Raw genomic sequence first — 114,988 nt, 5'->3', positions numbered from 1 at the left:
GCTCGACGGCTCGACCCGCTGGCTCGCGGTGCGCGGGCGCGGGCTGTTCGAGGACGAGCGCTGCGTGCGCGCGATCGGCACCGTGATCGACGTCACCGCGCGCAAGCGCGAGGCCGACGCGCTGCGCGAGAGCGAGGCGCGCTTCCGCATGCTCGCCGACAGCCTGCCCGCGCTGGTGTGGCTGACCGACGCCGAGCTGAACCTCACCTTCGCCAGCGAGGGCTTCCGCGCGATTCTGGGCGTCGCGCCCGGCGAGGTGGTGACGGGCGGCTGGCTCTCGCTGCTGCCGAGCGAGCTGCGCGCGGCGGCGGCGCGGCGGCTGGTCGAGCGGCAGCGCGCGCGCGACCCGCTGAGCGGCGACTATCGCCTGCTCACGCGCGCGGGCGGCGAGCGCTGGGTCCATGCCGAGGCACGCGCGCGCTTCCTCGGCGGCACCTTCCTCGGCTATGTCGGCTGCGCCATCGACGTGACCGAGGCGCATCTCGCCGGCGAGCGGCTCGAGGCGCGGGTGGAGGAGCGCACCGCCGAGCTCACCCGCCAGATCGCCGAGCGCGAGAAGGTGGAGGAAACGCTCCACCAGCTCCAGCGGCTCGAGGCGATCGGCCAGCTCACCTCGGGCGTGGCGCACGACTTCAACAACCTGCTCACCGTGGTGCTCGGCAACGTCGAGATGGTGTCGCGCGCCGCGGCACGCGGGCCGCTGACGCCGCGCGCGCTCGAGCAGCTCGATCATGTCCGCGCCGCCGCCGAGCGCGGCGCGACGCTGACCGCGCAGCTGCTCGCCTTCTCGCGCCGCCAGCGGCTCGAGGCCAAGGTGGTCGATCTCAACGCCGCGGTGACGGGGCTGGTGCCGCTGCTCGAGAGCACGCTGGGGCGCTCGATCGCGATCGAGGCCGCGGTGTGCGACCAGCCCTGGCCCGCCATGGTCGACCCGACCCAACTCGAGCTGATCCTGCTCAACCTCGCGATCAACGCGCGTGATGCGATGCCGGGGGGCGGCACGCTGCGGGTGAGTACCGCCAACGTGTCGCTCGGCGCGCCGGTGCGGCCGGAGGAGCCGTCCGCGGGCGATTATGTCCGGGTCGCGGTGAGCGACACCGGCACCGGCATGACGCCCGAGGTGCTGGCGCGCGCGTTCGAGCCCTTCTTCACCACCAAGGAGGTGGGCAAGGGATCGGGGCTGGGCCTCGCGCAGGTGTTCGGCTTCGCCAAGCAATCGGGCGGGGGCGTGCGGATCGACACCCGGCCGGGCGAGGGCACGCGGGTCTCGGTCTACCTGCCGCGCGCCACCATGGCACCGAGCGAGGCGCCGGTCAGCGAGCCGCGCGGCGCTGGCGGCTCGGTGGCGCGACGGCGCGTGCTGGTGCTCGACGACGAGGATCGCGTGCGCGAGATCACCGCCGACGCGCTGCGCGACGCCGGGTGCGGCGTGGTCGAGGCGGCGGACGGCGCCGCCGCGCTCGACGCGCTCGACGCCGATCCCGCGATCGAAGCGGTGGTGGCGGACGTAGCGATGCCGGTGATGACCGGGGTGGAGTTCGCGCATCGCGCGCGCCAGCGCCGGCCGACGCTGCCGGTGTTGTTCGTCACCGGCTATGCCGACGCCGACGAACTCGCCGACGTGCCCGCGCCGCAGGTGATCCGCAAACCCTACACGCGCGCCCAGCTCGTCGAGCGGCTCGCCGCCCTGCTCGCGGCCGCGGATCTGTCCCAGGGCTGACTGGCCGGTTCAGCGATCGTTCTGTCATCGCGCGCTAGACCGTGCGCATGATGGGGCCGGCTGGTGCGCCGGCGAGTGAGAGTAAGGGCCATGATCAAGGCGTTGGTGGTGGGGCTGCTGGTGGGCGCCGGTCTGGTGCCAGCGGCGGCGTCGTCGCAGCAGGGAACGCTGCGCGACGCGATGCGCGCGCGCATGCAGGCGCGGGTCGAAGCCCGCGGCGAGGCGCCGCGCGAGCCTGGGCCGCGGGCCCCAGCACCGATGCCGCGCGGCGAGTGGAACCGTCCCGACCGTCCGGAGCGGGTCGATACGGGCGGCTGGCCGCGACGCGACACGGGGAACGGCGGACGCGGCGGCGACCGTGCCGGCTGGGCGGCGCCGCCGGCGCCCACTCCGGCACCGGCGCCGCGTCCCGGCGCGCGGCCAGGCGGTTGGGGCTATGGCGCCGCGCCGGCGGTACGCGGTGACGGTGATCGCTCGCGGGCCGAGTGGCGCAGCGGGCGCGACCGCTCGCCCGGCTGGGACCGCCGCGACGACGCGCGCACCCGCGCCGACGGCGACTGGCGCAGCGCGCGATCCGGCGACGGCTGGGAGCGGCGCGACCGCGACGACGGCGCCTGGCAGCGGCGCGACCGCGGCAACTACGCCTGGGGCAATGGCGGTAACGGAGGCTGGGGCGGTCGCGACGATCGCGCGCGTTGGGACCGCGACTGGCGGCGCGACCAGCGCTACGACTGGAGCGGCTATCGCAGCAGCAACCGCTATGCCTATCGCCTACCGCGCTACTACGCGCCCTACGGCTGGGGCGGCGGCTACACGCGCTTCGGCATCGGCGTGCGGATCGCGCCGACCTTGTTCGCGCGCAGCTACTGGATCGATGATCCCTACGCGTATCGCTTGCCCGACGCCTACGGCCCGTACCGCTGGGTACGTTACTATGACGACGCGCTGCTGGTCGACCTCGACAGCGGGCAGGTGGTCGACGTAATCTACGACATCTTCTGGTGAGGCGAGCGAGGGCGCGGGCGGCTTGCGTGTCGCCGCGCGCCGCGCGATGGAGCCGGCATGGCCCTGACGACCCTTCCCCCGGGCGGTCCCTCCACCGCGCGCGCCGCGATCGGCGCGGCGGTGGCCGCCAAGCTCGATGCCGATGCCCGGATGCAGCGCCTGCCCAGCGAGCGGGTCGCGGCGTGGCGATGCCTCGACTTTTTGGACCAGGCCTGGTGCGACTGGCTCATCCAGGTGATCGACTCGAACCGCCGCCCGTCATCGCTGCTGAGTGACCGCGGCGATCCCAACAATCGCACCAGCGAGAGCTGCGACATGGACCGGTTCGCCGACGGCATCCGCCAGGTCGACGAGTCGATCGCCGCCTTGCTGGGCATCGCGCCCGAGTATGGCGAGACGATGCAGGGGCAGCGCTACGCTCCCGGCCAGCTGTTCCGCACTCACCACGATTATTTCCACGAGGGTGAGAGCTATTGGCCGCGGATGCGCGAGAATGGTGGGCAGCGCACCTTCACCGCGATGATCTATCTCAACGAGGTGGAGGAGGGCGGGGCGACGTGGTTCCCACAGGGCGGGCTGCGCGTATCGCCGCGGCGCGGGATGCTGCTTGCCTGGGACAATATGAACCCGAACGGAAGCCCCAATACCGCCACGCTGCACGAGGGCATGGCGGTGGTGGAGGGCACCAAATACGTCGTCACCAAGTGGTTCCGGGAGGAACCCTGGGGCCGCGCCGCGCGGGCGGCGGCGGAGGCTGCCGCAGCCGCCGCCGCAGCGTCGACGGGCGCGCCCGCCTCTGCTAAGCGGTGACATGCTTCAGGCCAGCCCCGGTTTCTCGCTCAGCACCCGCCCGCGCGCGATCGCGCGCTGGCTCTACTGCGTCGCCGCGCTGATCGTCGCGATGGTGGTGGTCGGCGGCGTCACGCGGCTGACCGAGTCCGGGCTGTCGATCACCGAGTGGAAGCCGATCTCGGGCGTGATCCCGCCGCTCACCACCGCGCAATGGCAGGCCGAGTTCTCCAATTACCAGCGCATCCCCGAATATCAGCAGCTCAACCGCGGCATGACGGTCGACGGCTTCAAGGCGATCTTCTTCTGGGAATATGCGCACCGGCTGCTTGGTCGCGTGATTGGTCTGGCCTTCGCGCTACCGCTGCTGTGGTTCGCGGCGAAGCGCCAAGTGCCGCGGGGCTATGGCTGGCGGCTCGGCGCACTGCTCGCGCTCGGCGGGCTTCAGGGCGCGATCGGCTGGTGGATGGTCGCTTCGGGGCTGTCGGTGCGGACCGACGTCAGCCACGTGCGGCTTGCGGTGCATCTCGGCACGGCGCTGTTCATCCTCTCCGGCATCGTCTGGACCGCGCGCGACCTCGTGGCGCTCGCCGACAACCCGCTGGCGCGCCCGGCGCCGCTGCGCGCGCTGCCGGGGCTGGCGCTCGCACTGCTGGCGGTGCAGATCGTGTTCGGCGCCTTCACCGCGGGGCTCGACGCCGGCTATGCCTTCGCCAGCTGGCCGCTGATGGGCGACGCGCTGTTCCCCGCGGGGACGCCGATGGTCACGCCGGCGTGGCGCAACGCGGTGGACAACCCGATCGTGGTTCAGTTCATCCACCGCTGGTTTGCCTTCGTCGCGGCGGCGGGGCTGCTGCTGCTGGCGCATCGCGCGCGGCAGGCGCGCGCTCACCGTGCCGCGGCGGCGGTGGCGGTGCTGGTGGCGACGCAGATCGCGCTCGGCATTGCGACCCTGCTCAGCGGCGTCGACCTGCCGATCGCGGTGGCGCATCAGGCCAATGCCGCGCTGCTGCTGATCGGCACGGTCGCGGCGGCACATGCCGTGAACCGCCACCGCGCCTGATCGATCCTCAGGTATCATAATACCCGTCGACAAAGCCGCGGAAACCTTGACTTCACGGCCTCGTGCCGGCAATGCACCGCCATCGGCGCGCAGGCCCGGCGGGGCGGTGCGTCTTTTCTATTTGAACGCGAAACGAGGTCACAGGCACCATGAAGGCGCTGATGAAGACCACCAAGGCGGCCAAGCCGCATGAGGTGGAGAAGAAGTGGCACATCGTCGACGCTGACGGCCTGGTGGTCGGTCGCGCCGCGGTGGTGATCGCCAACGTGCTGCGCGGCAAGCACAAGACCAGCTTCACCCCGCACGTGGACTGCGGTGACAATGTCATCGTGATCAACGCCGACAAGGTGCGCTTCACCGGCAACAAGCTTACCGACAAGGTCTATTACAAGCACACCGGCTATGCCGGCGGCATCAAGGGCACCACGCCCGCCAAGGTGCTCGAGGGGCGCTTCCCCGAGCGCGTGCTCGAGAAGGCGGTCGAGCGGATGATCCCGCGCGGCCCGCTGGGTCGCCAGCAGATGCGCAACCTGCGCATCTACAAGGGCACCGAGCACCCGCATGAGGCGCAGAACCCCGCGGTGCTCGACATCGCCGGCATGAACCGCAAGAACAAGGTGGGCGCATAATGTCCGACAACCGCCAGTCCCTCTCTGATCTCGGTGCGGCGCTCCAGCAGCAGCGCGAGGTTCAGACCGACGCCGCCGACGCCTCGGCCGAGGCCTATCTCGCCGGCAGCATCGACGAGCCGGTCCAGCGCGCCCCGCTGCGCGCGCAGGAGCTCGACAAGCAGGGCCGCGCCTATGCCACCGGCCGCCGCAAGGACGCGGTCGCGCGCGTGTGGCTCAAGCCGGGCTCGGGCAAGATCACGATCAACGGTCGCGACCAGGAGATCTACTTCGCGCGTCCGACGCTGCGTCTCGTCATCAACCAGGTGTTCGGCATTACCGAGCGCGAGGGCCAGTATGACGTGGTCTGCACCGTCAAGGGCGGCGGTCTGTCGGGCCAGGCCGGTGCGGTGAAGCATGGCATCAGCCAGGCGATCACCAAGTATGAGCCGGTGCTGCGCGCGCCGGTGAAGGCGGCGGGCTTCCTTACCCGCGACAGCCGCGTCGTCGAGCGCAAGAAGTACGGCCGCGCCAAGGCGCGTCGCAGCTTCCAGTTCTCGAAGCGCTAAGCGGATACTGCCTTGTGCTCCTGCGGACGCAGGAGCCCAGAGCCACGGGCACCAGCCTTCGCCGCCTTGGGTTCCTGCATGCGCAGGAACACGGAGCGACGGGGAAAGCAGACAGGGGCGGTCCGGCGACGGGCCGCCCTTTTCGCATCTGGCGCATGTCACTTCGGTAACAGCGGCGTGACAGCGCGTTTCACCGATCCGTCGTGAAGCTGACACGCAACGAGTGGAGAGAGGTCGGACATCACCGTCGCCCGCTATCGGGTCCAACGAAGGTAATGCGCTGACATGACAGCAGTGATGACGACGGCCGGGGTCGCCCAGGCCTATGATCGCTGGGCCCCGATCTACGACCTCGTGTTCGGGCCCGTCTTCCGCCAGGGCCGCGCCAGCGCGATCCGCGCCGCCGACCGGATCGGCGGCCGCATCCTCGAGGTGGGGGTGGGCACCGGCATCTCGCTCCCGGGCTATGCGCGCACCAGCCGGGTGACCGGGATCGATATCTCCGAGGACATGCTCGACAAGGCGCGCGCACGCGTCCGCCGGCAGAACCTCCACCATGTCGACGCGATCCGCGTCGGCGACGCCGAGGCGCTCGACTTCGCCGACGAGAGCTTCGACGTCGTCGTCGCGCAATATGTCGTCAGCGCGGTCGCCAACCCGCCGCGCGCGCTCGACGAGTTCGCGCGCGTCTGCCGGCCGGGCGGCGAGATCGTGATCACCACGCGCGTCGGCGCCGAGAAGGGCGTCCGCGGCACGATCGAGAAGACGCTGATGCCGGTGACCAGCCGGCTCGGCTTCCGCACCGACTTCCCCTTCGCGCTCTACGCCGACTGGATCGCAGGACGCGACGACGTCGCGCTAACCGAGCGCCGCGAGATCCCGCCGCTCGGCCATTTCTCGCTGGTGCGCATCGCCAAGCTCGACCGGGAGGACCAGTGATGCCGGCGATTCGCAAGCTCCGCTTCGAGGACGAGCAGGGCAACCCCGGCTTCCGCGCGCAGCTGAAGGAGCAGCGCTGGGACGACCATCGCTACTACCACCACAATCTGGTCAACCAGAGCCTGCACTTCGTCAGCGCCTGCACCTTCCTCGTGGCCTATGCTTTGCTGTTCGTCGACGCCGCGCTGGCGAGCCTGCTCGCCTGGGGCGTCGCGATGACGAGCCGCCAGGCCGGGCACTTCTTCTTCGAGCCCAAGGACTATGACCACGAGAACGGGGTCAGCCACGAGTATAAGGAAGAGGTGAAGGTCGGCTACAACCTCACGCGCAAATATGTGCTGATGGGCTTGTGGCTGGCGATCCCGCTGGTGCTGGCGGTCGAGCCGACGTTGTTCGGGCTGCTCGAGCGACCCGATACGGCGCTCGACTTCCTCCGCCACGTCGGCTTCGGCTGGCTGTGCTTCGGGGTGGCGGCGATCCTCTTCCGCGTGACCCAGCTGTGGATCGAGCGCGACCTGGAAACCGGGATCGTCTGGGCGACGAAGATCGTCACCGATCCGTTCAGCGACTTCCGCCTCTATCGCACCGCGCCCGCGCGGCTGCTCAAGGGCGAGCGCAGCGAGGATCACCACGCGGCGGCGTGAGGCTGCGAGCGGGCGACTTCCTTTCCTCAAGCGCTGTTCGCCGGCGAAAGCCGGGGTCCAGGTGGGAAAGCCGTCGTGAGTATCGCGGCCGTCCCCCAACTAGGCCCCGGCCTTCGCCGGGGAACAGTCAGGAGCAGCGTTTCACCGCCCCAGCCGCGCCCGCAGCGACTCGCGTAATGCCATCCGGCGCAGCTGCTTGTCGCTGACCACGGGTCCGCTCCACCAGCCGTCCGCCTGCATCGCGCGCGCGGCGGCGACGAAACGGCGGACGATCTCGTCGAACAAGGCCTCGTCCACGTCGAGGCTGAAGATCAGTCGCCCGGTGCCGACCCAGCTCAGCGCCAGCCCCTCGGCGCGGAGGTAATATTGCAGCATCCAATTGTAGCGCGACGGCCGCGTATACAGCACGGTCCAGATCGTCGAGAGGTTGGCGACCGCGACCGGCAGGTCCTCGGCGGCGAGCGCGGCGTTGAGCTGCACCGCGCGCGCGTCCCACTTGGCGTCGAGGCCGTCGTACAGCGCCTGTACCGGGCGCGTCTCGAGCCGGCGCAGGAACGAGTCCATCGCCGCCATCACATAGGGATGCGCGTTGAAGGTGCCGCGGGCAAAGCAGATGTCGACCGGCCGATCGTCACGCCAGCGCTGCATCAGCGCGGCGCGCCCGGTGAGCACGCCGACCGGCAGCCCGCCGCCCAGCGTCTTCCCCCAGGTGATCAGGTCGGGTTCGACCCCGACGCGGCGCAACAGGCTGCCCGGCGCGAGCCGGAAGCCGACGAACACCTCGTCCGCGATCAGCACGATCCCGTTGGCGCGGCAGGTCTCGGCGAGGCGGTGGAGCCAGCGCGCATAGCCGTCGAGGTCGGCGCCGGCGCGGCGGGCGCTGTCGACCAGCTGGCTGTCCGACGGTGCGCCGGCGTTGGGATGGAGCGCCTGGAGCGGGTTGACCAGCACGCAGGCGATGTCCTTGCGGGTGGCGAGCACGCCCAGCGTCTCGTCGCTCATCTCGGCGAGCGTCAGCGTGTGGTCGGCGGGGACGGGGTTGCCGATGCCGGGCTGCACGTCGCCCCACCAGCCGTGATAGGCGCCGGCGAAGCGCACCAGCCGGCGCTTGCCGGTGTGATAGCGCGCCAGCCGCACCGCCTGCATCACCGCCTCGGTGCCCGACATATGGAACGACACTTCGTCGTGCCCCGACAGCGCGCGCAGCCGGCGGACGTTGTCGGCGACCACCGGGTGATAGGCGCCGAGCAGCGCGCCGAGCGGCTCGGCGGTGGCGACCGCCTCGCGCAGCGTCTCCTTGTAGAAGTCGTTGCCGAACAGGTTGACGCCGTAGGAGCCGGTGCAGTCGATCAGCCGGTTGCCGTCGAGGTCGATCAGCCACGCGCCCTCGGTCCGTTCGACGAAGGCGCCGGTCGGCAGCTTGGCGCGTACCACCTCGGCGAAGGGGAAGGGGACACGGTAGCGTCCGGTGAACTGCAGGTCGGACAGGCCCGCGCGCGTTTCCGCGGTGAGCGCGAGCGTCTGCGGGAAGCGTTCGGCGTAATGCTCGCTCAGCCGGCGGAAGCCGCTGCGCCGTCGCGCCGCGACCGCGTCGTCGCAGCCGTCGGCGCGGAAGAAGCGCGCCTCCGGGTGGCTGTAATAAGGGATCTGCCCCGCGACGCGCTTCGCCATACGGACGTGCCCGCCGAGCGAGCGATGTTTGGCGCGCGACAGGCGCAGCCGCTCGCGCCCCTTGCTGACCGCGAACAAGGTGGTGGCGACCGCGCCGGCCACCGCGACGAACGTCTTCTTCTCCATGCCTCCCCACAGACCCTCACGATGACGCAGGTGTGACAATGCGCTCGGCTTTCCTCCGCCTGCTGCTGCAGGAGGATCTCAACTTCCTGCTGACCAATCGCATCCCGCGGCGCTGGGCGACCAAATTGGTCGGGCGCATCGCCGCGGTGGAACATCCCCTGGTGGCGCGACCCGCGCTGGCGGCATGGCGCTTCTTCTCCGACGTCGATCTCTCCGACGCCGCCACTACCGAGTTCCGCTCGCTACGCGACGGCTTCATCCGTCGGCTGCGCCCCGGCGCGCGCGCCTATGACCGCGATCCGACGACGCTGGCGAGCCCGTGCGACGCGATCCTCGGCGCGCATGGCCGGATCGAGGGTGATCGAGTCTATCAGGTGAAGGGCTTCCCCTACCGGCTCGGCGAGCTGGTGCCCGAACCCGCGCTGGTCGATCGCTTCCGTGACGGCTGGTACGTGACGCTGCGGCTCACCGCGGCGATGTACCATCGCTTCCACGCCCCCGCCGACCTGACGGTGGAGGGCGTGACCTATCTCTCGGGCGACTGCTGGAACGTCAACCCGATCGCGCTCCGGCGGGTGGAGCAGCTGTTCTGCCGCAACGAGCGCGCGGTGATCGAGGCGAGCGCGGGCGGGAGGCCGCTGCTGCTGGTGCCGGTCGCGGCGATCCTGGTGGCGAGCATCCGGCTCGGCTTCCTCGACGTCGAGACGGTGCTGCGCGAGCAGGGCAGCGCGCGCGTGGCGTGCGACGCGCGGATCGGAAAAGGCGAGGAGATGGGCTGGTTCGAGCACGGCTCGACCATCCTGCTGTTCCTGCCGCCCGCGGCGGAGCTGCGCGCCGGTCTGCGGCTCGGCGACACGATCCGCGCGGGGCAGGTGCTGGCGGACTGGTGAGGCGGACGAGGGGGCTGTCTCCGCCTTTCCCGCTGGCGTCATCCTGAGCTCGTCTCAGGATCCACCGGTCCGCGTACCCTTCGGCTTCTGAGTGCGCGGCGCCGTGGATCCTGAGACAAGCTCAGGATGACGGAATGAAGAGGAGGGAGGACGGGCCAGCGACCAAGCCGTCCGCTCCCCCGATCACTCCACCCGATCCGCCACCAGCGCGTCCACCACCGAGGGGTCCGCCAGCGTCGACGTGTCGCCCAGCGCGCCGAGGTCGTTCTCCGCGATCTTGCGCAGGATGCGGCGCATGATCTTGCCCGAGCGCGTCTTGGGCAGCCCCGGCGCGAACTGGAGCGCGTCGGGTGTGGCGATCGGCCCGATCTCCTCGCGCACCCACTGGCGCAGCGCCGCACGCAACTCGTCGGTCGGCTGCTCGCCCGCGTTGAGCGTGACGAAGGCGTAGATGCCCTGGCCCTTCACCTCGTGCGGCATGCCGACCACGGCGGCCTCGGCGACGCTGGCGTGCGCCACCAGCGCGCTCTCCACCTCGGCGGTGCCCATGCGATGGCCGCTGACGTTGATCACGTCGTCGACTCGGCCCGTGATCCAGTAATAGCCGTCGCCGTCGCGGCGGCAGCCGTCGCCGGTGAAATACTTGCCGGGATAGGTGGTGAAATAGGTCTGGAAGAAGCGCTCGTGATCGTTCCACACGGTGCGCATCTGCCCCGGCCAGCTGTCGACCAGGCAGAGGTTGCCCTCGGTGGCGCCCTCGAGCACCTTGCCCTCCGCGTCGACGATCTGCGGCTGGACGCCGGGCAGCGGTTTGGTCGCCGAGCCGGGCTTGAGATCGGTGGCATAGGGCAGGGGCGAGATCAGGATGCCGCCGGTCTCGGTCTGCCACCACGTGTCCACCACCGGGCAGCGCGAGTCGCCGACGACGCGGTGATACCAGTTCCACGCCTCGGGGTTGATCGGCTCGCCGACGCTGCCGAGCAGCCGCAGCGAGGCGCGGCTGTGGCGCGTCACCCACTGGTCGCCCTCGCGCATCAGCGCGCGGATCGCGGTCGGCGCGGTGTAGAGGATGTTGACCCCGAGCCGGTCGACCGTCTCCCACAGCCGGCCGTGATCGGGATAGTTGGGCACGCCGTCGAACATCACCGTGGTGGCGCCGTTGGCGAGCGGGCCGTAGACGACATAGCTGTGCCCGGTGACCCAGCCGATGTCGGCCGTGCACCAGAACAGCTCGCCGTCGCGATAGTCGAACACCTCCTGGAAGGTCTTGGTCACCCAGACGAGATAGCCGCCGGTGGTGTGGAGCACGCCCTTGGGCTTGCCGGTCGAGCCCGAGGTATAGAGGATGAACAGCGGGTCCTCGGCGCCCATCGGCTCGGGCGCGCAATCATCGTCGACGCTCTCCAGTGCGTCGTGGAGCCAGACGTCGCGGCCCGCGGTCATCGCGACATCGCCGCCGGTGCGACGGATCACGAGCACCTTCTCGACGCCGGGGCAGTGCGCCACCGCTCTGTCGACGTTCGCCTTGAGCGGGATGCGCTTGCCGCCGCGGCAGCCCTCGTCGGCGGTGATGACGATCCGGGAGTCGCAGTCCTGGATGCGGTTGGCGAGGCTGTCGGGGGAGAAGCCGCCGAACACGATGGAGTGGATCGCGCCGATCCGCGTGCAGGCCAGCATCGCCGCGGCGGCCTCGGCGATCATCGGCAGGTAGAGCGTCACGCGGTCGCCCCGGCGCACGCCGAGCGACTTCAGCACGTTGGCGAAGCGGCACATGTCGCGGTGCAGTTCGCGATAGGTGAGCGTGCGGGTCTCGCCGGGCTCGTCGCCCTCCCACACGATCGCGACCTGGTCGCCGCGCGTGGCGAGATGGCGGTCGACGCAGTTGACGGAGACGTTGAGCTCGCCATCGGCGTACCAGCGGATGCGGAAATCGGCCTCGTCGAACGACGTGTCCTTCACCACGGTGAAGGGTCTGATCCAGTCGACCCGCCGCGCCTCGTCGCGCCAATAGCCCTCGGGATCCGCGACCGAGCGGCGATAGGCCTCCTCATAGCCGACGCGGTCGATGCTGTCGGGCAGACCCGCCGGCGCGGGGTGACACGTCTCGCTCATCGCTCGTTCTCTCTCCTCGATCCCGTATCGTCGTCGCCCGGCGCTCAGCCCTCGGGCGGCACCGGCGGCGTCTCGTCGCCCAGGCTCAGCCCGTGACGCATCAGCATCGGCACGTTGGCCACCGCGAACAGCATGGTCACCGGGATGACCACCCACACCTTGTAGATCGCCCACAGGTCCCAGCCGCGCTGCGCGCCGAACGTGGCCGCGGCACCGCGCCACACTGCCTCGTTGGCGAACGCCATGGCGACGAAGAACCACACCCAGTTGAGCGTGAGCCGATGCCAGCCGCGCTCGCTCAGCCCGGGATAGCTCGACCCCATCAGCTGCTGGAGCAGCGGACGCCCGGTTGCCGCCCCGAAGCCCAAGGTCGCGGCCAGCAGCGCGTAGACGATCGTCGGCTTCGTCTGGATGAAGCGCGGGTCGCGGAAATACATCGTCAACCCGCCGAACACGATCACCAGCCCGGCCGAGATCAGCAGCATCGGCGGCACGCGGCCGAGCTTTGCCTTGGCGATCACCAGCGCGACCACGCTCGCCAGCACGAAGGCGGCGGTCGCGACGATCACGCGCGCGAGCAGCAGCGCCTCCACGCGGGTGAGATCCGACAACGCGGGCGTCACCGCGGCGACGAGCCGTCGCGCGCTCTCGCCCGGCAGCAGGAAGTTGACCGCGAAGAAGACCGCGAGCGGGCCGTAATCCACCAGCGCGCGCGCGCCCGCCGACTCCTTCGGCGTCGCGCTCACTTGCGCGGCCCCGTGTCGACCCCGGCGATGATCCGACTGACCTCGCGCGCGTCGAACGGGCGCAGGTCGTCCATCTGCTCGCCGACGCCGATGGCATGGATCGGCAGGCCGTAGCGCTCCGCCGCCGCCACCAGCACGCCGCCGCGCGCGGTGCCGTCGAGCTTGGTCATGACGAGCCCGGTGACGCCCGCCACCTCCTTGAACACCTCGATCTGGTTGAGCGCGTTCTGTCCGGTGGTCGCGTCGAGCACCAGCAGCACGTCGTGCGGCGCGGCGGGGTTGAGGCGGCCGAGCACGCGGCGGATCTTGGCGAGCTCGTCCATCAGCTCGCGCTTGTTCTGGAGCCGGCCGGCGGTGTCGACGATCAGCACGTCGGTGCCGATCTCGGTCGCCTTCTTCACCGCGTCCCAGACGATGCCCGCGGCGTCGCCGCCCTCGGGGCCGGTGACGATCGGAACACCGATCCGCTCCGCCCAGGTGCGCAGCTGGCCGATCGCGGCCGCGCGGAAGGTGTCGCCCGCGGCGAGCATCACCTGATAGTCCTGCTCGAGGAACAGGTGCGCCAGCTTGGCGATCGTGGTGGTCTTGCCCGAGCCGTTGACGCCGATCACCAGCACCACCTGCGGGCGGGGAAAAGCGTCGATGCCGAGCGGCTTGGCGACCTGCGCCAGCACCTTCTCCACCTCCTCGGCGACGACGAGCCGGATGCCGAGCTCCTCCATGTTGCGCTCGAACGTGCCCTCGGCGAGCCGCGCGCGGACCCGACCCGCGGTCTCCGGACCGAGATCGGAGCCGATCAGCGCCTCCTCCACCTCATCGAGCGTGTGCTCCTCGAGCCGCGCGCCGCCGAGGCCGGCGAGGTTGCCGACCAGACGGTCGGAGGTGCGGCGAAAGCCGCCTAGCAGCTTGTCGTGCCAGCTCGTGCTCATGCGATGGTTCCGGTGAGATGGTCGGGCGCGGCGGCGACGATCGCGACGTCGTGCACGCTGCCGATGGGGAGGGGGGCAGCGAGGCGGACCTCGCTGAAATCGGGGGCGTGGCCGCGGTCACCGGGGCGCTCGATCAGCACGCGCTGCACCGTGCCGACCTGGCGCGCGAGGCGGCGCGCGAGCCGCGCGGTCGAGGCGGCGCGTAGCGTCGCGGCGCGGGCGCGCGCCACCTCGGGCTCGACCTGCGGCATGCGCGCCGCCGGCGTGCCCGCGCGCGGCGAGTAAGGGAAGACGTGCGCGTGGGTGATGTCGGCCTCGTCGACCAGCGCGAGCGTGTTGGCAAACATCGCCTCGTCCTCGGTCGGGAAACCCGCGATGAGGTCGGCGCCGATCGCCAGCTCGGGGCGCGCGGCGCGCAGCCGCTCGACCAGCGCGAGCGCCGCGGCGCGGCGATGGCGCCGGCGCATGCGCTTGAGGATCAGGTCGTCGCCCGCCTGGAGCGAGAGGTGGACGTGCGGCATCACCCGCGGCTCCTGGGTGAGCAAGGCGAACAGCGCGTCGTCCACCACATGGGGATCGAGCGAGGAGAGGCGGATCCGCTCCAGCCCCGGCACGCCCATGAGCAGCCGCTCGACCAGCGCCGCGAGCCTGGCGCCGCGGTCGTCGTAGCTCGCGAGATCGACCCCGCTCAGCACCACCTCGCGTTGCCCGGCCTCGACCAGCGCCGCGACGCGCGGGACGATCTCGGCGATCGGATCGCTGCGGCTCGCGCCGCGGCCCTGCGGGATCGCGCAGAAGGTGCAGGCATGATCGCAGCCGTTCTGGACGCCGACGAAGGCGCGCGTCTGCGCGCGCGGCCGCGGCGCGTTGGTGCGCGCGCTACCCCAACTCGCCGGCAGCAGCTTGGCGGCGTTCGGGATCAGGCGGTCGACCTCGGGCATGGCGGCGAAGCCGGCGCGATCCATCTCGGCGGCGCAGCCGGTGACCACCAGCTCGGCGTGCGGCACGCGGCGCCGCAGCCGGCGCACCGCCGCGCGCGTGTCGCGCATCGCCTGGTTGGTCACGCCGCAGCCGTTCACCACCGCCACGCCCGCGCCGGCGAGCTGGCGGATCGCCTCGCTCTCGGCGATGTTGAGGCGGCAGCCGAGCGTCACGACCTCTGGCTGGGGAACGGCGGACATGGCGCGCGATCTAAGCGGCGGCGCGGACGAAGTCGACCCTGTGGTGTGGGGTGATCCCTTAGTCCTTCCCGCATGGCGGGGAGGATCGGAAGCTCACCCTCGCGGCGCCATCACCTCGATCACGCCGGCCGCGACGTGCGCGGTGACCGGCGTGTGCGCCAGCACCTCGCCGTCGATCGAGATCGGCAGCGGCGGGTCGCTGCGCACGCGGATCGACGTGCCGGAGAAGGTCACGACCTCATGGTGCCGTTCTTCGCGACCGAGCCAGCTCGCCGCCCAGTTCGTGACCAGCCGGCGCTTGTAATGGCCCTTCACCACCTGGACGACGATCTTGCCCGAGTCGACCTTGGCTTCGTCCACCAGCCAGGTGCCGCCGTGGTAAGGACCGTTGGAGATCCGCACCTCGACCGCCTTCAGCTTCTGCTCGCCCTTGCCGTCGCCCGCGTCGACGTAGAGCGTGAAGGGTCGGAAGCGCGTCAGCTGATAACCCGCCCAGCCGAGATAGCCGAGCCGCCCCGCCACCTTCTTGAGCCGGTGCGGCACCGTCTCGGCGATCTGCGGGCTCAGCCCCATCGCGGCGCAATTGGCGAAATAATCGTCGTCGATCATGCCGAGATCGATCCGCCGCGGCGCGCCGGTGCGGAAGACCTCGATCGCACCGTCGATGTCGAGCGGCAACCCCAGCGTGCGCGCGAAGCTGTTGGCGGTGCCGAGCGGCAGCACGCCGAGCACGACGTCATGGCCGACCATGAGATCGACCAGCCCGCTGATCGTGCCGTCGCCGCCCCCGAGGATCAGCAGGTCAGGCTTCTTCTCCAGCGCCTTGCGCACGGTGCGGTCGAGGTGCTTGGGGTCTTTCACCGCGTGCGGCTCGACCTTGAACGGCAGCTCGCGCAGGCGGCGGCAGGCGCGGCGGAACAGCTTGCGCCCGCGCCGCGACTTGGCGTTGACGACGAGCGCGGCGGAGCGGATTTCTCTCATGTCCAGGCTAACGCGCGAGCGGGCGTTCCGCTGCCGTAACGCTTGCATGGCGCGTCCGATTGCGGGAAAGCCGCTGGCATGCACGCTGCCTATCCCGCGCTGCGCCTGCGCCGCACCCGCGCCGCCGGCTGGAGTCGCCGCCTCCACGCCGAGCATATCCTCACCCCTGCCGACCTGATCTGGCCGATGTTCGTAACCGACGGCGAGCAGGTAGAGGAGCCGATCGCGACGCTGCCGGGCGTGTCGCGCTGGTCGATCGACCTCGCGGTGGCGCGCGCCAGGGAGGCGCACGCCCTCGGCATTCCTTGCCTCGCGCTCTTCCCGAACACCCCGCGCGAGCGCCGCAGCGACGACGGGGCCGAGGCGCTCAATCCCGACAATCTTATCTGCCGCGCGACGCGCGCGATCAAGGATGCGGTGCCCGACATCGGCATCCTCACCGACGTCGCGCTGGATCCCTATACCGCGCACGGACATGACGGCCTGATCGACACGGCGGGCTATGTCCGCAACGACGACACGGTCGAGCTGCTGGTCGAGCAGAGCCTCAACCAGGCGCGCGCCGGCGCCGACATCATCGCGCCTAGCGACATGATGGACGGCCGCGTCGGCGCGATTCGCGCCGCGCTCGAGCGGGGCTCGCACGTCAACGTTCAGATCATGGCCTATGCCGCCAAATATGCTTCGGCCTATTACGGCCCGTTCCGCGACGCGGTCGGCACGCGCGGGCTGCTCAAGGGCGACAAGACCACCTACCAGATGGACCCGTCCAACCGCGAGGAGGCGCTGCGCGAGGTCGCGCTCGACCTCGCCGAGGGCGCGGATAGCGTGATGGTCAAGCCCGGCCTGCCGTATCTCGACATCGTCCGCGCGGTGAAGGACGCCTTCGCGGTGCCGGTCTTCGCCTATCAGGTGTCGGGCGAGTACGCGATGATCGAGGCGGCGGTCGCCGCGGGTGCGGCCGATCGCGACGCGATGGTCCTCGAGACGCTCCTGGCGTTCAAGCGCGCCGGCTGCGCGGGCGTGCTCACCTACCACGCGGTGCACGCGGCGCGGCTGCTCGGCGCGTGATCGTCACTGCGCGACTCATCCTCCGCCCGGCCGAGCCGCGCGATCGTGCCGCGCTCCACGCGATGTGGGCCGACGCGCGCGTGATGGCGGATCTCGGCCCGGTGAAGGATGAGGCCGCGAGCGACGCCGCGATCGCACGCCATGCCGGCTATCGCGCCGATCACGGGCTGGGGTTCGGCGCCGTCGAGCGCCGCGACTCAGCTGACCTGATCGGCTTCTGCGGGCTCAAGCCCGGCGCGCCGACGACGCCGATCCGCGGCGAGCTCGAGATCGGCTGGATGCTCGCGTACGCCGCCTGGGGTCAGGGCTATGCGCAGGAGGCCGCGGCGGCGTGGCTCGCCTGGGCGTGGTCGCACCGCACCGAGTCGCGCGTCGTCGCGATCACCGCGGCGACCAACACCGCGAGCCAGCGGCTGATGGCGCGGCTCGGCATGCACCGGCTCGCCGCGGGCGACTTCGACCATCCCGACTTCGCCGACGACGACCCGCGCCGCGCCACGGTGACCTACGCGATCGACCGGCCGCGATGATCGAGACCGAGCGGCTCACGCTGCGCGGTTGGCGCGCCGACGACGTCGAGTCCTTCCACGCGATCGCGCAGGACGCCGAGGTGATGCGCCACATCGGCCCGCCCGAGACGCGGCGCGAGAGCCGCCGCGCGTGGCGGCGCATGGCGGCGGCGCAGGCGCGTTACGGCCATTGCTTCTGGGCAGTCGAGCGACGTGCCGACCGCACCTTTATTGGCCTGTGCGGGCTGTTGCCGCTGCCGCGTCCGGTAGCCGGCGAGGTCGAGATCGGCTGGCGGCTCGGCCGCGCGCACTGGGGCAGGGGCTATGCGCATGAGGCTGCCTCCGCCTGCCTCGAATGGGCGTGGGAGCATCTCGACGTGCCGACGATCGCGGCGGTGACCGTGCCCGGCAACACGCGTAGCCGGCTGCTCATGGAACGGCTCGGCATGACGCGCGTGATCGGCGGCGATTTCGACCATCCCGAACTTGCGGCGGGTGATCCGCTGCGGCGGCATCTGCTCTATCGTATCGCCCGGCCGACGCGTGGCTGAGCCCCGGTCGCGACACGGCGGCGTGGCGCCGCTGTTCGTCGCGACCATGCTGACGGGCTCGTTCCTGCTGTTCCTGGTACAGCCCATGATCGCGCGGCTGGCGCTGCCGCGGCTCGGCGGCGCGCCGGCGGTGTGGAACTCGGCGATGCTGGTCTACCAGGCGCTGTTGCTCGGCGGTTACGGCTACGCGCATCTGATCAGCCGGCTCGCGCCGCGGCGGCAGCGCGCGATCCACCTCGCGCTGCTGCTCGCCGCCGGTGCCTTCCTGCCGATCGGACTGAGCGACCGCGCGTTGCCGTCCGATGCCGAGCCGGCCTTGTGGGTGCCGTACCTGTTCGCGCTCTCGATCGGGCCGCTGTTCTTCGCGGTCTCGTCGCAGGCGCCGCTGATGCAGCGCTGGTATGAGCTGGCGCGCTCGGGCACCGACCCTTATCCGCTCTACGCCGCCTCCAACCTCGGCAGCTTCGCCGGGCTGATCGCCTTCCCGCTGCTGGTCGAGCCGCTGCTGTCGGTAACGCAACAGCGCTGGCTGTGGAGCGGCGGCTATCTGCTGCTGGTCGTGCTGGTGCTGATGTGCGCGACGCGACTGCCGCCGCGCGCCACGTCCGCCGCCGATGTCGCGCCGAGCGCGCCACCGCCACCGCGGTCGCGCGTGCTGCTCTGGGTGGTGCTCGGCCTGGTACCCTCGGGCATGATGCTGGCGACCTCGACCTTCATCAGCACCGACCTGGTGGCGATGCCGCTGCTGTGGGTGATCCCACTCGCGCTCTACCTTCTCAGCTTCTCGATCGCCTTCGCGGCGCGGCGCTGGCCGGCGGACTCGCTGACGCGCGCGGCGCCGGTGACGATCCTGCTGTTCGGCGGCATCATGATGGGCGGCTTCGCCGACAGGGCGACCGCGAGCACGCTGATGGCGCTGCTGCTGCTGTTCATGATCTCGGTCGCGCTGCACACGCGGCTGTACCGGCTGCGTCCCGAGCCGGCGCGGCTGACCGGCTTCTATCTCGCCATGTCGGTCGGCGGCGCGCTGGGCGGAGTCTTCGCCGGGCTGGTGGCGCCGACCCTGTTCGACTGGACTTGGGAATATCCCATCCTGATCCTGGCGGCGGGCGCACTGGTGCCGCAGACCCCGCTCGTCGCAGGGCTGCGCGTGCTCTGGGCGGGGCGTCGGGTACGCTGGGTCGCCGTCGCGGCGATCGCACTCGCGCTGGCGGTGGTGGCGGGCCTGTTCGCACACGAGGCGGGCGGGTTGCGCACGGTGCGCCACACCGGCGCGACCTTCGCGGTGGTCGCCGCCGTCGGCCTGCTGACGCTCGGCGCGCGCGCGCCCTATCTGATGGTACTGGCGAGCGCGCTGCTGCTGTTCGGCGGCTTCCGCTCGCTGTCGCTGTCGCTCGAGCCGGGGGCGCGGCTGCGCAGCTATTTCGGCGTCTACACGTTGGTGGAGGAGCCGCGCCGGCGCACCCTGGTGCATGGGACGACGCTGCACGGCGTCCAACTCACCGGCACCGCCGCGCGCGAGCGCACGCCGACGAGCTATTATACCCCCGCTACCGGGATCGGCCGCGCGATGCGCGCCGCGCCGATGCTGTTCGGAGACAGGGCGCGGATCGGCGTGGTCGGGCTCGGAACCGGGACGCTCGCCTGCTACGCACGGCCGGGCCAGCGCTGGCGCTTCTACGAGATCGACCCCGCCATGGCCGAGCTCAGCCGCACGCACCGCTTCACCTTCCTCGCCGATTGTGCGCCGGACGCGGCGATTGAGCTGGGGGACGCGCGCGTGTCGCTGGAACGTGCCGCGACCGGCAGCCTCGACCTGCTCGCGCTCGACGCTTTCTCCTCCGACGCGGTGCCGATGCACCTGCTGACGCGCGAGGCGTTCGCGGTGTACGCCCGCGTGCTCGCGCACAATGGCGTGCTGGCGGTGCATATCTCCAACCGCTTCATCGATCTCGGCCCCGTGGTCGCGGCGGCGGCGCACGCCGGGGGGTGGCACGCGCTGATCCTCAACCATGTCCCGTCCGACGAGGAGGAAGAGGGCACGCCCTCGTCCTGGATCGTGCTGACGCGCGACCCCTGGACGCAGGCGCTGCTGGCGGGCGACGACGGCGACTGGCACGTGCTGCGCCGGCGCCCGGGCTTCGCGCCCTGGACCGACGATTACGCGACGATCCTGCCGCTGCTACGGTTCTGAGCGTACGAGGCTTCGCGGACGTGGAAGGAAGACCGCCATTCCTCGTGCCTGGTAGATCACGTGAACATCACGCTCCGCACCTCGGTCAGCCGCTCGGCAGCGACCCGGCGAGCGCGTCGATGCGGCGGGTCTGGGTCGCGGCGGTGTCGCGCGCCGCGTCCAGCGCCTGCTCGAGCGCGGGGTAAGCCGCTTGCAGCGCCTGCGCGCGTGCCGCGGCGAGTTCCTCGAGCTGGTTGAGCGAATCGGCATGGGCTGAGCGAAGCGAGTCGAGCTCGGCGATCGCGGTCTGCGCGTCGAGCCATCGCTCGCTGCCGGCGGCCGCGCCGCGTGCCGCGGACGCTCGTGTGGCGGCGCGCTCGGCCGCGGCGTCGAAGTCGCGCGCCGCGGTAGCACGCGCCGTCGCGATCGCGGCGAGCCGCGCGTCGAGCGCCGGGTCGGCGGCGATCGGGGCGGGAGGCGGCGTGGCGGGTTCCTCGAAGCCCAGCTTCTCGACCGGCCGCGGCGCGAGCGAGGGATAGCCGCTCATATCGGCGCTGCAGCCCGCCAGCGACAGCAATGCGGCGCCGATCAGCGGGACGGTAGCGAGCGGCGACGGAGCGCGCGGGGAGCGTGGCATGCGATCTGCGTAGAGGCGCGAAAAACTTACCGCAACGCTCTTGCGCCCCCGCGCGGTGGCGTCTAACAGCGCCGCTCCATTGCGCGCCCGTAGCTCAGCTGGATAGAGCATCAGACTACGAATCTGAGGGTCGGACGTTCGAATCGTTCCGGGCGCGCCAATGGGTACCCACCGCGAGGTGGGCAGACGGCCGGCATCATGCCATGCCGCGATGCGCCCGTAGCTCAGCTGGATAGAGCATCAGACTACGAATCTGAGGGTCGGACGTTCGAATCGTTCCGGGCGCGCCATCGTTCACTGCCGCAAGGCGCGCGGGAGCCGGGTCAGCGATGGCCCGGCTCCGCCGCCTTCGGGGACGCCGGCGTCAGGCGCCGCTGATTTTCTGGCCGCTGTTGTCAGACTCGGCCGCATCCTTCTTCTTCGTCGCCGCTTTCTTGGCGCCCGTCCCGGTACCGCCACCGCGTTCGGTGCCGAGGCTGCCGCGCGCCCCGTCGCTGCCCTTGGCGGTCACCGCTCCGGGATTCCCGCCGGCACCTTTCTGTGCCATGATCCGTCTCCTCGCTTAGGTCGCGACAAGAACGTCGACACCGATGGAGCAGTGTCGCGCGAATACAGTGGCTTGGGTGGGCAATCTCGATCGAGCCTCAGTATGGCGATGCGATCGGATCAGGTGGCGGAGAGGGTGGGATTCGAACCCACGGTGAGCGTGAACCCACGGCGGTTTTCAAGACCGCTGCCTTAAACCACTCGGCCACCTCTCCGCAGGCGACCCGCTTAAGCGCGACGCCGCGGCGAGTGCAAGGATTCGCTCGATTTGCGGTTCCGCGCGCCGACGCGCTGTGCCAGAACGCCCCGACCATGACAGCGGTCGCAACGCTCGCCCGCGGCATCGCCGCCACGCTCCTCCTGCTCGCCGCGCCCGCCTCCTCGGCGCAAGGCGTCGTGCCATCCGCGGTGGACGCCGAGGCGTCGGGCTTCCAGACCTATCTGGCGCAGGTCCGCGCGCGCGCCGTCGCCGCTGGGGTGCGCCCGGTTACGGCAGACAGCGCGCTCGCCGGGCTCACCTTCAACCCGCGCGTCGTCGCGCTCGACCAGCAGCAGCCCGAGGCGCGCCCGAACGCGCCGGTCCCGCTGTTCGCGCCCTATCGCGCCGCGCACGTCGACACCGCGCGAATCTCGCGCGGGCGCGCCGCGTACACCGCCAACCGCGCCAAGCTGGCGCGCGTCGAGGCGGAGACCGGCGTGCCCGAGCAGATCATGGTGGCGATCTGGGGGCACGAGACCAACTACGGCTCCTACACCGGCAATTTCGACCTGCTGCGCAGCCTCGCGAGCCTCGCCTATGAGGGGCGTCGCCGCCCGTTGTTCGAGGGCGAGCTGATCGCCGCGCTCAAGATGATCGATCGCGGCGTGCCGCGCTCGCAGCTGGTCGGCAGCTGGGCGGGCGCGATGGGCAACCCGCAGTTCCTGCCCTCGGTCTACCTGCGCCTCGCGCGCGACGGCGACGGCGACGGGCGGATCGACATCTGGAACTCCTCGGCCGACACGCTCGCCTCGATCGGTAATTACTTCACCCAGGCGGGCTGGCGCGCGGGCGAGCCGTGGGGCGTCGCGGTCAGCGTTCCCGCGAGCTTCTCGCGCGCGAGCGTCGCCAATCGCCTGATGTCGCCGCGCTGCCCGCGCGTGTTCGAGCGGCACAGCGGCTGGCGCAGCATGGCGGAGTGGCGCGCGCTCGGTCTGGCACCGCTCGACGGGCGCTGGCCCGGCGACCGGGTGCAGGCGGTGCTGATCGAACCCGACGGCCCCGGCGCGCCCGCTTACCTGCTGACGAGCAACTATCGCGTCATCCTCGACTATAATTGCTCCAACTTCTACGCGCTGTCGGTGGGCTTGCTCGCCGACGCGATCGCGCGCTAGGGCGCGAGCCTCGACGCGCATTCACGCAATGTCCCCCGCCTGCCATCGAACCGGATTCCGCCCCATGACCAAGCTGCTGACCGTCCTCGCGCTGCCCGCCGCCGTCCTCGCGGTCGCCTATCCCGCCATGGCGGCGGCGCCGCAGTTCGACACGCCCGCGCCGGTCGCCTTCATGGAGGACCTGTCCTCGGGCGCGATCCTCTACGCCAAGGACGCCGATCGCCGCATGCCGCCCGCGTCGATGGCGAAGATGATGACGGTCTACACCATCTTCCAGATGATCAAGTCGGGCGACGTCAAGCTGTCGACCGAATATGAAGTGCGCCCCGAGACGTGGCAGCGCTGGCACGGCCCCGCGGCGGGCTCGACCATGTTCCTCTCGGTCGGCGAGCGTGTGTCCGTGGCGAACCTGCTGTACGGCATCGTCACCTTGTCCGGGAACGACGCCTGCGTCGTGATCGCCGAGGGTGCCTCGGGCACCGAGCAGGCCTTCACCGAGCGGATGAACGAGAACGCGCAGAAGCTCGGGCTGACCAACAGCCATTTCGGCACGTCGAACGGCTGGCCCGACGGCGGCGTCACCTATGTCACCGCGCGCGACCTCGCCAAGCTCGCCGCCGCGACGATCACCGAGTTCCCGCAGCTCTACAAGCAGTTCTACTCGCGCCGCGATTTCACCTGGGGCAAGACCATGGGCGCGGGCGCCGCGATCACCCAGGCCAACCGCGACCCGCTGCTGGGCCGCGTCGCCGGCGCCGACGGGCTCAAGACCGGCCATACCGAGGAGGCCGGTTATGGCTTCACCGGCTCGGCCGAGCAGAACGGGCGCCGGCTGGTGATGGTGCTCGCCGGGCTGACCAGCTTCAACCAGCGCGCGCAGGAGTCGGTACGCTTCATGGAATGGGGCTTCCGCGCGTGGCAGGCGCGCCCGGTGGTGAAGGCGGGCAAGACCGTCGGCACCGCGGCGGTGCAGCTGGGCAACTCGAGCGAGGTCGAGCTGGTCGCGCCTAAGGCACTGGCGGTGACGGTCCCATCGGGCACGCGCCCGCAGCTGTCGGGCAAGATCGTCTATGACGGGCCGGTCAAGGCGCCGATCAAGCAGGGCGCGCACATCGCCGATCTCGTCGTCTCCGCGCCGGGCCTGCCCGAGCAGCGCATGCCGCTGGTGGCGGCGCGCGACGTCGGCGAGGCGGGCTTCTTCGGGCGCGCCATGGCGGGCCTGCGCGGCCTGTTCTGATGCCGCGGGGGCGCTTCCTCAGCCTGGAGGGCGGGGAAGGGGCCGGCAAGTCGACCCAGGCACGCGCGCTCGCCGCGGCGCTGCGCGAGCGCGGCGTCGAGGCGGTCGTCACGCGCGAACCCGGCGGCAGTGCGGGCGCCGAGGCGATCCGGGCGCTGCTCCTCGAGGGCGAGCCGAAGCGATGGAGCGCGCGCGCCGAGACGCTGTTGTTCGCCGCCGCACGCGCGGATCATGTCGAGAAGGTGATCCGGCCCGCGCTGGACGCAGGCCGCTGGGTGATCTGCGACCGTTTCGTCGACTCGACGCGCGCCTATCAGGGCGTGGCAGGCGGCATCGACGACGCGGCCGTGCTGGCGCTTCACGCCTTCGGCAGCGAGGGTCTGCGGCCGGACCGTACGTTCCTGCTGACGCTGCCGCTCGCACTCGGCGCCGAGCGCACAACGCTTCGCGACCGCGGGGCGAGCGACCGGTTCGCGGCGCGCGGGCCTGACTTTCACGCCGCGGTAGCCGCGGCCTTCGAACGCTTCGCCGCTGCCGAGTTCGAGCGCTTTCGCCGCATCGATGCTGCCCAGCCACCCGAGGCGGTGACCGCCGCGATGCTCGCCGAGCTGGCGGACTGGTTGCCGTGACCGACCTGCGCGGCCATCGTGCCGCGGTCGACGCCTTCACCGCCGCGCTGCGCGGCGGCAACGTCCACCACGCCTGGCTGCTCGCCGGGCCCGAGGGCGTCGGCAAGGCCACCTTCGCGCGTGCCGCGGCGGCGCGGCTGCTCGCCGAGGCGATGACTCCGGGTCAGATCGACCCCGGCCTCGCGGTACCGCCGAACCATCGTGCCGCCACCTTGCTCGCGGCCGGCTCGCATCCCGATTATCGCGAGCTGCGCCGCCTAGCCAAGAAGGACAAGGATGACGAGCTGGCGCGCTCGATCACGGTCGACCAGGTGCGCGCGCTCGGCCCGTTCCTCGGCACGATGCCCTCGCTCTCGCCGCGCCGTGCGATCGTGATCGACGCCGCCGACGATCTCGAGCGCCCGGGCGCCTCCAACGCCTTGCTCAAGAGCCTGGAGGAGCCGCCCGCGGGCACGGTGTTCCTGCTCGTCAGCCACGCGCCCGGTCGGCTGCTCGCGACGATCCGCTCGCGCTGCCGCGTGCTGCGGTTCGAGCCGCTCGGCGACGACGACATGGCGGCGGTGCTGCGCGGCGCGCTCCCAGACGCCGAGCCGGACGAGATCGCGTCACTCGTCGGCGCCGGCGAGGGCTCGCCCGGTCGCGCGCTCGGCTATGCCGGGCTCGATCTCGGCGCGATCGAGCAGGCGCTGGCGGGCATCGCGCGCGACGGCGACCCGACGCTGACGCGCCGCGGCGCGCTGGCCAAGTCGCTCGCGCTCAAGGCGGCGCAGCCGCGCTACGAGGCCTTTCTCGACCGTGTGCCGACAATGATCGCGCGCGCCGCGGCGACGCGCGTCGGCACCGACCTGCGGGCCGCGCTGGACGCCTATGACGAGGCGCGCTCGGTCGCCGCGGCGGCGCGCGCGCTGTCGCTCGATCAGCAGGGCAGCGTCTACGAGCTCGCCGGCATCGTCGCGCGGCTGGCATCGCGCGAGGGAGAGCGTTAGGAGGCGGCCATGGGCCATCCCTTCTACATTACCACCGCGATCAGCTATCCCAACGGCCGTCCGCACATCGGCCATGCCTATGAGGCGATCGCGGCCGACGCGATCGCACGCTTCCAGCGCCAGGCCGGGCGCGACGTCCGCTTCCAGACCGGCACCGACGAGCACGGGCTCAAGATGGTGCAGACGGCGCGCGACCGCGGCGTCGAGGTGCGCGCGCTGGCGGACGAGATGTCTGGTTACTTCAAGGCGATGTGCGACAGACTTGCGATCAGCTACGATCGTTTCATCCGCACCACCGACGCGGATCACCACCGTGCCAGCCAGGCGATCTGGCAGGCGATGGGGGACGCCGGCGACCTCTACCTCGACCGCTACGAGGGCTGGTATTCGGTCCGCGACGAGGCCTTCTACGACGAGAAGGAGCTGACCGAGGGGGAGGGGGGCGCCAAGCTCTCGCCCCAGGGCACGCCGGTGACCTGGACCGCGGAGGAGACGTGGTTCTTTCGCCTGTCGAAGTACCAGCAGCCGCTGATCGACTTCTACGCGGCGAATCCCGACTTCATCCGCCCCGAGGCGCGCCGCAACGAGATCATGCGCTTCGTCGAGGGCGGGCTGTCGGACCTGTCGGTGTCGCGCACGAGCTTCGACTGGGGCGTGGCGGTGCCGGGCAGCCCGGGGCACGTCATGTACGTCTGGGTCGACGCGCTGACCAACTATCTCACCGGCGCTGGCTATCCCGACGGCGAGCTGCGCTACTGGCCGGCCGACCTGCACCTGATTGGCAAGGACATCGTGCGCTTCCACGCGGTCTACTGGCCCGCCTTCCTGATGTCGGCCGGGATTGCGCTGCCGAAGACCGTGTTCGGCCACGGCTTCCTGCTCCACCGCGGCGAGAAGATGTCGAAGAGCCTCGGCAACGTGGTCGATCCGCTCGATCTCGCCGAGGCGTTCGGGGTCGACGGGCTGCGCTACTTCCTGCTGCGCGAGGTCAGCTTCGGGCAGGACGGCAGCTACTCGGCCGAGGCAATCGTGACGCGAGTCAACGCCGAGCTCGCCAACGCCTTCGGCAATCTGGCGCAGCGGACGCTGTCGTTCATCGCCAAGAACCTTGGCGGCGCCTTCCCGGACGCGGGCCGCGCCGAGGACGCCGACGCGCAGCTGATCGAGGAAGTGGTCGTGGCCTGCGCCGGGCTGCGCGCCGGCTTCACCGACCTGCTGCTCAGCCAAGGCGTGGAGGCTTGGCTGCGCGGCGTGTTCGCGTGCAACCAATATATCGACGCGCAGGCGCCCTGGTCGCTGCGCAAGACCGATCCCGAGCGGATGCACGCGGTGCTGCGGACACTGGTGCGCGCGATCCGCATGCTCGGAATCGCGATCCTGCCGGTGGTGCCCGAGGGCGCGGGCAGGGTGCTCGACCAGCTCGGTGCCGACGAGCGCGACCATGAAGCAATCGACGACGACGGCTGGTACCAGCGCCGCGTCGACGCCGGCGCGACGATCGCGCCGCCGACGCCGGCCTTCCCGCGGCTGGAGCTGCCCGCCGAGACGGAGCCCGCCTGATGCTCGCCGACAGCCACTGCCACCTCAACTATGAGGGCGTATTCGAGCAGCAGGCCGCGGTGCTCGAGCGCGCGCGCGCGCGCGGCGTCACCGCGATGCTCAACATCGCCACGCGCGAGCGCGAGTGGGACGCGGTGCTCGCCACCGCCGAGCGCGAGCCCGACGTCTGGGCCAGCGTCGGCATCCACCCGCACGAGGCGGATCAGCACCCGCATGTCGACACCGCCAAGCTGGTGGAGCGCGCGCGCCACGCGCGCGTGGTCGGCATCGGCGAGAGCGGGCTCGACTATCACTACGATCACTCCGACCGCCAGCGGCAGCAGGCGAGCTTTCGCGCACATATCGCCGCCGCGCGCGAGAGCGGCACGCCGATCATCGTGCACACGCGCGACGCCGAGGAGGACACCGCCGCGATCCTGCGCGAGGAGATGGAGCAGGGGGCCTTTACCGGCGTGATCCACTGCTTCACGGCGAGCGACAGCTTCGCCGATCAAGCGCTTGAGATTGGAATGTTTATCTCGATCTCCGGCATTGTCACCTTCCGCAACGCCGAGGCGTTGCGCGCGACCGCAGCACGGATCCCGCGCGAGCGGCTGTTGATCGAGACCGACGCGCCGTTCCTCGCGCCCATACCCCATCGCGGCAAGACCGGCGAACCCGGTTTCGTCGCTGACACCGCCGCCTTCCTGGCCCAGCTTCGCGGCGAGGAAGTCGAGGAATTTCAGCGCTATACCGCCGAGAACTTCCACTCGCTCTTCAGCAAGACGCGGCCCGCGTGAGGGTTCGCATTCTCGGCTCCGGCACGTCGTCGGGGGTGCCACGGATCGGCGGCGACTGGGGGGACTGCGATCCGACCGAGCCACGCAATCGCCGCACACGCTCCTCGCTGCTCGTCGAGCATGACGGCGTGCGGATCCTCGTCGACACCAGTCCCGACATGCGCGAGCAGCTGCTCACCGCCGGGATCGGGCAGGTCGACGCGGTAATCTGGACGCATCAGCACGCCGATCACGTCTTCGGCATCGACGACCTGCGCCAGGTCTATCACGCGCTCGGCCATCCCGTGCCGGGCTATGCGCGCGCGAGCTGCGCGGCGGCGCTGCGCCAGCAGTTCGCCTATGTGTTCAAGGGTGCCGGCGGCTATCCGCCCACCGTGGATCTCTCACTGCTGCCCGATCGACTCAGCGTTGGCGGCCTGACGATCGAGGTGGTCGACCAGCCGCACGGCTCGATCAGCTCGGCCGGGCTACGCTTCAGCGCGGCCGGCTGCTCGGTCGGCTACGCCACCGACATCAGCGGCATGACCGGGCCGATGCGCGAGCTGTACCGCGGTGTCGACGTCTGGATCGTCGACGCGCTGCGCCGCCGGCCGCATCCGACCCATCCGGATCTCGCCACCGTGCTCGGCTGGGTCGAGGAGCTGCGGCCGGCACGGACGGTGCTGGTCCATATGGACCAGTCGATGGACTATGGCAGTTTGCGCGCCCAGCTGCCGCGCGGTGTCGAGCCCGGCTACGACGGCTGGGAGGTCACGGCGTGAGCGAGCGTGTGGGTACCGCACTGATCCTGCTGCTCGTGCTGGTGCTGCCGTTATCCGCGCTGGTTGCCCGACGTATGCCGAGACAGACGATGCTACGCTATGCGCTGGCTTGGAGTGGGGTCTTCATCGCACTACTTGTGATCGTTGCGCTCTTTACATAATACATATTATCACTTTTAGGTTCTCACGATCGATCGGGTGTGGGCAATCTTTCCTAACGGATATTAGCGTCGCCCCGCGCGCTATCGGCTGCGCAACCAGCATGAGGCTGACATGGACGCCGCCGCGGTCTTCACCACGCTCGATCTCGAGCTCAAGCCCGATCCCGCTCGCACGGTGATCCGGCCGTTCAGCTTCGACTATCCGGAGGCGTTCGCCGCAGGAAAGCCCAGCCGCGCGCGCGCCGTGGCGGCGCGGCTGATGGCGCTCGACGAGCCGATGCGCCAGCGCATGCTGCGGCTGCTGCACGAGGCGATGCGGCCGCGCCACCGCCGCGTCGACCAGGTCTTCCTGCGCCGCTTCGACGAGGTGCGCGAGGCGATCGGCATCCCGGTCGCGGCCGAGTGCGATCGGCTGCTCATCGGCGCCTATTTCAGTCAGGAATATGCTTTCGAGAGCGCGGCGCTGTTCAACCCGTCGATCGTCGCCGTGCCCGACCAGGATCCGAGCGACGATCGTCTCTCCTTCCTGCTCTCGCTGCGCGGCGTCGGCGAGGGGCATATCTCCTCGGTGACCTTCCGCTCGGGCAACTGGGACGGCGGCACCCAGCTCACCGTCGACCCGCCGAGCACCCAGGGCGTACCGCCGCGCATCGAGCGCGACGACGACGCCGGCTGGGTGCGGCTGCGCTCCGATGACAGCGAGGACATCTCCGAGACGGTCATCTTCCCGATCCTGCCGAGCCAGCGCAGCGGCGTCGAGGACCTGCGGCTGGTCCGCTTCACCGACCATGACGGCACGCAGAGCGTCATCGGCACCTACACCGCGTTCGACGGCCGCGTCGCCCGCGCCGAGTTGCTGCGCGGCATCGACGTGCGCACCTATGAGATGCGCCCGCTCACCGGCGCGATGGCGGGCTACAAGGGCATGGCGCTGTTCCCAAGGCGGATCGGCAACGACTTCGTCATGCTCGGCCGTCAGGACAATGAGAATATCTGGCTGCTCCGCTCCGACGACCTGCATCATTGGGAGCGCGGCGAGATCATCATGCGCCCGGAGTATCCGTGGGAGTTCGTCCAGATCGGCAACTGTGGCTCGCCGATCGAGCTCGACGAGGGCTGGCTGGTGTTCACCCACGGCGTCGGGCTGGTGCGCGGCTATTGCGTCGGCGCCTGCCTGCTCGACCGCGATGACCCGAGCAAGGTGCTGGCGCGCACGCCCTCCCCGCTGCTTTTCCCCAGCGCCGAGCAACGTGGCGGCTATGTACCGAACGTGACCTACAGCTGCGGCGCGCTGCTGCACCGCCGCCGCATCCTGCTGCCCTATGCGATCGGCGACGAGCATACCGCCTTCGCCACCGGCAGCGTCGATGACCTGCTGAGCGTGATGCGCTGAGAACATTGCCCCTGCCTCACCGCTATGCTTCATCAGGGATTGTTTCCCAGGGAGAAAAGCGATGTGGGTGGGCCACGGAAGCACGCTGCTTGGCGGCTTCCTCTTCATAATCGCGAGCGTGAGCGGAGCGGCGGTGCAGGCGCGCCAGACAACGACCGCGGACGCGCCTGAGCGCGCCGCCGATGCGCGCGACAAGATGATCTGCAAGCGGTTCGTTCGGACCGGCTCGCTGGTCGCCGGCTATCGCACGTGCAAGACCAAGTGGGAGTGGGAGCGCGAACGCGAGAACCTGCGGCAGCAATCCATCAGTGACTCGTGTCGTGACCGCGCCAACGGTGGTGCCTTGTGCAGCTGAGACGATCCGCCCTTGCGCTCCTCCTCGCGTCGCTGATCGCCGCGCCGGCGGCATCGCAGGATCCGGCACCGGAGCGGCCGCCGCATTATGACCATATCCCGCTGTGGCCGAACGGCGCGCCGGGTGTGGGGCGCCGCCGCGGCGAGGCCGAGGTCGCGCGCGACTATTGGGTGCGCAACATACACGACCCGTCGCTGATCCCCTTCCCCGCTCCCGCCGGCAAGCGCAACGGCGCCGCCATCGTGGTCCTGCCGGGCGGCGGGCACAAGCTGCTGGTCTGGACCAACGAGGGCACCAAAGTGGCGACCGCGCTCAACCGCGCCGGCATGACCGCCTTCGTGCTGAAATATCGGCTCGCGAACGAGCCCGGCTCGGCCTACACGGTCGAGGGCGACGCCGCCGACGACGCTCGCCGCGCGATCCGCTGGGTGCGCGCGCACGCCGCCGAATACGGCATCGACCCGACGCGCGTCGGCATGATGGGCTTCTCCGCGGGTGGCGAGCTTGTCACCCAGGTCGCCGATCATCCCGAGCCAGCGGGACGACCACGGACCGACGCGATCGACTCGCTCTCCGCCCGGCCCGACTTCCAGGTGCTCGTCTTTCCCGGTCCGCGCGGCGTGCCGGCGCCGGCGCCGGCGATCGCGGCCGCGCCGCCGGCCTTCCTCGTCGCCGGCAGCCGCGACGAGTGCTGCGCCGCGCCCACGGTCGCCCTGTACGAGCAACTGCGCCGCGCCGGCGTCTCGGCCGAGCTGCACATGTATGCGGACAGCGGCCACGCCTTCAATCTCGACGAGTCCGAGCGGCTCTCGATCCTGCACTGGCCCGATCGGTTGTACGACTGGCTCGCCGACGGCGGCTGGCTCTCGCCGCGACCGGCCAAACGCTGAGCGGCGTTGCGTCGCACCGCGCCGCCGCTACGCTGGGCGCGAAGGGGAATTCACATGCGCTACCTGCTTGCCGCGACCGCGCTGTCGCTCGTCGCCACGCCCGCGCTCGCCGCGCCCGATGATGCCGCGGCGATCGGCGCCGACTATGACAAGACACTCGGCGCGATGTGGGACGACTTCCACCGCAATCCCGAGCTGTCGTTCAAGGAAGTGCGCACCGCGGCCAAGATGGCGGCGGCGCTGCGCGCGGTCGCGGGAATGCAGGTGACCGAGAAGGTCGGCGGCACCGGCGTGGTCGGCGTGCTGCGCAACGGGGCCGGGCCGGTGGTGCTGGTCCGCGCCGACATGGACGGGCTGCCGGTCGAGGAGAAGTCGGGGCTGCCGAACGCCAGCAAAGCGCGCCAGGTCGGCGTCGACGGCGTCGAGGCGCCGGTGATGCACGCCTGCGGGCACGACACGCATATCGTCGGCCTGCTCGCCACCGCGCGTCGGCTCGCCGCGCTCAAGGACCGCTGGGCGGGCACGATCGTCTTCATCGTCCAGCCCGCCGAGGAGCGCGTCGGCGGCGCCGCGGCGATGCTGCGTGACGGGCTCTACACCCGCTTCCCCAAGCCGCAATATGCGCTGGCCTATCACTCCAACTCGGAGGGCCTGGCCGGCACCGTCTCGGCGTCGGAGGACATCCAGTACAGCTCGTCCGACAGCGTCGACATCACTGTTCCCGGGATCGGCGCGCACGGCGCCAGCCCGCACACCGGCAAGGACCCGGTCTATATGGCGAGCCAGCTCGTCATCGCCTTGCAGGGGCTGATCAGCCGCGAGCGCCAGCCGCTCCGCCCCGGCGTGATCACCGTCGGCAGCTTTCACGCCGGGCTCAAGCACAACATCATCTCGGACGAGGCCAAGCTGCAGGTCACCGTCCGCGCCAACGACGAGGCCACGCGCAAGCAGCTGCTGGCCGGGATCGAGCGGGTCGCGCGGGGTATCGGCGAGCTCAACGGCATGCCGGCCGACAAGATGCCGGTGGTGAAGGTCATTGAGGGAACGCCGACGACGATCAACGACGCCGCGCTGGCGCGCCGGCTCAACGGCGTGATGGCGGCGACGCTCGGCCCCGACAAGGTGATCCCGTTCCAGCAGAAGGGCATGGGCGCGGAGGATTTCGCCGCCTTCGTCCAGCCCGAGCTCGGCGTGAAAGGCTACTACTTCGCTGTCGGGGGGACGCAACAGGCGGCGTTCGACGCCGCCGCCAACGGCGGACCGCCGGTGCCGTCGCATCACTCGCCCTTGTTCAAGGTCGACCCGCGCGCGGTGGTGACCACCGGCGCCACCGCGATGACGGCAGCGGTGCTCGAGCTGCTCAAGCCGGGCCAGCCGAGCGCGGGCTGAATGGATCGCGGGCTCCTGCGGACGCGGGAGCCCGGCCGAGCTCGCCGCGGCGCCAATGGCTCCGGCCTGCCGCGAGCGGGCAAGCACGTTAGAGGACCGGCGAGGAGAGGATGATGCGTTTTTCCCTGGCAGCGCTCGTCTCGGTGGCCGGGCTGATGCCGGTCGCGGCGATGGCACAGGCGACGATGAACCATGTCGCGATCAACGTCACCGATCAGGCGCGCAGCGTCGCTTATTACAAGGAGGCGTTCGGGCTGAGCGAGATACCGGCCGCGCTCGACGCCGCGCCGGGCGGTCCGCGTTGGATGCGGCTGGGCAACGGCGTCGAGCTGCATATCCAGGCGATCAAGGTGCCGTTCACCCCACCCCCGCGGATCATCCACTTCGCGCTGAAGGTGAAGGACCTTGATCCCGTGATCGCCTATCTGAAGAAGACGGGCCGCACGTGGACCGACTATGCCGGCAAGGAGGGCGAGATCAAGCGCACGCGCACCGACGGCGTCCGCCAGATCTTCACCCAGGACCCGGACGGCTATTGGATCGAGGTCAACGATGCCGCCGACGGCCCGCCGCGCTGACGCTGGCCCTGCGCACCGCGCGCTGCTAGCGCGTCCGCATGAGCGAGCAGCGAACGAGCGCCGAGATCGATCGGTTGGTGGCGATCATGGCGCGCCTGCGCGGCCCGGGCGGCTGTGAGTGGGACCGCGCACAGACCTTCGCGACGATCGCGCCCTACACGATTGAGGAGGCCTATGAGGTCGCCGAGGCGATCGAGCGCGGCGCGATCGACGAGCTGCGCGACGAACTCGGCGACCTGCTGCTGCAAGTGGTCTTCCACAGCCGCATCGCCGAGGAGGATGGCGCCTTCGCGCTGGCCGATGTCGCCGCCGCGATCAGCGACAAGATGGAGCGCCGCCACCCGCATATCTTCGGCGACCGGGCCGAGGGCGGCCACCATCTCTGGGAAGAGGTCAAGGCGGCCGAGCGCGCGGACAAGGGCGCGGCCGGGGCACTCGACGGCGTCGCGGTGGCACTGCCCGCGCTCATCCGCGCCGAGAAATTGCAGAAGCGGGCGGCACGCACTGGCTTCGACTGGCCTGACGCAAGCGGATCGCGCGCCAAGGTCGACGAGGAGCTCGCCGAGGTAGCGGCGGCGCGCGATCAGGCCGAGCGCGTTGAGGAGATCGGCGACCTGCTGTTCGCGGTTGTGAACTGGGCGCGGCATCTCGGGGTCGACCCGGAGCAGGCGCTGCGCGCGGCCAACGCCAAGTTCGAGCGCCGCTTCCGCACGATCGAGGCGGCAGGCGGCGCGGGCTTCGCGGCATTGCCGCTGGAGGAGAAAGAGGCGCTGTGGCAGCGAGCGAAGGCGGGGTAAGAGGCAGGACAGTGCTTGGAGACGAGGCTTCGCTAGGCTCAGCCTCTCCTCAGCGCGAATGGTTACACCCGTTCCCTTTACGCGGCACCGTTGGTGCTGAGGAGGCGCTGAGCTTGTCGAAGTGCCGTCTCGAAGCACGGCCGCGCAGCGAACCCCTCACCCCTGCCGCGACAGGAAACGCTCATGCACCGCGGGCGCCATCCGCACCTCGTAGCGCACGCGGTCGCCCTCGACATGCTGGTCGAGCACCTCGCCGTTGGCGTGGAGCCATGCCGCTCCCGCACCGTCACCTGCGTCGAGCGCGATGGCGTAGCGCTGGTGGCCCTGGGTGAGCAGGTCGGCGACGTGGCGGATCAGTTCCTCCACCCCCTCCCCGGTCAGCGCCGACAAGGCCACCACGTCGTCCCGTCGCGCCGCCTCGTCGAGCAGCTCGGTGCGCGCCTCGCCGTGGAGCAGGTCAAGCTTGTTCCATGCCTCGATCCGCGGGGTCGTCTCGCTCACGCCGACATCGGCGAGCACGCCCTCCACGTCCGCTTTCTGCGCCGCGGTGTCGGGGTGCGCGACATCCCGCACATGGATCAGCAGGTCGGCCGAGACCACCTCCTCCAGCGTCGCCTTGAACGCCGCGACCAATTGGGTCGGCAGCTCCGAGACGAAGCCCACCGTGTCCGAGAGGATCGCCTTGTCGATGCCGGGCAGGCTGATCTGGCGCAACGTCGGGTCGAGCGTGGCGAAGAGCAGGTCCTCCGCCATCACGTGCGCGCCGGTGAGCCGGTTAAACAGCGTCGACTTGCCCGCGTTGGTGTAGCCGACCAAAGCGATCACGGGCCAGGGCGCGCGCTGGCGCCGCTCGCGGTGAAGTCCGCGCGTCCGGGTCACCTGCTCCAACTCGCGTCGAAGCCGTGCCATCCGATCGCGGATCAGGCGGCGATCGGCCTCGATCTGGGTCTCGCCCGGGCCGCCGAGGAAGCCGAAGCCGCCGCGCTGGCGCTCAAGGTGGGTCCAGCTGCGCACCAGCCGCCCCGACTGATAATCGAGGTGCGCGAGCTCGACCTGGAGCCGGCCTTCGGCGGTCGCGGCGCGCTCGCCGAAGATCTCGAGGATCAGCCCGGTGCGGTCGATCACCTTGGTCTCGAGCGCGGTCTCGAGGTTGCGCTGCTGGATCGGGGTGAGGCTGCCGTCGACCACGACCAGCCCCGCCTCCTCCATCCGCGCGCGCGCGGCGAGCTCCTCGATCTGGCCGGCGCCCATCAGCGTCGCCGCGCGCGGGGTGCGGATGCGCAGCGCGACCCGGTCGGCGACGACCACGCCGATCGCCTCGGCGAGCCCGGCGGTCTCCTCCAGCCGCGCCTCGGCGTCGCGCGACGAGCCGCCCAGGTCGGGATAGACCACGATCGCCCGCGCCCCGCGGGAGAATTCGTCGCGATCGCGCTCGAAGCCGCCGCTCATGCGCGCTTCCTCACTCGTCCTCGCCCGCGGCCTGCTCCTCGGCCAGGTTGAGCGGGCGCGACGGCTGGATCGTCGAGACCGCGTGCTTGTAGACGAGCTGCGACATGCCGTCGCGCTGGAGCAGCATGCAGAACAGGTCGAAGCCCGCGATCGCGCCCTGCAGCATCACGCCGTTGACGAGGAACATCGTCACCGGGTCCTCCGACTTGCGTACCGCGGAGAGGAAGATGTCCTGCAACAGCTGCTTCTTGCCGCTCTCGCCGAGCTGGCCGACGATGCCGGCCACGTCAATCGGGCCGGCGGGCATGATGGTGGAGATGGCGTGCTTGTAGATCAGCTGCGACTGGCCGTCGCGCCGCAGCAGCACCGAGAAATTGTCGAACCAGGTGACGATGCCCTGGAGCTTGACCCCCTTGACGAGGAACATCGTGACGGGGGTCTTGGACTTGCGCAGCGCGTTGAGGAACAGGTCCTGGAGCGAGGTCTGCTTGTCGGCCATTGAAGGGTCCTTGTTCTTGGCGGGAGGTTCCCCGCGAGGTGCGCCGTTGCCGGCGTCGGACGTATCGCGCTGTAAGCGGCGGGCGTAAAATAGGGTTCCGGCAAGGGCGCGTCTAGGTGGAGTGACGACGCGCGCCAGTCTTGCTCCCGTTCGCGCTGAGGAGGCGCTGAGCGGAGTCGAAGTGCCGTCTCGAAGTGCAGCCACATCCGCCGTGGCGGTGCTTCGAGACGAGGCTTCGACGAGCTCAGCCTTCCCTCAGCAAGAACGGCTCGGGCTGAGTTGAGGCCGTGACTACCTATTCCTCCCGCGTCTCGGTAATCCCCAGCAGCTTCAGCTTGCGATGCAGCGCCGAACGCTCCATCCCGATGAAGCTCGCCGTGCGCGAGATATTGCCTGAGAAGCGCCGGATCTGAACGCGCAGATACTCGCGCTCGAAGGTCTCGCGCGCCTCGCGCAGCGGTGCCCCCATGATCGCGGTCGCGCCCGGGCCGGCGTCATGGCCGCCGAGCACCTCGGCGGGGAGCAGGTCGAGGTCGATGCGGCCGATCCGATCGCCGGGGGCGAGGATGATGGTGCGTTCCACCACGTTGCGCAGCTCGCGCACGTTGCCGGGCCAGTCGTAGGACTGGAGCGCCACGAGCGCGTCTGTGGCGATCTCGGGGACGGGCACGCGGCGCTCGGCGGCATAATGCGCGACGAAATGCTCTACCAGCGCGGGAATGTCCTCGCGCCGCTCGGCCAGGGGTGGGATCGTCACCGGCACCACGTTGAGGCGATAATAAAGGTCCTCGCGGAAGCGGCCCTCGGCGATCTCCAGCGAGAGGTCGCGCGCGGTGGCGGAGACGACGCGGACGTCGACCTTGACCACGCGCGTGCCGCCGACGCGGGTGAAGCTCTGGTCGGTCAGCACGCGCAGGATGCGCGCCTGGGTCGCCTGCGGCATGTCCGCGATCTCGTCGAGGAACAGCGTCCCGCCGTGCGCCTGTTCGAGCAGCCCGGTTCGGACGAGGTCGCCCCCCTCCTCCACCCCGAACAATTCCTCCTCGACCCGGTCGGGGCTCATGCCCGCGGTGCTGACGATGACGAAATTGGCGTGAGCGCGCTGGCTCCAGCCGTGTAGCAGCCGCGCCGCCACCTCCTTGCCCACCCCCGCGGGACCGACGATCAGCACACGGCTGCCGGTCCCGGCCACGCGCTTGAGCGTGGCGCGCACCGCGTTGACCGCGGTGGAGCTGCCGGTGAGGTCGGTGCCGCGCCCGGACGCTGCGCGCAGGCTCGCCACCTCGGCGCGCAGCCGCTCGGTCTCGGTCGCGCGCTCGACCATCAGCAGCAATCGCTCGGCCTGGAACGGCTTCTCGATGAAGTCGGCGGCGCCCTTGCGGATCGCCGCGACTGCCGTGTCGAGCGTGCCGTGGCCCGAGATCACCAGCACCGGGATCGAGGGATCGCGCCGCTTGATCTCCTCGAGCAGGTCGAGCCCATCGAGCCGCGAGCCCTGCAGCCACACGTCGAGCAGCACAAGGCTGGGGCGGCGCGTCGCGATCGCCTCCAGCGCGGCGTCGCTGTCGCCCGCCATGCGGGTCTCATAGCCCTCGTCCTCGAGCACGCCGGCCACGAGTTCGCGGATGTCGAGTTCGTCGTCCACGACGAGGATGTCGATCGCCATAGCTGTCTAGATCCGATTCCTGGTCAAAGCGGCGATCGTGCGATCGTCGTCGGTGGAGCCCGCGCCGGGCGGAAGGGAGTCCTCGGCGGCGAGCGGGGCCAGCAGCGCCGCGTCGAACGACAAGGTCACCACGGTGCCGCCGCCGGCACGGTCGGCGAAGGTCATTGTGCCAAAATGCTCCTCCACGATCTTCTTGACGATCGCGAGCCCCAGCCCGGTGCCGCGCGCGCGCGTCGTCATGTAGGGCTCGACGATGCGGTCGCGCTCGAGCGGCAGGCCGACGCCGGTGTCCGCCACCTCGATCACGACGCGGCCCTCACCCTCTCGCAACGTCATCGTCACCGCGCCCTCGCTGACGTCGGCGGCCTCGACCGCCTCGACCGCGTTCTTGACGATATTGGTGAGCGCCTGGCCGATCTGGCGCCGGTCGCACACCAACGTCGGCGCGGGCTCGTCGTGATCGAGCACGAAGCGGATGCCGGGATGCGCGACCTCGTGGAGGAACATCGTCTGGCGCGCGATGTCGACCAGCGCTTCCTCGCGGAACACGGGCTTGGGCATGCGCGCGAACGAGGAGAATTCATCGACCATGCGGCGCAGGTCGCCGACCTGACGGACGATCGTGTCGGTCAGCCGCGCGAAGGTGGTGTCGCCCGCCTCGATCTTGCTCCCGTAGCGGCGCTGCAGGCGCTCGGCCGCGAGCTGGATCGGGGTGAGCGGGTTCTTGATCTCGTGCGCGATGCGGCGCGCCACGTCGGCCCAGGCGGCGCGGCGCTGGTCGGTCAGCTGCTGGGTGATGTCGTCGAAGGTGATGATCGGCCCGGTGCCGTCGCGCGCGATCCGCGCCGCGAAGGTGCGCATCTCGCCCTGGACATTGTGCTGGACGTTGGACTCGCGCGCGCCCTGGTCGAGCATCGCGTCGAGCTCGGGCGCCACCGCGCGCAGCACGCGGCCGACCGGTGGCGCGTCGAGCCCCAGCAAAGTCTGCGCCGAGCTGTTGACCAGCCGGATCGTGCGATCCTGCGAGTCGATCGAGATCACCCCCGCCGACACGCCCGACATCACTGCCTCGATCAGCGCGCGGCGGTTCTCCAGCTGGGTGTTGGCGGTCACCAGCGCGGTGTTCTGCGTCTCGAGCCGCGCCGTCATGCTGTTGAAGGCGTTGGCGAGCGTGCCGACCTCGTCGCGCGCGGGCGTCTCGGGCACGCGCGCCGCGAGATCGCCGCCCTCGACGCGGCGCGCGGCGTCGACCAGCTCGCCGACCGGGCGGACCAGCCGGTCCGCCACCGCCAGCGCGATCCACACCGCGACGCCGACGATCAGTAGCGAGACGATCAGCAGCGCGGCGTTGAACTGGAGCTGGAGCGAGCGCGCGCGCGCGATCAGCTGGCGATAGTCGGCGAGCACCGCGCCGCCGCGGTTGAGCTGGTTGGCGAGCTGCGGGTCGAAGACGCGCGCCGAGTAGAGATAGGTGTGCGGCTGGTAGTCGAGCCGCGTCAGCACGCCGACGCGGTCGCCCGAGCGCACCACCACCGAAGCGGCGCCGCCCTCGATCTGGTCGATCATCGGCGCGGTGACGACCCGCTCGAGCTGACGGTCATACGGGTTGACCAGCGCGCGGGTGCGCAGCTCGCCGTCCTGCCCGCGCTGGACAATCAGCGCCTCGGACAGGTTGCGGAGGTACAGCTGGTAAGCCAGTCCCGCGGCGAAGCGCTTGCTCTCGATCGGGTCGGCGCGGAGATAGTCGGCGAGGTCGCCCGCCATCGTCATCGTCTCGCGGCCGACGCGGTCCGACTCGTTCCGGTAGCTCTCCTGCGCCACCGAGGCGGCGTTCTCGAACATGCCGCGGGCGCGGTCCGAGTACCAGAACTGGACACCATACTGGAAAAGCAGCGACGCGAAGATCGTCACCAGCAGCGCGGGCACCGCCGCGACCAACGAGAAGAGCAGCACCAGCCGGACATGCAGCCGCCCCTCCCCGCCGACCGGCGAGCGGGCGGCGCGATTGAGCGCGATCCGCCGCCCCAGCAGGATCATCAGCGCGATCCCGGCGACCAGGTTGGCGACGAGCAGCAGCGCGACCACCGGCGGCTCGATCAGCGCGGCGGTGCCGCCCTCGCTGCGCACCGAAAAATAGCTGCCGACGCCGATCGCGACCGCCACCGCGAGCACCGCTAGCTCCAGCGCCGGCGTCACCGTCGGCCGCCGGCGGGCGGACGACGTGGTAGAAGAGGAGGGAGTGACTCCCGCGATCATCGCTCCCCCGCTACAACATCGGTGTTGCACAGAGAACACATATTTCGGAAACTTATGGCTCGTCCGATCCCGCCGCCCGCGCGCCCGGGCTGATCGCGAGTGCGTCGAGCCGCTTGCGCAGCGTGTTGCGGTTGAGCCCGATGGCGCGGGCGGCGCGCAGCTGGTTGCCGCCGTGGCGTGCCAGCATCGCCGCGATCAAGGGCCGCTCCACCGCGCCGATCACGCGATCGTAGAGCGAGCCGTCGTCGAGCGCCCGCGGCTCCTCGCGCGCCAACCGCTCGATCATCGCGCGCACCGCCGCCTCGATGCCGGGATCGGGCAGCGCCTCGACCGACGTGGGAACGGCGCCAATCGTCGCCGTCACCTCGGCCGCGCCGATCCGGTCGTCGCGCGACAGCGCGGCGAGGCGGCGCATGAGGTTCTCGAGCTCGCGGACGTTGCCGGGCCAGTCATGCGCCTCCAGCGCGGCGACCGCCTCGGCGGCGAGCGTCTTGCGCGGCAGCCCCGCCTCGGCCGCGCGGTCGAGGAAATGGCGCGCCAGCTCGGCGATGTCGCCGCGGCGCTCGCGCAGCGCGGGCAGCGCGACCGGCACGACGTTGAGGCGGTAATAGAGGTCCTCGCGGAACTGCCCGCCCGCGACCGCCTGCTGCAGGTCACGGTTGGTGGCGGCGACGATGCGGACGTCGGCGCGGATCGTGCGCGCGCCGCCCACCGTGGTGAACTCACCCGACTGGAGCACGCGCAGCAGCCGCGTCTGTGCCTCGATCGGCATGTCGCCGATCTCGTCGAGGAAGAGTGTGCCGCCCGCAGCCTGCTCGAACCGCCCCGCGCTCCGCTGCGTTGCCCCGGTGAAGGCGCCGCGCTCGTGCCCGAACAGCTCGGCCTCGATCAGCTCGCGCGGGATCGCCGCCATGTTGATCGGGACGAACGGCGCGGCACGGCGCCCGCCGAGATCGTGAATCGCGCGCGCGACCAGCTCCTTGCCCGTGCCCGACTCACCCGAGACCAGCACGGTCAGATCGTTCGAGATCACGCGCGCGATGACGCGGTACACGTCCTGCATCGCGGGCGAGCGACCGATCAGCGGCAGCTGCTCCTCCTCAACGGCACGATCCTCCGTCGCCGCGCCCCCGCGCTTGAGCGCCGCCGCGATGGTGCGGGTCAGCGTGTCGAGGTCGAACGGCTTGGGGAGATAGTCGTAGGCGCCCGCCTCAGTGGCGCGCACGGCAGTGGTCAGTGTGTTGCGCGCGGAGAGCACGATCACCGGCATGTCGGGGCGCTCGCTCGCGAGCCGGCCGGCATGGTCGATGCCGTCCCCGTCGGGCAGCACCACGTCGGTCACCAGCACGTCGGGCGGGTGGGTGCGCAGTTCGCGCGCCATGTCGGCCAAGCTGGCGGCGGTACGCACCGTGTGACCGGCACGACGCAGCGCGTGCGCCACCACGGTGCGCACCGCGTCGTCGTCGTCGACGATCAGGACCTTGCCGGCGATCACGCGGCGCGCGGCAGCAGCAGGCGGAAGACGGTATGCTGCGGCTGGCCCTCGCGCGCATATTGCACGATCCCGCCCATGTCGCGGACCAGCTTGTCGACCAAAGCCAGCCCCAGCCCCTTGCCCTCGGGTCGCCCGGAGACGAACGGGTCGAAGAGATGGTCGGCGATGTCATCGGGCGCGCCCGGCCCGGTGTCGATCACGCACAGCTCGATCGGCAGCGCGACGCGCTCGCGCCCCTTGCCGGTCGCCACGGTGATGCCGTGGCGATAAGCGGTGGTGAGCGTGATCCGCCGCTCGCCGCGCTCGCCCAGCGCCGCGGCGGCGTTCTTCAGCAGGTTGAGCACCACCTGGAGCAGCGCGTCGCGGTTGCCGAGCACCGGCGGCAGCGACGGATCGTAGCGCTCCTCGATCGGGAGATCGCGCGCGAAGCCCGCCAGCGCGACTCCCCGCGCATGCGCCAGCAGCGGGTAGATGTTGAGCGGCGCCACCTCGCGCGGCCGGGTATCAGTGAAATCCTCCATATGGTCGATCAGCGCGGCGATGCGGTCGACCTCGGTAATGACGAGCCCGGTGAGCTCGTCGGGCGCCGCGCCATCGGCAATCAGCTGCGCCGCGCCGCGGATGCTCGACAGCGGGTTCTTGATCTCATGCGCCAGCATCGCCGCCGCCCCGACGGCGGCGCGCGCCGCCGCGGCGCGATCGCTCGACACGCCCAGCCGGCGCGAGGCGGCGGCGTGGTGGAGCGTGATCGTGCGCCAGCCGGGCTGGTCAATGACTGCCGCCTCGACCAGGTCGACGCGGACGCGGGCACCGCCGCGCGTCTCCACCTCGATATCGAAGGCGGCGAAGGCATGATTGGTGCGCCGTGTCTCGGCGTCGGCGGCGCCGAGCAGCTCGGCGACGGTCTGGCCGCGCATCGCTCGCTCGGAGAGGTTGAGCAGCGTTTCCGCCTCGGCGTTGGCGCGCTCGACGCGATCTTCGGGATCGACCACCAGCACCGCGACCGGCAGCGCGGCGAGCAGCTCGGCCTCGCTCGGCCCGCGCTGCGTCGATCTCACGCGGCGTCCCGCATCCGGTGCGGCGCGTAGAAGTCGGCGAGCATCGTCTTGACCCGCTCGGGATCGGGCTCCTGGTTCACCGCGTTGCGGAACTCAGCCGAGCCGTGGATCCCCTTGGTGTACCAGCCGATGTGCTTGCGCGCCATGTTGACGCCGGTGACGATGCCGTAGTGGCTCAGCATCATCTCATAATGCTCTGAGATCACTGCATATTGCTCGTCAAGCGTCGGGTCGGGCCGGCGCTCGCCGGTGGCGAACCAGTGCATCAATTGGCCGAGCAGCCATGGCCGCCCATAGGCACCGCGGCCGATCATCACGCCGTCCGCGCCCGACTGGGCCAGCGCGGTCTCGGCGTCGTCGATCCCGCAGATGTCGCCGTTGACGATCACGGGGATCGAGACGGCCTCCTTGACCGAGCGGACGAAGCCCCAGTCGGCGTTGCCCTTGTACATCTGGTTGCGGGTGCGGCCGTGGACCGTGACCATGCGGACGCCGAGGTCCTCCGCGATGCGCGCCAGCTCGGGCGCGTTGAGGCTGTCGTGGCACCAGCCCATCCGCATCTTGAGCGTCACCGGTGCGTCGACCGCGCGCACCACTTCCTTGACGATCGCCGCGGCGAGCCCGAGGTCGCGCATCAGCGCCGAGCCGGCGTCGCCGTTCGTGACCTTGCGCACCGGACAGCCCATGTTGATGTCGATGATCGCGGCACCCTTGTCGCGCGCCAGTCGCGCCGCCTCGCCCATCTCGTGCGGGGTGCAGCCGACCAGCTGCATCGACACCGGCTCCTCCGAGACGTGCCACATCGCCTTCTGCAGAGACTGGCGCGTCTCGCGGATCGCCGCCTGGCTCGCGATCATCTCGGTGACGTTGAGCCCCGACCCGTAGCGCCGCACCAAGGTACGGAACGGCTGGTCGGAGACACCGGTCATCGGCGCGAGCACGACCGGCTGGTCGACGCTCACCTCACCGATGCGGATCGGCGTGAGCCGGGAGGGAAGAGGCTGATTCATCGCTGCTGCTCGAAAAATGGGCAGGTAGTCGACGCGCACCGCTCTGGCAAGCTCGGCGCGGAGCGGCTAGGGCGCGCCGCCATGACCACGGTCGCCCTCATCGTCGCCGCCGGCAGCGGCTCGCGCAGCGGCAGCGCCGCGCCCAAGCAATATGCACTCGTCGCGGGTCGGCCGATGATCGCGTGGAGCCATGCCGCGCTGTCGGCGCACCCCGCGATCGACCGCGTGATCGTCGTGATCGGCGCGGGGCAGCAGGCGCTGCTCGCGGCGGCGGTGCCCGGCGCCGAATGGGCGATCGGCGGCATCGAGCGGCGCGACTCGGCGCGCGCGGGGCTCGACGCTGCCGCGGGCGCGACGCGCGTGCTGGTGCATGACGCGGCGCGGCCGTTCGTGCCCCATGCGGTCGTCGACCGGCTGCTCGCCGCGCTGGCCGACGCACCGGGCGCGATCCCGGTGCTGCCCGTCGCCGATACCTTGGTAGCGGCGGACGGTGCTACGGTAGCGCGGGAGACGCTCGCGCGCGTGCAGACGCCGCAAGCGTTCGACGCCGCCACACTGGTGCGCGCGCATGCGGAGTGGGATGGCGGCGCGGCGACCGACGACGCGCAGATGGTGCGCGCGCTCGGGCTGAGCGTGGCGCAGGTCGAAGGGGACATGATGCTCGACAAGATCACCTACCCCGCCGATTTCGCCGCCGCGGCGGCGCGCGTCGGCACGGAAACCCGCTCGGCGAGCGGCTTCGACGTTCACCGGCTCGAGAACGGCGAAGAGCTGTGGCTGGGCGGCGTGCTCATCCCGCACCACCAAGGTCTCTCCGGCCACAGCGACGCCGACGTCGCGCTCCACGCCATCACCGACGCAGTTCTCGGCACGATCGCGGCGGGCGACATCGGCACGCATTTTCCTCCAAGCGACCCGCGATGGCGCGGTGCCGAATCGGGACAGTTTCTCGCGCACGCGCGCTCGCTGGTCGAGGCGCGCGGGGGTTGCGTCACCTTCGTCGACCTCACGTTGATGTGCGAAGCGCCCAAGATCGGCCCGCATCGCGCTGCAATGCAGGCGCGGATCGCGGAACTTCTCGGGCTGTCGACCGATCGAGTCAGCGTGAAAGCGACCACTACCGAGCGACTCGGCTTCACCGGACGTGGCGAGGGGATCGCCGCGCAAGCGGTCGCCACCGTGACGCTGCCGGGCGGACTGGACGCATGAACCGCCTCCCCTCGCTCGCCGCGGCACTGGCCGGCGTCGCGCTTCTCGCCGCGCCTCCCGCCGCCGCGCAGGACCGCTGCCTGTCGAGCACCGACGCCGAGTCGATCGCGCTGGTCGCCCTGCCCGAGATCATCCGCGACGCTGGCCGCGTCTGTGCCGCGCTGCCCGCCTCCAGCCTGCTTCGGAAGTCGGACAGCGCCCTGCTCGCGAAGTATGATCGCGAGGCCGACCGCGCCTGGCCAGCGGCGCGCACCGCGATCGCGAAGCTCAGCGACCCGGCGGTGGAACTGCTGCTGCTGAGCGACTATGCGCGCCCAATGCTGACCTCGCTTCTCGCGCCGCAGATCACCGGGCGGATCCAGCCCGGCGACTGCGGGACGCTCGACCGGCTCGTGACGCTGCTCGAGCCGCTGCCGGCGCGCAACACCGCGGGCATCGTCGTCGCGACGCTGCAATATCTCAAGGGCGAGAAGAACAAGGGCAAGCGCGACGCCATCCCCGACCTGCCGGTCTGCGCCGCGGTGACCGGACGGTGAGCGACGACGTGCTCCCCCAGCAACTGGTCGACGCGGCGCGCCGCGTGATCGAGGCCAATCGCGCTGCCGGGCGTCGCGTCGCGGTGGCGGAGAGCTGCACCGGTGGGCTCGTCTCCGCCGCGCTGACCGAGATCGCGGGCTCGTCCGACGTCTTCGACGCGGGCTTCATCACCTATTCCAACGAGGCAAAGCAGCGCCAGCTGCGGGTGAGCGGCGACGTGCTCGACACCTTCGGCGCGGTCTCGATCGCGGTGGCGTGGAGCATGGCGCAGGGCGCGCTGGCGCAGTCCGCAGCGGACGTCGCCGTAGCGATCACCGGCGTCGCAGGGCCGGGCGGCGGGACCGAGAAGAAGCCGGTCGGCACGGTCGTGTTCGCGCGCGCCGAGCGCGCGGGTGACCCCGCCAACGTGGTCGCCGACAAGCGCTTCTTCGGCGACCTCGGCCGCGCCGGGGTGCGGCTTCAGGCGGCGCTGTGCGCGCTGGAACTGCTGCTGCCTGAGCCCGACGAGGAGCCCGCGACCGAGTCGCCGTAGAGCGCGCGCGCGCGCTCCTCGAAGGCGCCGATCATCTTGCGTAGCGCAACGCCGAACACCTGCCCGGCGAGCATCTCGAACATGCGGTTCTTGAAGGCGAAGTCGACGGTGAAGTCGACCAGCGAGCCGCCCTCGCCGTCGGGACGGAAGCGCCAGTCGTTGTGGAGGTACTTCAACGGCCCGTCGACATATTCGACGCGGATCGTGTCCGGCCGCGCCTTGGCCACCTTCGAGGTGAAGGTCTCGCGCAGCCCCTTGAAGCCGACGATCATGTCCGCAAGCGTCTCGCTATCGCCGTCGCGGCGCACGCGCATCGCAGTGACCCAGGGCAGGAACTCGGGGTAGCGGCGCACGTCCGCGACCAGGTCGAACATCTGCTCGGGGCTGTAGGGCAGCCGGCGGGTCTCGCTATGCTTGGGCAAGCTTCGCCTCGCGCGCTGCCCGCATCTTCGCAAAGTCGTCCCCCGCGTGATAGCTCGACCGCGTCAGTGGCGACGACGCCACCAGCAGGAATCCCTTGGCGCGCGCGATCGCGGCATAGGCGTCGAATGCCTTGGGGGGCACGAACTCGGCCACCTTGGCATGGCGCGGGGTCGGCTGGAGATACTGGCCCATCGTCAGGAAATCGATGTCGGCCGAGCGCATGTCGTCCATCACCTGGTGGACCTCGAGCCGCTCCTCGCCGAGCCCGAGCATGATGCCCGACTTGGTGAAGATCGACGGATCGAGCTTCTTGACGCTCTCCAGCAGCCGGATCGACGCGTAATAGCGCGCGCCGGGCCGGATCGTCGGGTACAGCCGCGGCACGGTTTCCAGATTGTGATTATACACGTCTGGGCGCGCCGCGACGATGGCCTCCACCGCGGCTTCGTGCTTGTTGCGGAAATCGGGTGTGAGGATCTCGATCGTCGTCGTCGGGTTGGTGCGACGGATCGCCTCGATCACCCGTACGAACTGCCGCGCGCCGCCATCGGGCAGGTCGTCGCGGTCGACGGAGGTGACGACGATATGCTCCAGGCCCATCTGCGCGGCGGCGTCGGCGACGTTCTGCGGCTCCATCGGGTCGACCGCGCGCGGCATGCCCGTCTTGACGTTGCAGAAGGCGCAGGCGCGCGTGCAGGTGTCGCCCAGGATCATCACGGTCGCGTGCTTCTTGGTCCAGCACTCCCCGATGTTCGGGCAGGCGGCCTCCTCGCACACGGTGGTGAGGCTCTTCGAGCGCATCAGCGCGCGCGTGGCGGCGAAGCCCTCGCTGGTGGGCGCCTTGACGCGAATCCAGTCGGGCTTGCGCTGGCGTGCTGGAGCCGGAAGCGGAGTCATCTCGTTCATGCCGTCGCAGATAGCGGCTGGCAGTCCCCGAAACAACGGAAGGGTAACTGACGAATGAGCAAGTTTAACGATATGGTCGAGGGCTACTATCGCTTTCGCGGCAACGAGTGGCTGGAGGAGCGCGAGCGCTGGACCGAGCTGGCCAGCGGCCAGTCGCCCAAGGTAATGGTGATCGCCTGCTCGGACAGCCGGGTCGATCCCGCCACGATCTTCGGCAGCCGCCCGGGCGAGGTGTTCGTGGTGCGCAACGTCGCCGCGCTGGTGCCGCCGTTCGAGACCGGCGGCGGGCGCCACGGCGTCTCGGCCGCGCTCGAGTTCGCGGTCACCGTGCTCCAGGTCGAGGAGGTGCTGGTGCTCGGCCACGGCGCGTGCGGCGGCGTCAAGGCGGCGCTGTCCGGCGACCTCAAGCAGGCCGAGCCGGGCCATGGCGGCTTCGTCGCGGCGTGGATCGACCTGCTCGACGACGCGCGCGAGAAGGTGATCCACGAGCACGGCCAGGGGCCTGAGGGCCAGACCGCGCTCGAGCAGGAGGGCGTCAAGGTCTCGCTCGCGAACCTGATGACCTTCCCGTTCGTGCAGGAGCGGGTCGAGGCGGGCAAGCTGCGGCTGCACGGCGCGGTCTTCGCGATTGCCGACGGCAAGCTGCGCGTGTTGCAGGAGGACGGCCACTTCGAGCCGGCGTGATCGGGTCGGGGGTGATCGCGGGAGCGGGCACCTCCACCCTCTTCTGTTCCCCGGCGGAGGCCGGGGTCCAGTCGGGGGCCGTAAATGGAACTCACCACGGCCAGCCCAACTGGGCCCCGGCCTTCGCCGGGGAACATGTCTAGCTGAACGCCCTCACCCCGCCGCGGGCGCCACCAGCGCGTCCTTGTCCTTCGGCAGCTCGGCGGTGACCTTGATGTTCAGCTCCTTGAGCTGCTTGGCCGAGACGAAGCTGGGCGCCCCCATCATCAGGTCCTCGGCCTTTTGCGTCATCGGGAAGACGATCACCTCGCGGATGTTGGGCTCGTCGGCGAGCAGCATCACGATCCGATCGATCCCCGGCGCCGACCCGCCGTGCGGCGGCGCGCCGAACTTAAAGGCGTTGATCATGCCGGCGAAGTTGGTGTCGACATCGGCTCTGGAATAGCCCGCGATCTCGAACGCCTTGTACATGATGTCCGGACGATGGTTCCGGATCGCGCCCGACGACAGCTCGATGCCGTTGCAGACGATATCATACTGATAGGCCAGGATATCGAGCGGGTCCTTGGTCTCCAGCGCATCCAGCTCGCCCTGCGGCATCGAGAAGGGATTGTGGCTGAAGTCGACCTTCTTGTTGTCCTCGTCATACTCGAACATCGGGAAATCGACGATCCAGCAGAACTCGAAGCGTGACGTGTCGATCAGCCCGAGCTGGTCGGCGACGCGGGTGCGCGCCAGCCCGGCGAGCTTGGCCGCCTGCGCTTCCTTGCCCGCGGCGAAGAACAGCCCGTCGTCCGGCCCGAGCCCAAGCGCGTCGGCGAGCGCGTTCATCTTCTCCTCGCCGTGATTTTTGGCGATCGGGCCGCCCCACTCGCCCGCCTTGCGGGTGGCGTAGCCGAGCCCGGCATAGCCCTCGGCCTGCGCCCAGGCGTTCATGTCGTCGAAGAACTTGCGGCTCTTGTCGGCGGTGTTGGGCGCCGGGATCGCGCGCACCACGTCGCCCGCCTCGACGATCGACGCGAAGCGACCGAAGCCCGAGCCGACGAACTGCTCGCCGACGTCGCTGATGATCAGCGGATTGCGCAGGTCGGGCTTGTCGTTGCCGTACTTGAGCATCGACTCGCGGTACGGGATGCGGCGGAACGGCAGCGCCGAGACGGTCCGACCCTTGCCCTGCCAGTTCGCGAACTCCTCGAACACGCCGTGCAGCACCGGCTCGATCGCGGCGAAGACGTCGTCCTGCGTGACGAAGCTCATTTCGAAGTCGAGCTGGTAGAACTCGCCCGGGCTGCGATCGGCGCGCGCGTCCTCGTCGCGGAAGCACGGCGCGATCTGGAAATAGCGGTCGAAGCCCGCCACCATCAGCAGCTGCTTGAACATCTGCGGCGCCTGCGGCAGCGCGTAGAACTTGCCGGGGTGAACACGGCTCGGCACCAGATAATCGCGCGCGCCCTCGGGCGACGAGGCCGTCAGGATCGGCGTCTGGAACTCGGTAAAGCCCTGGTCCACCATGCGGCGCCGGATCGAGGCGATCACGCTCGAGCGCAGCATGATGTTGGCGTGGAGCTTGTCGCGGCGCAGGTCGAGGTAGCGGTTCCGCAGCCGGATCTCCTCCGGATACTCGGCGTCGCCGAAGACGGGCATCGGCAGCTCGGCCGCGGCGCTCTGCACCGTCGCGGCGCGCGCGTACACCTCGATCTCGCCGGTCGCGAGCGCGCCGTTCACCGTTGCCTCGCTGCGGCGCTTCACCTCGCCATCGATCGTCACCACCGACTCGACGCGCACACTCTCGAGCAGCGCGAGCGCGGGCGAGTCGCTGTCGGCGACGATCTGGGTGACGCCATAATGGTCGCGCAGGTCGACGAAGAGCACGCCGCCATGGTCGCGCTTGCGATGCACCCAGCCCGAGAGGCGGACGGTCTGGCCCGCGTCGTCGGCGGTCAGCGCGGCGCAGGTGTGGGAGCGATAGGCGTGCATGGGGCGGAAACTCTGGCTACGGCGCCGCGCTTCGCTCCGGGCGCCGGCGCCGCGGGAAGCGACGGCACGGCGGCCTTCGACGCGCCGCGACGGCGGTTGTCGGATGGTCGCCGCCCTCTCGCGTCATTACCCTCTTTGTCAACCCGCGCCTGCCCGGCTATGGGCAGGCGCTTATGCACGTTCACCCCCTGATCACCGACAGCGCGACGCTGGCCAATCTCTGCACCCGCCTCAGCGAGGCGCCGTATGTGATGGTCGACACCGAGTTCATGCGCGAGAGCACCTACTATCCGGAGCTCTGCCTGATCCAGATCGCCGACACCGAGGAAGCCGCCGCGATCGATCCGATGGCGCCGGGCATCGACCTCGCCCCCTTGCTCTCGCTGCTGGTCGACAATGAGGACGTGCTCAAGGTCTTCCACGCCGGCGGGCAGGACATCGAGATCATCTACAATCTCACCGGCAAGACTCCGCACCCGTTGTTCGACACGCAGGTGGCGGCGATGGCGCTCGGCCAGGGTGAGCAGATCGGCTATTCCAACCTCGTCGACAGCTGGCTCGGCATATCGGTCGACAAGGGCGCGCGCTTCACCGACTGGGCGCGCCGCCCCCTCGACGCGCGCCAGATCGAATATGCCATCGGCGACGTGACGCATCTCGCCGCGATCTTCCCCAAGATGCTGGAGCGGCTGCGCAAGACCGGCCGCGGCGCGTGGCTCGACCAGGAGATGGAGCGGCTCGCCGACCCCGCCAATTACGCCAACGACCCCGACGTGGCGTGGAAGCGCGTCCGCGTGTCGAGCCGCAAGCCCGAGGTGCTCGGCCGGCTCAAGGCGATCGCGCGCTGGCGCGAGCTCGAGGCGCAGGCCAAGGACCTGCCGCGCGGCCGCATCGTCAAGGACGAGACGATCGCCGACCTCGCCAGCCACCCGCCGCGCAAGCAGGTCGATCTCGCCAAGGTGCGCGGCCTGTCGCAGACTTGGGCGGGCAACGACATCGGCGCGCGGCTGATGGCGGCGATCGAATCGGCCGGGCCGCTGCCCGAGGCGGAGCTGCCGCCGCGCGAGGACCGCAAGCCCGGGCTCGGGCGCGAGGGCGCGCTGGTGGCGGACCTGCTCAAGCTGCTGCTCAAAATTCGCGCGCGCGACATCGACGTCGCGCCGCGGCTGCTCGCGCGCGGCGACGAGCTCGAGGCGCTGGCGGCGGGGCAGCGCAACGGGCTGCAGATCCTGCAGGGGTGGCGCTACGACCAGTTCGGTCACGACGCGCTCGACCTGGTCGAAGGGCGGCTCGGCTTCGCGGTGCAGGGCGGCAAGCTCAAGATGACGCGGACGGAGGCGGCGGCGTGAGGCGCGTCGCGATCGCGTGCTGCGTGCTGGTCACGCTGGCGGGCTGTGCGCCTCAGATGGCGGCGCCGGCCGCTGTGGCGCCTGCTGCGGGCGCTGAGACACCGGGCACGCGCTGCGACGCCGGCGCCGCGGCGGCGCTGGTCGGGCGCGCGGCGGATGTCTCTTTGGCGGAAGCGCAGCGACTGAGCGGCGCACGTACGGTGCGGCGCTTCGCCAGCGGCGACGCGCTGACGATGGACTATCGCGCCGATCGGCTGAACGTGGAGACCGACGCGCGGGGGACGATCATCAAGCTGAGCTGCGGTTGAAGACTGAGGGCGGAGGGCTCGCCGCCCCCCCAACTGCCGTCATCCCGGACTTGGTCCGGGATCCACCCGTCCGTATACCCCGCGGCCACGCAACGCGCGGAACAATGGATCCCGGACCAAGTCCGGGATGACGGCGGGAGTAAGGCGGGAGAGGCGCGCGTCCATGCCCCTCACCCCAGCCGCGGCTGCAATCCCAGCGCCTGCGCGAGCGCCTTGTGCCGCTTCTGCACCGTCTCGCCGTACAGTGCGGCGTCATCGCCCGGCAGCGTTACCACCAGCGCCCCCGCCTCGACCCGCAGCGAGGAGCGCGCCAGCGGCCCCGCTACGCCCCCGCTGAGGCGTTGCCCCAGCCGCATCGCCGTCCCCCATGCCGCCGCGCGCTTCAACGACGGCTCGTCCGCGAGCAAGGTCAGCGGCGGCGGCGGCGTGACGGTGCCGCCCATGCCGGTCCACAGCGCCTGGCCCAGCATCGCGCGGCCGCGCGCATCGATCCCGACCCAATTGCCGTGGAGCGCGATCTCCAGCCCGCGCTCGGCACGAAAGTCGGGGTTGGCGCGCCAGCCGACGTCGGCGAGATGGCAGGCGGCGGTGCGCAGTCGCGCGTCCCCCGCGTCCTCATCCGCGAACAGCGGCGCGATCCAGGCATCGAGCAGATCGCCATGCTCGGGAAAGCGGCCGCTCACCCGCCCCTCGTCGCGCGTCGCCACCACCAAGGGATCGAGCGCGCGTTCCTCGGCGCTGAGCTCGTCGTAGAGCAGCCCCTCGCGCAGTCCATAGGCCGAGACGATCGTCCGCGTGCTGCCGAGATGCCGCAGCACCGCGGCGAGCAGCGCGGCGGCGTCGCTGAGCGTCGGCACGCGACCGCCCGAGATGCCGGGTATCTCACGCAACCGCGCCTTGTTGACGTGCGCCAGCGTGCGCCGCAGCCGCGCGACCGTATCCGCCGACATGGCATATTGGTGGATGACGGGAAGTGGATAATGGGTCACGACCATGTCCAGCCGCGCCAGCGCGCGCCACGAGCCGCCCACCAGGTACAGCGGCACGTCGCGCCCGGCCCCGCTCCAGCCGCCCGCCGCGAGCAGCGCTCCGACTTTCTTGTCGAGCTGCCCCGTCCCGCGCAGCGCACCGATCCTTAGCACCCCGAGCGGGAAGGAGGCGCGCTCGTGCAGCGCGCCGCCGCGCACGCGGACCAGCTCGAGGCTGCCGCCGCCCAGGTCGCCGACGATCCCGTCAGCATCGGGGATTCCCGACAGCACACCCAGACCCGCCGCCTCCGCCTCCTTCTCGCCGGGGAGCGTCTCGACAGTGAGGCCCGCCGCCTCGGCGACCGCGATCAGTTCGTCGCCGTTCGCCGCGTCACGCACCGCCGCGGTCGCCACGGTGCGCAGCCGAGTGACCTCCATCTCGCGCGCCAGCCCGGCGAAGCGCTGGAGCGCGGTGCGCGCGGTCGCCATCGCCTGCGCGTCGATCGCGCCCGACTGGGCCAGGCTGCGCCCGAGGCCGGCGAGGACCTTCTCGTTGAACAGGATCGAGGGCAGCCGCGGCGGCCCCTGATAGACCACGAGGCGGATCGAGTTGGAGCCGATGTCGATGATCGCGGTGCGTGGCGGCTCGTCGCCTCCGCCTGCCGGCGTGCGCCGCACCCGGCGCGACGGCAACAGTCTCAACGCCGCCGCCTCAGCGACAGCACCGGCACCTCGTCACCGTCGAGCGCCGCCCCGCGCCCCGACAGCGACGGATTCACCATGAAATAGCGGTGGAGGTTGAACGGCTTGTCCCCCGGTTCGACGCGCACGTAGCTGCCGTCGGACTGGAGTTCCCAGCTCTGCTCATTGTCGATGAGGTTAGCAACCATCACTTGGTCGAGCACCTGATCATGCACCGTCTCATTATCGATCGGCAGCAGATACTCGACACGGCGATCGAAGTTGCGCGGCATCCAGTCCGCGGACGAGATATAGACCAGCGCATCGTCGTTGGGCAGCGCGGCGCCGTTGCCGAAGGCGGCGATGCGGCTGTGCTCGAGAAAGCGGCCGACCACCGACTTGACGCGGATGTTCTCGGACATGCCGGGCACGCGCGGCTTCAGGCAGCAGATGCCCCGGACGATCAGGTCGATCTCCACCCCGGCGTTGCTCGCCTCGTAGAGCTTCTCGATGATCGTGGGATCGACCAGCGAGTTCATCTTGGCCCAGACCGCGGCCGGGCGGCCGGCGCGCGCATGCGCGATCTCGCGGTCGATGTCCTGCATCAGCCGCTCGCGCAGGCTACGCGGGCTGAGCACGACCTTCTCCATGTCCCCCGGCTCGACATAGCCGGTAATGTAGTTGAACAGCCGTGCCGCGTCGCGCCCTACCCGCGGGTCGGCGGTGAAGAAGCTGAGGTCGGTGTAGATCCGCGCGGTCACCGGATGGTAGTTGCCGGTGCCGAAATGGCAGTAGGTGCGGAACTTGCCGTTCTCGCGCCGCACCACCATCGCCACCTTGGCGTGCGTCTTCCAGTCGATGAAGCCGTAGACCACCTGCACGCCGGCGCGCTCCAGCGCACTGGCCCATTGCAGGTTCTGCTCCTCGTCGAAGCGTGCCTTCAGCTCCACCACCGCGGTGACCGACTTGCCCGCCTCGGCCGCCGCGATCAGCGCGCTGATCACCGCCGACTGCTTGCCCGCGCGGTACAGCGTCTGCTTGATCGCGACCACGTCCGGGTCGTTCGCCGCCTGCTTGAGGAAGGCCAGCACCACGTCGAACGTCTCGTACGGGTGGTGGACGACGATGTCCTTCGAGCGGATCGCGGCGAAACAGTCGCCGCCGAACTCGCGGATTCGCTCGGGGAAGCGCGGCGCGAACGGGACGAACTTGAGGTCGGGCCGATCCTCGTCGGCGAGCAACGACAGGTCGCCGATGCCGAGAAACGACCCGGTCTCGGTGACGATCGCGTCCGCGCCGCCGAGCTCGTCGCGCAGCACCGCGGCGAGCGTGTCGGGCATGCCGGTCTCCAGCTCAAGACGGATCACGCGGCCGCGGCGCCGGCGCTTGATCGCGTTGGCGAAGTAGCGAACGAGGTCCTCGGCCTCCTCCTCGATCTCGATATCGCTGTCGCGCAGCAGCCGGAACTCCGCCGCGCCGAGCACGTCGTAGCCGGGGAAGAGCGCGGGCGCGAAGCGCTTGAGGATCGACTCGGTGGCGACGTAGCGCGCGCCCTCGCCCGGCACGCGGACGAAGCGCGGCATGCCCGGCGGCAGCATGACCAGCTCGCGGATCGGCTCCTGGTCCGAGCGGCGCACCAGGTCGAACATCACCGCCATGCCGCGATTGGGAAGGAACGGGAACGGGTGCGCCGGGTCGAGCGCCTGCGGCGTGATCACCGGGAAAAGCTGCTCGTGGAAATGCGTCTGGAGCCAGGCATGCTGCTCGGCGTCGAGCGCGGTGGCGAGCGCGTGGCTGCCGAGCACCGATATACCGGCCTCCGCGAGCTCGGCGCGGATGTCGCTCCACACAGCCTGCTGGCTCGCCATCAGCGAGTCGGCCTCTTCGACGATCGCGGCGAGTTGCTGGCCAGGGGTGAGCCCGTCGGCCGAGCGCGCCTCGACGTCCTGGAGCTGCTGCCCCTTCAGTCCGGCGACGCGCACCATGAAGAATTCGTCGAGGTTGGCGCCCGAGATGGCGAGGAAGCGGAGGCGCTCGAGCAGCGGATGCGCGCGGTTGCAGGCCTCGTCGAGCACGCGACGGTTGAACGACAGCCACGACAGCTCACGGTTGAAGTAGCGCCCGCCGTCGCGATCAACGAACGGATCGTCGAGCACGTCCTCGGCGTCGATGCGGGCGATGGTGGTGGGTCGGGTCATGACTGGTCGCTCTGCGCGGTGAACGCCGCGTCGGGCTGGAGGGTTTCGCGCGCCAGCGGGATCGACAGTCGGCGCCGACCCGCCAATGCGGCGCGGTCCAGTCTCTCTATAGCATCGATGACAGCGGCATGACTCCGCTCGACCCGGGCGGCGAGCCAGGCGATCAACTCGGGCCGCGCGTCGAGGTGACGGCGCGCGAAGCCACGCTCGATCAGCGCGCGCACCAGCGCGTCGTCGGGCGCGCCGATCGTCGCCGCCGGGCTGGCGGCGAGGCGCGTGCGCAGGTCGGGCAGCGCGATCGCCCAGTCCGGCGGCAGTGCCGCGGCGAGCAGCAGCAAGGGGCGGCGTTCATCCTGCGCCCGGTTCCAGGCGTGGAACAGCGCCTCCTCGTCGCGGGTCTCGGCATCGTCGATGAGGTTCCCATCCGAGCGCGCCGCGAAGATCTGCCCCAGCAGCGTGCGCCCCGAGCGCGGCGGGCCGGCGATGATCGCGGTGCGCACCGGCCAGGTGGCCCAGTGATCGAGCAGCCGCACCGCGGCCGCGTTGGAGTCGGTGACGAGGAACTCGGCGTCGCGCGCGTCGATGGGCAACGCCAGCGGCAGCGCGAACTGGCTCATCCCGCCGGACCGCGCGGCGGCGCCGCGGCAGGAGCGGGCGCCGCGGGCGTGGCGCCAGGCGGCGCGCGCCGGATCCGCAGCGTCGTGCCGGTGCCGAACACCTGCCAGCCGCGCGCCTCCATCGCCGCGCGGAAGGCCTCGGGCGTGCCCGCGTAGCTCACCGCCATCAGCGAAACGCCGCCGAGCGCGAGGCTGGTCGTCGCCGCCGAGCTTACGCCGGGCACGCCGCGCAGCGCGCCCTCGGTGCCGGTCACCGCGCCCGCGTCAGGCGTGTCGAACTGCACCGTGATGCTGCTGGTGATCGCCGTCGGCGCGGTGAGGTCGGCGAAGGCGTCGGTGAGATCGATCGGCGTCGGCGTCGCCTCCGGCATGATCGGGTTGAGGCCGCTGTCCGGGTCGAGCGCGCCGCCGCGCAACGCCTCCTGGTAGATCGAGTCGAGTCGCCTCACCGCCTCGTCGAGCAGCGCCGGGATGCCGCGCGCGCTGCCGACGCGCAGCGTGAAGCCACGCAGCAGGCGATGATCGGGTCCGTAGCGCGCCTCGAAACTGCCCACCACCGGGCCGCCCGGCCACTGCCGCGTCAGCCGCGCGGTCGGCATCAGCACGTCGCTGGCGCCATATTGGTCGAGCACGGCGCGCCACCAGCCGCGGTCGGGGCGCTGCGTCTCGCCGACGTTGAGCAGCAGCGGGTCGGGCCCCGTGCCGCTCGGCCGGACATAGTCGATCGTGCTGCCGCCGGTGCGGAAGCGCGCCCATGCTTCCTGCCACAGCGTACGCTGCTCGAACGCGGTGCCGACCCCGGTCGCCCATTGCACCGGCACGACGACGAAGGGCGGCGAACGCTCGACATAGGCCGACACGCCGAGCAGCGCGGCGGTGCGCGCGCGATCGAACAGCAGGCCGAGCCGCGCGATATAGCGGTTGGGTCCGATCTGCTCCTGCTCGACGACGATGCTCGACACGATCGAGTCGAGCGCGCCGTCAGGCAGCGTCCGCTCGCCCGCGCCGAGCCGCTGCGCGAGCTGGGTGAAGCCCTTTCGCTGCGCCTCGCGCCAGCCGGCGAGCCGCGCCGCCTCGGCGTTGGGTCCCGAGACGTCGACGCGCACGCCGCTGACCTCGAAATCGTCCGAGCTGTCCACGGCGGCGACGCCGCGGTCGCCGCCCTCGATCTGCGCGACGACCGCGGCGGCGCCGAGCGCGCTCGCGGCCACGGCGGCGATGATGGCGGGGAGGCGTCGCATGTCGCGCGTCTTTTGGCGAAGCAGGCGTGGAAATCCAAGCGCGATGTGGCTAGGCGCGTCGCCATGAGCAACGAAGGTTACACCTACGAGCAGGCCGGGGTCTCGATCGCCGCCGGCAACGCGCTGGTCCGCGCCATCGCGCCGCTGGCCCGCGCGACGCGACGTGCCGGCGCCGACGCCGACCTGGGCGGCTTCGGCGGCTTCTTCGACCTGCGCGCGGCGGGCTTCACCGATCCGCTGCTGGTCGCCGCAAATGACGGGGTCGGCACCAAGCTGAAGCTCGCGATCGAGTGGCAGCGGCACGAGGGCGTCGGCATCGACCTGGTGGCGATGTGCGCCAACGACCTGATCGTTCAGGGTGCCGAGCCGCTGTTCTTCCTCGACTATTACGCGACAGGCCGACTCGATACCGCGGTCGCGGAGCGAGTCGTCGCCTCGATCGCGGAGGGCTGCCGCATCGCCGGCTGCGCGCTGATCGGCGGCGAGACCGCGGAGATGCCGGGCATGTACGGCGAGGGCGACTATGATCTCGCCGGCTTCTGCGTCGGCGCGGTCGAGCGCGGCGACGTGCTCACCGGCACGACGATCGCGCCGGGCGACGTCATCCTCGGGCTCGCTTCCTCGGGCGTCCACTCCAACGGCTTCTCGCTGGTACGCCGCCTCGCCGCCGACAAGGCGTGGAAGCTCGACCGACCGGCTTTGTTCGATCCCGACAAGCTGCTGGTCGATCACCTGATGGTCCCGACCCGTATCTATGTCGCGAGCCTGCTGCCGCTGCTGCGCGCACACCGGGTCAAGGGCCTCGCGCATATCACCGGCGGTGGGCTGCTCGAGAACATCCCGCGCGTGCTGCCCGCCGGCACGCACGCGATGGTCGACGCCGCCGCCTGGGAGCAGCCGCGGCTGATGGCCTTCCTCCAGGCGCAGGGTGCGATCGAGCCGGAGGAGATGGCGCGCACCTTCAACTGCGGCATCGGCATGGCGGTGGTGGTCGCGGCAGATCAGGCGGACGCGGTCGCCGCGGCGCTCCGCGACGCGGGCGAGACGGTCCATGCGATCGGGCGGATCGAGGCGGGCGAGCGCGGCTGCACCGTCTCGGGCTCGATCGAAACGTGGAGCGCGCGCGCCGACTGGACCGCGACCCACCGCGCATGAGCATGCCGGTGCGGGTAGCGGTGCTGGTGTCGGGCCGCGGATCGAACATGCGCTCGCTCGCGGCAGCGGCCGGCGACGCTTACATGATCGGGCTGGTCGCCTCGGACAAGCCCGAGGCGGCGGGGGTTGCCTGGGCGCGCGAGCAGGGGCTGGCAACCTTCGTGCTGTCGCCGCGCGGGATCGGCAAGCCCGCCTATGAGGCGGTGCTCGACGCGGCGCTGCGCGAGGCGGGCGTCGAGGTGATCGCGCTGGCCGGTTATATGCGCCTGCTGTCCGACGCGTTCGTCGCGCGCTGGCGCGGGAGGGTCATCAACATCCATCCCTCACTGCTGCCCAAGTACAAGGGGCTCGACACGCACGCGCGCGCGATCGCGGCGGGCGACGCGGTCGCCGGCTGCTCGGTCCACGTCGTCACCGAGGAACTCGACGGCGGCGCGGTGCTCGGACAGGCGGAGGTGCCGATCGAGCCTGGCGACACGCCCGATACGCTCGCCGAACGGGTGCTGGCAGCGGAGCACCGGCTCTACCCCGAGGTGCTGGCGCGCTTCGTACGCGGGGGAGCGTGGCGCGAGGATTGAGCGGCGTGGGTGCGATCGTCCGCGAGAGATAACGACCATCTCTCCCCTCTGGCGTCATCCTGAGCTTGTCTCGGGATCACCCGTCCGAACGCCCAGGTGCGGAGGTGTTCGCGATACGGTGGATCCTGAGACAAGTTCAGGATGACGCCATGAAAGGGGTGACGCCAGCGATCACGGCGTTGTGTAGGGAGAAACGCGCTCTACACCGCCCGCCCGTAGACGCGATCGTCGTGCCAGGTCGCGCCGACGAGGAAACGCCGTTCGCCTATCACTGCGAAACCGTGCTTCTCGTAGAAGCGATGCGCGCGCCGGTTGCCGCCGTACACGCCGAGCAGCACACGGCCGCGTCCCGCTTTGCGCGCGTCGTCGAGCGCACGCGCGATCAGTGCCGCGCCCAATCCAGTGCCGTGAAACGGTGCCAGCGCGTAGATTCGCTTGAGCTCGATATCACCCGGCTTCGGCACCACTGGCAGGTCGGGTTCGGTGAGCAACGTGTAGCCCACCGGCGCGGCGCCCGGCTCGACCTCGGCCAGCGTCGCGATCCCGCCCTCGACCAGATAGCGCGCGAACGCCGCCGCACTGCTGTTGCGCCCGACGTGGGCGACGATGTCGGCGCCGTCGAGCACGCCCGCGAACGCCTCGAGGAAGGTCGCGCCCGCGACCAGCGCGAGCGCGTCCGAGTCCACGGCGCTGGCGCGACGCAGTCGCCACGCCGGCACCGTCATCTCAGCCGACGATCTCTTCGGGCTTGAAGAAGTACGCGATCTCGATCGCGGCATTCTCGTCCGAGTCCGAACCATGTACCGAGTTCGCCTCGATCGACTCCGCCAGCTCCTTGCGGATCGTGCCCGGGGCGGCGTTCTCGGGGTTGGTCGCGCCCATGATGTCGCGGTTGCGCTGCACCGCGTTCTCGCCCTCGAGCACCTGGACGACCACCGGACCCGAGATCATGAAGCTGACCAGGTCACCGAAGAACGGCCGCTCCTTATGGACGGCGTAGAAGCCCTCGGCCTGCTCCTTGGTCATCTGGATGCGCTTGGACGCGACGACGCGGAGCCCCGCTTCCTCCAGCATCTTGGTGACGGCGCCGGTCAGGTTGCGACGCGTCGCGTCGGGCTTGATGATCGAGAAGGTACGGTTCGCGGCCATGACGGTCACGGGCTCCTGCTTTTAGATAAGGGAAGTGGCGCTCCCCTAGGCGGGGGCGCGGCGCGAGGCAAGCGCTACGCCGCCTGCTCCCAGCGCCCGCTCTCGTTCTGTTTCCAATAGCGCCGCGCCACACCGGGACGCTCCGCCAGCGCTTTCCAGGCCGCGCGCGCGGGCGCGATCTGATCCTCGGCGAAGAAGTGGAACACGCGGTCGAAGTCGAGCGCGTCGTCGCGCCACGCGCCGTCCACCAGTGCGACGTGGCGCGCGCCGTTGGCGGCATCGAGCGACTCCGCAATCAGCACCGGCTGGCGCTGATCGTCACCTTCGCCCAACCGCGCGTGCGGCAGGAAGCTGACGGGCGTGTAGCTCCACAGCAGCCGGTCGAGCGCCAACCGCTGCTCCTCCTCGGCGGCGACGATCAGCAGCCGCGCGCCGTTCGCCACCACTTTCTCCGCCACCTGCGGCAGCGCGCGCTCGAGCGGCATGCGGGTCAGGTGGTAGAAGTCCACCTGCACCGTCCGCTCGCTCGGGCCGCCCGCCACCGCGCTCACGCCTCACAGGCGTCCGCGACGAAGCGGTCGAGCACGCGCACGCCATAGCCGGTCGCGCCCTTGGCCCAGGTCGGCCCGTCCTTGTCGGCCCAGACCATGCCAGCGATGTCGAGATGCGCCCAGGCGACGCCCGCGTCGACGAAGCGCTGGAGGAACTGCGCCGCGGTGATCGAGCCGGCGCCGCGCGGGCCGACGTTCTTCACGTCCGCGATCGGCGAGTCGATCAGCCGGTCGTAGGCGTCCGCGAGCGGGAAGCGCCAGAGCTGATCGCCCGAGGCACGCCCGGCGGCGAGCAGCGCGTCGGCCAGCGCATCGTCGTTGCTGAAGAGACCGCCATATTCGTTGCCGAGGCTGACGATCATCGCGCCGGTCAGCGTCGCGAGGTCGACGATCCGCGTCGGCTTGTGCTCGCGCTGCACCCAGGTGAGGCAGTCGCACAGCACCAGCCGCCCTTCCGCGTCGGTGTTGATCACCTCTACGGTCTGACCCGACATGGTGGTGACGACATCGCCCGGTCGCTGCGCGTTGCCGTCGGGCATGTTCTCGACCAGCCCCATCACGCCGATGACATTGGCCTTGGCGCCGCGCTTGGCCAGCGCGAGCATCGCGCCCGCCACCGCCGCGGCGCCCCCCATGTCCCACTTCATGTCCTCCATCCCCGCCGCCGGCTTGATCGAGATGCCGCCGGTGTCGAACGTCACCCCCTTGCCGACGAGCGCGGTGAGCGGCGCGCCCCCGCCCGCGCCGGTCCAGCGCAGCGCGAGGATGCGTGCGTCGCGACGCGAGCCCTGGCTGACGCCGAGCAGCGCGCCCATGCCGAGCTCGCTCATCTCCGCCTCGGTCAGCACCGTCGTCTCCAGCCCCAGTCCGTCCACCGCGGCGAGCACGCGCTCGACGAACGTCTCGGGGTAGAGGATGTTGGGCGGCAGCGTGGCGAGCAGGCGGGCGAGCGCGACGCCGTCGGTCACCGCGGCGCGGTCGCGCCACGCCGCGTCGCTACCCACCACGGTGAGCGAGGCCAGGCTGGGCTTCTGCTTGTCGGCGAGCTTGGTGCGATATTCGTCGAAGCGCCAGGCGCGCTGCGCCGCACCCGCCGCGAAGCGCGCCGCCGCCAGCGGCGCCGCGGCGCTAAGGTCGGCCACCGCGGCGGTGACGCCGCTAGTGAGCAGCCGCGCGGTCAGGGCGCCGCCGGCGCGCTCATAAGCGGCATCGTCACCCGCGCCGACCCCGAGCAGCAGCACGCGTCGCCCGCCGCCCTCGGCAGGGACGAACAGCTCGGCGACGCCGCCCGCCTCGCCGTCGAACCGCTGCCCCGCGGCCGCCGCGGCGAGCAGCGCGTCGGCGCCCTCGACCAGCCCGGCGGTGCCGCCGCCCTTCTGTACCGGCAGCGCCAGCACCTCGCCCGCGGTGGAGGCGGTGTCGGGGCGGGTGGCGGCGAACGCGATCTTCATGCGACTGTCCTTCTCGATCATGCGCGTTGAATAGGGCCGAGCGCGTGAACTGGCAAAGCGTTGCAGCCGCGCCTGTGCGATGCGATAGGGCGGCGTTGCGCCGTCGCCATCCCGGCCGCGCGCGCGGGGGTGCAACGGAAGCGACGTGACGCGTAACGATCTTCTCGCCGGCGGCGCGCTGTGGCTGCTCGCCGCTGTCCCGGCCGCGGCGCAGGCACCCGGCGCACCGGTCGCGCCGGCGATGCCCGCCGCCTCAACCCCCGCCCCGGCCGCGGCGACCGAGACAGAGCAGGTCCAGTTCAGCGCCGCCGCGCTCGAATATGACACCGGGGCCGACATCGTCACCGCCACCGGCGAGGTACGGATGACGCGCGGCGCCGACCGGCTGCGCGCCGAGCGGGTGGTATGGAATCGCAAGACCGGCAAGGTGGTGGCGACCGGCAATGTCGCGGTGACCGATCCCGAGGGCGACATCGCCTACGGCGATTCGATCGAGCTGACCGACACGCTGCGCGACGGCATGGTCGACAACCTGCTGGTGGTGCTCGAACAGGGCGGCCGGCTCGCCGCGGTGCGCGGGACGCGCGAGCCAAGCGGCATCTACAATCTGGACCACGCCGTCTATTCTCCCTGCGCGGTGACCGATTCGGACGGCTGCCCCAAGGAACCCGCGTGGAAGATCACCGCCGTCAAGGTGACCTATGACGCCGACCGGCAGCGCGTCTCATACGAGGGCGCGCGCTTCCACCTCTTCGGCCTGACCAGCCCCTCGCTGCCGCGCTTCAGCCACTCGATCGCGCAGAGCAACGACAGTGGCCTGCTCACGCCCTCAATCGGTCTGACCCGCCTCAACGGCGCCGAGCTGGTGCTGCCGTTCAACTTCGCGCTCGGCCCCAGCCGCTCGCTCGTCATCGCGCCGCACCTCTTCTCCTCCGAGGTGCCGATGCTCGAGGCGCGCTACAGCGCGGTCAACGAGCTCGGCGCCTATTCGATCGCGGGCTATGCCACCAGCAGCCGGCGCAGCGACGACCTCTCGAGCGGCTTCGTCTCGGACACGACTCGCGCCTTCCGCGGCTATCTCGACGGCAGTGGACGCTTCCAGCTCGATCCCAACTGGAGCATCTCGGGCTCGATGCGGATCGTGACCGACCGCACCTTTCTGCGCCGCTACGACATCTCCAACGACGACCGGCTGCGCACCACGATCGCGCTCGAGCGGATCGACACCGACAGCTATTTCTCGCTCGCCGGCTGGGCGGTGCAGACGCTGCGGGTCGGCGACCGCCAGGGCATGCAACCGGTGGCGCTGCCCGAGCTGGACTATCGCCGCCGCATCACCGACGCGCCGCTCGGCGGCGTGCTCCAGCTCCAGTTCAACACGCTCGCGGTCGGGCGCAAGGCAGGCCAGGATACGCAGCGCGCCTTCGCCAGCGCGCGCTGGGACTGGCGTGGCGTCACCGTCGCGGGCCAGGAAGTCACGCTGACCGCTTATGCCCGCGGCGACGCCTATAACTCGGACGACACCGTCGCCACCGCGGTCGACCAGTATCGCGGCATCGAGGGTTTCCAGACGCGCGCGATCGGTGCGCTCGCGGCGGACGTGCGCTGGCCCTTCGTCGGCGAGCTGTTCGGCGGGTTGCAGCGCTTCTCGCCGCGGGTCCAGGTCGTCGCCACGCCGCGCACGCGCAACATCCAGGTGCCCAACGAGGACGCGCGCGCGGTCGATCTCGAGGATTCCAACCTCTTCGCGCTCAACCGCTTCCCCGGCTACGACCGGTGGGAGGATTCGAGCCGCGTGACCTACGGCGCGGACTGGTCGCTCGACCTGCCCGGCGTCGCGATCACCACCAACGTCGGGCAGAGCTATCGCCTCAACTCGCGACCGAGCATCCTCCCCGATGGCACCGGCCTGTCGGACCGCTTCTCCGACATCGTCGGCCGCACCAACGTGCGGATCGGCGAGTTCGTCACGCTCACGCACCGCTACCGGCTCGACAAGGACAAGTTCGCGGTGCGCCGCAACGAGCTCGACGCCACGGTGGGCTCGCGCCGCACCTACGCCAGCGTCGGCTATCTCCGCCTGAACCGCGACATCACCGAGCTGGAGGATCTGCAGGACCGTGAGGAAGTCCGCGCCGGCGGGCGCGTCGCGTTCGCGCGCTTCTGGTCGCTGTGGGGCTCCGCGGTGGTCGACCTCACCGACCGCGCCGAGGACCCGCTGTCGCAGGCCGACGGCTTTACCCCGATCCGCCACCGGCTCGGCGTGGCCTATCAGGACGATTGTCTCGAACTGGGCCTGACGTGGAAGCGCGACTATCGCACCGTCGGCGATGCCCGTCGCGGCGACAGTTACCTGTTGACGCTTTCCTTCAAGAACCTCGGCCGCTAAGCCCCTGTTCAGTTCGCTCCGGGCAGGAACGGCCGCTGCGGCCCTTGTCCGGGAGCCGTGGTGGACGCGATCGACGTGCGGCGACGCGATAGGGATTTCGAGACAAACGTGATGATCAAGACGAGGCGCGCGACGCTGACCCGCCGGTTGCTGGCGGCGCTGCTGATGGTGGGGACGGCCGGCGTGGCGATCGCGCAGACCGCCGCGGACCAGGACGGCGCCGAGCAGGAGGCGCAGGGCGTCGACCCGACCGGGCTCGGCCTGCCCGCCAACCTTCAGGTGTTCGGCAACGTCGACCCCAACGTCCGCAAGGCGACCGCGATCGTTAACGAGGCGGTGATCACGCGCACCGACGTCGACCAGCGCGTCGCGCTTATCGCCGCCGCCAACAACGTCAAACTGTCCGATCAGGAGCGCGACCGGCTCCAGCTCCAGGTGTTGCGCCAGCTGATCGACGAGACGCTGGAGATCCAGCAGGCCAAGACCGCCGACGTCACCATCACCAAGGACCAGATCGACCAGAGCTTCGCCCGCGTCGCCCGCAACTTCGGCAAGACCCCCGAGCAGTTCGCCGCCTTCCTCCGCGAGAACGGCTCGTCCGACCGCTCGATCCGCCGCCAGATCGAGGGCGAGCTGGCGTGGAGCCGCTATCTCAGCAAGCGGGTCGAGCCGTTCGTCAACGTCGGTGACGAGGAGGTGAAGGCGATCCTTGACCGGCTCGAGGCGGCCAAGGGCACGGAAGAGTTCCACCTCAACGAGATCTATCTCGGCGCGACGCCCGACCGGCAGGAGCAGGTGTTCACCAACGCGCGCCAGCTGATCGCCGAGATCGGCCAAGGCAAGGCACCCTTCGCTTATTTCGCGCGCAACTTCTCCGAGGCCTCGACCCGCGGCGTCGGCGGCGATCTCGGCTGGGTGCGCGCCGCGCAGCTGCCCGATGCGCTGGCTCAGACCGCGACGACGATGCAGGTCGGTCAGGTCGCCGGTCCGGTGGCCACGCCCGGCGGCTTCTCGATCCTCTACCTTGTCGACAAGCGTCGCGTCGGCAGCGCCGATCCGCGCGACTCGCGGCTCAGCCTGAAGCAGCTGACGATCAAGTTTCCCAGCGGCACCACCCAGGCGCAGGCGACCGCGCGCACCTCCGCCTTCGCCGAGGCGATCCAGAAGCTGCAGGGCTGCGGCTCGGTCGACAAGGTCGCCGCGACCCTCAACGCTGAGGTGGTCAACAACGACGCGATCCGCATCCGCGACCTGCCGCCGCAGCTGCAGAACATCATGGTCAACCTTCAGGTCGGTCAGGCCACCCCACCGTTCGGTTCGCCGACCGAGGGCGTGCGCACGCTGGTGCTGTGCGGGCGCGACGAGGCGCAGGGCGGGCAGCTGCCCGGCGCGCAGCAGGTGCAGAACCAGCTCGAGCAGCAGCGCGTCAACCTGCGCGCACAGCAGGCACTCCGCGATCTGCGCCGCGACGCGGTGATCGAGTATCGCTGAGGGCCGCCGCGTGACCCAGCCGATCGTCATCTCGATGGGGGATCCCGCGGGGATCGGGCCGGAGACGATCGCCAAGGCGTGGATGGAACGCAAGGCCCGCGCGCTGCCGCCGTTCGTCGCGGTCGGCGACGGGCGAGCGGTGGCACGCGTATGGGACGGACCGATCGCGCCGGTGAGCGACCTTGCCGTGGTGGACCGCGTCTTCGCCGAGGCCCTGCCCGTCCTCACCGTGCAGGACGCGGGCGAGATCGTGCCGGGGCAACCAGATGCCGACGGCGCGCGCTGCGCGCTCCACGCACTGGAGCTCGCCGCCGGGCTGGTACGCTCGGGCGCCGGCCGCGCCCTGGTGACCGGACCGGTGTCCAAGTCGCAGCTCTATGGCGTCGGCTTCACGCATCCGGGCCAGACCGAGTTCGTCGCCGAGCGCTGCGGCATCGCGCGCGACAACGCGGTGATGATGCTGGCTGGTCCGGGGCTGCGCGTGGTGCCGATCACCACCCACGTCGCGCTCGCCTCCGTGTCGGGGCTGCTGAGCGTCGAGCTGATCGTCGCCAAGGCACGCGTGACCGCGCGCGGGCTGACGCGCAACTTCGGGATCGCCGCGCCGCGGCTCGCCTTCGCGGGCTTCAACCCACACGCGGGGGAGGAGGGTACGATGGGGCGCGAGGAGATCGACGTGATCCGCCCGGCGATCGAGCAGCTCGTCACCGAGGGCATCGACGCGCGCGGCCCCTTCCCCGCCGACACGATGTTCCACGCGCGCGCGCGGGAGCAGTATGACGCGGCCCTGTGCTGCTACCACGACCAGGCGCTGGTGCCGCTCAAGACGCTCCACTTCGACGATGGCGTTAACATCACGCTGGGGCTGCCGATCGTGCGCACCTCGCCCGATCACGGCACCGCCTTCGGTATCGCCGGCACGGGCGTGGCACACCCCGGCGCGACGATCGCCGCGATCGCCATGGCAGACGCCGCGGCCCGCCAGCGCGCGCTCTGCGCAGCACCGGCGTGAGTGACGATCCAGCGCCGGCGACGCTGCCGCCGCTACGCGACGTCATCGCGCGCTATGGGCTGAATGCGTCCAAGGCGCTGGGGCAGAACTTCCTGTTCGACTCGCAGCTGCTCGCCCGCATCGCGCGCGTTCCCGGCGATCTCGCCGGCGCGGAGGTGCTCGAGGTCGGTCCCGGCCCGGGCGGTCTGACTCGCGCGCTGCTCGCCGCGGGGGCGCGCGTCACCGCGATCGAGCGCGATCGCCGCTGCATCCCAGCGCTGGCTGAGCTGGGCGGGGCCTTTCCGGGGCGGCTCGAGGTGATCGAAGGCGACGCCACCGCGATCGACGCGCGCGCGCTGTTCACCAACGCGCCGCACATCGTCTCCAACCTGCCCTACAACGTCGGCACCGCTCTGCTGGTCGGCTGGCTCTCGGCCGAGTGGCGACCGTGGTGGCAGTCGCTGACGCTGATGTTCCAGCGCGAGGTGGCGGAGCGGATCGTCGCGCCGGTCGGCGGCGACGCTTATGGTCGGCTCGCGGTGCTCGCGCAGTGGCGCGCGAGCGCGCGGATCGCCATGCCGGTGCATCGCTCGGCCTTCACCCCGCCGCCCAAGGTAATGTCGGCGGTTGTCCATATCGTGCCGGGAGAGGCGCCGGACGGCGTGCGGCTGGAGACGCTCGAGCGGCTGACCGCGGCGGCGTTCGGGCAGCGGCGCAAGATGCTGCGGCAGAGCCTGCGCGGCGTGCCCGGCGCGATCGCCGCGGTCGAGGCGGAAGGGATCGACCCGACGCGGCGCGCCGAGACGGTCAGTGTGGCGGAGTTCGTCGCCGTGGCGCGCCGGCTGGGCTGAGGGCGCCCACGCCAGGTATCGCGGCCTTCGTACAAAAGCTGTTCCCCGGCGAAAGCCGGGGTCCGGTCGCGAAGGCTGTCGTGATACTCATCGGCGTCCCCCATCTAGGCCCCGGCTTTCGCCGGGGAACAGGGAGGGCGAGCAGTGTTGAGTGCAAAGCAGTGCTAGAAGTGCCTCAGATGAACTCGATCTTCGAGACCACATAGTAACGGTCTCCCGCCGGCACCGCGACCTCGACCTCGTCGTCGACGCTGCGCCCGATCAGCGCGCGGCCGAGCGGCGAGTTGTAGCTGATGCGGCCGGTCTTGGCGTCGGCCTCGGTCTGGCCGACGATCTGGTAGCGTACCGGCTTGTCGTCCTCGTCGATCAGCGTGACCGTGGCACCGAACACGATCTTGTCGCCCGACAGGTCGCGCGGGTCGATGATCTGCGCGCGGCTGAGCTTGTCCTCGATGTCGGCGATCGACGCCTCGATCTGGCCCTGGCGCTCCTTGGCGGCATGATATTCCGCGTTCTCCGACAGGTCGCCGTGGGCGCGGGCTTCCTCGATCGCGTCGACGATCTGCGGCCGCTCGGTCTTGAGGCGCTTGAGATCAGCGTTCAGCTTCTCATAGCCCTCTTGCAGCATCGGCATCTTCTCGACCGTCGCCATCGTCTATCCTTCGAATAACACCCCCCGAGCGGCCGCGTCGTCGCGACCGCCCGCACCATCCGGATTGTCTGGGGATCAGTTGTGCGGCTGCGAATAATAGGCCTGCAGCGGACGCACTTCAAGCTTGCCCCCGGAATTGCCCGCCACACCGGCGCGGATCGCCGCCGCGGCCTGCACCGCCGCCGAGGCGGTAGTGAAATAGGGTATCTTGCCGTTGACCGCCGAGGCGCGGATCGGCTGCGAGTCCTTGAGGCTCTGCCATCCTTCGGTGGTATTGAAGATCAGGTCGATCTTGCCGTCCTTGATGCGGTCGACGATGTGCGGCCGGCCCTGCGCCACCTTGTTGATCCGCTCCACCGGCAGCCCCGCGCGCTCGAGGTGGTCCGCGGTGCCAGTGGTGGCGACGATGGCGAAGCCGGCCTCGACCAGCGCGCGCACCGCTGGGACGATCGCCTCCTTGTCGCCCTGCTTCACGCTGACGAACACCGCGCCCCCGCTGGGCAGTATCGTGCCCGCGCCGAGCTGCGACTTGGCGAAGGCGGTGGTAAAGTCGCGGTCGATCCCCATCACCTCTCCGGTGCTCTTCATCTCGGGCGACAGCACCGGGTCGATCCCGGGGAAGCGGCTGAACGGGAACACCGCTTCTTTCACCGCGAAATAATCGATGTCGCGATCGATCGCGGGCAGATCGGCGAGCTTCTCGCCCGCCATCACGCGCGCCGCGATCTTGGCGATCGGCGCGCCGATCGCCTTCGCGACGAAGGGCACGGTGCGGCTGGCGCGCGGGTTGACCTCGATGAGATAGACCAGCCCGTCCTTGACCGCGAACTGGATGTTCATCAGCCCGCGCACGGAGAGGCCGTTGGCCAACGCCTCTGCCTGGCGCTCGATCTCGGCGACGATCTCGGGCGCGAGCGAATAGGGAGGGATCGAGCAGGCGCTGTCGCCCGAATGGACCCCCGCCTCCTCGATATGCTGGAGCACGCCCGCGACGACCACCTGATCGCCATCGCAGATCGCGTCGACGTCGACCTCGACCGCGTCGCGCAGATATTGGTCGATCAGCACCGGGGCGTCGCCGGACACCTGCACCGCGGTCTGGATGTAGTCCTCGAGCTGCTGGTCGCTGTCGACGATCTCCATCGCGCGCCCGCCGAGCACGTAGCTCGGCCGCATCAGCACCGGGTAGCCGATGCGGTTGGCGACGTTGAGCGCTTCCTCGCGGCTGCGCGCGATGCCGTTGGCGGGCTGAAGCAACTTGAGCCGGTTGACCAGAGCGGCGAAGCGCTCGCGGTCCTCGGCGAGGTCGATCGCGTCGGGCGAGGTGCCGAGGATCGGGATGCCCGCCTGCTCCAGCGCGCGCGCGAGGTTGAGCGGGGTCTGGCCGCCGAACTGGACGATCACGCCGACCAGTTCGCCCGACTGCTGCTCGACGTGGAGGATCTCGAGCACGTCCTCGGCGGTGAGCGGCTCGAAATAGAGCCGGTCCGAGGTGTCATAATCGGTGCTCACCGTCTCCGGGTTGCAGTTGACCATGATGGTCTCATAGCCTTGGTCCGCTAGCGCGAAGCAGGCGTGGCAGCAGCAATAGTCGAATTCGATCCCCTGCCCGATCCGGTTCGGTCCACCGCCCAGGATCACGATCTTGCGCCGGTCGCTCGGCTGCGCCTCGTTCTGGGGCTCGCCGAACATCGGCGCCTCGTAGGTGGAGTACATGTACGGCGTCTTGGCGTCGAACTCGGCGGCGCAGGTGTCGATCCGCTTGAACACCGGGCGGACACCCAGCTTTATGCGGTGCTGGCGCACCTCCGCCTCGGTCACGCCGCCGGTCATCGCCTTGACGGCCTCGTGGATCAGCCCCGAGCCGCGCGCGATGCCGCGCTCCATGCCGCGCAGGTTGGCCGACTGGAGCGCGAGCCAGGCGAGCCGCTTGTCGGAGAAGCCCATCGCCTTGAGCCGGCGCATGCCCGGCGCGTCGATCGGCAGGCCGTTCGCCATGACCTCGGCCTCGGCGGCGACGATCTCGGCGATCCGCTCGAGGAACCAGGGGTCGTACTTGGCGATGGCGTGCACCTCCGCGACGGTGAAACCCTCGCGCAGCGCCTGGGCGGCGACGAGCAGCCGGTCGGGCGTCGGCGCGGCGAGCGCGGCCTCGATCTCGGCGCGCGGCGCGCCGACGAGCCGCTCGACCTGATCGAAGCCCGACAGGCCGGTCTCCAGCCCCCGCAGCGCCTTCTGCATCGACTCGTGGATGTTGCGTCCGATCGCCATGACCTCGCCGACCGACTTCATCGCGGTGCCGAGCGTCGCCTGCGCGCCCTTGAACTTCTCGAAGGCAAAGCGCGGGATCTTGGTGACGACATAGTCGATCGTCGGCTCGAACGAGGCCGGGGTGGCGCCGGTGATGTCGTTCTCGATCTCGTCGAGCGTGTAGCCCACCGCCAGCTTGGCGGCGACCTTGGCGATCGGGAAGCCGGTCGCCTTGCTCGCCAGCGCCGAGGAGCGCGACACGCGCGGGTTCATCTCGATGACGATGAGCCGCCCGTCCTTGGGGTTGACCGCGAACTGGACGTTGGAGCCGCCGGTCTCGACGCCGATCTCGCGCAGCACCGCGATGCTGGCGTTGCGCATGATCTGATATTCCTTGTCGGTCAGCGTCAGCGCCGGCGCGACGGTGATGGAGTCGCCAGTATGGACGCCCATCGGATCGATGTTCTCGATCGAGCAGATGATGATGCAATTGTCCGCGCGGTCGCGGACCACCTCCATCTCATATTCCTTCCAGCCGAGCAGCGATTCCTCGATCAGCACCTCGGTGGTGGGTGAGGCGTCGAGCCCCTTACGGACGATCTCGAGGAACTCCTCGCGATTGTAGGCGACGCCGCCGCCCGTGCCGCCGAGCGTGAAGCTGGGGCGGATGATCGCGGGCAGCCCGACCTTCTCGAGCCCGGCGAGCGCCTCGGCCTCGCTGTGCGCGATATGGCTGCGCGCGCTCTCCAGCCCGATCTTGTCCATCGCGTCGCGGAACTTGAGCCGGTCCTCGGCCTTGTCGATCGCCTCGGCGTCGGCGCCGATCATCTGGACGCCGTATTTTGCCAGCGTGCCGTCGCGGAACAGCGCCAGCGCGGTGTTGAGCGCGGTCTGGCCCCCCATCGTCGGGAGCACCGCGTCGGGGCGCTCCTTGGCGATGATCGTGGCGACCACCTCGGGGGTGATCGGCTCGACGTAGGTGGCGTCGGCGAGCTCGGGATCGGTCATGATCGTCGCCGGGTTCGAGTTGACCAGGACGATGCGATAGCCCTCTTCCTTGAGCGCCTTGATCGCCTGCGTGCCGGAATAGTCGAACTCGCACGCCTGGCCGATGATGATCGGCCCCGCGCCGATGACGAGGATCGAGGAGATGTCGGTGCGTTTGGGCATGCGTCAGGTCCTGCCTTCAAGGCTTCTTTGTTTCGGGCACGGGCACCGCCGCTCGCCCGCTATGTCGTCGCGTCGCGGCGTCAGCCCGCGCGCAGCGCTCCCACGAACCGCTCGAACAGGTACAGGCTGTCCTGCGGCCCGGGGCTCGCCTCGGGGTGATATTGCACGCTGAACGCCGGCCGGTCGGTCAGCTCTATCCCCGCGTTCGACCCGTCGAACAGCGACACGTGCGTCTCGCGCGCGTTGGCGGGCAGCGTCTCGCGCTCCACCGCGAAGCCGTGGTTCATGCTGGTGATCTCGACCGCGCCGTCGCTGAGCCGCTTGACCGGGTGGTTGGCGCCGCGGTGGCCCTGAAACATCTTGGTCGTCCGCGCCCCCACCGCCAGCGCGAGCAGCTGGTGGCCAAGGCAGATGCCGAACAGCGGCTTGCCCGTGCCGAGGAGCTGGCGGATCACCGGCACGGCGTATTCGCCGGTCGCGGCGGGATCGCCGGGGCCGTTGGAGAGGAAGATGCCATCGGGCGCGAGCGCCATGATCTCGTCGAAGGTCGCGGTCGCGGGTACCACCGACACCTTCGCCCCGGCCTGAACGAGATTGCGGAAGATGTTGAACTTGCTGCCGTAATCCACCGCGACCACGTGCGGCCGCGCGCCCTCGCCACCGCCGTCATAGCCGAAGCCGAGCCGCCAGATGCCGCCCTCCCAGCTGCCATGCGTCTCGCGCGTGACATCCTTGGCGAGGTCCATCCCCTCCAGCCCGGGCCAGCCGCGCGCCAGCTTGAGCAGGAGGTCGAGATCGAACTGCCCGTCGGGCGCGTGCGCCACCACGCCGGTCGGGGCCCCGCCGCCGCGAATGCGGCGCGTCAGTGCGCGCGTGTCCACGCCCGCCAGCCCGATGCGCGCGTGCCGCTCCATCCAGCCGGCGAGATTTTCCATCGCGCGGAAGTTGCTCGGCGCGGTCGGATCCTCGCGCACGATCATGCCGAGCGCGTGCGGGTTGTCGGCCTCGACGTCGTCGGGGTTCGCCCCGACGTTGCCGATATGCGGGAAGGTAAAGGTGATGATCTGACCGGCGAAGCTCGGGTCAGTCATGATCTCCTGATAACCCGTCATGGCGGTGTGGAAGCACACCTCGCCCACCGCCTGGCCGGTCGCGCCGAAGCCGCGGCCCCACGCCACCTCGCCGCTGGCGAGGACGAGGACGCCCGTCGCTCCATCCGGTCTGGGCGCGTGCGGAAACGTGGCGTCGGCCATGGCAGGCGGGCACTCCTTGTGTGGATCGGCGATGTCGCTAAGCCCCGCCCGCTAGAGACGCGCGCCGGACGCGTCAATCGGTTAAGGACACGGGTATGATTCGGGACGACATCAAGGCCGCGCAGATCGCGGCGATGAAGGCGGGCGACAAGGAGGCGCGCGCCACCATCGGGCTGATCCAGGCGGCGGTGAAGAATCGCGACATCGAACTGCGCACCGGCGCGACACCGGCGGACGACGACGCGGTGGTGGTCGAGGTGCTGCAGAAGATGGTCAAGCAGCGCCGCGAGTCGATCGCGATGTACGAGCAGGGCGGCCGCCCCGAGCTGGCCGCGGCGGAACAGGCCGAGGTGACGGTGATCGAGCGCTTCCTGCCGCAGCAGATGGACGAGGACGAGACGCGCGCCGCGATCGAGTCGATCAAGGCCGAGCTGGGCGCGGGCGGGATGAAGGACATGGGCCGCGTGATGGCCGAGCTGAAGGCGCGCCACGCCAGCACGCTCGACATGAGCAAGGCGAGCGCGCTGGTGAAGGCGGCGCTGGCGGGGTGAGGCCGGGGGCGGGGTGAGGCTTCGCGCGGGGACGCGGAGGGGCAGAGGGGCAGAGGGGCCGCGAGCGCTTCGCCCTGCCCGCCCCCTCACCCTTTCCGTCATCCCGGACTTGTTCCGGGATCCACCGAGCCGAACTTCCGGAAAGCGTCGCTCCCGCGGAACAGTGGATCCCGGAACAAGTCCGCGATGACGATGAAGAGCGTTCCGGGATGACGACCGAACGGGTGAAAACACCTCGTCCCACCGCGACACATTGCTCCCTGCGCGATCCCACGTCATAAGGGGTATAATGCGGAGGTGAGTCTCACCCCCGCCTTCCTCGACGAGCTGCGCGCGCGCACCTCGCTCACCGCGCTGGTCGGCAAGACGGTCAAGCTCACCCGCGCCGGGCGCGAGTCGAAGGGCTGCTGCCCGTTTCACAACGAGAAGACGCCCAGCTTCTACGTCAATGACGACAAGGGCTTCTATCACTGCTTCGGCTGCTCGGCGCACGGCGACGCGATCCGCTGGCTGACCGATCACCAGGGCCTCCCCTTCATCGACGCGGTCAAGGAACTCGCCGCCGCGGCGGGGATGGAGATGCCCGCGCAGGACCGCCAGTCGGCCGAGCGCGCCGAGCGTGCCAAGTCGCTCCACGACGTGATGCAGGCCGCCGCGGACTTCTTCACCCAGCAGCTCGGCGGCAGCGAGGGCGCCGCGGCGCGCGCGTTGCTCGACCGGCGCGGCGTGAGCGCGACGACGCAGCGCAGCTTCGGCTTCGGCTATGCACCCGACTCGCGCACCCGGCTTCGCGCGGCGCTGAAGGATTTCGGCGACCCCATGCTGATCGAGGCGGGGCTGCTGATCCAGGTCGAGGGCAAGGAGCCCTATGACCGGTTCCGCGGCCGGCTGATGATCCCGATCCGCGACCCGCGCGGGCGCGTCATCGCCTTCGGCGGGCGCATCATCGGCGAGGGCGAGCCCAAGTACCTCAACTCGCCCGACACGCCGCTCTTCGACAAGGGCCGCACGCTCTACAACCTCGACCGCGCCGCCGCGGCCGCGCGCAAGGCCGAGCGGCTGTTCGTGGTCGAGGGCTATATGGACGCGGTCGCGCTGGCGCAGCACGGCATCGGCGAGGCAGTGGCGCCGCTCGGCACCGCGCTGACCGAGGCGCAGCTCGAGCGGCTGTGGCGCGTCGTCGACGTGCCCTATGTCTGCCTCGACGGCGACGCGGCCGGGCAGAAGGCCGCAATCCGTGCGGCGCAGCGCGCGCTGCCGCTGCTCGCGCCGGGGCGCAGCCTCGCCTTCGTGACCCTGCCTGAGGGGCAGGACCCCGACGACCTGATGCGCGCGCAGGGGCCGGGCGCGTTCGAGCCGCTGGTACGGAGCGCGCAGCCGCTGGTCGATCGGCTGTGGCAGCACGAGCTCGCCGCCGAGCCGCTGACCACGCCCGAGCAGCGCGCCGGCTTCAAGCGCCGTCTCGGCGAGCTCGTCCAGTCGATCACCGATCCGAGCGTCCGCGCCGAATATCAGGCCGAGTTCCGCCACCGCTTCGACGAGCAGTTCGCGCGCAATCGCCAGCCGTTCCAGCAGCGCACGCCCTTCTACCCGATGGCGCAGCGCCGCCCCGGGCAGAAGTGGACGCCCCCGCCCCCGCCCGTCACCGAGGACGCCAAGCGCGTCGGCGCCGCGGGCGGGATCGACCGCGTGCTCGCCAAGGCGGTGCTCGCCGGGCTGATCCGTCATCCCGCCGAGATCGCGCGCCACATGGAAGTGCTCGGCGGCTTGCGCCTCGCCGAGGGAGCGCTCGGGCGCTTGTTCGAGGCGGTGGTGGATGTCGCGCTGGAGGATCGTCGCGGCGATCCGCTTGATAGCGGGCGGCTGGTCACCATATTGGCGCGATCCGGTTTCGATACGGTCGCGCACGACCTCTTGAGAGCCGATACGATGCCCTATTCGTTCACGCGCGCCGGCGTCGACGAGAAGCAGGCGCGCGACGACCTCGACGAGGCGATCGCGATCCTGGTCGCCCGGCCGGAGGTCGACGCTGCGCTGGCGGAAGCAACTTCCGCGATGAAGGCGCGCTTCACCGCCGAGGCATTCGAACGACAAGTGGCCTTGGTGAATGAACAACGCGCGCTGGATGAGCGACTTGCAAATCTGGTGCAGGCAAACGAAGACGCCCGCGCGCTCGGACTTGAGGACGATTGATGGCGAAGATGAACGGTGGCGGTGGTGACGAGGGCGCGGAAGTGGCCGACGCTCCGCTGATCGATCTGAACGACGCGAGCGTCAAGAAGCTGATCGCGCGCGCCAAGAAGCGCGGCTACATCACCTACGACCAGCTCAACGAGGCGCTGCCGCAGGATCAGATGTCCTCGGACCAGCTCGAGGATGTCATGTCCGCGCTCAACGAGATGGGCGTCAACATCGTCGAGAACGAGGAAGCCGGCGAGGACGGCGAGCCGGAGGAGCGCGCCGACGACGACGAGGCCGAGCCGGTCGACAATGAGTCCGAGTCCGACGGCACCGCCCCGGCCCCCGAGGCGAAGAAGAAAGAGACGATCGACCGCACCGACGACCCGGTGCGGATGTACCTGCGCGAGATGGGCGCGGTGGAGCTGCTCAGCCGCGAGGGCGAGATCGCGATCGCCAAGCGCATCGAGGCGGGGCGCGACACGATGATCCTCGGGCTCTGCGAGAGCCCGATCACCTTCAACGCCATCATCGACTGGTCGACCGCGCTCAACGAGGGCACGATGCAGCTGCGCGAGATCGTCGATCTCGACGCGATGCTGTCCAAGGGACCGTCGGCCGAGCAGGTCGAGGGCGCCGAGGACGACAGCGGCGAGATCAGCGAGTCGAGCACCGGCCCGTCGTTCAAGGAGGAAGAGGAGCCAGAGGAGGCCCCCGCCGACGACGAGGACGACATGACCGAGCGCCGCGCGCCGCGGCCGTCCGACGATGAGGAAGAGGATAACACGCTCAGCCTCGCCCAGATGGAGGAGACGCTCAAGCCGCTCGCGCTTGAGAAGTTCGCCAACATCACCGCGATCTACCGCAACTTCTCCAAGATGCAGGAGAGCCGGCTCGACGCGATGGCGTCGGGCGCGGACCTCTCGGACGCGCAGGAGCGCAAGTACCAGAAGCTGCGCGAGGACCTCACCGCGGAGGTGGAGAGCGTGCAGTTCCACCAGAGCAAGATCGAGTATCTGGTCGACCAGCTTTACAGCTACAACCGGCGCCTCACCGCGCTGGGCGGGCAGATGCTGCGGCTGGCCGAGCGGCACAAGGTGAACCGCAAGGACTTCCTCGACCAATATATGGGCCACGAGCTCGACGAAGGCTTCCTCGACGCGGTGCGCGGGCGCGACAAGAAATGGGCCGCCTTCGCCACCAACGAGGCGCCCGCGATCGATCGCATCCGCACCGAGATCAGCGAGATCAGCCAGCAGACCGGCATGGCGCTCGCCGAGTTCCGCCGCATCGTCAACATGGTGCAGAAGGGCGAGCGCGAGGCTAGGATCGCCAAGAAGGAGATGGTCGAGGCCAATCTCCGCCTCGTGATCTCGATCGCCAAGAAGTACACCAACCGCGGCCTGCAGTTCCTGGATCTCATCCAGGAGGGCAACATCGGCCTGATGAAGGCGGTGGACAAGTTCGAGTACCGCCGCGGCTACAAGTTCAGCACCTATGCGACTTGGTGGATCCGCCAGGCGATCACGCGCTCGATCGCGGATCAGGCGCGCACCATCCGCATCCCGGTCCATATGATCGAGACGATCAACAAGCTGGTCCGCACCAGCCGCCAGTTCCTCCACGAGCAGGGCCGCGAGCCCACGCCCGAGGAAATGGCGGAGCGCCTGAGCATGCCGCTCGAGAAGGTGCGCAAGGTGATGAAGATCGCCAAGGAGCCGATCAGTCTCGAGACGCCGATCGGTGACGAGGAGGACTCGCACCTCGGCGACTTCATCGAGGACAAGAACGCGGTGATCCCGGTCGACGCCGCGATCCAGGCCAATCTCAAGGAGACGGTGACGCGCGTGCTCGCGTCGCTCACCCCGCGCGAGGAGCGCGTGCTGCGCATGCGCTTCGGTATCGGCATGAACACCGACCACACGCTGGAGGAGGTCGGCCAGCAGTTCTCGGTGACGCGCGAGCGCATCCGTCAGATCGAGGCCAAGGCGCTCCGCAAGCTCAAGCACCCGAGCCGCAGCCGCAAGATGCGGTCCTTCCTGGACCAGTGATTGCCGGCGCAGGGGCGCGCAGGACTGCTTGACCTTGATTAGCCGCGACGGTCGCTCGATCGTCGCGGCTGTTTTTTCTCACGATTGATGGCGATCAATTCACAAAGACGTGAATAACATCAATTAATTGCATATGATTGACCCGGCATCCGGCCGCGACGCTCCGCGGCTTCACGTCACGGCTTCGACGCTGGTCCGGCATTTCGGCGAGTGGCAGGAGCGTGCCGCGCGCGCGCCGGTCTATGTGCTCCACCACGGGCGTCCCCGCTTGATCCTCGTCGGCGTAGAGCTCGCGGCGACGCTCGGCGGGGGCGGCCAATCGGAGCAACCCGCCGCGGCACTGCTCGATCCCATTCTCGATGCGCTCGATCTGCCGCTGCTGCTGCTCGATGGCGAGGGGCTGATCGCGCGCGCCAACACGGCCGCGCGCGCGCGCTTCGGCGATCGGGTCACGACGCATGCCGGCGTTATGGCGCTGTCGCAGCGCGACGGCGGTACGCTCGCCGCAGCGGTGCGGCGCGTGCTCGACGGTGCCGCGCGCGAGCGCGTGACGGTGGCGGCGGATCGTGCGTCCGGGCGCACGCTGGGCGTGACGGTGGAGCCGCTGCCCGACGGGTGCCTGCTGCGGATCGAGGACGAGACCGCGGCGACGGAGACGCAGGCCGCCGTGGCGGCGCGGGACTCGATCATCGCGGCCGTCGAGACCACGGGACTTGCCGCACTCGCGCGGATAAGCCTTCGCGGCTATCTCGTCGCGCCTCGACCCGCCCTGGCGGAACTGCTGGAGACGCCCCTTCCCCTCCTCGCCGGCACGCGCTTCCTTGCCCTGGTGGCCGCGACCGACCGGCCGGCGGTCGGCGAATCGCTCGAACGCGCCAGCGGGGGCGAGATCGGCGAAGTGGTGAAAGCGGCATTGCTGACCAGCGATGGCGAAGAGCTGGACGTCGCGCTCAGTTTCTGGCCGATCCGGGTCAATGGACGAGCCGAGGAGGTGGTCGCGGCGGTGGTTCGGCGACCCGCGTAAACCGCACCTTTACGTCGATCAGCTAGCTCGCAGCGCGCGGCCGAGGCGCGCCGCGATAGCGTGGAGGCAAGAAACATGGCGGACGCGAGTCAGCGCCCCGAGGACGGTCCGGCCGACCTGATCCTCGCGATGGTCGCGCGCGACGGCACCGCCGCGTCGCGTCACGCCCAGGCGCTCGCCGACCCGAATGTGCCGTTGCGCGACCTCGCCGACGCGATCCACGCTCTGTGCGTCGTCCACGGCACCTTTCCCGGCATGGTCGATCACGCCACCGCGCACGGCGTCGACACGCTCGCGTCGGCGTGGCTTGCGCGCGCCGCGAGCGTGATGGCGGCGGAACGCTCCCTGCTGGTACGCCTCGCCGCCGCGGCAGGCCCGCTGCCCTCGACGCCGGGTCAGGCGAGTGCGGCCGCCGCGATCCTGCAGCAGCGCGACACGCTGGCGCTGCTGGCGCGCTCGGACCGGCTCGGCTGTGCCACCGGCGCCGCCGCCGCCTTCGTGCTCGACTGGGTCGCGATCAGAGGCGTGCTCGAGCGCTGCGCGGTACGGCTCGGCGAGGAGGCCACAACCAGCTTCGCGGCCGCGCGCGACGAGGCGGTCGCGATGCTGCACGGCCTGACCCTGGCGCCGGCGCGGGTGCGCGCGCTCACCTTCGGCGCCGAGCAGTTGCTCACGCAGCATCGTGGGCTGTGGCAGCTGCTCGAGTCGCGCGCCGCCGCACGGGGCGGCTGAGCCGGCTTGCCAGCCGCCGTTGGGCACCGCATGACGGCGCGAATGGAACGCTTCGAGGGCACCGGCGACTATGTCGCCACCGATGATCTGAAGGTGGCGGTCAACGCCGCGGTGCAGCTGCGGCGCCCGCTGCTGGTCAAGGGTGAGCCCGGCACGGGCAAGACCGTGCTCGCGCACGAGATCGCGCGCGCGACCGGCTATCCGCTCATCGAGTGGACGGTGAAGTCGACCACCAAGGCGCAGCAGGGCCTCTACGACTATGACGCGGTGGCGCGGCTGCGCGATGGCCAGCTCGGCGACCCGCGGGTCAACGACATCGCCAATTACATCCGCCGCGGCAAATTGTGGGAGGCATTCGAGCGCGACACGCCCGCGGTGCTGCTGATCGACGAGATCGACAAGGCCGACATCGAGTTCCCCAACGACCTGTTGCAGGAACTCGATCGCATGGAGTTCCACGTCTATGAGACCGGACAGACCGTGCGCGCCGCCCAGCGCCCTATCGTGGTGATCACCTCGAACAACGAGAAGGAGCTGCCCGACGCCTTCCTGCGTCGCTGCTTCTTCCACTACATTCGCTTTCCCGATCGGGCGACGATGCAGGCGATCGTCGACGTCCACTTCCCCGGCATCCAGACCGCCTTGGTCAGCCGCGCGCTCGACCTGTTCTACGAGGTGCGCGAGGTGCCCGGGATCAAGAAGAAACCGTCGACCAGCGAGCTGCTCGACTGGCTCCGGCTGCTGATGCACGAGGACCTGCCGCTCGAGGTGCTGCAGCAGCGCGACCCGACCAAGGCGATCCCGCCGCTGCACGGCGCTCTGCTGAAGAACGAGCAGGACGTGATGCTGTTCGAGCGGCTCGCCTTCATGGCGCGGCGGCATGCGCCGCGGCCCTGAACGGGCGCGATGTTCCTCGCCTTCCTCGATGCCCTGCGCGCCGCGGGGATCCCGGCGAGCCTCAAGGAGCATCTGCTGCTGCTCGAGGCGCTCGATGCCGCGGTGATCGACCGTTCGCCCGAGCAATTCTACTATCTCAGCCGCGCGATCTACGTGAAGGACGAGGCGCTGCTCGACCGCTTCGACCAGGTCTTCGCCGCGGTGTTCCGCGGCGCGCTGCCGCTCGAGGGCGTCGCACCCGCCGAGCTGCCCGAGGAGTGGCTCCGCGCGCTCGCGCAGCGCCATCTCACTCCCGAGCAGCGCGCGGCGATCCAGTCGCTCGGTTCATGGGATGAGATCATGCGGACGCTGCGCGAGCGGCTCGCCGAGCAGCACGCGCGCCATCAGGGCGGCAGCAAGTGGATCGGCACCGGCGGTACCAGCCCGTTCGGCAACGCGGGCTACAACCCCGAGGGCGTCCGCATCGGCGGCGAACCGACCCAGGCGCGCGCGATGAAGGTGTGGGAGCAGCGCGCCTTCCGCGACCTCGACTCCTCGCGCGAGCTCGGCACGCGCAACATCAAGCTGGGATTGCGCCGGCTCCGCCGCTTCGCCCGCGCCGGTGCCGCGGAAGAGCTGGACTTGGACGCGACCGTCGACGGTACCGCGCGCCAGGGCTGGCTCGACGTGCGCCTGCGCCCGGCGCGGCGCAACGCAGTCAAGCTGCTGCTCTTCCTCGACGTCGGCGGCTCGATGGACCCGTTCGTCAGCGCCTGTGAGGAGCTGTTCTCCGCCGCTACCAGCGAGTTCCGCGACCTCGAGTTCTTCTACTTCCACAATTGCGTCTACGAGGGCGTGTGGAAGGACAACCGCCGTCGTTTCGACGCGCGCACGTCGACGCTCGAGCTGCTCCACACCTATGGCCGCGACTATAAGCTGCTGTTCGTCGGGGACGCGGCGATGAGTCCGTACGAGATCACGCATCCCGGCGGCTCGGTCGAGCACCACAATGACGAGCCCGGCGCGGCCTGGCTGCGGCGACTGACCGAGGCCTATCCCGCCGCTGCCTGGCTCAACCCCGCGCCGGAAGCGCACTGGGATTATTCCGCCTCGACCGCGCTGGTCCGCGACCTGCTGAACGGGCGCATGTTCCCGCTGACGCTCGACGGGATCGACGCCGCCACGCGCGCGCTGGCGCGCCGGCGTTGAGCGCGGCTCAGCCGCGCCAGATCCGCAGCGGGGCGCCCGGCCTCAGCCCGCCCTGGTGCGCCGGGCAGCGCGTGTAGCGGAAGGCCTCGTCGACGCAGAGCCAGAGCTCGTCGAGCCAGCCCTGCTTCGTCGCGGTCACGCTTATCATGTCGGCACGCATCCCCGGATTGACGCGCGCCACCGCGGCGGCCATCGCGCCCGCGGTCAGCGACCGGCGCGACAGCGCCGCCATGTCGGGGAAGCGGAGCCGTCCGTACATCGCGTTCGATTGGCGGAAGTATCGCTCCGGGGAATAGCCTGCCATGCAGGTGCCGTGCTTGGCCCATTCGTGCTGGAGCAGCTGCGCCGAAGGCGTCGCGCAGAGATGGCGGCGCAGCACCGCCGCGGGCAGGATCGCGGTGGAGCGACAATATTGCGGCCACGCCTTGCCCTCGCCGTCGGGCCAAAGCCCGTGGAGCACGAAGCCGAAGCGGTTGGCCGAGCCGCACTGGAAGCGCGCGTCCCGCCCATCGCCGTGGTCGCGACAATATTGCGGGCTCCACGTCACCGCCAGCGTGTAGCTGCCGATCGGCACGCGTCGCGCCGGCTGGCTGGCGCTCGGCAGATCGGGGCGCGGCGCCGCGACCGTGTCGGGCAGCGCGCAGGAGAGCGCCTGCGCGCCAGCGCTCCCGGGTAGCGCCACCAAGGCCGCCGCGGCCATCCAGCGAGTCATGACAGCTCCTCCCTATGGCCGTCGAGATCGTCCTCATCGTCGCCCTCGTCCAACCCGAACCAATCGCGCGCCGCGGGCGCGAACAGCTGCGCCGCCGCGGTCATCTCCAGCGGAACGCGTACCAGCCCGAGCAAGGTCGGCAGCGCGAGCGGCGCACTGAACAGGCCGGGCAGCAGGCCGAGCAGATGGAGCGTCGTCAGCAGCACCACCATCCAGCGCACCCAGGCCACGCCGCGGCGTGCCACCGCATACCACTGGAACAGCGCGATGACGACGTTGAGCCCCAGCGCCGCGACGAGCATCCAGCCGAACCCGGCCGTCCGCAGATCGGTCGCGAGCCGCGTCGACAGCTGATTCCAGGTCAACGCCCAGATGAGCAGCCCCAGCGCGAAGGAGGTCAGGTACAGCCGCTCGAAACGGACGATCGGGGGCGGACGCGTCACGATGACCTCACATGGTTGCGCGCGCGCTCTGCGCCGCCGCGTTCGTCGACGCAAGCGGGCAGGCTCACGCCGCGGCGACGTCGAGCCCGATATCCGCCGCGGGCGCCGACTGGGTGATGCGACCGACGCTGACATAGGTCACGCCGCTCGCGCCGATCGCCCCGATCGTCTCGAGCGAGACCCCGCCCGAGGCCTCGGTCGGCACGCGCCCATCGACCAGCGCCACCGCCTCGCGCAGCATCGCCGGAGGCATGTTGTCGAGCAGCAGGTGGGTCGCCCCCGCCTCCAGCGCGGGCGTGATCTGGTCGAGCCGGTCGACCTCGACGATGATGTCGACGATCCCGGCGGCGCGGGCGAGCGCGGCGGCGGGGCCGACCCCGCCGGCGACCGCGACGTGATTGTCCTTGATCATCGCCGCGTCCCACAATCCCATTCGGTGATTGCGTGCGCCGCCGGTGCGGGTGGCGTATTTCTCGAGCCGGCGCAGCCCCGGCAGTGTCTTGCGCGTGTCGAGCAGCGTCGCGCCGGTGCCCTCCAGCGCCGCGACATAGGCGCCGGTCAGCGTCGCGATCCCCGACAGATGCTGGATCGTGTTGAGCGCCGAGCGTTCCGCGGTGAGCACCGCGCGCGCCGCGCCGGTGACGCGCAGCAGCTTGGCACCCGGCGACACCCGGTCGCCGTCGCGCACCAGCGGCTGGATCGTGGCGTCGGGGTCGAGCCGGCGGAAGAAAGCGGCGGCGAGCGCCACGCCGCAGACGATGATTGCGTCGCGGCTGTCCATCACCGCGGCGAAGCGCGCCGCGGCCGGGATCACCGCGGCGGAGGTGATGTCTCCCACCCCGCCCAGGTCCTCGGCCAGCGTCGAATCGACGAAGGCGTCGGTGTCAAACCCCTCCAGCACAAAGCTCATGGCAACACCTCGCCGGGCGCGACGCCCCACAGCCGCTCGGTCTGGACGAAACCGGCCTGGCCGTGGACGTCGAGGCGGCACCAGCCGTTGCCGCACTGGCTCAAGCGCCCGACCACGCCGGGCTGCGCGCGCCACAGCACGTGCGGGCCGCCGGGGCGGTCGCGCAGCTCGGCGGTCTCGCCGCCGGTGACGATCGCGGTGCGGGTGTGGCTCACCAGCGTGCCGAGCATCCAGCCCTGCGTACCGCCCGGGTCCTCGACCTTGCGCCACTCCTTGAACACGGCGACGACGCGCACCGGCAGATCGGCGCGGACATAGACCCAGCTCGACGGGAAGGTGCGCCCCGGCCCGGTCCGCATCCGCGCGCGCGACGGGCTGAGGGAGGCATAATAGGGCGGCTCGCGCAGGTCGGGCGCGGCGTCTGCCGCCGCCCCGCACGCCATCGCCGCCGCCATCACCGCCGCCATCGCGGCGCGCCGTCTCGCTGAGATCCCGCTGTCCACGCGCGAGTCTGTAAGAGGCGCGCGGCGCGCCAGCAACCGCTTACCGTTGACGCCCGCGCGGGGCTGCGCCACTCCGGGCACATGGCCGATCCGCGACGCTGCGCCCATCCCAAGGTGACCGTCACGCGCGAGCTGCCCGAGGTCGTCATGCAGCGGCTCGAGCAATTGTTCGACACGAGCAACAACCGCGGCGACCGCGCGCTCTCGCGCGACGCGCTCGCCGCCGCGATGGCCGACAGCGACGTGCTGGTCCCCGCCGTCACCGACACGATCGACGCGGCGCTGATCGCCGGCGCGGGCGAGCGGCTGCGCCTGATCGCCAATTTCGGCGCGGGGGTGAACCACATCGACCTGCGCGCCGCCCGCGCGCGCGACATCATCGTCACCAACACGCCCGGCGTTCTCACCGAGGACACCGCCGACCTGGTGATGGCGCTGATCGTCTCGGTGCCGCGCCGCCTCGCCGAGGGCGAGAAACTGGTGCGCTCGGGCCAGTGGACCGGCTGGAGCCCGGGCGGGATGCTGGGCTATCGCATCGGCGGCAAGGCGCTGGGCATCGTCGGCATGGGGCGGATCGGCCAGGCGGTGGCGCGGCGCGCGCGCGCGTTCGGGCTCTCGATCCACTATCACAACCGCCATCGCCTGCCCGCGGCGGTCGAGCGTGAGCTCGGCGCGACCTGGCATGCCGAGCTCGACGGCCTGCTCGGCACGGTCGACGTGCTGACGATCCACACTCCCCTTAATGCCGACAGCCGCGACCTGATCGACCGGCGAAGGCTGGCGCTGCTGCGCCCGCACGTCTTCGTCATCAACGCCAGTCGCGGCGGCATCCTCGACGAGGACGCGCTGGTCGACGCGCTGGAGGCGGGGCGGCTCGCCGGTGCCGGGCTCGACGTGTGGCGCCACGAGCCCGAGATCGACCCGCGGCTGCTCGCGCTGCCCAACGTCGTCATGACGCCGCACATGGGCTCGGCGACGTACGAGGGCCGCGTCGCCTCGGGCGAGCGCGTCATCGCGAATATCCGCAGCTGGGCCGACGGCCATCGCCCGCCCGATCAGGTGCTGGAGGGCTGGGCCTGAGCCCTCGCCGCGGCGCGCGAATGTTGAGAAAGTTGAGCCGCTGGACGGCATCGCGCGCGGGACTCAACATTCGCCCGACATCAGGCAGTGTCGAGATGCTCTGCTCTAAGTGTAGACGGAGCCAAGCTTTCGCACTTCGATGACTGGTCCTTGCCGGTTTAGGGTGGCGCGAATGTTGAGTCATGTGGGAGGCCCGGCGAGATCCGAGAGGGAGGCTGCGCGACCTTTAAGTCTACGCGGCGCGATGATCCGAACCCCTCCCCTTCAGCGGAGGAACCGGGGTGGGGCGTGACCGATAGCGCCGCGCTCGCGGCAGCGCCCCACCCCTCCCCTGACAATGAGGGATGAGTCACCGGACACCGCCCAGCTCTATCGCATCCGCTCCCGCGTAGGACAGCCCCACCCGCGGTCAGCGCCCGAAGGCGGCGCGGTACACCCGCGCCACTCTCGGCAGGTGGCCGTCGGTCAGCTTGGCGTTGATGCCGCCATCGGAGCGATCCCAGTAATTGTGGTGCGACAGGCGCGATCCCTGCGCCACGATCCAGGCGGCGAGCAGCTGCGCGAAGACGGCGGCGCGATCGTCGTCGACGCCCCATTCCGACAGGCCGATCAGCTTGCCGTGGCGCGCGCCGAAGCTCGACAGCCAGGCCAGACCGAACGGCTGCGACAGGCGATAGCCGAAGATCGACCGGCCGCCGTCGCGCATGTTCTGGTCGTCGTACTGGCCCTGGTAGTAGAGATCGAGGCTGACGACGTCGACCACGTCGTCGCCGGGATAGCATTGCTCCGGGTTGATCCCGCCCTCCCCGATGTTGGGGCACCAGTCGAAATAGAAGCGGTGCGAGACCTGGCGGAAGACGCCGGCGATGCGACGCCACGCCGCGACATAGAGCCGTGCCGCCCAGCGCCCGCCCGCGTCGCGCGCGGCGAGCGACTGCGACGGCAGGTTGAACTCCCACGGCAGGCGCACGTAGATGCGGCTGTTCCCGCGCGGATAGGCGGCGAGGATCGCGCTGGCGACGCGACGGTAGAGGTCGTCGCGCTGGCCGGCGGCGACGCTGTCGTAACCGCCCGGACCGCCGACCGGCACCGACCATTGCACCCGCCGACCCTGCGCCAGCACCTCGCGACCGACGCCGGCGATGAAGTCGATCGACTGGTCCAGCTGCTCCCAGCTGTCCTGGTTGAAGTAGAGCAGGTCATGGTCCTGCGGTCGGCCGAGCCACTGCGCCCATCGCCGCATCGCGGCGGGATCGTTGCCCGTGATGGCGCCGAGCTGACGCGTCGGAATGCCGTCCTGGCGCAGGCCGGGCACCTCGCCGGCATGGCCGCGGCACGCCACCAGCGCGGTTGCCGCCGCGCCCGCGCCCAGCCGCAGCGCATCGCGTCGACTTGTCTGCCGCGGCTGATCGGTATCGAACATCATCTTCCTCCTCGAACCCCGTCGCCCGGGTAGAAGTTGCTGCGACTGCGAGATAGCCTGCGGGCCGCCCGCGGCCGCTCCGCTCGCGCCGCACCGACCACCGTTCACCGGCTTCCGTGCCCTGGCTGCGACGAATCGCGGAGGTCGCCGTGCTCTGCCCGATCACCAGAGCTATGCCCGCCGCTCACCACTAAGTCGTTGTTATTTGTGGGTCAGCCCGCAGCGGCCGGGACCGACCGCGGCGCCGCGGCGTTGAGCGCGGCGGAGGTGTGCATGACCGAGGAAGACGAACGCTGGATGCGCGAGGCGATCGCGGTGGCGCGCTCGAAGGGATCGGACCCGTCGACCTCGCCGCTCGGCTCGGTGATCGTGCTCGACGGCAAGGTGCTGGCGGCCGAGCGCAACCAGACCCATGAACTGCCCGACGCGACCGCCCATGCCGAGATGATGGCGATCCGCCGCGCCTGCGAGAACAGCGGCGAACTCGAGCTGCGTGGCGCCACGCTCTACTCGACGCTGCAGCCGTGCGGCATGTGCACGATGGCGTCGATCTGGTCGAAGGTCGGGCGGGTCGTCTACGGCGCCGGCCGCGAGGACGTCCACGCGATGTACTGGGAGGCGCAGCACGTCGACACCTTGTCCTTCATCGCGGACGCGTATCGCGACGACATCGTGATCGAGGGCGGTTGCCTGCGCGAGGAATGCGCCTCGCTCTATTACCCGCCCGACGCCGATCTGCCCGCGGAGGAGCAGGCGAACCTGTGAGGCGGTTGCGCTCCGCCGGATCGCCCGCACTCGGTCGAGCGCTGCCCTGCCCTCTTCCTCCTGCGTCATCCTGAAACAAGTTCAGGATGACGCAGGATGAGATGAAGCGGCGGCGCTCGCGGCCGCACCGCCCTACCCCATCGCCGCCGCGTCCAGCCCGCGATAGCGCTCTACCATCGCGCGCACATCGACCCGCGCGCCGAGCCGCGCGCACAGCAGCGCGGTGCCGCTCACCTTGCGCTGGACGAACAAGGTATCGATCGGCGGCAGGTGCCAGGTCGAGCGGTCGCGCGCCACCACGGTCGCCTCCTCGCGGATCACGCCGACGAAGCGGCGATCGCCGAAGTCGAACAGGCCAGGCCGGCCGAGCTCGCCCAGGATCACATCGATCATGCGGTCGACCGCCGCGCCGTGGCGCTCCACCGCGGCGCGGCCGAGGAAGCCCGCGGCCAGCGCCGCCTCGCGCACGCGCGCGCCGTCGCCGTCTAGCCCCGCCATCAGCAGCCGGTGATAGCCCGCACGCGTCTCCGCGCGCACCGGCCGCGCCGCGCCAAAGTCGAGCAGGACCAACCGCCCCGTTTCCGCCTGCCAGCGGTAGTTGGCGAAATTGGGGTCGGTTTGCATCACGCCCCAGTCGAACAGCTCGCGCAGCACCAGCCGCACCAGCGCCGCGCCGGCGGTGTCGCGCGTCTCCTGCGCCGCCTCGGCGAGCGTCTCAACCGGCGCACCCGCGACGAAGTCCATCGCCAGGACGCGCTCGGTGCTCAGCGCGGGCTCGGCCGCGGGCAGCACATAGCCGGGGTCGTCGCCGAGCAGGTCGCGGTAGCGCTGGAGCATCGCCAGCTCGCGCGCGTAATCGGCCTCCTCGCGCAGCTGGCGCTTGGCTTCCTCAAGCAAAGGCCCCAGGTCAAGCTCGCGCGGCAGCAGCCCGGTGACGCGCAGCAGCGTCGCGACATTGTCGACGTCGGCGTCGATGCTCTCCGCCACGCCGGGATATTGCACCTTGATCGCCAGTACGCGCCCGTCGCGCAACTCGGCGCGGTGGACCTGGCCGATCGAAGCCGCGGCGATCGGATGCGCCTGGAAGTGGCGGAAGCGCTTGCGCCACCGCTCGCCCCATTGCTGCGCCAGCACGCGGTCGAGCTGCGCCGGGGGCATGTGGTGCGCGTTCTCGCGCAGCCGCGCCATGATCGCGGTGAGCTCCGCGGGCAGCACGTCGCCTGCGTCCATCGAGATCATCTGCCCCAGCTTCATCGCCGCGCCGCGCAGCTGGGAGAGCTGGTCGGCGACCCGCGCGGCATTGGCGGGGGTGAGCAGCAGCTCGTTCATGCGCGGCCGCTCGCCGGCGGCGAGCCGCCGCGCGCCCTCGGCGATCACACCGCCGGCGACGCCGCCAGCGAGCTTGCCGAATCCGCCCAGTCGCGACCATCGCCCGCTTGGCACCGCGCGTCCGCGCTCGTCCACCATCCGCTCACTCCTTCGCGCGCCTGCAACGGCCGGGCGCGGCGTTCGGGTGCACGCGGCAACACACACCATTGACAAGCAAATTGATTTATCCGTCTAATCAGAAGCGTAGCCGGGTGGCAGCGGATCACCCTGCGCGGGCGGGAGAGTGACGATGCGGCGAGCGACACGATGGGCGGGCGCGACGGCGCTCGCGGCGCTGATGGCGAGCGGCGGCCACGGGCAACAGGCCAGTCCCTCCGGCGTCGACCTCGCCGACCCGCGCGTCGGCACCGCGCCGCTCGACCGCCCCGAGCTGATCGGCAACGCCCCACCGCCGGGCGAGCCGACCTATTCGGGCATCACCTCGCCGGGTGCGCGGCTGCCGCACAGCGCGGTCGAGGCGGCACCGGTCAACGTCAACGTGCCGCTCACCTACCCCAGCGGCGTCGCGACGCCCTATTACTACAGCAATCCGACGATGATCGGCTTCACCGCGGGCGGCGGGCCGACCTACGGCGGGCGCGCGCAGCCCTTCGTCATGCCCGTGGTCGGCGACTGGACCGTGCCGCCGGCCTCGACTGAGGCCTATTACGACAAGACCAAGGAGGTGGCATCGCCGGGCTATTATGCCGCCGATCTCACCAGCATCGGCGTCAAGGCCGAACTGACCGCGACGCGCGCCACCGGGCTGATGCGCTTCACCTTTCCCGCCACCGAACGGGCGCACCTGATCCTCAATCTCAACCGCCGCGGCGGCGCGATCGAGGTGGTGAACGACCGCACCGTGCGCGGCGCCGCCACCGCCAACGACGATCACGACGCGCGCGACGGCCGCTATTTCGTCGCGATGTTCTCCAAGCCGTTCAAGCGCTTTGGCACGTTCCGCAAGGATCCTGGCGGTGGCCAGGGCTATGGCATCGGGGGCGCGGACGTGATGCCCGACGCGCGCACGATCGAGGGCGGGTTCGCCGGCGCCTACGCCGACTTCACCACCCGCGCGGGCGAGCAGGTGCTCGTCAAGATCGCACACGGCGCGAGCTACGCCGACGCCGAGGCGCGGCTACGCGCGGAGAGCCCGGGCTGGGACTTCGACGGCATGCGTGACGCCGCGCGCGCGGCCTGGTCGGGGCTGCTCGACCGCGTGCAGGTGAGCGGCGGCAGCGAGAAGCAGCGGCGGCTGTTCTATTCCACCCTGTTCCAGTCCTTCGCCAGCCCGCGGCTGATCGCGCGCAAGGGCGAGCGCTTCGCCGACAGCAATGGCAAGGTGCAGACCGCGACGCACGACCGCTACGGCCCGGTGCCGTTCTGGGATACCGGGCGCAACCAGATCGTGCTGCTCGAGCTGCTCGAGCCCAAGGTCGTGCAGGACATCATGGCGTCCGAGCTCGACATGGCGCGCGAGCGCGGCTTCATGAACACCTCGTTCCACGGCGACAATGCGGTCTTCCTGTATCTCGGCGCGATGCGGCGCGGCATCCCGTTCGACTATGCCGCGGCCTATGAATTCATGCGCAAGAACGCGACCGACGCCGCTGGGCCGCGCGGCTATCTCGCCGAGTACATGCGCCGCGGCTGGATCTCGGACGAGGTGCCCGCGGGCAACCCCAGCCCGCCCTATGCGGGCGGCAAGGCAGGCGCGGCGACCACGCTCGAATATGCCTGGGATGATCACGCCATGGCCGAGCTGGCCGAGCGGCTCGGGCGCCGCGACGACGTCGCGCTGTTCCGCCGCCGCGCCGCCAACTGGCGCAACGTGTTCGACAAGCGCAGCGGCTTCGTCCGCGGCCGCACCGAGGACGGCAAGTGGATCGCGCCGTTCGACCCGCAGGAGCCCTATTACAACTTCATGATGAAGGAGGCGTCGGGCTGGTCGACCCTGTGGCTGGTGCCGCACGACGTCGGCGGACTCGCCGGCGCGCTCGGCGGGCGCGCCGCGTTCAACGCCAAGCTCGACCGCTTCTTCGCCACCCCCTACACGCCGAAGGGGATCTGCCGCGACTGCACCGGGATGGTCGGCCAGTATGTCCAGGGCAACCAGCCCGACCAGCACGCGCCTTTCCTCTACGCCTGGGGCGGGCAGCCGTGGAAGACGCAGGCGCTGACCCGCCGCATCCTCGACACGCTGTACGGCAGCGACGCCTCGGGCTTCGGCTATCCCGGCATGGACGACCAGGGCGCGACCTCGTCGTGGTACGCACTGACGGCGATGGGCTTCTATCCGGTCGACCCGTCGAGCGACGTCTACATGCTGGCGAGCCCGGTGTTCGACCGCGCCGCGGTGACCCTCGGCAACGGCAAGGTGCTGGAGATCGTGGCGAAGAACAACGGCGCGGCGAACCCGTACATCCAGTCGGCGACACTCAACGGGCGCCCCTGGACCAAGGCGTGGTTCCGCCACGACGACGTCAAGGACGGCGCGAAGCTCGAGCTGGTGATGGGGCCGTCCCCCAACAAGGCCTGGGGCAGCGCCCCGGCCGACGCGCCGCCGACGCTCACGCCGATGCCGCGGTAGGTACGGGGAGGCGTGGCGGTCGTCTCGGGGTGGTCAGCGGCGGTAGTCGTCACGACGCCGCCCCCCGCCACCCCGGCGGACGCCGGGGTCCAGTCGGGGGACGCACGTGGCGCTCACGAGGACCTTCCCACCTGAGCCCCGGCGTCCGCCGAAGCGATGCGTTTGGGGGGCACTCCCGTGTTCCTGCGCGCGCAGGAACCCAGGGCCACGAATGCTGGCGCCTGACGCCCTGGGCTCCTGCGTGCGCAGGAGCACGGCACGGCCATGATCAAGATGGTCGACCGCCACCAACCTGTTCCCCGGCAAAGGCCGGGGCCCAGTTGCGCGACGGCCGTGACTCCCACGGCGACCTTCCCACCTGGGCCCCGGCCTGCGCCGGGGAACGCCATCAGCGAGAGGGCGTGATTCTCACCCCCGCGCCATGCGCCCGAACGACGGCGGCCGGTCGCCTGGCGCGGTGCCGAAGCGCGACGGCGCGGCGCCCATGGTGAACTCGAGCGTGCCGCCCCTCACCAGGTCACGGTGCGCGATCCAGTTGCGCGTCCACGGCTTACCGTTCCAGCGCACCGATTGGACATAGGGCCGGTCGGGCGCGTTGCCGAGAGCGCGCACGCGCAGCCGGCGCCCGCCGCCCAGGTCCAGCTCGGCCGCGTCGAACAACGGCGAGCCGAACACATATACCGCGCTGACCGGATCGACGGGATAGAAGCCGAGCGAGCTCAGCACGAACCAGGCGCTGGTCTGGCCGCAATCGTCGTTGCCGATCACGCCGTCGGGGTCGGCCTTGTACATCTCGTTGCACAGACGCCGCACCATCGCCTGCGTCTTCCACGGCGCGCCCGCGAAGGCGTAGAGATAGGCGACGTGCTGGTCGGGCTCGTTGCCGTGCGCGTACTGGCCGACCAGCCCCGAGATGTCGGGCGGCGCGTTCTTGGGCAGCGTCGAGGGCGCGCTGAACAAGGCGTCGAGCTTGGCGATGAACGTGGCGTCGCCGCCGAAATGCTCGATCATGCCGTAGCTGTCGTGCTGGTTGAGGAAGGTCGCCTGCCAGCCGTTGGCCTCGGTATAGTCGCGCTGCTTCTCGGGCGCGTGGCCGAGCTGGATCGGATCATAGTCCTTCCACCAGCTGCCGTCGGCGAAGCGCGGGCGCGCGAAGCCGATCGACGGGTCGATCACGTTGCGCCAGTTGCGCGCGCGCCGGCGCAGCGCGGCCGCGTCGGCGGTGGCGCCCGCGGCCTCGGCGATCACCGCCGCGGCCCAGTCGTCATAGGCATATTCCTGCGTGCGGCTGACCGACTCCCAGGTCTTGTCGGCCGGCACGAAGCCGAGGTCCATGTACCATCCGCGCCCGAGCGAGCTGTCCGAATCCTTGAAGTCGCGGTCGAAGGCGCGGCGGCGGAGGTTGGGCCAGGCGGCGGCGTAATCGGCCTTGATCCCCTTGGCGCAGGCCTCGGCCATCACCGACACCGCGTGCCAGCCGATCATCGTGCCCGTCTCCACGCCCTGGAGCGGCCAGACCGGCGGCCCATAGGGGCTCTCGACCGTCTGGCGCACGAGGTCGCGAGTCAGCAGCGCCGCCTGCTCGGGCTTCACCAGCGTGAGCAGCGGGTGGAGCGCGCGATAGGTGTCCCACAAGGAATAGGCGCTGTACGCCGCCTCGCCCGCGGGGACACGATGGACCTGGCGGTCGAGCCCAACGTAGCGACCGTCCCGGTCGGTGAAGAGCGTTGGGCCGACGAGGCAATGGTAGAGCCCGCTCGCCATGATCGTGCGCTCGGCCGCGGTGGCGCCCGCCACCTTGATCGAGCCGAGCTCGCGCGCCCAGCGCCGCCGCGCCGCGGTGGCGGTGGCGTCGAAGTCCCAGCCGGGCGCTTCCTCGGCGAGCGCCTGCCTGGCGCCCGCGACGTCGACCGCGGAGATGCCGGTCTTGATCAGGATCGGTGCGCCGCCCGCCTGATCGTAGAACAGCGCGACCTTAAGCTTCGCGCCCTTGGCGGCGCGCGCGCCAGCGGGCAGCGGCCGGTCGTCGTCGCCGTAGAACTGGACCCGGTCGGGCTGGCGCGAGAGCCGCATCGCGAAGTGGATGCGCCGCCCCTTGGCCCAGCGATGGACGCGGCGGCTGCCGGTGAGCAGCCCGTCGGCGTCGAGTTGGAGCGACGCCTCGTCGACCAGCACGCCCTTGTCCCACACGTCGAGCACCATGTGCGCGAAGTCGACCAGGATGTGCGCCAGGCCGTCGGGGAAACTGTGGCGATGCCAGCCGGTGCGGTCGGTGACGGTCAGCTCCGACAGCACGCCGCTCTCGAGCCGGACGCGATAATAGCCCGGCTCGGCATGCTCGTCGGAGAAGCGCTGGCGGTAGCCCTGGTCGGGGTCGCTGAGCGGTCCGGGCTGGAGCTGGACGGGCCCGCGCGTCGGCACCACCAGTACGTCGAGCATGTCGCCGATGCCGGTGCCCGACAGGTGGGTGTGGCTGAAGCCCATGATCGACGTGTCGGTGCGGTGATAGCCCGAGCAGGAATCCCAGCGGGTGTTGTCGGTGTCGGGGCCGAGCTGGACCATGCCGTGCGGCATTGTCGGGCCAGGGAAGGTGTGGCCGTGGCCGCCGGTGCCGATGAACAGGTCGGGTGCGGTGGCGGCGGGCGCCGCGCCGCCCTGCGCGCGCGCGACGGCGGGGAGCGCGCCGGTCAGGCCGAGCGCGGCGGCGGAGGCGAGCGCCTCGCGGCGGGTGGTGGTCATCTCGGGTCCTTCGGGGTCGGTCAGAGCGGCGTGGCGAGCAGCGCGGGGCGACGCCGCTCCAGATCGAGGATGAGGTCGCCGAACAGCCCGTTGGCCCAGGCGAACCAGGGGCGCGTGAACTTGGCCGGATCGTCCTTGTGGAAGCTCTCGTGCATGAAGCCGGTGCCGGCATGCGTCGCCTTGAGCCAGCGCAGGCATTGCAGGATTTGCGCGTCGTCGTCGCTGTCGAGCGCGCGGCTGACGATCGACATCGGCCAGATCATGTCCATGCCGACATGCGGCCCGCCGATCCCCTCGGCCGCGCTGCCCTTGAAGAAATACGGGTTGCGCTCGCTCCACGCCAGCGCCTGGGTGCGGCGGTAGAGCGGGTCGTCGCGCTTGGCCGCGCCGAGCAGCGGCAGCGCCGAGAGGCTCGGCACGTTGGCGTCGTCCATGAAGATCGCGTTGCCGTAGCCGTCGACCTCATAGGCCCAGACCTCGCCGCCCTGTCCGTCGGGCATCCTGCCGTGCGCCGCCACCGCGGCCTCGACCTCGCTCGCCAGCGCCTCGGCATCGGCGGCGCTGGTGGCGTCACCGGCGGCCTCGCGCTGCACGGTGGCGATCATGCGCAGCGCGCTCACCGCGAACAGGTTGGACGGGATCAGGAAAGGGTAGAGGCAGGCGTCGTCGGAGGGGCGGAACATCGAGTGGATCAGCCCGACCTTGCGCGTCGGCGCGCCGCGCCCCTCGAACATCAGCGTCTCGGTCGGCGACAGGTTGAGCCGCTGGAAGCGGTACGGTCCTTCGTCGCTCTTGCGCTGCTGCTGGCGCAGCGTCGCCACCGCCAGCGCCATCGCGCGCTGCCAGGTGGCGTCGAACGGCGCCTTGTCGCGCGTCGCGGTCCAATAGCCGTGTGCCAGCCGCATCGGGTAGCAGAGCGAGTCGATCTCCCACTTACGCTCGGCGACGCCCGGCTTCATCTCGGTCTTGTCGTCGCGCGCGCCCAGGTTGGAGCGCGCGGTCGGGTCCTCCATGAAGGCGTTGGCATAAGGGTCGATCAGGATGCAGCGCGCCTGGCGCTGGATCAGCCCGTGGAAGAGCCGGCGGAGCGGCGCGTCCTTCGGCGTGAGATGCACGTAGGTCTGCAGCTGCGCCGAGCTATCCCGCAGCCACAGCGCCTCGATGTCGCCGGTGATGACGAAGGCGTCGGGCTTGCCGTCGACCGTGCCGACCTTGGTCACCGTGGTGTCGAGCGTGCTCGGGTAGCAATTCTCGAACAGCCAGGCGAGCTCGGGGTCGGCGATGCGACGCTTCACGCGCGCGATCTCGGCCTCGACCGCGGCGCTGGTGAACTTGCGCTGCGCCTTGGGCGGGCGCTTGCTCGCGAACGCCTGCGCCGCGGCAGGGCGCGGCAGCGCGGCCGCGACCGCCGCCGCCCCCGCGCCCGCCATCAGCTCGCGCCGCGCGATCACTTCGCTGCCCCGGGCGCGCTCATCGAGAAGGGCCGGTCGGCTTTGGCGGTGCCCCACTGCTTGTTCGGCGTCGGCCCCATGACGAAGCGCAGCGTGCCGCCGGCCTGGAGCGCCTCGCGCGACAGCCACGGCTTAGCATAGGGCGCGCCGTTGAGCGTCGCCGACTGAATGTAGACATTGTCGCGGCTGTTGTTCTCGGCCTCGATCGTCAGCACCTTGCCGCCCGGCATGGTGACGCTGGTACGGCGGAACAGCGGGCTGCCGATGGCATATTGCCCGACCGTCGGGGTGACCGGATAGAAGCCGAGCGCGGAGAAGACGTACCAGGCCGAGGTCTGGCCATTGTCCTCGTCGCCGGGATAGCCGTCGGGCGCCGACGAGTAGAGTTTCCGCATCACCTCGCGCGCGTGATACTGCGCCTTCCACGGCGCGCCGGCCCAGTCGTACAGGTAGATCATGTGCTGGATCGGCTGGTTGCCGTGCGCGTACTGACCCATGTCGACGATCTGCATCTCGCGGATCTCGTGGATCACCTGCCCGTAATAGCTGTCGTCGAAGATCGGCGGGGTCGAGAACACCGAGTCGAGCCGCGCGACGAACTTGTCGTCGCCGCCCATCAGGCCGATCAGCCCCTGCACGTCCTGCATCACCGACCAGCTGTAATGGATCGAATTCCCCTCGGTGAAGGCGTCGCCCCATTTGTACGGGCTGAACGCGGCCGACCAGCTGCCGTCCTTGTTGCGGCCGCGCATCCAGCCGCTCTGCGGGTCGAACAGCTTGCGATAGTTCTGCGCGTGCTCGGCATATTTCTTGGCGTCGGCGGTCTTGCCGAGCGCGGCGGCCATGCGCGACAGCGAGAAGTCGGCGGTGGCATATTCGAGCGTACGCGCGGCATTCTCGTTGATGCCGACGTCATAGGGGACGTAGCCGAGCTGGTTGTACAGCTCGACGCCCTCGCGCCCGACCGCGCTGAGCACCTTGCCGCTCTTGTCGCGCGGGCGCCCCTCCGACGTGGTCGCGTTCTTGACCATCGCCTCGTAGAGCGTGTTCGCGTCGAAGCCTCGCACGCCGTTGAGATAGGCGTCGGCGATCAGGTTGGCCGAGTTCGACCCGATCATCACGCTGCGGTGCCCCGGGCTCGCCCATTCCGGCAGCCAGCCCGACTCCTTGTAGGTGTTGACCAGCCCCTGCATGATCTCGCCGTCGCGCTCGGGATACATCAGCGCGAAGAAGGGGAAGACCGCGCGCCACGTGTCCCAGAAGCCGTTGTCGGTGTAGAGCGGGCCGTCGTGGACCTTGCCGTCGTACGGGCTGTAGTGGATCAGCTTGCCGTCTGCGCCGCGCTCGTGGAACTCGCGCGGGAACTGCAGCATCCGCCACAGCGCCGAGTAGAAGGTGCGGCGGTTGTCGAGATCGGGGTCGTCGACCTTGATGCGGTCGAGCTCGGCCGACCAGGCGGCGCGCGCCTTGGCCCTGGTCTGGTCGAACGTGTCGCGCCCGATCTCGCCGTCGAGGTTGCGCTGCGCCTGCTCGGCGCTGATGAAGGAGGAGGCGACGCGCGCGCCGACCTGCTCGCCCTTCTTCGTGGCGAAGCTGATCACCGCGCCGACGTGATCGCCCTCGGCGCGACGCCCCTCCGTCAGCGTGCCGCTGCCGTCGAAGGTCTGGCTGACGGTGAAGGGCTTGTCGAACTCGACCACGAACCAGTTGCGGAAGTTCGCCGGTACGCCGCCGTGGTTGTTGCTGACATAGCCGGTGATGCGGCGCCGCGCCGGATCGACCGACACCATCGAGCCGCCGGCATAGCCGTCGAGCAGGACATGCGCGTCCTTGGTCTCGGGGAAGGTGAAGCGGAAGTGCGCGGCGCGCGCGGTCGGCACGATCTCGGTGGTGACGTCATAGTCGGCAAGATAGACCTTGTAGCCCCACGCGCGGCTCTCCTCCGCCTTGTGGCTGAACCAGGAGGCGCGCTCCTCCTCCTTCGCCTTCACCGCGCCGGTCATGGGCAGCAGCGCGAAGGCGGCATAATCGTTCATCCACGGGCTCGGCTGGTGCGTCTGCTTGAACCCGTTGATCTTGTGGGCGCTGTACGTGTAGCCCCAGCCGTTGCCCATCTTGCCGGTGACGGGCGTCCAGGCGTTCATCCCGAAGGGCACCGCGATCGCGGGGTAGGTGTTGCCGTAGGACAGCTCGTAGCTGCTGTCCGTCCCCATCAGCGGATTGACGAGGTCGACCGACTCCGGTGGCGCGTCCTGCGCCACCGTCGCCGCGGGGGAGAGCATCATGGCGGAGGCGCACAGCGCCGCGATGATGCCCCGGCGCCGCGCGCTTGCCATGTTCACTCTCCCTGAGACGTATCGATGATCAGAACTTGAAGGCGGCGCCGAGATAGAAACGGCGGCCGGCGTAGGTGTTCGAGACGAAGCGGTCCTTGGTGTCGTTGCCGAGATGCTGGCGCTGCTCCGACTTGGTGAGGTTGATGATCGAGGCGGTGATCTGGACGTTCTGTATCACGTCGAATGCCGCGTTCAGATCGACCTGCTCATAGGGATCGTCGTAGTAATTGATCCCCGACAGGAGCCCACGCACCACCTCGCCGCGACGATTGTACGACGCGCGCAGCAGCACCGGGCCGTGCTCGTAGAAGACCGACGCGTTGAGCTGCGTCTTGGCGCTGTTGACCAGCGGCGACGTGCCCAGGTCGGTACCGTTGAGCGAGATGTCGGCCGTCGACGTGTCGTTGTAGGTAAAGTTCACCTGCGCACCGAGGCCGAAGTCCAGCGTGTGCTGGGCATAGACCTCGACGCCCTGCGACACCGCGCTGGAGCCGTTCGCCTGGGTCGAATATTGCTGCACCGTCACCGTCTCGCCGGCGACCTCCTGCGGCAGGTCGATGACGACGGGCACGACGAAATCCTGCACGTCCTTGCGGAACAGGGTGAAGCCGAGAACCGAACCGGGATGGAAATACCATTCCGCGCCCGCGTCATACTGCCACGCCCGGAAGGGCTTGAGGTTGAAGTTGCCGCCGTTGCCAAACCATCCGGGCAGCGCGCCGAACTCGGCACGATCGAACGTGAAGGGGTCCGAGTTGAAGGTGAGCGAGCGCGCCGCGCCCAAGTCGTTGTATCCCGGGCGGCTCATCACCTTCGACGCTGCGGCGCGTAGCAGCAGGTTGGGAATCACCTCCCACGAGATGTTGAAGCTCGGCAGGAAGTCGGTGTAGCTCTTGCTCTCCGCATTCTGGGTGAAGACGCGCTGCTGACGCTGCGCCTCCGGGATCACCAGGCAGTTGCCGTCCTCACCGAAGGGCTTGTTCGGATCGAACTGACCGCCCGGCCCGTTCACGCAATAGTCGTTCTCATAGGTCAGCGTATCGCTCGACACACCGCTCTGCTTGGTATTCACGACGCGCAGGCCGATGTTGCCGCGCACCGTTTCCGTCTTGAAGTTGGCCTGAGCGTAGCCCGCCCAGATCTTCTCCTCGATATCGTAGAGGTTCTGCGGCTCGGGCACGCGCACCGGGCCGTTGTACTTGCCGTTGAGGTAATCGATGTAGTTGCCGATGTTGATCGCCGGGAAGGCGCTCGTCTCGAACCCGCCGGCGATGTTGCCGAGCGAATTGGGGTAGAAGACTTCCGGCAACGCCAGCGCGCCGCCCGGCGTGTCCTGAAAGCGCAGCGTGTTGGCGGCGTCCGAGTACCATTCGAAGCGACCGGTCTCGCGGTGGACGCGACCGTCGCGCCACTTCACGCCCGCCTGGATCGAGGCGAGGAACGGCGAGTCGAAGCTGCGCGTCACGTCGGCCTGGGCATAGCGCTGCGAGATCGAGTTGTTGGTGAAGCCCGAGCCCGTCGAGCCGAGATCGATCTGCGCCACGCCGTTGAGCATGTTCTGGAGAATGTCAGGCGAGAAGTTCATCGCGATCGACTGATCGGTGAAGTTCCAGGCGCTCAGGCTGTTGCCATTGACGGTGCCGTTGCGCGGCTTGGCCTGGGCATAGAATTGGAACGAGGGGCCGCCGGTCGACCGCGTCTTGCCGAACACGACATCGACGTTGAGGTGATCGAGGTTCCACTTGGCGTGGACGTCATAGGTGTTCGACACGCTCTTCTCGCGCGCCAGATAGTTCTGCGGCGCCGGGGTCTCCATCGTGCAGGGATTGGTGTTGGCGCGGCACAAGGTCCCCTCGGGCGGCACCTGGAAGGTCGCACCGGTCAGGATCGTCCCGCTCTTGTCGAGCGTGCCACCGGTGAAGAAGTTACCGTAACCCCACTCCGGGATCTTGATGACGTTGCGGGTGTAATCGCCGTCGAGCTGGAAGCGGAAGTAGTTGGCGGTGATCTCCAGATTGTCGAACGGCTTGGCCTGCATAGTCGCCTGGATGCCGAGGCGTTTGCGCTTCTGCTCCTCGATCGTCTCGCTGACCGATTGCGGCGCCCAGTAACCGTCGAACACCGTGCCGCCGAGCGTCTTCTGCCCGCCGTTCACGCCGTCGTTCCAATAGTCGATCGCGGCGTCGTTGCCGAACGGGTTGCCGTTGACGTCGACCGCAGGCTTGGCGGTGCGATCGTTGGTCCACCAATGCCAGCTGTCGGCATTGGCGCTCAGCGTGCGGTTGGTGCGCTCCTGATAGGTCGCGCCGACGAGGAAGCCGAGCGTCTTGCCCTCATTGTGCCACGACAGCAGACCGGAGACGTTCGGCTCGGTCTTCTTGCTGACGTCGGCATAGGTGCCCTCGGCCGAGACGCTGCCCGACCAGGGCTCGAGGTCGAAGGGGACGCGCGTGTGATTGATGATGACGCCGCCGACGCCGCCCTCGTCGAGCCGCGCCTCGGACGATTTGAACACCTCGACGCTCCCGATCAGCGTCGACGGCAGCAACAGATAGTTGAACGAGCGCGAGGGATCGCCGGTGTCGGTGCCGGCAATGAAATTGCCGTTTAGCTCGGTCAACGTCAGGTCGCTGCCGAGGCCGCGGATGCTGACGCGGCTGCCCTCACCGCCGTCGCGCTCGATGATCACGCCGGGGACGCGCTGGAGCGAGTCGGCAACGTTCTTGTCGGGGAACTTGCCGACGTCCTCGGCGGTGATCACGTCGACGAAGGCGTTGGCCTCGCGCTTGCGGCTGAGGCTCTGCTCGATCGAGCGGCGATAGCCGGTGACGACGATGTCGCCGCCGCCCGCGGCACCCGAGTCAGCGGCGGAGTCGGCGGCGTCGGCCTGGAGCTGGCCGGGGCTGTCGAGCGTGCTGTTCGCGGCGGGCGCGGAGACCTCGCCGGTGTTGCTCGACGGCGCCGGGACGGTCGTCTGGTCGGGTGCCTTGTCGGCCTGCTCGGCCTGCGCGCCGGCGGCGGTCGATGGGCTGGTCTGCTGCGCCTGCGCGCTGCCGACGATCCCCGCGGCCAGACTCACCCCTGCCAGCAGCAGCGGCATCCGACGACGCAGCGGCGCGCGCGACGGGGTTTGGGCAGTGAAACCTCGCATTAGTCCATCCCTCCTCTTCGCGGTGGGATTCGTTGCCCCGCCGCGTCCCTCGACCGGACCGCCGCGAGCGCGCCAGCGGCGCGCCGCACCCCTCATGCCGAGCGGCGATCACGAGGTTAATCAGACAATAGCAAAAGCAAATTGTCAAATGGAAGGATTGAGAACGTTCGCGCAAACCTTTGCGAAGAGGTACTTTAAAGCCGAGGTGGCCTTATTCCACCGCCTTCCACAGCGCGCCGGGCTTGGGCAGGAGGAAGTGGCTGAACGGCAGGATGGCCGCGCCGACCGCGGGCGCGTCCTCGGACAAGGCGGCGCGCTCGACCGGCGCCACCGCAGGCGCGTCGGTGATCTCGCCGAGCAGCGCGTTGACCCGCTCGGCGAGCGACTCGACCAGCGCCGCCGGCAACCGGCCCCCGATCAACACCGCGGCGGGGTCGATCAGGCAGCTGATCGCGTCGAGCGGGGTGCACAGCTGCCGCGCCGCGCGGTCGAGCCAGGCGTCGACGCTGGCGCGCGCGGCGTCGCTCGCGTCGGGCGCGAGCGCGGCGGCGATGGCGACGCCGTCGCGCGCGAGATGCTCCTGCAGCCCGGAGCGCGACACCAGCTTCTGCACCTGCTCGCGCGTGCCGCCCTCGCCCGGCGCGAGCATGAAGCCGAGCTCACCGCTGCGCCCGTGCGCGCCGCGCGCGTAGACGCCGTCGCTCACCACGCCCCCGCCGAGCCCCGAGGAGATCAGGATATAGAAGAAGTTGCTCAGCCGCTGCCCGCGCCCGAGCTGCATCTCGCCGGTCGCCGCGGCCGCGGCGTCATTCTCGACGAACACCGGCAGCGCGAGCGGCTCGGCGAACAGCGCCGCCATGTCGACCCGCTCCCAGGCGTCATAGGCGGCGGGCCGGCCCGGCAGGTCGACCGAGCCGAGATCGTCGGGCACCGCGACGCCGAGCCCGACCAGCTTGGCCGGATCGACCCCGGCGCCGCGCAGCATCGGCTTGATCGAGCGGCGATAGAAAGCGCGCACGTCGTCGGGCAGCGCGAAATCGACCTCCTCCGACCGGCGGGCGAGCGTCTCTCCGGCGAAATCGACCAGCACGAGCGTGATATGATCGCGGTCGACGTTGACCCCGATCGAGTAGCAGGCGTCGCGTTTGACCTCGAGCTTGGTCGGCGGCTGGCCGCGGCCGCCGCGGCGCTGCCCCGCCTCTTGGATCAGCCCGTCCTGGAGCAGTCGCCGCGTGATATTGGCGATCGCGGGTCCGGTCAGCCCGGTGATCTGCGCCAGCTCGACCCGCGTCAGCGAGCCACCGACTCGGATCGCGTGGAGCGTCACCCGTTGGTTGTGATCGGCGGCGCGCTCGAGGTTGGTGCCCGAGAGGCGCGGCGCTGCACCCCCGCTCACGCCGCCCGCCCCGTGGTCTCCCGCCCCGCCGCCGATCGTCGCATCCTGTCGTCCCCTGAACTGTTATCGCTCCCGTTCCAGCGCCTTTCGCCCAGCACCGCAAGCAAGAACAGCCGCCACGTCGAATTTGAATTATGCAATTTGGTGTTCTAAACGCCTTTGTTCAGGATCAACGCGCGGCCTTCACGCGCGGCGGTGCAAGGGACGGGGGAGAGGGCGATGCGATATCAGGCGGACGGGCCGGCGGCACGCGCGCCGCTCGCTGGGGTGGAGCTGGGCGGCACCAAATGCGTCGCGACGCTGGCGCATTCGCCCGACGCGATGCTCGACCAGGTGACGCTGCCGACGCTTGCCCCCGACGAGACGCTGCCGGCGCTTGCCGCGGTGCTGGCGGGCTGGCGCGAGCGTCACGGCCTTGCCGCGGTAGGCATCGCCTCCTTCGGGCCGGTATGCCTCGATCGCGCCTCGCCGCGGTACGGCCATGTGCTCGCGACGAACAAGCCGGGATGGCGCGACGCCGACGTGCTCGGCACGGTCGCCGCCCCGCTGGGCCTCCCGACCGGGTTCGACACCGACGTCAACGGCGCGGCGCTCGCCGAGATGCGCTGGGGCGCGGGCCGCGGGCTCGACGATTTCGCCTATGTCACCGTCGGCACGGGCGTCGGTGTCGGGCTGGTGGTGCACGGCCGGCCGACGCGCGGGCTCGGCCACAGCGAGATCGGCCATATCCGTGTCCCCCGCGCGCGCGGCGACGACGCGCCGAGTGCCTGCCGCTACCACGACGATTGCGTCGAGGGGCTCGCCTCGGGCAGCGCGCTGCGGCTGCGGCTCGGCGACCGCGACGTCGCGACGGTCGGACCGGACGACCCGGTGTGGGAGCCCATCGTCGACGTGCTCGCGGCGATGTGCCACGCGCTGGTGGGCAGCACCGGACCGCTGCGGATCGCGATCGGGGGCGGCATGCCGGTCAAGCAGCCGCACCTGCTGCCGCGCATCGCGGCGCGGCTCGAGGCCAGTTTGGCGGGCTATATGGCGCTCCCCGAGGACGGCTATATCGTCCCGCCCGCGCTCGGCGACCGCGCCGGTCCGCTCGGCGCGATCGCGCTCGCGGCCGACGCGCTGGAGGAAGCGGCCGACGTCGCCGCGCGGATCGAGGCGGAGGCGATGCTGTGAGCCGGGCCGCGCGCCCTCGCCCGTTCCGCCATCGCCTTGCCGCCGGGAGCGCCGCGCTCGCGCTGCTCGGCGCTCCCGCGCTCGGGCAGCAGGCCTCCTCACCTGCCAGCACGACCGCCCCGGCGCGCACGATCGACGCGGTCGACCCGTTCATCGGCACCGGCGGCGAGGGCCACACCTTCCCCGGCGCGGTGGCGCCGTTCGGCATGGTACAGCTGTCGCCCGACACCGACACCCGCTGCGTCATCCGCGAATGCTACGCGCACGCCGCCGGCTATCGCCACGACGATCCGACGATCGAGGGCTTCAGTCACACGCATTTCTCCGGCGCGGGCCATTCCGATCTCGGCGACGTGCTGGTCATGCCGGTCAGCGGCGACGCGGTGGCGATGGACCCGGGCACGCCCGCCGCGCCGGGCTACCGCTCGCGCTTCGACCATGCCAGCGAGGTGGCGCGCCCCGGCTATTACGCGGTGACGCTCGCGGCACCGCAGGTGCGCGCCGAGATGACCGCCGGCACGCGCGTCGGCGTGCACCGCTATACCTTCCCCGCGGGCAAGGCGGCGCACCTCGTGCTCGACCTGCGCCGCTCGCTCTACAACTACCCGGGCAAGGTACTGTGGTCGGGGCTCCACCTGCGCGGCGACGGCACGCTGACCGGCTTCCGCGAGACGCGCGGCTGGGCGCCGGGACGCAAGCTGTTCTTCGCGATGCGCTTCTCGGCGCCGCTCACCGGCCACGCCTTGGTCGATCGCGACGGCGACGTCCCCTACAAGGGTTTCCAGGCCCCCGGCCGCGGCAGCGACGTGCTCGCCGAGAAGCTCGGCAAGCAGCTCGAGGCGCGGCTCGACTTCGGCGCGCTCGACCGCCCGCTCGAGGTCCGCGTCGCGCTGTCGGGGGTGGACGAGGCCGGCGCCGTCGCCAACCTCGAAGCGGAATCGGGCGACTTCGACGCGGTGCAGGCGCGCACCCGCGCCGCCTGGGACGCGGCGCTCGGCGCGGTTGAGTTCGAGGCGCCCGCGCCGACCCGGACGATCGTTGCCACCGCGCTCTACCACAGCCTGATCGCGCCGAGTGTGTGGAGCGACGCCGACGGGCGCTACCGCGGCCCCGACGATCAGGTGCATCGCGCCGAGGGCTATACCTTCCGCTCTACCTTCTCGCTGTGGGATACGTTTCGCGCCGAGCACCCGTTGCTGACGCTGGTGCAGCCGGCGCAGACCACCAACGACGTGGTGCGCTCGCTGGTCGACAGCCAGCGCTACAGCCCGCACGGCATCCTGCCGGTGTGGCAGTTCGCCGGGCGCGAGACCTGGACGATGATCGGCTATCACGCCGTGCCGGTGATCGCCGACGCCTATCTGAAGGGCTTCCGCGGCTTCGACGCGAATGCCGCGCTCGACGCCATGGTCGCCAGCGCGGACTATGCCCCGTACGGCGGGCTCGGCGATTACATGAAGCTCGGCTATGTTCCGATCGATCGCGAGCCCGAGGCGGCGTCGAAGACGGTCGAATATGCCTATGACGACTGGACGATCGGGCGGATGGCGCGCGCGCTCGGCCGCACCGACGTGGCGCAGCGTTTCGAGCTACGCGCGACCAACTGGCGCAACAGCTTCGACGTGAGGACCGGCTGGCTCCGCGCGCGCAAGAGCGACGGCAGCTATCGCACGCCGTTCGACCCCACCGCGATCAACTACGGCTCTGACTACACCGAGGGCAATGCCTGGCAGTACAGCTGGTTCATGCCGCAGGACCAGGCCGGGCTGTTCCGGCTGCTGGGCGGCGACCGCAAGGCCATCGCCAAACTCGACGCGATGTTCGACTATGACAATTCCAAGCTGGACTACAGCCATGCCGAGGACATCGCCGGCCTGATCGGCCAGTACATCCATGGCAACGAGCCGAGCCACCACGTCGCCTATCTTTACACGTACGCCGGCGCGCCGTGGCGCACGCAGGAGCGACTTAAGCAGATCGTCGAGACGCAATATCACGCGAGTCCTGAGGGCTTGAGCGGGAACGACGATCTCGGCCAGATGTCGGCCTGGCTGGTGTTCACCGCGCTTGGCTTCTACCCCGTCGCGCCGGGCAGCAACCAATATGTGATCGGCCGCCCGTTCGTCGCGCGCGCGACGCTGCGGCTGCCCGACGGCAAGCGCTTCACGGTGGTCGCGGACGGCCTGTCGGACGCGAACCGCTACGTCGGCGCGGTGGCACTCAACGGCAAGCCGCTGACGCGCAGCTGGATCGCGGACGAGGAACTGCGCGCCGGCGGGGAACTGCGCTTCACCATGACGGCGCGGCCCAACAAGGCGTGGGGTGCAGGACGCGCGGCGCGGCCGTTCTCGACGACGCGCTGAACGGGCGCTCCCAACCCCGTTATCCCGGCTATGAGCCGGAATCCATGGTGCCGCGTACATGATCGCCCGTTGAGGCGCGCGGGCAGATGCATCCCGGCTCAAACATGTCCTGAGCGACGCTGCAGGCGGCGTCGAAGGGGCCGGGATGTCGGTGAGGGTGAGCGATGATACCTGGAGCATCGCACTGACGACCGGCCGGGTTCCGCTGATGGCTGATGCACCTATGAGGACCGGTGCTCCCGCGCACGCGGAGGTCCAGAGCGACAGGCGGTGACGTTGAAGACCCTGGGCTATGGCGTTCGCCGGAGCACGCGGACGATCCGGACGAGATGGGCCAGGCTCCGAGCTGCCGTCGTCGCCGGGCCCCTCTCAGCGGCGCTCGGGCCGGCGCAGCCGCGCGCTGCTGATGCTGGCGAGCAGCAGCTCATAATGGTCGTTGGTATAACCCGCGGCGAGGAAACCCTTCACCGCGCTCACCGGCACCGCGAAGCCCTGGTGCCAGGCATGCACCGCGAGCCGGCGCAGCGCCTCCAGCTTGGGATCGGCCAGCCGCGGGTTGGGCTGCTTGCCGAACAGCACGCCCATCGCCACCGCGATGCGGCCGGGCTCGCGCAGCGACGATAGGCGGTCGCGGCGGGCGAGCGACACCACCAGCCACTCGAGCGCGCTCAGCGCGGCGCGGTCGGCGGTGACCTCGGGCTCGGCGGTCGGTGCGACGGTGTCGGACGCGAGGTGGCGCTCGGCGGTGAGCGCGGCGGCACCGCCGATGGCGGACGTGAAATCGATGAAGGCCATGTCGTCTCTCCCCTTCGGAGTATGCGGGGCGCACGCCACCCGCCGGAGAACCGGGGCGAGAGCGCCGTGTCAGTCTAGAGCGAGGGTGCCGCGCGGTGGACGCGCCACCGCGCCGGCGATCAGGTCGCTGGGTCGTGGGTGAGCGGTCGTGCCATCGCGGCGTCCCTCCGGTGAAGGTGCCGCCGGAGCGTCACCGCCGTTTCTATACTGTGTGGTATAGAAAGCCTTGCCGACAGCGTCAACGCTTTATGTACCGGTCGGTAGCGTTTTTTCTTACGAGCGGCTCAGCGGGTCGGCCACATGGCGAGGCTGGTGTCGACCACCTGCTCGAGTTCGGCGCGTGTCGCACCCGAGCCGGCCTGCACCGCCATGCCCTGCAAGATCGCGTACAGATATTGGCAGAGCGCCTGCGGCGTGATGTGCGCGGGAAATTCGCCGGCCTGCTGTGCCTGCTCGAACCGTTCGACAAGCGCCTTCTGCGACGAGGCGCGCCGCGCGATCACGTCGTCCTTGATCGACCGCTGCTCGTCGCCGCAGGCGGTGGCGTGGATCACGCCCATGCAGCCCTTGGGGCCGCCGCTGTTGCACTGCGCCTCGATCGCGCCGCGCATGAAATGCTCCGCCACGGCGCGCGCGGTCGGCTGGTTGAGCGCCTCGCGCGTGTAGGAGAGCTTCTCCGCCTCGTAGAGGTCGAGCGCCTTGTGGAACAGCGCTTCCTTGTTGCCGAAGGCGGCGTAGAGGCTGGGCTTGGTGATCCCCATCGCCGCGGTGAGGTCGGCCATGGAGGCGCCCTCATAGCCCTTGGTCCAGAAGACGCCGAGCGCCGCCGCGAGCGCCTGCTCGGTACAGAACTCGCGCGGACGGCCCTTGACGGCGGAACAGGCGGTGGCAGTGGATTCCATAACGACCGGTATGTAATGCGCCGGCAACGCCGCGTCTAGGTCGGCGCGGCTCGGCTCGTCTCGTCGCGGCGCGCGGAGTGGTCGGCGGGGGAGAGGTCAAGCTCGTCTCACCCCTGCAAAGATGACGTCCGCCGCCGATCGCTCAGCGATAGCGACCCATCGTCACCTTCAGCACCTGGGGGCGATCGACCAGGTTGATGCCGTAGTCCGTCTGGTCGCCGTTCCACATGCGCGACATGACCCATCTGCCGTCCGTGAAGCCGCCCTCCTCGACTCGCACCACCATCCCCTCCCCGCTCGCGGCGGAGAAGGTGACTCGCGCGTGGTCGCCCACCAGCAGGAACTCGTCGTCGGAGAGCTGCGCCACGGCGACGCCGCCGACCGGCTCGTTCGCCCAGGGTGCGGGGTCGGCCTTGAGCCAGGTCCACTCGCGCATGCCGAACTGCCACTCGCCCCAGGTCGCCGCGATCTTCCAAGCGCCGAGCGTGGTGGAGACGACGGCCCCGTCGTCGGGCTTCGCCGCGCCCCAGGTCGGGCGCGAGGCCGCGATCCGCGCCCAGTCGCGCGCGATCGGCGCCAGGGTCCCATAGGGCAGCGCGATGGCGTCGAGCGTCACCGGGTCGAGCGACTTGGCGCCGAGCGGGAAGTTGAAATAGCCGGTCGCGTCCATGCCGAACGGCGCATAGCCGATCGCCCCCCGCCCCAGCGCGGCGTAGAAAAACCGCGCGAACTCGCGCGCGTTGCCGATCTCCGGCACCATCAGCGCATTGTCGGGCCGCGCGTATTTGTCGAGATATTGGACGACGTTGGCGCTCTTGCGGTCGTAGATATCGGGCGCGGCGAAGTCGATCGCGGGTGCCGCCGCCTTCCAGATGTCGAGCACGTCCTGCTGCGGCCCGCCGCTTGCGACGCCGTCGGGATCGGGCACGTTCGACGGCCCCGCCAGGGCCGCGTTGACGTACATCGGCAGCGGCTTGGCCTTCTTCCCGGCCGCGGCGATGGCGTTGACATAGGAGGCGACGTACCAGGTGTTGAAGGCGCGGTCGGCCTGCGCGCCGAACGCCTGCGCCCAGGTGCCGCGCTTGCCGGTGCGCTGCGCCAGCGCGGCCGGGATCGGCTGCGCGAACAAGCGGTTGCCCTCCGCGCCATAGTCGCGCGGGTTGCGATAGCTGCCCGTCTCATTCTCCGGCTGGACCATCACGACGGTGTGCTGCTGGTCGTTGTCGCGGAGATATTCCATCACCTTGACGAAGGCGCGCCGGTCCGCCGCCAGTGTCGCCTGCGAGAGCGGGGTGAGCACGCCGTGATCCTTACCGTCGCGCGTCTTCATCCGCGGGAAGCGGCGGTTGTCGAGCTTGACCCAGTCGGGTGTGTAGCCCGGGCTGGTGTTCTTCCACGTGCCGAACCACAGCAGCACCACGCGCTTGTCGTGCGCGCGCGCCTGATCGAGCAGGGTCTGGAGGAAGGACAGGTCGAACTGCCCCTCGTGCGGCTCGACCTGCTGCCAGGCGATCGGGATCTCGATCGTGTTGGCGTGAATGCGGTCGAGCACCGGCCACACCTCGGGCAAGGCCGCGGCATAGTTACTCGAGTTGTTGACCTGCGCGCCCAGCATCAGGAAGGGCGCGCCATCCACCAGCAGCGCGTGGCGCCCGTCCTGACTCACCAGCCGCGGCAGCGGCGCGCCCTGCGCGCTCGCCCCCGTCGCCGCCAGCGCGACCGCCCCTGCCGCCGCGAGCATCGCGGCGCGTCCCCACCGTCCGATCATTCACCCTCCCCCTTCGGATCGCCGTACATGATGCCGCGGCCATCGGTGCCGACATAGACGCGCCCGTAGCGCCGCGGGTCGCCGCTGATCACGCGCAGCCGCAGTCCCCAGCGATGTGCCGCGTCGTTGATCTGCACCCACCGCGCGCCACCGTCGGTCGAGCGATAGATGCCGCGCGTGCCGTCGACGGTCGCGATCGCGTAGAGCGCCGGCCAGGCGCTGCCCGGCGCCGCCTTGCCGAGCCCGTAGCGGTCGATCTGCGCCGTGGAGCCGGCCCGCGCCCAGTGCTCGCCGACGTCATCGGAGTGATAGAGGGCGCCCGCGACGAGCAGCCACAACGCCCCGGCGCGCCCCGGCACTGCCACCAGCGGGTTGGCCGCCTCGCGTCCCACCGCGCGCGCGCCCGACAGGTCGGCCGGCAGCCCCTGCCCGGCGGCGGGCGCGAAGCTGGCACCACCGTCGCCACTGCACAGGATGCGACCGCGCTCGGCGTCGACCGCGTAGAAGCGCTGCGGGTCGGCCTTGTCCGCGGTGACGCGCGCGCCGTCCGGCAGGCCCGTGACCGCGCGCCACGTCGCGCCGCGGTCGCGGGTCAGCAGCGGCCGGTCGCTCTCCACCAGGAAGGTGGCGCCGTCGGCCGAGACGGTGATCGCGGCGCCGCCCGTCTGCGCGCGCGCGGGCGTGCCGTCCGGGCGCGGGGTCGTCTCGCTCGCAGGCAGGCGGAGCGGCGTCCAGCGCTCGCCGCCGTCCTGCGACCAGGCGAGCGAGGTGTCCGGCACCACCGGCTTGTGCGTGTTGCCGCTGCGGACCAGTACCAGCGGCGCCGCGCCGGCATAGTCGAGCGAGTTGGTGTTGGTGAGGAACGGCGTGCGATGGACGTGCGCGGGCGAGCGCGTGAGGTCGGCATGGCGGAAGCCGCCGAGGTCGCCGAAGCCCGAGACCAGCGGCGCGCCGCCGGTCGGGCTCACCAGCGTGATGATCGCGGTCTGCTCGATCCCGCGCGTCCACGGCGCCCAGCGCATCGTCCCCGTCCGCGCGAAGGCGTCGGTGGCGTAGACGGTCGCGCCGGTGACATAGGCGGCGTGCGCGGCATCGAACGGATCGATCGCGAGCCCGGCGATCCAGTGGCCGAAATTGGCCCGCCCGTCGAAGTCGAGGAACGGCGTGGCGCTGACATCGCGCGTGCTGCGGCGCCACAGCTCGTCCCAGTGCGCGCCCGCGTCGGTGGAGCGCCACACCGTGTCGACCGGCTGGTAGCGGTTGACCGTGCTCACCGCGAGGACGCGCGGGTCCTGCGCCGAGACCGCGACGCCGAAGAAGCCGCCCGGCACCTCACCCGCGGCGCGTGGCGGAGTGACGTCGCGCCACGAGCCGGCGTCGGGATCGTAGCGCCACACCGCGCCGTCTCTGACGCCGTTGGGGCCGATCGCGTCGCTGTAGCTCAGCGTGACGACGCCGTCCCCGCCCACCGCGGCCTTGACCGGGAGCAACGCGGCGCGCGGCCCGCCTGCGACCGCGCGCCACGTCGCGCCGCCGTCGTCCGAGCGGAACAGGTGGCGCTCGCCCGGGTCAGCGCTGCCGACGAACATGCGGCCGCGGTGCGCCGGATCGAACAGCACGAACGACAGTCCGCCATGCGTCGTCCGCGGCCGGTCGGGGCGACCCAGACCGGCGAGCGGGAAGCTCGCCACCTTCCGCCACGTGGCGGCTGAGTCATCACTGCGCCACAGGCCGTCGTGGCGCGAGCCGAAGAACAGCGTGGCACGCGCGTTGAGGTCGATCGCGAGCCGCTCGCCCAGACCGCGCCCGTCCTCGTTGCCGCCCATCGCGAACGGCACCGGCGTGGTGCGCCAGTGCACACCGCGGTCGCTCGAGCGCAGGATCGCGGCGGGGCCGCGTGCGCTCATCCCGACCGCGAGATAGACGAGGTCCGCGTCGACCGGATCGGGCGCGACGCTCTCCACGCCCATGTAGCTCGGCTCGGCGACGTCGTCCTGCAGCGGCACCCAACGGCGGGCGGCGGCGTCCCAGCGATAGGCGCCCCCCATATCGGTGCGCAGATAGGCGAGCCCGCGCTCCGCGCGGCTGAAGACGATGCCGGGCGCGAACCCGCCGCCGCCCACCGTCACGTTGCGCCAGGCGTAAGAAATCGGCGCCGCGAGAACGTTCATCGGAGGCGCCGCGATCATGGCAAGGAGCATGGCAACCGACCGGATCCTCACCCCTTCCCCTTTCGCGCGATTTATCAGATCACTTCAGCGACGTTCCGCTATGGCATGGAAGGTACCGCTACCACAATGGCCTGCTACAGCCTTCCGTCGCCATGGCGGCACCCTGAACTTGTTCCAGGATCCGCGTCGCAGCAAACTTCATGGTTGGTGTTGCTCGCGGGACAGTGGATCCTGAACCGAGTTCAGGATGATCCCTGAGGACAGGCCGCGCTACCCCTCACCGCGCCCGCGCGCCCGGTCGACGCCGCGGCGCCGCGTCCGACTGGCGTCGCACCAACGTGTGATCGAGCACGAGCTCGGGTGCACTGGCCGATGGATCGTCGCGGCGCGCGCGCAGCATCTGCGTCAGCATCTGCACCGCGGCGCGGCTCATGTCCGCGATCGGCTGGTGGATCGTGGTGAGCTCGGGCCAGATCGTCGTCGCCAGCGTGCTGTCGTCGAAGCCGACCACGGTGAGGTCGCCCGGCACGTCGAGCCCGCGCCGATGCGCCACCGCCACGCTGGCGGCCGCCATGTCGTCGTTGCTCGCGAAGATCGCGCTCGGCGGCTGCGCGATGTCGAGCAGTTCCTCGGTCGCATCGAGACCCGAGCGGTAACTGAACAGCCCGCGCGCGATCAGCGCCTCGTCGATCGGCAGCGCCGCTCCCGTCAACGCGTCGCGATAGCCTGCCAGCCGCTCCTCGCTGGCAGTGAGATTGGGGTTGCCGGTGATGAAGCCGACGCGCTGGTGCCCGAGCGCCAGAAGGTGTTCGGTCATCGCACGCGCCGCGGCGCGGTCGTCGATCGAGACGCGGCCGATCCCCGCGGGCGAGCTGCTCGTCGCCACCACCACCGTCGGCACGCGCGCGCCGAGCAGCACGTCGAGCACCAGCGGCGAGTCGCACAAAGGCGGCGGGAGGATGATGCCGTCGAGACCCGAGGCGACCAGGCGCGCGGCGACCTCGGCCTCATGCTCGCCGGGGTCGCATTTCTGCACCACCAGCTGGATGTCGCCGCGCCCCGCCTCGTCGAGGCTGCCGAGCAGGAAGGCGCTGAGATAGGCCTCGCTGGGATTGCTGTAGAGCAGGCCCAGCCGCACCTGCGACGCCCCCGCCAGGCTGCGCGCGGCGCGGTTGGGCGCATAATCGAGCCGCTGGATCGCCTCGCGCACCGCCGCGCGCGTCGCCTCGCGGACGTTGTTCTCGCCGTTGATCACGCGCGATACCGTCATGGTCGAGACGCCGGCGAGCTGCGCCACGTCGGCGATCGTCGGTGCCCCGGTCTGGCGTGATCCGGTGCCGCGGATCCTGCGGATGTCCCCACTCATGGCTGCGATACGTACCAGTAAAAGCCGGCGCGCCTAGTCGCCGCGACGAAAATGCTGATAGCGTTCTCAGGCCACCGCTTCTATGTTCACGCCGTCTAGGGGATCGCACCGCCAGGGGCCGGCGACCCGTCTCGGGAGGGGAAGAATGGGGCGTTTCTCGCAGTTCTCGCTGGCGTTGCTGCTCGCCGGCAGCGCCAGTGCCGGCGTCGCGCAGGTGGCGCATCCGGATCGCTGGCCCGCGGCCAAGAGCATCGGCCTGGTCGACGCCGCGACGGAGGCCAAGGTCACCGCTTTGATGAAGCAGATGACGCTCGAGGAGAAGATCGGGCAGATGATCCAGGCCGACATCGGCTCGATCAAGCCAGAGGACCTGCGCCGCTACCCGCTCGGCTCGATCCTGGCCGGCGGCAGCTCGCCGCCGCTCGGCAGCCCCGACCGCTCGCCCGCCGCCGCCTGGGTCGCCACCTCGCGCGCGTTCAACGCGGTGGCGCTGGAGCAGCGCGCCGGCCATGTCGCCATCCCGCTGATGTTCGGCGTCGACGCGGTGCACGGCGACAACAACGTGGTGGGCGCGACGCTCTTCCCGCACAACAGCGCGCTCGGCGCGATGCGCGATCCCGCGCTGATCCGCCGCATCGGCGCGGTCACCGCCGAGGAGACCGCCGCGGCGGGGATCGACTGGGCGTTCGGCCCGACCCTGGCGGTGCCGCAGGACGATCGCTGGGGCCGCGCCTATGAGGGCTATTCGGAGGACCCCGCGGTGGTCGCCTCCTATGCCGGCGCGATGATCGAGGGGCTGCAGGGCGTCCCCGGCCAGCAGGGCATCCAGCGCGGCCATGTCGCTGCCAGCCCGAAGCATTTCCTCGGCGACGGCGGCACCAAGGACGGTGTCGATCAGGGCGACACCCAGGTCGACGAGGCGACGCTGATCAAGGTGCACGGCGCCGGCTACCCACCCGCGATCAAGGCCGGCGCGATGACGGTGATGGCCAGCTTCTCGAGCTGGAACGGCCAGAAGATGCACGGCAACCACTCGCTGCTGACCGACGTGCTCAAGGGGCGCATGGGGTTCGAGGGCTTCGTCGTCGGCGACTGGAACGGCCATGGCCAGGTGCCGGGCTGCACCAATAGCGACTGCCCCGCCACCTTCGCCGCGGGGCTCGACATGGCGATGGCGCCGGACAGCTGGAAGGGCATGTTCGACACCACGCTCGCCGCGGTGAAGGCGGGCAAGCTGCCGATGGCGCGCGTCGACGACGCGGTGCGCCGCATCCTGCGCGTCAAGATGAAGCTCGGCCTGTTCGACGCGACGCGGCCGTGGGAGGCGCGCGGCGCGACGGTGGGCTCGGCCGAGCACCGCGCGGTGGCGCGCGAGGCGGTGGCCAAGAGCCTCGTGCTGCTCAAGAACAACGGCGTGCTGCCGGTCAAGGCGAGCGCCAACATCCTGGTGGTGGGCGACGCCGCGGACGACATCGGTCGCCAGGCCGGGGGCTGGACCTTGTCGTGGCAGGGCGACGGCAACACCAACGCCGACTTCCCCGGCGCGACCTCGATCTACGCCGGGATCGCCGCCGCGGCCAAGGCGGGCGGCGGCACCGCGACGCTGTCGCGCGACGGCAGCT

At 70.3% G+C, this 114,988-nt stretch carries 98 protein-coding genes and 3 tRNA genes (2 of these 101 cut by a window edge); 54 read left to right on the top strand and 47 right to left on the bottom strand.

The window, feature by feature from the left end:
• The 8 genes from FHY02_RS03405 to FHY02_RS03370 form a co-directional block, all read left to right on the top strand.
• Positions 1–1,720, top strand: partial view of a PAS domain S-box protein gene (locus FHY02_RS03405; RefSeq protein WP_183920440.1) — the 3' portion only. It extends 1,163 nt beyond the left edge of the window; the window shows 1,720 of its 2,883 coding nt (coding positions 1,164–2,883); its start codon lies beyond the left edge, outside the window; its stop codon occupies positions 1,718–1,720.
• A gap of 90 nt (positions 1,721–1,810) precedes the next feature.
• A complete protein-coding gene (locus tag FHY02_RS03400; RefSeq protein WP_260172584.1) occupies positions 1,811–2,725 on the top strand; it encodes an RcnB family protein in 915 nt (304 codons plus the stop codon).
• A gap of 57 nt (positions 2,726–2,782) precedes the next feature.
• The gene (locus FHY02_RS03395; protein WP_183920438.1) at positions 2,783–3,535 is read left to right on the top strand and encodes a 2OG-Fe(II) oxygenase; all 753 of its coding nucleotides are present in this window, start codon (positions 2,783–2,785) and stop codon (positions 3,533–3,535) included.
• A gap of 1 nt (position 3,536) precedes the next feature.
• Positions 3,537–4,577, top strand: a complete 1,041-nt coding sequence (locus FHY02_RS03390; RefSeq protein WP_183920436.1) for a COX15/CtaA family protein — start codon at positions 3,537–3,539, stop codon at positions 4,575–4,577.
• 149 nt (positions 4,578–4,726) lie between these two features.
• Positions 4,727–5,206 carry a 50S ribosomal protein L13 gene (gene rplM, locus FHY02_RS03385; RefSeq protein ID WP_183920434.1) on the top strand — a complete coding sequence of 160 codons (480 nt, stop codon included), beginning with the start codon at positions 4,727–4,729 and terminating at the stop codon, positions 5,204–5,206.
• Positions 5,206–5,754: a 30S ribosomal protein S9 gene (rpsI, locus tag FHY02_RS03380; protein WP_132907964.1), complete on the top strand. Its 549-nt coding sequence runs from the start codon at positions 5,206–5,208 to the stop codon at positions 5,752–5,754. Before rplM ends, rpsI begins: the two co-directional genes overlap by 1 nt.
• A gap of 297 nt (positions 5,755–6,051) precedes the next feature.
• Positions 6,052–6,693 (top strand): class I SAM-dependent methyltransferase, encoded by a 642-nt coding sequence (locus FHY02_RS03375; RefSeq protein ID WP_260172583.1) that lies wholly within the window; start codon positions 6,052–6,054, stop codon positions 6,691–6,693.
• Positions 6,693–7,337: an Mpo1-like protein gene (locus FHY02_RS03370; protein WP_221198465.1), complete on the top strand. Its 645-nt coding sequence runs from the start codon at positions 6,693–6,695 to the stop codon at positions 7,335–7,337. Before FHY02_RS03375 ends, FHY02_RS03370 begins: the two co-directional genes overlap by 1 nt.
• 141 nt (positions 7,338–7,478) lie before the next feature.
• Here FHY02_RS03370 and FHY02_RS03365 read toward each other — a convergent pair whose 3' ends face one another.
• Entirely contained in the window at positions 7,479–9,134 is a 1,656-nt protein-coding gene (locus FHY02_RS03365; protein ID WP_183920430.1) for an aminotransferase class III-fold pyridoxal phosphate-dependent enzyme, read from the bottom strand.
• A 38-nt stretch (positions 9,135–9,172) separates the two neighbouring features.
• Here FHY02_RS03365 and asd point away from each other — a divergent pair, with 38 nt between their 5' ends.
• The gene (asd, locus tag FHY02_RS03360) at positions 9,173–10,024 is read left to right on the top strand and encodes an archaetidylserine decarboxylase (protein WP_183920428.1); all 852 of its coding nucleotides are present in this window, start codon (positions 9,173–9,175) and stop codon (positions 10,022–10,024) included.
• A gap of 183 nt (positions 10,025–10,207) precedes the next feature.
• Here the strand turns inward: asd and acs are convergent, their stop codons facing one another.
• The 5 genes from acs to FHY02_RS03335 all read right to left on the bottom strand — a co-directional run bounded on the left by acs (position 10,208) and on the right by FHY02_RS03335 (position 15,973).
• Positions 10,208–12,136, bottom strand: coding sequence for an acetate--CoA ligase (acs, locus tag FHY02_RS03355; RefSeq protein WP_183920425.1), 1,929 nt, complete (start codon positions 12,134–12,136; stop codon positions 10,208–10,210).
• A 44-nt stretch (positions 12,137–12,180) separates the two neighbouring features.
• Positions 12,181–12,882 (bottom strand): inner membrane-spanning protein YciB, encoded by a 702-nt coding sequence (locus FHY02_RS03350; RefSeq protein WP_183920423.1) that lies wholly within the window; start codon positions 12,880–12,882, stop codon positions 12,181–12,183.
• Positions 12,879–13,811 (bottom strand): signal recognition particle-docking protein FtsY, encoded by a 933-nt coding sequence (gene ftsY, locus FHY02_RS03345; RefSeq protein WP_132907957.1) that lies wholly within the window; start codon positions 13,809–13,811, stop codon positions 12,879–12,881. The genes FHY02_RS03350 and ftsY overlap by 4 nt, the downstream gene beginning before the upstream one ends.
• Positions 13,808–14,992, bottom strand: a complete 1,185-nt coding sequence (locus FHY02_RS03340; protein WP_183920421.1) for a MiaB/RimO family radical SAM methylthiotransferase — start codon at positions 14,990–14,992, stop codon at positions 13,808–13,810. Before FHY02_RS03340 ends, ftsY begins: the two co-directional genes overlap by 4 nt.
• Before the next feature lie 93 nt (positions 14,993–15,085).
• Positions 15,086–15,973, bottom strand: a complete 888-nt coding sequence (locus FHY02_RS03335; RefSeq protein WP_183920419.1) for a diacylglycerol kinase family protein — start codon at positions 15,971–15,973, stop codon at positions 15,086–15,088.
• 78 nt (positions 15,974–16,051) lie between these two features.
• On the opposite strand from FHY02_RS03335, the gene hemB reads away from it, so the two are divergent.
• Genes hemB through FHY02_RS03315 form a run of 4 tightly spaced genes read left to right on the top strand, consistent with a single transcriptional unit; the run spans position 16,052 to position 20,298 of the window.
• Positions 16,052–17,044 carry a porphobilinogen synthase gene (gene hemB, locus FHY02_RS03330; protein ID WP_183920417.1) on the top strand — a complete coding sequence of 331 codons (993 nt, stop codon included), beginning with the start codon at positions 16,052–16,054 and terminating at the stop codon, positions 17,042–17,044.
• Complete coding sequence (locus FHY02_RS03325; protein WP_183920414.1) at positions 17,041–17,574, top strand: GNAT family N-acetyltransferase; 534 nt, start codon at positions 17,041–17,043, stop codon at positions 17,572–17,574. The genes hemB and FHY02_RS03325 overlap by 4 nt, the downstream gene beginning before the upstream one ends.
• Positions 17,571–18,104, top strand: coding sequence for a GNAT family N-acetyltransferase (locus tag FHY02_RS03320; protein ID WP_183920412.1), 534 nt, complete (start codon positions 17,571–17,573; stop codon positions 18,102–18,104). Before FHY02_RS03325 ends, FHY02_RS03320 begins: the two co-directional genes overlap by 4 nt.
• Positions 18,105–18,150: 46 nt before the next feature.
• Entirely contained in the window at positions 18,151–20,298 is a 2,148-nt protein-coding gene (locus FHY02_RS03315) for a fused MFS/spermidine synthase (RefSeq protein ID WP_183921411.1), read from the top strand.
• Between the two features lie 85 nt (positions 20,299–20,383).
• Here FHY02_RS03315 and FHY02_RS03310 read toward each other — a convergent pair whose 3' ends face one another.
• Positions 20,384–20,914, bottom strand: a complete 531-nt coding sequence (locus FHY02_RS03310) for a hypothetical protein (protein WP_183920410.1) — start codon at positions 20,912–20,914, stop codon at positions 20,384–20,386.
• A gap of 83 nt (positions 20,915–20,997) precedes the next feature.
• On the opposite strand from FHY02_RS03310, the gene FHY02_RS03305 reads away from it, so the two are divergent.
• Both FHY02_RS03305 and FHY02_RS03300 read left to right on the top strand, forming a co-directional pair.
• Positions 20,998–21,074, top strand: a tRNA-Arg gene (locus tag FHY02_RS03305).
• Between the two features lie 53 nt (positions 21,075–21,127).
• Positions 21,128–21,204, top strand: a tRNA-Arg gene (locus FHY02_RS03300).
• Between the two features lie 74 nt (positions 21,205–21,278).
• Here FHY02_RS03300 and FHY02_RS03295 read toward each other — a convergent pair.
• Both FHY02_RS03295 and FHY02_RS03290 read right to left on the bottom strand, forming a co-directional pair.
• Positions 21,279–21,461: a hypothetical protein gene (locus FHY02_RS03295; protein ID WP_183920408.1), complete on the bottom strand. Its 183-nt coding sequence runs from the start codon at positions 21,459–21,461 to the stop codon at positions 21,279–21,281.
• Between the two features lie 124 nt (positions 21,462–21,585).
• Positions 21,586–21,675, bottom strand: a tRNA-Ser gene (locus FHY02_RS03290).
• Between the two features lie 97 nt (positions 21,676–21,772).
• Here FHY02_RS03290 and FHY02_RS03285 point away from each other — a divergent pair.
• The 14 genes from FHY02_RS03285 (at position 21,773) to mazG (ending at position 34,346) form a co-directional block, all read left to right on the top strand.
• On the top strand, positions 21,773–22,831 hold the full coding sequence (locus FHY02_RS03285; RefSeq protein WP_183920406.1) for a lytic transglycosylase domain-containing protein: 1,059 nt from the start codon (positions 21,773–21,775) through the stop codon (positions 22,829–22,831).
• A gap of 64 nt (positions 22,832–22,895) precedes the next feature.
• Positions 22,896–24,068, top strand: coding sequence for a D-alanyl-D-alanine carboxypeptidase family protein (locus FHY02_RS03280; protein WP_183920404.1), 1,173 nt, complete (start codon positions 22,896–22,898; stop codon positions 24,066–24,068).
• A complete protein-coding gene (gene tmk, locus FHY02_RS03275) occupies positions 24,068–24,697 on the top strand; it encodes a dTMP kinase (protein ID WP_183920402.1) in 630 nt (209 codons plus the stop codon). Before FHY02_RS03280 ends, tmk begins: the two co-directional genes overlap by 1 nt.
• Entirely contained in the window at positions 24,694–25,683 is a 990-nt protein-coding gene (locus FHY02_RS03270; protein ID WP_183920400.1) for a DNA polymerase III subunit delta', read from the top strand. Before tmk ends, FHY02_RS03270 begins: the two co-directional genes overlap by 4 nt.
• Positions 25,684–25,692: 9 nt before the next feature.
• Complete coding sequence (metG, locus tag FHY02_RS03265) at positions 25,693–27,243, top strand: methionine--tRNA ligase (RefSeq protein WP_183920398.1); 1,551 nt, start codon at positions 25,693–25,695, stop codon at positions 27,241–27,243.
• Positions 27,243–28,022, top strand: a complete 780-nt coding sequence (locus FHY02_RS03260; protein ID WP_183920396.1) for a TatD family hydrolase — start codon at positions 27,243–27,245, stop codon at positions 28,020–28,022. Before metG ends, FHY02_RS03260 begins: the two co-directional genes overlap by 1 nt.
• Entirely contained in the window at positions 28,019–28,783 is a 765-nt protein-coding gene (locus FHY02_RS03255) for an MBL fold metallo-hydrolase (protein WP_183920394.1), read from the top strand. Before FHY02_RS03260 ends, FHY02_RS03255 begins: the two co-directional genes overlap by 4 nt.
• Entirely contained in the window at positions 28,780–28,944 is a 165-nt protein-coding gene (locus FHY02_RS03250; RefSeq protein ID WP_183920392.1) for a hypothetical protein, read from the top strand. The genes FHY02_RS03255 and FHY02_RS03250 overlap by 4 nt, the downstream gene beginning before the upstream one ends.
• 112 nt (positions 28,945–29,056) lie before the next feature.
• Positions 29,057–30,337 carry a glycoside hydrolase family 130 protein gene (locus tag FHY02_RS03245; RefSeq protein ID WP_183920390.1) on the top strand — a complete coding sequence of 427 codons (1,281 nt, stop codon included), beginning with the start codon at positions 29,057–29,059 and terminating at the stop codon, positions 30,335–30,337.
• Between the two features lie 61 nt (positions 30,338–30,398).
• Positions 30,399–30,692: a hypothetical protein gene (locus tag FHY02_RS03240; protein WP_183920387.1), complete on the top strand. Its 294-nt coding sequence runs from the start codon at positions 30,399–30,401 to the stop codon at positions 30,690–30,692.
• Positions 30,683–31,582, top strand: a complete 900-nt coding sequence (locus FHY02_RS03235; protein WP_311722444.1) for an alpha/beta hydrolase — start codon at positions 30,683–30,685, stop codon at positions 31,580–31,582. The genes FHY02_RS03240 and FHY02_RS03235 overlap by 10 nt, the downstream gene beginning before the upstream one ends.
• A gap of 54 nt (positions 31,583–31,636) precedes the next feature.
• Positions 31,637–32,971 carry an amidohydrolase gene (locus FHY02_RS03230; protein WP_183920385.1) on the top strand — a complete coding sequence of 445 codons (1,335 nt, stop codon included), beginning with the start codon at positions 31,637–31,639 and terminating at the stop codon, positions 32,969–32,971.
• A 113-nt stretch (positions 32,972–33,084) separates the two neighbouring features.
• A complete protein-coding gene (locus FHY02_RS03225) occupies positions 33,085–33,549 on the top strand; it encodes a VOC family protein (RefSeq protein ID WP_183920383.1) in 465 nt (154 codons plus the stop codon).
• Positions 33,550–33,587: 38 nt separating this feature from the next.
• Positions 33,588–34,346 carry a nucleoside triphosphate pyrophosphohydrolase gene (mazG, locus tag FHY02_RS03220; protein ID WP_183920381.1) on the top strand — a complete coding sequence of 253 codons (759 nt, stop codon included), beginning with the start codon at positions 33,588–33,590 and terminating at the stop codon, positions 34,344–34,346.
• A gap of 156 nt (positions 34,347–34,502) precedes the next feature.
• Here mazG and hflX read toward each other — a convergent pair whose 3' ends face one another.
• The 7 genes from hflX to dusB form a co-directional block, all read right to left on the bottom strand.
• Positions 34,503–35,795, bottom strand: a complete 1,293-nt coding sequence (gene hflX / locus FHY02_RS03215; protein WP_183920379.1) for a GTPase HflX — start codon at positions 35,793–35,795, stop codon at positions 34,503–34,505.
• A gap of 10 nt (positions 35,796–35,805) precedes the next feature.
• Positions 35,806–36,498 (bottom strand): RNA chaperone Hfq, encoded by a 693-nt coding sequence (hfq, locus tag FHY02_RS03210; protein ID WP_311722441.1) that lies wholly within the window; start codon positions 36,496–36,498, stop codon positions 35,806–35,808.
• Positions 36,499–36,589: 91 nt separating this feature from the next.
• Positions 36,590–37,960 (bottom strand): sigma-54 dependent transcriptional regulator, encoded by a 1,371-nt coding sequence (locus FHY02_RS03205; RefSeq protein ID WP_183920375.1) that lies wholly within the window; start codon positions 37,958–37,960, stop codon positions 36,590–36,592.
• A gap of 6 nt (positions 37,961–37,966) precedes the next feature.
• Entirely contained in the window at positions 37,967–40,216 is a 2,250-nt protein-coding gene (locus tag FHY02_RS03200) for an ATP-binding protein (protein ID WP_183920373.1), read from the bottom strand.
• Positions 40,217–40,268: 52 nt separating this feature from the next.
• On the bottom strand, positions 40,269–41,711 hold the full coding sequence (gene ntrC, locus FHY02_RS03195; protein WP_183920371.1) for a nitrogen regulation protein NR(I): 1,443 nt from the start codon (positions 41,709–41,711) through the stop codon (positions 40,269–40,271).
• Positions 41,708–42,769, bottom strand: coding sequence for an ATP-binding protein (locus tag FHY02_RS03190; RefSeq protein ID WP_183920369.1), 1,062 nt, complete (start codon positions 42,767–42,769; stop codon positions 41,708–41,710). The genes ntrC and FHY02_RS03190 overlap by 4 nt, the downstream gene beginning before the upstream one ends.
• Positions 42,766–43,779: a tRNA dihydrouridine synthase DusB gene (gene dusB, locus FHY02_RS03185; RefSeq protein WP_183920367.1), complete on the bottom strand. Its 1,014-nt coding sequence runs from the start codon at positions 43,777–43,779 to the stop codon at positions 42,766–42,768. The genes FHY02_RS03190 and dusB overlap by 4 nt, the downstream gene beginning before the upstream one ends.
• 81 nt (positions 43,780–43,860) lie before the next feature.
• Here dusB and FHY02_RS03180 point away from each other — a divergent pair, with 81 nt between their 5' ends.
• Genes FHY02_RS03180 through FHY02_RS03170 form a run of 3 tightly spaced genes read left to right on the top strand, consistent with a single transcriptional unit; the run spans position 43,861 to position 46,057 of the window.
• On the top strand, positions 43,861–44,988 hold the full coding sequence (locus tag FHY02_RS03180; RefSeq protein WP_183920365.1) for a bifunctional 2-C-methyl-D-erythritol 4-phosphate cytidylyltransferase/2-C-methyl-D-erythritol 2,4-cyclodiphosphate synthase: 1,128 nt from the start codon (positions 43,861–43,863) through the stop codon (positions 44,986–44,988).
• A complete protein-coding gene (locus FHY02_RS03175) occupies positions 44,985–45,524 on the top strand; it encodes a hypothetical protein (protein ID WP_183920363.1) in 540 nt (179 codons plus the stop codon). The genes FHY02_RS03180 and FHY02_RS03175 overlap by 4 nt, the downstream gene beginning before the upstream one ends.
• The gene (locus FHY02_RS03170) at positions 45,521–46,057 is read left to right on the top strand and encodes a CinA family protein (protein ID WP_183920361.1); all 537 of its coding nucleotides are present in this window, start codon (positions 45,521–45,523) and stop codon (positions 46,055–46,057) included. The genes FHY02_RS03175 and FHY02_RS03170 overlap by 4 nt, the downstream gene beginning before the upstream one ends.
• On the opposite strand, the gene FHY02_RS03165 is transcribed toward FHY02_RS03170, so the two are convergent.
• Together FHY02_RS03165 and lipA are read right to left on the bottom strand one after the other, a co-directional pair.
• Positions 45,985–46,479 carry a type II toxin-antitoxin system RatA family toxin gene (locus FHY02_RS03165; protein ID WP_183920359.1) on the bottom strand — a complete coding sequence of 165 codons (495 nt, stop codon included), beginning with the start codon at positions 46,477–46,479 and terminating at the stop codon, positions 45,985–45,987. The genes FHY02_RS03170 and FHY02_RS03165 overlap by 73 nt on opposite strands.
• Entirely contained in the window at positions 46,466–47,386 is a 921-nt protein-coding gene (lipA, locus tag FHY02_RS03160) for a lipoyl synthase (RefSeq protein ID WP_183920357.1), read from the bottom strand. Before lipA ends, FHY02_RS03165 begins: the two co-directional genes overlap by 14 nt.
• A 54-nt stretch (positions 47,387–47,440) precedes the next feature.
• On the opposite strand from lipA, the gene FHY02_RS03155 reads away from it, so the two are divergent.
• On the top strand, positions 47,441–48,070 hold the full coding sequence (locus FHY02_RS03155; protein ID WP_183920355.1) for a carbonic anhydrase: 630 nt from the start codon (positions 47,441–47,443) through the stop codon (positions 48,068–48,070).
• A 153-nt stretch (positions 48,071–48,223) separates the two neighbouring features.
• Here FHY02_RS03155 and aspS read toward each other — a convergent pair whose 3' ends face one another.
• Entirely contained in the window at positions 48,224–50,047 is a 1,824-nt protein-coding gene (aspS, locus tag FHY02_RS03150; RefSeq protein ID WP_183920353.1) for an aspartate--tRNA ligase, read from the bottom strand.
• A 173-nt stretch (positions 50,048–50,220) separates the two neighbouring features.
• On the opposite strand from aspS, the gene rnd reads away from it, so the two are divergent.
• Complete coding sequence (gene rnd, locus FHY02_RS03145; RefSeq protein ID WP_183920351.1) at positions 50,221–51,396, top strand: ribonuclease D; 1,176 nt, start codon at positions 50,221–50,223, stop codon at positions 51,394–51,396.
• The gene (locus FHY02_RS03140) at positions 51,393–51,704 is read left to right on the top strand and encodes an I78 family peptidase inhibitor (RefSeq protein WP_311731764.1); all 312 of its coding nucleotides are present in this window, start codon (positions 51,393–51,395) and stop codon (positions 51,702–51,704) included. The genes rnd and FHY02_RS03140 overlap by 4 nt, the downstream gene beginning before the upstream one ends.
• A 170-nt stretch (positions 51,705–51,874) precedes the next feature.
• On the opposite strand, the gene FHY02_RS03135 is transcribed toward FHY02_RS03140, so the two are convergent.
• From FHY02_RS03135 to FHY02_RS03120, 4 genes are read right to left on the bottom strand one after another with little or no spacing between them, the layout of a single operon-like run.
• The gene (locus FHY02_RS03135) at positions 51,875–53,365 is read right to left on the bottom strand and encodes a Ppx/GppA family phosphatase (protein ID WP_221198521.1); all 1,491 of its coding nucleotides are present in this window, start codon (positions 53,363–53,365) and stop codon (positions 51,875–51,877) included.
• A gap of 5 nt (positions 53,366–53,370) precedes the next feature.
• Positions 53,371–55,551 carry an RNA degradosome polyphosphate kinase gene (locus tag FHY02_RS03130; protein ID WP_183920349.1) on the bottom strand — a complete coding sequence of 727 codons (2,181 nt, stop codon included), beginning with the start codon at positions 55,549–55,551 and terminating at the stop codon, positions 53,371–53,373.
• The gene (locus FHY02_RS03125; protein ID WP_183920347.1) at positions 55,548–56,168 is read right to left on the bottom strand and encodes an HdaA/DnaA family protein; all 621 of its coding nucleotides are present in this window, start codon (positions 56,166–56,168) and stop codon (positions 55,548–55,550) included. Before FHY02_RS03125 ends, FHY02_RS03130 begins: the two co-directional genes overlap by 4 nt.
• A complete protein-coding gene (locus FHY02_RS03120) occupies positions 56,165–57,409 on the bottom strand; it encodes a heavy-metal-associated domain-containing protein (protein WP_183920345.1) in 1,245 nt (414 codons plus the stop codon). Before FHY02_RS03120 ends, FHY02_RS03125 begins: the two co-directional genes overlap by 4 nt.
• A gap of 63 nt (positions 57,410–57,472) precedes the next feature.
• On the opposite strand from FHY02_RS03120, the gene purM reads away from it, so the two are divergent.
• The gene (purM, locus tag FHY02_RS03115) at positions 57,473–58,564 is read left to right on the top strand and encodes a phosphoribosylformylglycinamidine cyclo-ligase (protein ID WP_183920344.1); all 1,092 of its coding nucleotides are present in this window, start codon (positions 57,473–57,475) and stop codon (positions 58,562–58,564) included.
• Complete coding sequence (gene purN / locus FHY02_RS03110) at positions 58,561–59,142, top strand: phosphoribosylglycinamide formyltransferase (protein WP_183920342.1); 582 nt, start codon at positions 58,561–58,563, stop codon at positions 59,140–59,142. The genes purM and purN overlap by 4 nt, the downstream gene beginning before the upstream one ends.
• A 200-nt stretch (positions 59,143–59,342) precedes the next feature.
• On the opposite strand, the gene FHY02_RS03105 is transcribed toward purN, so the two are convergent.
• The 4 genes from FHY02_RS03105 to FHY02_RS03090 all read right to left on the bottom strand — a co-directional run bounded on the left by FHY02_RS03105 (position 59,343) and on the right by FHY02_RS03090 (position 62,293).
• Entirely contained in the window at positions 59,343–59,867 is a 525-nt protein-coding gene (locus FHY02_RS03105) for a GNAT family N-acetyltransferase (RefSeq protein WP_183920341.1), read from the bottom strand.
• A 1-nt stretch (position 59,868) separates the two neighbouring features.
• On the bottom strand, positions 59,869–60,291 hold the full coding sequence (gene ndk / locus FHY02_RS03100; protein ID WP_132907906.1) for a nucleoside-diphosphate kinase: 423 nt from the start codon (positions 60,289–60,291) through the stop codon (positions 59,869–59,871).
• 74 nt (positions 60,292–60,365) lie between these two features.
• Positions 60,366–60,806, bottom strand: coding sequence for a DNA polymerase III subunit chi (locus FHY02_RS03095; protein WP_183921407.1), 441 nt, complete (start codon positions 60,804–60,806; stop codon positions 60,366–60,368).
• Positions 60,807–60,838: 32 nt separating this feature from the next.
• Complete coding sequence (locus tag FHY02_RS03090; RefSeq protein WP_183920339.1) at positions 60,839–62,293, bottom strand: leucyl aminopeptidase; 1,455 nt, start codon at positions 62,291–62,293, stop codon at positions 60,839–60,841.
• A 145-nt stretch (positions 62,294–62,438) separates the two neighbouring features.
• Here FHY02_RS03090 and FHY02_RS03085 point away from each other — a divergent pair, with 145 nt between their 5' ends.
• The 4 genes from FHY02_RS03085 (at position 62,439) to rsmA (ending at position 68,015) form a co-directional block, all read left to right on the top strand.
• The gene (locus FHY02_RS03085) at positions 62,439–64,682 is read left to right on the top strand and encodes an LPS assembly protein LptD (protein ID WP_311731763.1); all 2,244 of its coding nucleotides are present in this window, start codon (positions 62,439–62,441) and stop codon (positions 64,680–64,682) included.
• A gap of 111 nt (positions 64,683–64,793) precedes the next feature.
• Positions 64,794–66,173, top strand: coding sequence for a peptidylprolyl isomerase (locus FHY02_RS03080; RefSeq protein WP_183920336.1), 1,380 nt, complete (start codon positions 64,794–64,796; stop codon positions 66,171–66,173).
• Positions 66,174–66,207: 34 nt separating this feature from the next.
• Positions 66,208–67,185 carry a 4-hydroxythreonine-4-phosphate dehydrogenase PdxA gene (gene pdxA, locus FHY02_RS03075; RefSeq protein ID WP_221198520.1) on the top strand — a complete coding sequence of 326 codons (978 nt, stop codon included), beginning with the start codon at positions 66,208–66,210 and terminating at the stop codon, positions 67,183–67,185.
• Positions 67,182–68,015 carry a 16S rRNA (adenine(1518)-N(6)/adenine(1519)-N(6))-dimethyltransferase RsmA gene (gene rsmA / locus FHY02_RS03070; RefSeq protein ID WP_183920332.1) on the top strand — a complete coding sequence of 278 codons (834 nt, stop codon included), beginning with the start codon at positions 67,182–67,184 and terminating at the stop codon, positions 68,013–68,015. Before pdxA ends, rsmA begins: the two co-directional genes overlap by 4 nt.
• Before the next feature lie 175 nt (positions 68,016–68,190).
• On the opposite strand, the gene greA is transcribed toward rsmA, so the two are convergent.
• The 3 genes from greA to carA all read right to left on the bottom strand — a co-directional run bounded on the left by greA (position 68,191) and on the right by carA (position 73,340).
• On the bottom strand, positions 68,191–68,667 hold the full coding sequence (gene greA / locus FHY02_RS03065; RefSeq protein WP_132907901.1) for a transcription elongation factor GreA: 477 nt from the start codon (positions 68,665–68,667) through the stop codon (positions 68,191–68,193).
• Positions 68,668–68,742: 75 nt separating this feature from the next.
• Positions 68,743–72,087 (bottom strand): carbamoyl-phosphate synthase large subunit, encoded by a 3,345-nt coding sequence (gene carB, locus FHY02_RS03060; protein ID WP_183920330.1) that lies wholly within the window; start codon positions 72,085–72,087, stop codon positions 68,743–68,745.
• An 80-nt stretch (positions 72,088–72,167) separates the two neighbouring features.
• Positions 72,168–73,340, bottom strand: coding sequence for a glutamine-hydrolyzing carbamoyl-phosphate synthase small subunit (gene carA, locus FHY02_RS03055; protein ID WP_183920328.1), 1,173 nt, complete (start codon positions 73,338–73,340; stop codon positions 72,168–72,170).
• Positions 73,341–73,435: 95 nt separating this feature from the next.
• On the opposite strand from carA, the gene FHY02_RS03050 reads away from it, so the two are divergent.
• The 3 genes from FHY02_RS03050 to rpoD all read left to right on the top strand — a co-directional run bounded on the left by FHY02_RS03050 (position 73,436) and on the right by rpoD (position 78,120).
• Positions 73,436–73,891, top strand: coding sequence for a GatB/YqeY domain-containing protein (locus FHY02_RS03050; RefSeq protein ID WP_183920326.1), 456 nt, complete (start codon positions 73,436–73,438; stop codon positions 73,889–73,891).
• A gap of 297 nt (positions 73,892–74,188) precedes the next feature.
• Positions 74,189–76,084, top strand: coding sequence for a DNA primase (gene dnaG / locus FHY02_RS03045; protein ID WP_183920324.1), 1,896 nt, complete (start codon positions 74,189–74,191; stop codon positions 76,082–76,084).
• A complete protein-coding gene (rpoD, locus tag FHY02_RS03040; protein WP_183920322.1) occupies positions 76,084–78,120 on the top strand; it encodes an RNA polymerase sigma factor RpoD in 2,037 nt (678 codons plus the stop codon). The genes dnaG and rpoD overlap by 1 nt, the downstream gene beginning before the upstream one ends.
• A 94-nt stretch (positions 78,121–78,214) precedes the next feature.
• Here the strand turns inward: rpoD and FHY02_RS03035 are convergent, their stop codons facing one another.
• A complete protein-coding gene (locus FHY02_RS03035) occupies positions 78,215–78,580 on the bottom strand; it encodes a hypothetical protein (protein WP_183920320.1) in 366 nt (121 codons plus the stop codon).
• Between FHY02_RS03035 and FHY02_RS03030 the strand changes: the two genes are divergently transcribed.
• The 4 genes from FHY02_RS03030 to FHY02_RS03015 all read left to right on the top strand — a co-directional run bounded on the left by FHY02_RS03030 (position 78,461) and on the right by FHY02_RS03015 (position 81,961).
• Positions 78,461–79,144 carry a PAS domain-containing protein gene (locus FHY02_RS03030; RefSeq protein WP_409322335.1) on the top strand — a complete coding sequence of 228 codons (684 nt, stop codon included), beginning with the start codon at positions 78,461–78,463 and terminating at the stop codon, positions 79,142–79,144. The two genes, FHY02_RS03035 and FHY02_RS03030, sit on opposite strands and share 120 nt — an antisense overlap.
• Before the next feature lie 75 nt (positions 79,145–79,219).
• On the top strand, positions 79,220–79,876 hold the full coding sequence (locus FHY02_RS03025) for a DUF6975 family protein (protein WP_183920316.1): 657 nt from the start codon (positions 79,220–79,222) through the stop codon (positions 79,874–79,876).
• Positions 79,877–79,918: 42 nt separating this feature from the next.
• Positions 79,919–80,773, top strand: coding sequence for a MoxR family ATPase (locus FHY02_RS03020; RefSeq protein WP_183920314.1), 855 nt, complete (start codon positions 79,919–79,921; stop codon positions 80,771–80,773).
• 9 nt (positions 80,774–80,782) lie between these two features.
• Entirely contained in the window at positions 80,783–81,961 is a 1,179-nt protein-coding gene (locus FHY02_RS03015) for a VWA domain-containing protein (protein ID WP_183920312.1), read from the top strand.
• 7 nt (positions 81,962–81,968) lie between these two features.
• Here FHY02_RS03015 and FHY02_RS03010 read toward each other — a convergent pair whose 3' ends face one another.
• From FHY02_RS03010 to FHY02_RS02995, 4 genes are all read right to left on the bottom strand, one after another.
• A complete protein-coding gene (locus FHY02_RS03010; RefSeq protein ID WP_183920310.1) occupies positions 81,969–82,673 on the bottom strand; it encodes a ribonuclease T2 family protein in 705 nt (234 codons plus the stop codon).
• Positions 82,670–83,116 (bottom strand): hypothetical protein, encoded by a 447-nt coding sequence (locus FHY02_RS03005; protein WP_183920308.1) that lies wholly within the window; start codon positions 83,114–83,116, stop codon positions 82,670–82,672. Before FHY02_RS03005 ends, FHY02_RS03010 begins: the two co-directional genes overlap by 4 nt.
• A gap of 64 nt (positions 83,117–83,180) precedes the next feature.
• Positions 83,181–84,026 carry a carboxylating nicotinate-nucleotide diphosphorylase gene (nadC, locus tag FHY02_RS03000; protein ID WP_183920306.1) on the bottom strand — a complete coding sequence of 282 codons (846 nt, stop codon included), beginning with the start codon at positions 84,024–84,026 and terminating at the stop codon, positions 83,181–83,183.
• Positions 84,023–84,529 carry an SH3 domain-containing protein gene (locus tag FHY02_RS02995; protein ID WP_409322177.1) on the bottom strand — a complete coding sequence of 169 codons (507 nt, stop codon included), beginning with the start codon at positions 84,527–84,529 and terminating at the stop codon, positions 84,023–84,025. Before FHY02_RS02995 ends, nadC begins: the two co-directional genes overlap by 4 nt.
• 81 nt (positions 84,530–84,610) lie before the next feature.
• On the opposite strand from FHY02_RS02995, the gene FHY02_RS02990 reads away from it, so the two are divergent.
• Positions 84,611–85,609: a D-glycerate dehydrogenase gene (locus FHY02_RS02990; protein ID WP_183920304.1), complete on the top strand. Its 999-nt coding sequence runs from the start codon at positions 84,611–84,613 to the stop codon at positions 85,607–85,609.
• Positions 85,610–86,018: 409 nt separating this feature from the next.
• Here the strand turns inward: FHY02_RS02990 and FHY02_RS02985 are convergent, their stop codons facing one another.
• Positions 86,019–87,032: a hypothetical protein gene (locus FHY02_RS02985; protein ID WP_183920302.1), complete on the bottom strand. Its 1,014-nt coding sequence runs from the start codon at positions 87,030–87,032 to the stop codon at positions 86,019–86,021.
• Positions 87,033–87,305: 273 nt separating this feature from the next.
• Here FHY02_RS02985 and FHY02_RS02980 point away from each other — a divergent pair, with 273 nt between their 5' ends.
• Positions 87,306–87,797 carry a nucleoside deaminase gene (locus tag FHY02_RS02980; RefSeq protein WP_183920300.1) on the top strand — a complete coding sequence of 164 codons (492 nt, stop codon included), beginning with the start codon at positions 87,306–87,308 and terminating at the stop codon, positions 87,795–87,797.
• A gap of 132 nt (positions 87,798–87,929) precedes the next feature.
• Here FHY02_RS02980 and FHY02_RS02975 read toward each other — a convergent pair whose 3' ends face one another.
• On the bottom strand, positions 87,930–89,264 hold the full coding sequence (locus FHY02_RS02975) for an AarF/ABC1/UbiB kinase family protein (RefSeq protein ID WP_183920298.1): 1,335 nt from the start codon (positions 89,262–89,264) through the stop codon (positions 87,930–87,932).
• 151 nt (positions 89,265–89,415) lie between these two features.
• On the opposite strand from FHY02_RS02975, the gene FHY02_RS02970 reads away from it, so the two are divergent.
• Positions 89,416–91,755, top strand: coding sequence for a GH92 family glycosyl hydrolase (locus FHY02_RS02970; protein WP_183920296.1), 2,340 nt, complete (start codon positions 89,416–89,418; stop codon positions 91,753–91,755).
• A 408-nt stretch (positions 91,756–92,163) separates the two neighbouring features.
• On the opposite strand, the gene FHY02_RS02965 is transcribed toward FHY02_RS02970, so the two are convergent.
• The 5 genes from FHY02_RS02965 to FHY02_RS02945 all read right to left on the bottom strand — a co-directional run bounded on the left by FHY02_RS02965 (position 92,164) and on the right by FHY02_RS02945 (position 102,828).
• The gene (locus FHY02_RS02965; protein ID WP_183920294.1) at positions 92,164–94,494 is read right to left on the bottom strand and encodes a GH92 family glycosyl hydrolase; all 2,331 of its coding nucleotides are present in this window, start codon (positions 94,492–94,494) and stop codon (positions 92,164–92,166) included.
• Between the two features lie 20 nt (positions 94,495–94,514).
• The gene (locus tag FHY02_RS02960) at positions 94,515–95,924 is read right to left on the bottom strand and encodes a glycoside hydrolase family 125 protein (RefSeq protein ID WP_221198517.1); all 1,410 of its coding nucleotides are present in this window, start codon (positions 95,922–95,924) and stop codon (positions 94,515–94,517) included.
• A 17-nt stretch (positions 95,925–95,941) separates the two neighbouring features.
• The gene (locus FHY02_RS02955) at positions 95,942–98,281 is read right to left on the bottom strand and encodes a GH92 family glycosyl hydrolase (RefSeq protein ID WP_183920290.1); all 2,340 of its coding nucleotides are present in this window, start codon (positions 98,279–98,281) and stop codon (positions 95,942–95,944) included.
• A gap of 28 nt (positions 98,282–98,309) precedes the next feature.
• Entirely contained in the window at positions 98,310–101,432 is a 3,123-nt protein-coding gene (locus tag FHY02_RS02950) for a TonB-dependent receptor (protein ID WP_183920288.1), read from the bottom strand.
• 211 nt (positions 101,433–101,643) lie between these two features.
• Complete coding sequence (locus FHY02_RS02945; RefSeq protein WP_183920286.1) at positions 101,644–102,828, bottom strand: ROK family transcriptional regulator; 1,185 nt, start codon at positions 102,826–102,828, stop codon at positions 101,644–101,646.
• A gap of 219 nt (positions 102,829–103,047) precedes the next feature.
• On the opposite strand from FHY02_RS02945, the gene FHY02_RS02940 reads away from it, so the two are divergent.
• The gene (locus FHY02_RS02940; protein WP_183920284.1) at positions 103,048–104,001 is read left to right on the top strand and encodes an ROK family protein; all 954 of its coding nucleotides are present in this window, start codon (positions 103,048–103,050) and stop codon (positions 103,999–104,001) included.
• A complete protein-coding gene (locus FHY02_RS02935) occupies positions 103,998–106,364 on the top strand; it encodes a GH92 family glycosyl hydrolase (protein WP_409322174.1) in 2,367 nt (788 codons plus the stop codon). The genes FHY02_RS02940 and FHY02_RS02935 overlap by 4 nt, the downstream gene beginning before the upstream one ends.
• 369 nt (positions 106,365–106,733) lie before the next feature.
• Here the strand turns inward: FHY02_RS02935 and FHY02_RS02930 are convergent, their stop codons facing one another.
• The 5 genes from FHY02_RS02930 to FHY02_RS02910 all read right to left on the bottom strand — a co-directional run bounded on the left by FHY02_RS02930 (position 106,734) and on the right by FHY02_RS02910 (position 113,366).
• The gene (locus FHY02_RS02930; RefSeq protein WP_183920282.1) at positions 106,734–107,159 is read right to left on the bottom strand and encodes a hypothetical protein; all 426 of its coding nucleotides are present in this window, start codon (positions 107,157–107,159) and stop codon (positions 106,734–106,736) included.
• 284 nt (positions 107,160–107,443) lie between these two features.
• Positions 107,444–108,061, bottom strand: coding sequence for a TetR/AcrR family transcriptional regulator (locus FHY02_RS02925; protein ID WP_183920281.1), 618 nt, complete (start codon positions 108,059–108,061; stop codon positions 107,444–107,446).
• 142 nt (positions 108,062–108,203) lie between these two features.
• On the bottom strand, positions 108,204–109,829 hold the full coding sequence (locus FHY02_RS02920; protein WP_409322172.1) for a DUF5597 domain-containing protein: 1,626 nt from the start codon (positions 109,827–109,829) through the stop codon (positions 108,204–108,206).
• Complete coding sequence (locus tag FHY02_RS02915) at positions 109,826–112,000, bottom strand: hypothetical protein (RefSeq protein WP_260172581.1); 2,175 nt, start codon at positions 111,998–112,000, stop codon at positions 109,826–109,828. Before FHY02_RS02915 ends, FHY02_RS02920 begins: the two co-directional genes overlap by 4 nt.
• Before the next feature lie 277 nt (positions 112,001–112,277).
• Positions 112,278–113,366 carry a LacI family DNA-binding transcriptional regulator gene (locus FHY02_RS02910; RefSeq protein ID WP_183920279.1) on the bottom strand — a complete coding sequence of 363 codons (1,089 nt, stop codon included), beginning with the start codon at positions 113,364–113,366 and terminating at the stop codon, positions 112,278–112,280.
• A gap of 145 nt (positions 113,367–113,511) precedes the next feature.
• Here FHY02_RS02910 and FHY02_RS02905 point away from each other — a divergent pair, with 145 nt between their 5' ends.
• On the top strand, positions 113,512–114,988 hold the 5' portion of the coding sequence (locus FHY02_RS02905) for a glycoside hydrolase family 3 protein (protein ID WP_183920278.1). It continues 923 nt past the right edge of the window; 1,477 of the gene's 2,400 nt are visible here — the first part of the coding sequence; its start codon is at positions 113,512–113,514; its stop codon lies beyond the right edge, outside the window.

Source organism: Sphingomonas sp. BK069, from assembly GCF_014193405.1.
Classification (GTDB): Bacteria; Pseudomonadota; Alphaproteobacteria; order Sphingomonadales; family Sphingomonadaceae; genus Sphingomonas.
The sequence above is the reverse complement of the archived record's forward strand: the minus strand, read 5'-3'. Positions and strand labels throughout refer to the sequence as shown.

Bases quoted from the DNA above. Each gene is read 5' to 3' on its own strand.
- FHY02_RS03320 (WP_183920412.1), top strand. From the start codon at position 17,571: ATGATCGAGACCGAGCGGCTCACGCTGCGCGGTTGGCGCGCCGACGAC.
- hflX (WP_183920379.1), bottom strand. From the start codon at position 35,795: ATGAGCGGCGGCTTCGAGCGCGATCGCGACGAATTCTCCCGCGGGGCG.
- rnd (WP_183920351.1), top strand. From the start codon at position 50,221: ATGCACGTTCACCCCCTGATCACCGACAGCGCGACGCTGGCCAATCTC.
- FHY02_RS03180 (WP_183920365.1), top strand. From the start codon at position 43,861: ATGACCACGGTCGCCCTCATCGTCGCCGCCGGCAGCGGCTCGCGCAGC.
- FHY02_RS02930 (WP_183920282.1), bottom strand. From the start codon at position 107,159: ATGGCCTTCATCGATTTCACGTCCGCCATCGGCGGTGCCGCCGCGCTC.
- dusB (WP_183920367.1), bottom strand. From the start codon at position 43,779: ATGAATCAGCCTCTTCCCTCCCGGCTCACGCCGATCCGCATCGGTGAG.
- hemB (WP_183920417.1), top strand. From the start codon at position 16,052: ATGCACGCTGCCTATCCCGCGCTGCGCCTGCGCCGCACCCGCGCCGCC.
- lipA (WP_183920357.1), bottom strand. From the start codon at position 47,386: ATGAACGAGATGACTCCGCTTCCGGCTCCAGCACGCCAGCGCAAGCCC.
- FHY02_RS02980 (WP_183920300.1), top strand. From the start codon at position 87,306: ATGACCGAGGAAGACGAACGCTGGATGCGCGAGGCGATCGCGGTGGCG.
- FHY02_RS03315 (WP_183921411.1), top strand. From the start codon at position 18,151: ATGCTGACGGGCTCGTTCCTGCTGTTCCTGGTACAGCCCATGATCGCG.
- FHY02_RS03245 (WP_183920390.1), top strand. From the start codon at position 29,057: ATGGACGCCGCCGCGGTCTTCACCACGCTCGATCTCGAGCTCAAGCCC.
- FHY02_RS02970 (WP_183920296.1), top strand. From the start codon at position 89,416: ATGCGGCGAGCGACACGATGGGCGGGCGCGACGGCGCTCGCGGCGCTG.
- FHY02_RS03080 (WP_183920336.1), top strand. From the start codon at position 64,794: ATGATCAAGACGAGGCGCGCGACGCTGACCCGCCGGTTGCTGGCGGCG.
- ndk (WP_132907906.1), bottom strand. From the start codon at position 60,291: ATGGCCGCGAACCGTACCTTCTCGATCATCAAGCCCGACGCGACGCGT.
- FHY02_RS03370 (WP_221198465.1), top strand. From the start codon at position 6,693: ATGCCGGCGATTCGCAAGCTCCGCTTCGAGGACGAGCAGGGCAACCCC.
- acs (WP_183920425.1), bottom strand. From the start codon at position 12,136: ATGAGCGAGACGTGTCACCCCGCGCCGGCGGGTCTGCCCGACAGCATC.
- purN (WP_183920342.1), top strand. From the start codon at position 58,561: ATGAGCATGCCGGTGCGGGTAGCGGTGCTGGTGTCGGGCCGCGGATCG.
- pdxA (WP_221198520.1), top strand. From the start codon at position 66,208: ATGGGGGATCCCGCGGGGATCGGGCCGGAGACGATCGCCAAGGCGTGG.
- rpoD (WP_183920322.1), top strand. From the start codon at position 76,084: ATGGCGAAGATGAACGGTGGCGGTGGTGACGAGGGCGCGGAAGTGGCC.
- FHY02_RS02915 (WP_260172581.1), bottom strand. From the start codon at position 112,000: ATGAACGTTCTCGCGGCGCCGATTTCTTACGCCTGGCGCAACGTGACG.
- purM (WP_183920344.1), top strand. From the start codon at position 57,473: ATGAGCAACGAAGGTTACACCTACGAGCAGGCCGGGGTCTCGATCGCC.
- FHY02_RS03225 (WP_183920383.1), top strand. From the start codon at position 33,085: ATGCGTTTTTCCCTGGCAGCGCTCGTCTCGGTGGCCGGGCTGATGCCG.
- FHY02_RS03175 (WP_183920363.1), top strand. From the start codon at position 44,985: ATGAACCGCCTCCCCTCGCTCGCCGCGGCACTGGCCGGCGTCGCGCTT.
- FHY02_RS03015 (WP_183920312.1), top strand. From the start codon at position 80,783: ATGTTCCTCGCCTTCCTCGATGCCCTGCGCGCCGCGGGGATCCCGGCG.
- FHY02_RS03295 (WP_183920408.1), bottom strand. From the start codon at position 21,461: ATGGCACAGAAAGGTGCCGGCGGGAATCCCGGAGCGGTGACCGCCAAG.
- greA (WP_132907901.1), bottom strand. From the start codon at position 68,667: ATGGCGACGGTCGAGAAGATGCCGATGCTGCAAGAGGGCTATGAGAAG.
- FHY02_RS03230 (WP_183920385.1), top strand. From the start codon at position 31,637: ATGCGCTACCTGCTTGCCGCGACCGCGCTGTCGCTCGTCGCCACGCCC.
- FHY02_RS03155 (WP_183920355.1), top strand. From the start codon at position 47,441: ATGAGCAAGTTTAACGATATGGTCGAGGGCTACTATCGCTTTCGCGGC.
- FHY02_RS03130 (WP_183920349.1), bottom strand. From the start codon at position 55,551: ATGACCCGACCCACCACCATCGCCCGCATCGACGCCGAGGACGTGCTC.
- FHY02_RS02925 (WP_183920281.1), bottom strand. From the start codon at position 108,061: ATGGAATCCACTGCCACCGCCTGTTCCGCCGTCAAGGGCCGTCCGCGC.
- FHY02_RS03050 (WP_183920326.1), top strand. From the start codon at position 73,436: ATGATTCGGGACGACATCAAGGCCGCGCAGATCGCGGCGATGAAGGCG.
- FHY02_RS03120 (WP_183920345.1), bottom strand. From the start codon at position 57,409: ATGCGACGCCTCCCCGCCATCATCGCCGCCGTGGCCGCGAGCGCGCTC.
- FHY02_RS02940 (WP_183920284.1), top strand. From the start codon at position 103,048: ATGCGATATCAGGCGGACGGGCCGGCGGCACGCGCGCCGCTCGCTGGG.
- FHY02_RS03310 (WP_183920410.1), bottom strand. From the start codon at position 20,914: ATGCCACGCTCCCCGCGCGCTCCGTCGCCGCTCGCTACCGTCCCGCTG.
- tmk (WP_183920402.1), top strand. From the start codon at position 24,068: ATGCCGCGGGGGCGCTTCCTCAGCCTGGAGGGCGGGGAAGGGGCCGGC.
- rpsI (WP_132907964.1), top strand. From the start codon at position 5,206: ATGTCCGACAACCGCCAGTCCCTCTCTGATCTCGGTGCGGCGCTCCAG.
- FHY02_RS03010 (WP_183920310.1), bottom strand. From the start codon at position 82,673: ATGACTCGCTGGATGGCCGCGGCGGCCTTGGTGGCGCTACCCGGGAGC.
- FHY02_RS03395 (WP_183920438.1), top strand. From the start codon at position 2,783: ATGGCCCTGACGACCCTTCCCCCGGGCGGTCCCTCCACCGCGCGCGCC.
- FHY02_RS03335 (WP_183920419.1), bottom strand. From the start codon at position 15,973: ATGAGAGAAATCCGCTCCGCCGCGCTCGTCGTCAACGCCAAGTCGCGG.
- FHY02_RS03390 (WP_183920436.1), top strand. From the start codon at position 3,537: ATGCTTCAGGCCAGCCCCGGTTTCTCGCTCAGCACCCGCCCGCGCGCG.
- FHY02_RS03035 (WP_183920320.1), bottom strand. From the start codon at position 78,580: ATGCGTCGTGACCCGATCGCCGAAGCGCGCGCGCGCGGCCGTGTTGGC.
- FHY02_RS03200 (WP_183920373.1), bottom strand. From the start codon at position 40,216: ATGATCGCGGGAGTCACTCCCTCCTCTTCTACCACGTCGTCCGCCCGC.
- FHY02_RS02910 (WP_183920279.1), bottom strand. From the start codon at position 113,366: ATGAGTGGGGACATCCGCAGGATCCGCGGCACCGGATCACGCCAGACC.
- FHY02_RS03340 (WP_183920421.1), bottom strand. From the start codon at position 14,992: ATGTCCGCCGTTCCCCAGCCAGAGGTCGTGACGCTCGGCTGCCGCCTC.
- carA (WP_183920328.1), bottom strand. From the start codon at position 73,340: ATGGCCGACGCCACGTTTCCGCACGCGCCCAGACCGGATGGAGCGACG.
- FHY02_RS02975 (WP_183920298.1), bottom strand. From the start codon at position 89,264: ATGGTGGACGAGCGCGGACGCGCGGTGCCAAGCGGGCGATGGTCGCGA.
- mazG (WP_183920381.1), top strand. From the start codon at position 33,588: ATGAGCGAGCAGCGAACGAGCGCCGAGATCGATCGGTTGGTGGCGATC.
- FHY02_RS03400 (WP_260172584.1), top strand. From the start codon at position 1,811: ATGATCAAGGCGTTGGTGGTGGGGCTGCTGGTGGGCGCCGGTCTGGTG.
- FHY02_RS03205 (WP_183920375.1), bottom strand. From the start codon at position 37,960: ATGGCGATCGACATCCTCGTCGTGGACGACGAACTCGACATCCGCGAA.
- FHY02_RS03365 (WP_183920430.1), bottom strand. From the start codon at position 9,134: ATGGAGAAGAAGACGTTCGTCGCGGTGGCCGGCGCGGTCGCCACCACC.
- asd (WP_183920428.1), top strand. From the start codon at position 9,173: ATGCGCTCGGCTTTCCTCCGCCTGCTGCTGCAGGAGGATCTCAACTTC.
- FHY02_RS02960 (WP_221198517.1), bottom strand. From the start codon at position 95,924: ATGGCGGGCGCGGGGGCGGCGGCGGTCGCGGCCGCGCTGCCGCGCCCT.
- FHY02_RS02965 (WP_183920294.1), bottom strand. From the start codon at position 94,494: ATGACCACCACCCGCCGCGAGGCGCTCGCCTCCGCCGCCGCGCTCGGC.
- FHY02_RS02920 (WP_409322172.1), bottom strand. From the start codon at position 109,829: ATGATCGGACGGTGGGGACGCGCCGCGATGCTCGCGGCGGCAGGGGCG.
- FHY02_RS03105 (WP_183920341.1), bottom strand. From the start codon at position 59,867: ATGACGGTGCCGGCGTGGCGACTGCGTCGCGCCAGCGCCGTGGACTCG.
- FHY02_RS03280 (WP_183920404.1), top strand. From the start codon at position 22,896: ATGACCAAGCTGCTGACCGTCCTCGCGCTGCCCGCCGCCGTCCTCGCG.
- ftsY (WP_132907957.1), bottom strand. From the start codon at position 13,811: ATGAGCACGAGCTGGCACGACAAGCTGCTAGGCGGCTTTCGCCGCACC.
- FHY02_RS02990 (WP_183920304.1), top strand. From the start codon at position 84,611: ATGGCCGATCCGCGACGCTGCGCCCATCCCAAGGTGACCGTCACGCGC.
- metG (WP_183920398.1), top strand. From the start codon at position 25,693: ATGGGCCATCCCTTCTACATTACCACCGCGATCAGCTATCCCAACGGC.
- FHY02_RS03260 (WP_183920396.1), top strand. From the start codon at position 27,243: ATGCTCGCCGACAGCCACTGCCACCTCAACTATGAGGGCGTATTCGAG.
- FHY02_RS02985 (WP_183920302.1), bottom strand. From the start codon at position 87,032: ATGTTCGATACCGATCAGCCGCGGCAGACAAGTCGACGCGATGCGCTG.
- nadC (WP_183920306.1), bottom strand. From the start codon at position 84,026: ATGAGCTTTGTGCTGGAGGGGTTTGACACCGACGCCTTCGTCGATTCG.
- aspS (WP_183920353.1), bottom strand. From the start codon at position 50,047: ATGCACGCCTATCGCTCCCACACCTGCGCCGCGCTGACCGCCGACGAC.
- FHY02_RS03090 (WP_183920339.1), bottom strand. From the start codon at position 62,293: ATGAAGATCGCGTTCGCCGCCACCCGCCCCGACACCGCCTCCACCGCG.
- FHY02_RS03125 (WP_183920347.1), bottom strand. From the start codon at position 56,168: ATGAGCCAGTTCGCGCTGCCGCTGGCGTTGCCCATCGACGCGCGCGAC.
- rplM (WP_183920434.1), top strand. From the start codon at position 4,727: ATGAAGGCGCTGATGAAGACCACCAAGGCGGCCAAGCCGCATGAGGTG.
- FHY02_RS03375 (WP_260172583.1), top strand. From the start codon at position 6,052: ATGACGACGGCCGGGGTCGCCCAGGCCTATGATCGCTGGGCCCCGATC.
- FHY02_RS03020 (WP_183920314.1), top strand. From the start codon at position 79,919: ATGGAACGCTTCGAGGGCACCGGCGACTATGTCGCCACCGATGATCTG.
- carB (WP_183920330.1), bottom strand. From the start codon at position 72,087: ATGCCCAAACGCACCGACATCTCCTCGATCCTCGTCATCGGCGCGGGG.
- FHY02_RS03285 (WP_183920406.1), top strand. From the start codon at position 21,773: ATGACAGCGGTCGCAACGCTCGCCCGCGGCATCGCCGCCACGCTCCTC.
- FHY02_RS02955 (WP_183920290.1), bottom strand. From the start codon at position 98,281: ATGGCAAGCGCGCGGCGCCGGGGCATCATCGCGGCGCTGTGCGCCTCC.
- FHY02_RS02950 (WP_183920288.1), bottom strand. From the start codon at position 101,432: ATGCGAGGTTTCACTGCCCAAACCCCGTCGCGCGCGCCGCTGCGTCGT.
- FHY02_RS03240 (WP_183920387.1), top strand. From the start codon at position 30,399: ATGTGGGTGGGCCACGGAAGCACGCTGCTTGGCGGCTTCCTCTTCATA.
- FHY02_RS03025 (WP_183920316.1), top strand. From the start codon at position 79,220: ATGGCGGACGCGAGTCAGCGCCCCGAGGACGGTCCGGCCGACCTGATC.